Origin of the sequence: Paenibacillus sp. MER TA 81-3 (assembly GCF_023713585.1) — a bacterium.
GTDB lineage: Bacteria > Bacillota > Bacilli > Paenibacillales > Paenibacillaceae > Paenibacillus_B > Paenibacillus_B profundus.
Genome location: NZ_JAMAWB010000016.1, coordinates 1 through 115,343 on the forward strand (window position 1 = coordinate 1; position 115,343 = coordinate 115,343).

Genomic DNA, 115,343 nt, shown 5'->3' on the forward strand with positions numbered 1-115,343 from the left:
AATGTGAGTAACTCATGATTGATTCCTCCGTGTAATGGTTGTTGTGGTGACTCCATTTTACACGAATCAATCATGAGCCATTTTTTTATTTAATGGTAACTGTCGCACTTCATTTTACAATCCGTCATAAGATAACAATCCCCTCCCAATACGATTTTTAACACATCCTTAATTTACCATGATATAAAAACAAATTCAATATATTTCAATATATAAGGAGGTTTTCCAAATTAAAAAGATATTAGTTGTTTTAATTGTATTGTTGTTGGTAGCTTTTGTAGGTTGTCAAAGTACAGAAACAGCAGAAGTAGTTAAGATAATTGAAATAAATGAAAATAATATAGTGGTTGAAAATTTAAGTAATCGAATCACCACAATTACAGTGCCTAAGATAATTACAAATTTAATCAAAGTAGACAAAGAATATTTTGTAAAATATAAACACAGAAGATGGGGGGATCCCAAGATCGTTTCAATAGAGCCGAGGTAGCAAGCATTCTACTTCAAATTTGGCATTGGTTTTATACTGTCATAGTTACAACGTCCAAACAGATGCGTAAATGCTACCGGAGGCAACATAATTGCAAATATAAAAACCGGCCGGCTGTCTTTGTTAACAGCCGGCCGGTTCTCTACTCGGACCGAAAATGAATTCTTATGTTCAATTATAGTTTAAAGCGATTGACTATCACTTGCAATTCCTCTGCCAATGCCTTCAATTGGTCGATGGACGCGGTAATCGTCTCGATTGAAGCAAACTGTTCTTCCGATGCGGCCACCACCGTTTGTACCGTACGTGACGTCTCAGCAGCGATCTTTGCCATTTCATCCACAGAAGCCGAGACTTCTTCGGTACCCGCTGACATTTCTTCCGTAGCCGCAGATGACTCCTGCACTTGTCCAGTAACTTGCTGCACGAGCGCCATAATATGCTCAAACATTTGGCCTGCTTTTTCCACGACCTCCATACCGGATGCCACATCTTGACGGACATATGCCATGGAACTGACCGTTTCTTGCGTGCTTTGCTGTATTTCTCCGATTAATTCGGCGATTTTTTGGGCAGAATCACCAGATTGTTCGGCTAATTTGCGAACCTCTCCGGCGACTACGGCAAACCCTCTGCCGCTTTCCCCTGCTCTTGCCGCTTCAATCGAAGCATTCAACGCGAGCAGATTCGTCTGCCCGGCAATATTTGTAATTACATCGATTATTTTCTCGATTTGCAAGGAGCGTTCATTCAATTGTTCAACGGCCGTCTCGGTCGTCTTCACCGATTGACTAATCGATTTCATCTGTGCCATAGCGTCTACCAAGGTTGCGTTGCCTTGCTCGGCTTGAACAGCGGAATGACTAGACAATTCCGCAACGCTTGACGTATTATCAACGATCGATTGAATGCCTCGCGCAAACTCTTCGAGAGCGATCGCGTTTTCCTCCGATGCACTCTGCTGCAGCTTCGATCCAGACGCTACTTGCTCCATGGACGCGGCAATTTGTTCAGTCGCTTGCGTCGTTTCATTCGCGTTGTCGGCTACCAGACGCGAATTGTAAAGCAGCACTTCCGCTCGTTCGTGCACCGTTCTCATAATCGATGACAACCCATCCATCATCTTGTTGAAGTCTTTCATCAGCACCCCTATTTCGTCTTTCGATTCATAGGTGCCGCGAGCGGTAAGATCGCCCTGCTCCGCTCTTTCCATCAGACCTTGCATTTGTCTAAGCGGCTTCACGATGATGTTGATGATAAAGTAACCAACGATGACGCAGAGAAGGAGTGATACGACACCTATAATAACGCTGGTTGTCGTTGAAGCATGCGTTAATTGTGTTGCTTCCTTCGCTTGCTGTTCCGCCAGATCTTCGTTCCATTTAACTAGCTCGGTCAACACATTTTGCACTTTAAGGCGAACACCTCGCACATTTCCGACATAGTAGTCATACGCTTCTGCGTTCTTGTTCGCAAGCCCCAATTGAATCGACTGAACATAACTGTCGCGGTACGGTTTCAACAATTTTTCGTACTCCGTAATCAGCTTCTGTTCCTGTTCCGTCTGCAAAACAGACTTATAGTTCTTCAGCATAGTATCATTTTCGTTTTTAAACCCTTCGATTGTCGTTTGCAGTAGACTGTTTCTGCTGTCATCGCTGCTCGCCATCAACTCGAAAAGCGCGGCGTCAACGGAACGATTGTTGACCATAATTTGCTTTAGCCACATAATCGACTTCAGATTGTGTCCGTAAATGGTGTCGTTCTTGTGGTTAATTTCATTCATCGATTGGTACGAAGTAAATGTGCTCAGCACTAATAAAGCAATGCCGACCCCAACAAGTATAAAGATTTTAATAGAAGTATTTAAGTCTCTAAATCTAAACTTCATGGTTTGCTCTCCTCTCTATAGTAGCTTAATAATTATCGACAAAATCAGACATGTTTTTTATAGCTTAATGCAGTTAAATAGTGACTATTTATAAAATTTTCTGAAAACTATTGCAATATTTCATTATTAATGGACTACATTGTTTCCTGTCGATGCTCGGAGCCAATATCCGAAAATTTTCTTAACGCTTTTTGTCAGACATTAGTTTCATCTGGCGTCAATAATAGTAAAGGCTGAACACCTGCATACTTTCTCAGCTTTGAAATAATACAGACGAAGGGAGAGTGGAAATAGAAGAAAGGAGCATCACTGATGTCACCTGTTATTGCCGATAACTGAAGATTTGTAAAAGTGGATATTCATTAAATAGTTCGAGAGGGTTGATTATATGACGATATATCAAGGAAATGGTGCTTATTGTTATGCAAACTCAGCTTCAATGCTGCTGTCAACGATAGGAGAAAATATCTCCCCCCCATTGATTGAAGTTCTTACCGGTTTTGCATTGGGGGCTTCCCTTTCACAAAATAACATGATCTTTTTCGATAATGGCGCCAGCAGCCCGGATCAAGGCATTAATCGCGCATTTGAGATATTAGGCTTTCATGTTATTGAAAAGGTGTGCGGGGAAAAGGAACAAATTCCATTGGAGGAATTAAGGAAAGATCTCTCCAAATCACCCGTCATGTTGGGACCTTTTGATATGGGCTATTTGACTTATATGCCGAATCATCAATATCTCGGTGGATGCGATCATTATGTTCTTGCATTAAATATGAATGAAAATGAGGTATTACTGCATGATCCAGCGGGTTATCCTTTTGTGTGGTTACCGTTTGAACAGTTGGAATTAGCATGGAAAGCTGAAAAAATCACATGCAGTCAGGGGTCTTATCGTTGTTGGGTGTCGCCGAAACGAATATCGAATCCATCATTAGATGACATTTACGATAAAGCAATCCAATTATTCAGATCGAGCTACGACGATCAACACAAATTTGCCCTGCAGGAAAATCATTTAACGGGCAAGAACGCAATTCGCTTCAAGGCTGAACAAATCAGAAATGAACGTTTTGTCGATGGAGAAATCGGACATTTCATTCATTTTGCTTTTCCGCTCGGAGCGCGGCGGGCGCTAGATTTTTCACTGTTTTTTAGCGGCCGTCATGAAGAACTGAAAATATTAAAGGAACAACAAGCTCGATTGTTTGGCACATGCCAAACGTTAGCCATGTCAAAAAAGTGGACTGAAGTTGCTGAAACGCTTGAGTTGCTTGCAGATGTAGAAGGAAAAATCGAATCTACCATTTTAACTATGTAACAGCACGAATGTTATATGTTTGAGGGTAGTATCAACTTTGCTGATACTACCCCATCGTATAGTTCATCTATAAACTCCCTACTACAGTCTCTTGACCAAAATTCTCTGTTGCGAAATACAAAATCAACCGAATGGTTGATTCCGTTGGGACGCTACCTTCGTAACCGACTAGTAGCCATTGGTATTTATCATGAAGCTTCTACATGATTATTTCCTATGTTTTTGTTATGGTATATATAGGAATGTTCTATTAGACGAAGCAAATCCATTTCGCAAGGAGACAACATCATGGATGTGGCAGCCTTTTTGCAAGAGCAGAACGAAAATATGAAAAAGTTATCTGGAGAGATAGCTCACGCAGGATGGATGTCAACCTCTACCGGAGAACACGAATGGAGCGATTGGCTTGAAGCGGCACAGCTTGCATGGAAACGCTATCTTTCCAATCCGGATCAGTTTGGATACGTGAAGAAATATAAAGGAGATAAACGGTTGGACCCGCTCCAGCAGCGCCAGTTAACTGATTTGCATAATATGATGGCGAGCTATCAATTGGACCCGGAGCTGGCGGCGCGTTCGACGCGAATGACCAAGGGGCTTGTGGAAATATTCAATACGTTCCGTCCAACCATGGACGGCACAGCGGCAACGAATAACGACATCCGGACAATCTTGGAGACGAGCGGCGATCAGGAGGAGCGCAAGCGGGCCTGGTTGGCCAGCAAGCAGATCGGAAAACAGGTCGAGACTGGCGTGCTGCAATTAATACAACAGCGCAATGAAGAGGCGCGTACGCTAGGTTACGATAATTATTATCACATGAGCTATGAATTGCAGGAGTTGGATTTGGACGATACGTTCGCCATCTTTCATGACTTGCTCGCCCGAAGCGAAGAGCCCTATCGGCTCGTCAAGAAGGAGATTGACGAAGACATCGCCCGTCAGTTCGGTATCGGCACGGAGCATATCCAGCCTTGGCATTATACGGACTCTTTCTTCCAGACCGCTCCTCAGGCCGGGGAGTGGAATTTGAACGACTATTTGCAAGGCCAGAGCATGGAACGAATAACCGAAGAAACATTCCGCAGCATGGGACTCGATATCAGTGACGTCATGAGCAGCAGCGATTTATATCCGCGCGAGAACAAATATCCTTACGGTTATTGTACGGATATGGGACGAGAAGGCAAGCCGCGCGTAATGATGAGCATCGATGTGAATGAGTTCTGGATGAGCGTTATGCTGCATGAGTTCGGGCATGCGGCTTATGAGAAATATATCGACTCGGCGCTCCCGTTTCTTCTCCGCCGGCCTGCCCATACGTTGACGACGGAAGCCATTGCAATGCTGTTCGGGAGAATGACAATGCATCCGGAATGGATCGAGCGCTTCGTGCAGCCCGGCAGTGCTGCGCTTAGCCCGCATCTATCCTCGTTGCAGGAGACGATGCGCCGCCAGATGCTGGTGAGCATGCGCTGGTACTTAACCTTTACGATATTTGAACGCGAGTTGTATGAGCAACCGCTACAGCACGTCAACGAACGCTGGTGGCAGCTGGCAGGACATATTCAGCATTTAAATGCGCCTGAGCATACTTGCTATCCGGATTGGGCTGCGAAAATGCATTTCGCGCTTGCGCCCTTCAGCTATCAAAATTATATTTTGGGAGAATTAACGGCCTCCCAACTGCAGCATTATATCAAAACCAACATCTCGCAAAACATGTTTACACAGCAAGCCGGCGATTATTTGAAGGAACGTTTTTTCGCGAGCGGCGCGACATGGAAATGGGATGAAAAGCTCATGAAAGCTACAGGCGAAACTCTGCAGCCGCACTACTTCGTCGAACAATTCATCGGCTAAGCAAAAGAGAGACCTGACTGCCATGTGCAGTTTGGTCTCTCTCTATTCGTTTACTACTTTGCTTATTCAACGGCTCCGTTCTCCGTCAATATCTCCAAATCATAGAATTTGAAGTGACGGTTCATGGAAGCTTTTATCGCCGGGCCGTCTTCCACCGTAAAGGTGTAATAACTGGTTCCCTTCTCCCGCTCCACTTCGTAACCGTTCAGATCAATGTCGAACAGCTTCTGCACGTATGGAGCGGCAACCTCAAGAACCTGATCGTCGGTGAATTTACGGAAGATGTCTTCCGTAGCATCCGTACCTGCTTCCAAATCTTCCGAAGTATACACGGAAATAAGCCGCTCCGTTTGGAATCCAACTTCAATCCTCAAATCATTCTTTTGGTCCTCGAAGACATATATATTTATAGGTTGCCCATATCGAGAATACAGGTGATGTGAAGCTTTGACGAGCGGCACATGCTTGCCCTTCAGATCCCGGACAGCTTGCTCCGCTACCGCCAACGCTTGGGCATCCACTTGATCCATTGGCACAGTGACAAACATGCTCTCAATCCGATTATCTTCCAATGTCATGGTCATGTCGCCTTCCAGCGACGTGTGGATGATCCGTTCATTCGCGGACTTGGTCCGGGTGAGCTTCTTCACTTCCGCTGCCAGTTGACTGCCGTTCATGCGGGTTGCCGTTTCTATAATATGTTCCAAGTCAGAAGGAAGCTCGCTGTAGGACATGGACACATGCACATTGGCTGTCCCTTTATTCAGATCTAGAGCTATCCGGCTCTTGTGGTCCTTGCTGTATACGGTGACGTTATAATAAGCAGCTCCCTTGTATTCTTCAACACCGTACAATTCGATGTCATGCCCGGCTGCTTCTCTCATCTCACGCCGCGCTTGTTCGACGACTGAAACGTCCAATTCGGCCACTGTCTTCGCATATTTCGGTTCCAGCAACGTCCCTTCCTGTCCATCACCCGCTCCAGTCGGCGGTATTGTGAACTCTATCTTCTGATTGATCGTGACCGGCTCCATAAAACGCCGAATCGAGATCTCGTACTCCTCCAGTTTAGGTGCAATAATTGCAATATCATAAACAGGCTTCTTGTCGTTCGCATTCCATCGGGCGTAATTATCGACTATCATTCCGAACTCCGGACTCCACGTCAGACCGCCAACATCTTTCGTCATGCGGCCGTTCCGCTGTGCTTCGGCAATATCCTCTCCCTTAATGGTAATGTCCACGTGCAGACGATCGTCTTCCAAAAACAGATTGTCCACGCTGACTTCGCGGTTTCCCCACTTTGTTTTGTAGGACGGAGTCGAAATATACCCGTGCTCCTTGGCATTCCGTATTCCGATGTATTCTCCGGCACTCTCCAGCCACTTTATAGCTGCTTCCATCCCCGGAATCTGTTTCGCATACACGGCGAAGGATGGAACGAACATGACCGAGCCGGAAAATAGCAAAATGCCGGCGGCGGCCGTTCCCAAGCTGCGGCGCATGACCTTGCTCTTGCGGCGGCGGCGCACGGTGGAATCAATCCGCTTCGCGATGCGTTGAACAAGCCTTCCGGCACAGGAACTTCAGGCAACTTTTCGAACAAGCGCTCGATTTCGTCATCTTGATAATCCATCATACTCTCGCCTCCTTCGGTTCCGCATACATCTGCTGCTTGAATAGCTTGATTGTGCTATATATTTTCGTCTTGACCGTCCCGACAGGCAGCTCGGTCATCTCCGCTATTTCTTCGAGCGTGTAGACTGGATATATTTCAATTGGTTGAGCATGCGCGTCATCGGCGGCAGTTCGTCGATGAGCGCATTCAGATCCAGCATCTCGTCCGTCAGCGGCTGCTTCGCGATTCCCATAATGTCTTCATCTTCCGTATAGACGATCGATTTCATTTTGCGGATATGGGTTTTGCACTGATTGATGACGATTCGTGTAAACCAAGTATTGAATTTATCGGGGTCCTTCAATTTTTTTTTGTTGATAAGCGCCTTTTCTACGGCATCGCACACTGCGTCCATGCTGGCGGCTTCGTCATGCAAATAGCTGTATGCGATACGGTACGATCGTTCCTGGATGTGCTGCACCGCCAGCGCGAAGCTGTCCGTGTCCCCCTGCTGCGCCCGAACGATCAGCGTCTTCTGATTCATGTCGTCTCCTCCTTTTAGTCATCCCTTAGATACACGGAGGATTGAAAAAGTTTTATAGGATTAAGAAATATTTTCGAAATCGATAGACGGTCAGTTCATGCCGCCCTTGGCAGGCGTAATTCTCATCATGCTTGCTTTTTTGTTCATATTGATCTCGGCTTCCACTGTCGGAGCACCCTGCTTGGTAAAGAGGATTGAACAAATTGGCATCCAGATCGGCAATCGTCTTCTCCTTCTGCTCCTTCGTTTCTTTGCTCGCTGGCGCCGCCACCGCCACCGTCCATACCGGTTCCATCGACGCAAGCATCATACTGGATACAGCCAACGCCGCAATCATCTTTTTGTACAATTTCATGTATTGTTCCTCCTGTATCTAAATTGGCTTTCGCCTCTTAGATGCAAGAGGATCGGATTTAGTTCTCATTCACCAAAGAACCATAGAAATATTCTGAAAATCCTGTCCAGATAGTTCACATCTGTTTGTTCCGCTAAGGGATGGTTCATCAAAACATCCTTTTCCTCACTCTTCCGCTGCCTCAGAAAAACAAGACTGTAGTCATACGGGTTTTCATCTCACGGCTGAATCTCTGCTTTTCCTCAAATCATATGCGATCTGAGGTATTGGGAGAGTGAACAAAAGGGGAAATCAAACAGGGTGAGTGTGTGCAAAAAGCAGTTTTGATATGACCCCCCAGGAACAGTTCATCAAAAGAAGCCCACGAACAATATCATGGGCTTCTTCTTTGCCGAATTATTCGCGGTGTCATTCTCATCAACCAGATATTATTGAATAGTCGACACGATGCTCTGGTGGCCTAGCAGATATGAATCTCAACATCATTGGGTGCAGGAGCGCAAAGAGAATCGAACATAACGCCGCACATACGATATTACTGGAAAGCGGCATCGCCGTAAACAGGAGATGAAACAGACTCGTAAACAGCGTAATCGGCAATATAGCGCATAAAATAATGGACCACGCCCGATTCAATATGCCCGCCGGATGCTTCCGTCTCATTGCGCATCCGACAACGATAGCATGAACACAGAGCGGCAAGGCGAACAAATAGCTTGCTCCCGGAAGGAACCAGGTTGTGCCGACGAGCAGCAGGATAAAGAACAGCATGCCTGACAGAACCATTTCCATCTCGTTCACTCTACGCTTAAAAAATCGTGTAACTATAAGGTGCACGAATAAGGCCAGCAGCACTATCCCGATATTATAGAACGTTGGATTGACTGCTGGCGCAGGGCTTCTCTGCTCCGGTTTCAATATTCCTAATACATCAATGACCTTATAATAAATATAGGCTGCAGCCAGCGACAATAGGATGCCCGCCACTATGGCCAGCAGACCATATGCGACCCCTTTGAGCGAGACCGTCTCTTTACGGATATAGAAAATGAGCGAAAATACCCACATCGCGCATAGTAGCAGCGTCAATGGCAGCACCATTGACTGTGGATAATGAATCAGTATACCGAACCAATTGAAATAGACCCGATTAGCGGAAGCCACATCACTCAAATCCACATTTCCAAAATGCTTGGCGGCAGCCAGCGCATTATCCCCGTGGTGCTGCAGCGTGGCTAGAGATACATATTCAGGCGTATCCAGCGGGCTATGATACTTATCCCACCCATCCGCATGGGCGAAGTTCAATCCAGGGATGCCTGCCTTCAGCGACACCGTCAAATCAGTGTCATTCGGCATCGTCTTATAAATCTCCCCGACCAGCGAATTGCTGACCGGTGCAGGAGCGAATGAGGCAAACTCGGAAATGAGCGTACCGTTGTCGTTGCTCGTCTGGAACATGATAGCCGGTCCTTTCGAGCCTCGCGCTTCGAAGTTGGCCACGAGTCCGATAGTTTCACGGTAATTCCCCTCATTCCAGAACGCTGTCGCACCAAGCAATCCCGGCTCCTCGCCATCCGTCAACACGAACCACACATCGTTGGCAAGCTGCGGCCCTGCCTGCAGGGCACGTGCCGTTTCCAGCAAAGCGGCGACGCCGACAGCGTCATCGTTCGCTCCCGGACCAAAGGGAGTCGAGTCATAGTGCGCGGTCAGCATAAGCACTTTACCTTCCTGTGAACCTTTCAGGACGCCTATGATGTTGTGCAAATCGAATAATTCCGTAATGTCATTCCGTTTTATGGTCCATGGATAAGAATCAACCTTCGGCTCCAGTCCAAGCTCTTCCATCTGTTGCAGCAAATATTGCCTCACTTTCTCATTTTCCGCTGAACCGACGGGGTGAGGGTGCTGTGCGATCACTTCAACATGCTTGAATGCTCTCTCCGCTGAAAATTCATGTCCCTCGGCATCTGCCCCTTTCGTTGCCGGCGGGCTCTCCCACCATAGAGTGAGCGAAATGAGCAGCAGGATGATAATCGCCAACGCGAAGGAACTCCAACCCCTTGATCCTATTTTTTTCGTAGTTCGAACCGAATGAACCAAGACATAACCTCCCTCTTTTTAAACAAGCACCCTATCCATACTTGGCTTCCAATCTGGAAAAGGTTCAGTCTGCGCTTAATATATTACGCGACCATGTTGCGTATCCTATGAACAACGTTCAGAATCAGCCACAGCAATGCGTTGACAAAACACTAGCAGCACGATTGCACCGTTCATAATGAAAAGACTGTTTGTACTGTAAATAGGGAAATGCTATTATAGAACTACTTTTTGCGAAAAGTGAGCTTCATACATACTAATAAAGAAAGGATTTTATCGTATGGCCAGAACGCATAAGAAGTTAACTATCCTAGATTTCTTGAAGAGGTTTATTTTTATTACTGCAGGCGCTGTATTAATGGGGGTCGCGCTTGAATTATTCCTCGTGCCGAACAATGTTATCGACGGCGGAATTACAGGTGTTTCCATCGTCATCTCCAAAGTGACAAATCTGCCCCTTGGGCTATTCATTTTTATCATCAATCTCCCGTTCCTAATCATCGGATACAAGCAGATCGGCAAGACCTTTGCCTTTTCCACCTTGTACGGTATCGTGGTCATGTCGGGAACGACCTTGTGGCTGCATCATGCCGATGCATTTACGAATGAGAAAATATTGGCAGTCCTGTTCGGCGGCTTGATCCTAGGTCTTGGTGTCGGTCTCGTGCTTCGCTTCGGCGGTTCACTTGACGGAACTGAAATTGTGGCCATTCTCTTCTCGAAGAAAACCCGTGTGCCTGTCGGGCAAATTATTTTGTTCATCAACGTATTTATCTTCATCGTCGCAGGATTCGTGTTCGGTTGGGATTCGGCGATGTATTCCATATTCACGTTCTACATTGCCTCCAAAGTCATGGACGTTGTCGTTGAGGGCTTGAATGAATCCAAATCGGTTACGATTATATCTTCCGAGTACGAAGAAGTATCGCAAGCGATTCTGGATCGTCTGGGACGCAGCACGACGTTCCTCTACGGCAGAGGCGGCTACAGCAAGGAGGATACGCAGATTATATACTGCGTCGTCACGCGTCTGGAGTTGGCTAAGCTGAAAGCGATTGTGCAAGAGATCGATGAGAAGGCGTTCATCGCGATTGAGAGTGTATCCGACGTGCTCGGCGGCAACTTCCAAAAGAACAGCATTCATTAATGAAAGAAAAGGCAGGCGCCCGTGACGAGCGCCTGCCTTTTTAATGTTTACCGCTTGCGCAGCACCCGGGCGAACACGGCCAGAATCGGCGACAGCAGCACAGCCGCAACCGCGAGCGAAGCCCGGACGGAGATGCGGTTCCCCACCCAACCGACCAACGGACCGCCTGCCGCTTGGCCGAGCGCGTCCGACTGACTAATCATCGACAAGACGGTGGCGCGGGACTTGTTCTCAATGTTCATGTTCAGCCAAGTATTATATATCGGTTCTTTGAGCGTGCGAATCACACCGATCGCAAGCAGCGATCCGAGCGCCCAGGCGAAGCTCGGCGAGAAGGCGAACGACAGGATGGCGGCGATATGTGCCGCAGTGAGCACGAACATGCCATAGAAGACCGATTGCTCGTTGCTCATATCCAGCCGCTTCTCCGTGACACGCACGGCCAACATTCCGATGATCGTTGTCAGGACGGAGATGAGGCCGAACCACATCGCCATGGAAGACAGCACGCCTTGCGGGAATCCGATATCGGTAATGAGATGCGCCTCCCACAGCCGGTCGTAACCTTCGGACGCCGCGCCGCTGAACAGCGTGACGGCAACGATCATCAGCAGCACCGGATGACGGCGCACGACCTTCGCGCCCGCCACCCAAGTCGTCTTCATCTCATGCCAGTGCGTGGAATGAGCGGTACGCTCCGGACGGACAAACTTCGTCTCCTTCATGAATAACATCAAAAAGACGCCAAGTCCTAAATAGAACAGACCCGCGGCCACAAACGGGAGATTGGGCGCCACCGTAGACAGCCCGACACTCAGTGCGATACCAAGCAAGGCCGCGATCAACGATACCCGCTTCGCCCGCATGAACAAATGCCCGACGTTCTCCTCACCGACTTCATCGACGATCCAGGCCATATCAGCCCCGCTGATGAAGGTCCAGCCGAAGCCGCTTACAAATTCCGCAACCAAAATCCACATAAACACCGAAATGAACGGGGTCAGCGCGCCGATCCATTGCACACTGCCTTCCAACACAAATCCGGCGCCAAGCACGAACATCCCGATGATGACCGATAACCGACGGCTGTACGTATCGGCGACGACGCCGGTGACGCCTTCGAAGATGAGTGCGGTACACTCCATTACCGTTCCCATCATGACAAGCTGGAACGGGTTCAGCCCAAGCTCCGCGATTAAATAAATCCCATAGGTCGTAGACATCGTAGAGGTGGCAAGGGCCGTCATAGACATCATAATCATATACACTTGTGACGCGCGTAAGTTCATCTCAATCAGTTCCGCCTTTCCGGCAGACGGCACGTCACATGAGGCATACGCAGCTTCCTTAATACCTGCATGCGCGTATACGCGCGTGCCGTTCTACCGCTCGTTTTTTTCTATTCTCCGTTCGTTGATTTGCGATTACGTTGTAGCTTTGCCGCATAATCTGAACACCTCCAAAATTAAGTAATTCCATTATAACTACGCACCCATCCATAAAGATACAGTGAATCTTGTCCGCACCTGAATGATAACACCAAAAACACCGGCAGTGCCGTACTGCCGGTGCGTCACTCACAGTATGTTATATCGGTGCAAAATATTACTTTCCCTCTTCCTGTTTCATTCCAGACGAAGGCGGAACTTCAATAGGGAACGACCACGCGTCGTCCTCGTAGTAATACCGTGTCGTAATGACAGGAGCGAGAAGCTGCAACTCCTCGTTCTCCCACTTCTCTTCATAGCCTTTTATTCTTAGCTCATACTTCAGTGGAATCTTGCCCGTATTTCTTACCGTTTCTCTAATTTCGTACTCGTTGGTCTTCGTCCCGACGGAAATAAAGTTCGCTTTCAATTCCGATCCTTGCGCGAGAACCCAATGGGCAACGCGATAGAGCGGTGCCGGCATTACTCCTTCGATAACCATGACGGCGTTGGTTTGGCTTGGATTGCGCAGATCCGGTTCCAGCTTGAACGAGCTCAACATGAATTCCGTTCCGCCCGCTTTCAGCTTGACAGGCCCCTTGCGTACGTCGGCCGGACGGAACGTCAACGACAGATCCGACAGCTCGTTATGCTCCTCGTAATCAAGGCGGAACGTCAGCTTTTGACCTAGCGGCCAACGGCCGAGCTGCGCGCTTGACGTGCTTGTATCGTTGACGACCGCGCCCGACTCGTCCACAAGCTGCCACATGAAGGTGCGTTGGTTCAATTCGTACATGTTGCGCTCATCCTTCTGCAGCTCGTTCCAAAACCGCGGCTTCACCCGATATTTTCGCTGTTCCGCTTCCTCTGTCAATTGGTGGGACAGCCCTAGTTGCGTCTTCGTCGGCGTCAAGACCAGATTGCGCACATTGATGCTCAAGCCTTGCGGAGTCGTATAGGAACGATCGATTGGAATTCGGATTGTCGCTTCCGTGCTTTTCGCGAACGAGAACGGAACGCTTACTTGCCAATGCCCTTCTACCTTCGGGTTCGGCTCCTTATCCAGACCTTCGATAAAGGGAACCCCTTCTCGCCTTCCGCCCACTTCACGGATATCCATATGAAGGGTCAGTTGTTTATGTTCTAGCCCGTACGGCAGCTTAAAATTGATATACGAAATGGTCGTATCCGACGTGCCGCCACCGATCGAGTCAACTTCATATTCATTACCGTCTTCATCCGTCACGTATAGCCTGTTGCGTTTGCCATCTATCTGGAGCATAGGTTCGTACACCTTGCCGTCTCTAATAATTTGATAGGCAACGTATACGCGCGGCGAATCGGGAAGAATTTCGTGAATGGACAACGTGATTCGTTGATCGGTGTCGCTGCCCTCCACCCGTTCCGAGAACCCCATTTCTGCCGCATGATCCACATTTACATAATATCCATACCCGAACAGCGACTTCAACATTTCCGCGAATGTCGGCGAAGCCGCCGCGCCAACAGTGACGGTGAATGCTATGCCGGCCGCAATCAGCCCGACGCGCTTATGACTCCTTCTCCGGCGTTGTGACTCATCTTCCAAGGAGAGAATTTCTTGCATGACGTTATCCGTGAACCCTTCGGATACCGCGGCTTCCGGCATGTCTTGCCCGATGTCCCACTCATTCGCCTCATCATCCGACTCCAACAACGCGGCGCATGACAAGCATGAATCGGCGTGCTGCTCCACAGCGGCCAGCTCCCTCTTCGTAAGCGGGCGTTCCTCATCCATCAGCCGATGAAAGTCCGTGCAATTCAAGCGAATCCCCCCTCTTGAACGAGCATGTCTCTCATTTTCTTTTTCGCCCGGTGCAGATGAACCTGTACCGTCGTCACCGGAACGCTCAACGCGTCGGCGATTTCCTTGTAGCTCATGTCCATATTGTAACGCATGAATAGCACGGTCCGATATGGAGCCGTCAAGCGATTCATCGCCTCATTCACTTGCTGTCTCTTCTCTTCCTGCAGCACTATATCCTCCGGCGTCGGCTCTACGGCTACGAGCGTCTCCTGAAGCTCCGTCCACTGCCTGTTCTTCTGTGTGCGCCATTGCGACACGCTCAGATTAACGGCAATCCGGTAGAGCCAAGCCGAGAATGAGCGCTCCGGATCATACTTCTTCAGGTGCTTATAGGCGTTGACGAACGCAGTCTGTGCGATGTCTTCCGCATCGGCCTGCGAATTGCCCATGCTGACGAGCAGCACGCATAGCCTTCCTTTATATTTGTTTACAAGGTGGGCGTAACTGTACGTATGACCGGCCAATACTTGAGACACCCACTCCTGATCTTCGTTCACCACTCGCATCCTCCATCTCTGTCTATAGTGCGAATTAATGTTATAATCTATCATTGCTGATTCAGTCCGTCTCTATCTATTTTCTCATTCAATCATCTGACATCCGATTCATCCATTCATCCCCGATCCTTCTGCTGCATATTGAAGTTCCACTACTTATACGAAAGGGCGGTCGATTATCTTACATCATATACGAAAAAATATTTCAAAAAAAAGAAATGCCAGCGAGTCAAATGACATCACCAGCATCTAATAGAGACGATTCAACCTCAGGTTCCGCGCAATCTGCATATTGACATTGACATGGGAGAAATACGTCCTATCTCTTGCCATATTATGATGAATCAGGCGCGTGCGACAAACCAATGCGTAACATGACTCGCTCCGGAAGTATAAGCCTGCTGTGCTTCCTCAAATGTGACTGCACATCTCCTCTAAACCTACGTGGTCAATGAATGAGTTACAGCCGTTAGAGGATAACTCCTTTTTCAGCTCGACAGATATAATCGCATAAAAAAACCGTGCGATTAAGCACGGTTGAGACCATTTGCATAAAAGAGCTATTATAATAAACGGGATCGCTGTTTTCAGAACTCATAAAGCACCCTTGGTGCTAAACTATTACTTCGTAATGTATACTTTCTGATTATTCGTATTATAGTACCATACACTCAGTTTATAATCACGGTCGTTGGAGTTTTTATCGAATTTTTTAGTGGATATTCTGAAATAATAGTTTTTTCCGGCGATAAAATTGGAATAGATACCTATATCCCCTTGGTCGAGCGTTTTTTTACTAGAACTACCCTCGTATAATTGAACTTTATATACAGAAGTTGAAGGGCCATGTAATTGGAAATACAGGGTTTTTCCGATAATTTCATAAGGGTTAAAGTTCAGTTTGTCATAATCGCCGCTCGATGTTAGTACTCCAAAAAAATTACCATCTTTGAGGTCGAAATTGAATTCTTTAGCAAAAACACTTGTTCCTAAGGAGAAAAATACAGCAAAAACCATCAGTAATACAAATAGCTTTTTTCTCATTTCTGCGTTCCTCCTAAACAATTAGTGAATACACACCAAGGGCACTTTATAAGTTCTATAAGCGAACCCTGAAAAATAACACAGATGATAACTCTCATATACAGTTAAATTGGTTTATATATCTATGTACTTGCTCTCGTTCCATAGCCAGAAACGTTCTCCTTGAGCAACAATTAATCGATCAAGCCAAGTAGTAAAATCAATTTCCATTGAGATGATATTGCCTACTGAAACGTTAATCATACAGCGGTTCTCGCCATCCTTAACTTTTTTGCTATCAATAAAAAAATATTCCCCATATCCGCTATATTCCCCAATCATCACCCATTCGGGCGGATATGTTCTCAAATATCCGTCTCCTTTGGCATAATCTTCGTAGTATTCATTTATTTCATTTACACTGTAAAGTTCTACTCTGCTTTCATCCATTTTATTGCAAAATAAAGAAGCTCCATCTGAAACTAACAAAAACTCTATAAAATCTCTAGGAAGCCTCCACCCGCTATTCTCTTGCAAAGTATTGATTTTATCTTTATTAGCAGGCTGCCTCCAGGAGAAATAGGTCATATATAATTCTCCGCCCGCATGCTGCACTTTTAGAGTGCTGTTTTCACATAGTCTGTCTTTTAATGATCCACAAATACTTCCAATCGACATATAATCCTCCAAATGTTGTGATGATAGGGCGTGATTTTAGTGTTTTCACTCTCGTCCTCATATTAATATGACGACCACCAAGGTGTCACTACTTTTCGGTGAAAATCATAGGGTAACGGTATAAGATTATCATAAATATTGGTGCCGCCATAATTACACGGTCTAATGTGATGAATTTCATACTTAACCCTGCCTAGATTATCTACCCATGTTATACTGCCATAACTAGTGTCATAATAGTCTCTGTACTTTATTCTCTCTGTCGGCGTTAAACCGCAACCTATATTCCCCTTCGTCCAAGTTGTAGAAGCAGGTTTTGTTAGCACCAGCTTTGAATTATTATCGGTATATTCAGGATACTTTACACCCTTTTTATTTAAGAGGAAAGGGCCTTCAGTTCCAGAAGCCGCCAGATTCGAAGCGTCTTTAAAATTAGCATACGCTGTGGCGTCAGACTTCCAGTAAAATGTGGTATTGATTCTGGTGACTATATTAACATCCTCACGAATTTTTACAGTTTCAATTTTTTTAGCAAATTCAGCATAAATAGTACCGTCAGTACTTTGGTATACGGAGCTATTTATTGTATAATCTTTCGGAAAACTACAACAGCCTAATGCTGAAGTTACAGCGGCAGAATGGACAAAATCGGCTTCGGTTGTATTTGGATTTCCTATAAAATCTGTAATTTTCAATGTATAAAATACCAGATTTAATGGTTTTTCTGTATCCGCGGGACCATTGTCTAAAATAAGTTGATCAATATCAATCGTCTTATATGTATCCGTATCTAAACCGACAAGGACGTAGGTTTCCGCCAATAATTCTACATTGTCGTAGCTGGCCTGCTGCTGACCCGGAAGATTGATTTCATTCAGACTACTTTCATCTCCTATGTAACCTCGCCTTTGGAGCTCCGAAATCTTTTCTTTAATTTCATCGAGATTGGATGTAACTTCCGGATTACTTTCATAAGTTAAATCCGTGTCGTAGTCCTCGTTCTGTGCTTGGACCGGGGTGCCAACAAACATGGTGAGTAATAAAACAACAAATAAAACAAGTGACATAACTCTTTTCAACCCATCAACCTCCTATTTTGCACATGCTCCAAACAATATCCTGATTCATAATATTGTAATGATATTATTTTTATTCCATTATTTTGTATTCGATGTTAGACTGTTAGTCCAACGACTACCATCTCCGTTCAAAAACCTATATAATACAAATGTTATATCTCTAAGTTAGAAGGACAGGCTGGAAATGGGAGAGTGAAATTTTGAATTGGTGGGAAATGTTTGTCGGCTTTATACTGGGACTTGTAGAAGGCTTGACTGAATTTGCTCCGGTCTCTTCGACTGGACACATGATCTTAGTGGATGATTTTTTGCTGCACTCCAAGGAACTATTCACTCCTTCGATTGCGAACACCTTTAAGGTTGTCATCCAATTGGGCTCCATCCTGGCGGTCGTCGTCGTGTTCTGGGATCGATTCATGCATCTCTTAGGCTTGAAGAAAGGGCCGGTACACCCGGAACTTGGCAGAGGACGCCGGCTGAAGCTGACGCAGGTTATCGTCGGGTTGATTCCGGCGGCAGTCCTCGGGCTCCTCTTCGAAAACTATATCGATGAATATTTGTTCTCTATCCAGACGGTGCTCATCGGTCTGGTGCTCGGAGCCATTTTGATGTTAGCGGCGGACTGGTTCCGCCCGAGCAAGCCATCCGCGAAGACGGTCGACCAGATCACGTACAAGCAAGCATTAGGTATCGGTCTGTTTCAATGTTTGGGCCTGTGGCCGGGATTTTCCCGCTCCGGATCGACCATTTCGGGAGGCGTTCTATTAGGCATGAGCCACCGCGCGGCAGCCGACTTCACCTTCATTATGGCCGTACCGGTCATGGCGGGCGCGAGCGGCTTGTCGCTGCTGAAGCATTGGAAGGATTTCACCGTTGATGCGCTGCCGTTCTTCATTATCGGATTCATCAGCGCCTTCATCTTCGCATTAATCTCGATCCGCTTCTTCCTGAAGCTGATTAACAAGGTGAAGCTGGTTCCGTTCGCGGTGTACCGCCTCGTGTTGGCCGCTGTTATCTATTTCGTGTTCTTGTAATCGTACAGACAGCCTTTGATCCTCGCGATCAAAGGCTGTTTTGCTTCTATTCCGGTTCCATTTTTCAATCTTGTCTAATCATCCGATACGGATATTGCAGAAACTGAGCATCATCGCGGACAGAGTCGCGCAACACAATTTCTATCGGATGGATCGCTGCGTACTTGTCGGTGCCGAACCATTTCCGCTGCGTAGAACATAGAATCAACAGCCCTTCCTCATTGCCTAGTGGCGCAAAGAGCGGATAAGCCGCTATGTACACGTCAGCCCCATAGCGCTCCTTCAGGACTGCTGCCGCTTCTGGCACATCCTCGACCGGCAGGCCGATCTCGCTGATGCATTGAATGTCCGGCACACCGAACGAAGCGGATTCGCCTGCTTCTCTGTCCTGACCATTATGCCGCGCAATGAATTCGATAAGGTTGCCTGCGGGGTCGTAGAGATATACGGCATGCGCATTCCAGTGCGATAAGTGCTGAATATCTTTCCCTTCTATACAGTGGATAGCCGCCTGTTTCCGTTTCAGCCATTCCACGCATTGCTCTATTTTACTCTCAGTTATGTTGAATGCGAAATGATAAAACGGACGTCCAGCCTCAGCCTCGTTATTGTGTACGAAGGTAAGCTGTGAGGCACCTGCTTGAAACGTGATGCCTCCCCCGTGTTCATGCATAATTGGCAGTCCTAGCACTTGGGAATAGAACCTCTTGATATTCTGCAAGTCGCTCGTATGCAACCTGATTTCTTGTATTTTCATGGCAATGTCCTCCTCTTTAATATGAAATGGATGTTCAGGAGCACCGACCGCATTCGGACGGTACTCCTCATGCTCTTCTTGCTCGACTTACATATGCCGCTGATGAAGATACAGCACATCGATTTCGGCCGACGCCAGGATTGGATTGTTCCCAATCAACATGTCCCTGTATTTCCACAGCCATATCCATGCTCTCGGGTTAGGCTCTACCATCATTATTTTCAGCTTCGTGCGCCCCCCTTCTATGCGCGCTCCCTAATCTCTAAAAAGCGATTGCTGCTTTCGATGCCGCCTCGATGCCCATTTCAATGATGCGTTGCTGCTGCTCTGGATATTGATTATGTCCTTCGACGATAACGGTGACGATATCATCGATACCGAACAGCTTCAGATTATGCTTCATGAAGCGCACCGCCATCTCCTCTTCAACGGCCGGACCACTGGAATAGACGCCTCCTCGCGCATGCAAAAGGGCGACCTTCTTGTTATGCATGAGCCCGATCGCTCCGTTCGGTGTATAACGGTACGTCGTTCCCGGCTGATTCAAGTAATCCATATACGTGTGCAGCACAGTCGGAACCGTCGTATTCCACATCGGGAAAGCGAATATGACCTTATCCGCCGCGACGAATTGGTTTAGATAGCGCATGATTAGGTTGACGTTATTTCGTTCCGTTGGCGACAGTATTTCGTCCTTCCGGAGCTTGTACATGCCGTTCATCATGTCATTGTTATAGTAAGGCAGTTCCTCGGCATATAAATCCAGCTCAGTGATGCGATCAGACGGGTTTGTTTTCTGGTAGCATTCCAAAAACGCATGATACAGTTTTACGCTGACGGACTGTTCAACGGAACGGCAATTGGCTTTCACGAACAATACTTGATTCATTTGACTTTCTCCCTTGCGTTCAATTTCCCAGAGCGGATTATGCCGGGTTATGATATTACAGCGGAATTGCATATCGTCCTGTAACGTTAGCATAACAGGTCCCGGAGCGGGTTCGCGTCGGCGGGCAGACGGACACCGGCATACCAAAAAAGCCCGATCTTTGATCGGACTTTTCTACGACTTTAGTTGTAGTTGAACTATTCTGCTAAGCCCTTTTTCACTGCAAATATCGCCGCTTGCGTGCGGGCGGACATTCCCAGCTTGCCAAGCAAATTACTTACATGCGTCTTGACGGTCTTCTCCGTGATGTGAATATCAGCGGCGATCTCCTTGTTGCTCTTGCCCAGCGAGATCAGGCGCAGCACTTCCTTCTCCCGATGCGTAAGCGACTCCAGATTAGGTTCGTTGTCTTCCGGCTGCGGACGACAGGCCAAGTGCGACATCAACTGCTCGGTCACGCCCGGATGAAGCTGAACTTGGCCTTGATGCACGCCGACAATGGCCTGCACGAGCTCATCCGGCATAATATCCTTCATTAAATAGCCGTTGGCTCCGGCTTGAATGGCCGGAACGACGTGATCTTTATCGAAATAAGACGTCAATACAAGCACTTTCGTGTCCGGAAGATGCTGCCGGATGTGCCGTGTCGCTTCGATTCCATTCATCTGAGGCAGCATCAAATCCATGACGACGACATCCGGCTTCAACGTTTCCGACATTCGTATTGCATCAATCCCATTCAACGCTTCGCCGATCACCTCGATATCTCGCTGCATCCTTAAGAAGAAGCGGAGCCCGCGCAGCACCACCGTATGATCATCCACAAGCAATACCTTAATCGCCATATCGATTCCCTTCCTTCTTCAAAGGCAGCATAACCCGTATAAGGGTCCCCCGGCGGGAGCCGCTCTCCATACTGAACGTGCCTCCGTACGCTTCCGCCCGCTCGCGCATGCCGGTAATGCCTACCCCTGCGCTCAGCTGCAGCTCGGACGCGACGATGCCAGCCCCTTCATCCGTAATTTCTAGCGCAACCTGCCCGCCTTCCGTATATAGTCGCATATGTGCCGTGTTCGTCCGTGCATGCTTGCGCACATTATTAAGCGCTTCTTGCCCGATGCGGAATAACGTCTCCTCCAAATAGCGGGGCAACTCCAGCATGATCTCGGAGTGAGCGATCACCAGCACGCCCTGCGTCTTGCCGTACCGGATCAGCCCCGTAAGAAGGCCCTCCTCCAACCCGGCGGGGCGCAGCTGCCAGATGAGCGAACGCATCTCGCATACCGCATCCTTCGTCAACTCTTGCATTTCCGTCAGAGCGGACATGATGGACTCCCCTTGGAAGCCGGGTGAGGAGGCTGGAGCCGACAGCAAGCTCTCCATCCCTCGCGCCGTCAATTGCAGGGCGAACAGCTTCTGGGATACCGAATCGTGCAAATCCCGGGCCAATCGGTTGCGTTCCTGCAACATAAGCAAATGGAGCTGCTGTTCATGATACTGTGCTGTCTCATAGGCGCGGGACATATGCTCAGCCACCAACTGAAGCATTTCCATCATCACGGCATCGATATGCTTCTGTTCCGCACTGCCCGCGTGGATGACGCCAATCGGCTTATCCCGCAGGAGGACGGGTATGGCTGCTTGCGAAGCCATATACCGGTATGAGCTGGGGCGCTCATCAGAACGGTCATGGACCTCGTTCCAGACATGAGGCTTGCTCTCTGCATATGCGGTCCAGATTGGACCCAATGCCGTTGAGCCCGAACGCTGGACCCGCCGCGACATCTTTCCGTTCTCCAGCTTGATATGCCGGGACAGCTTGCCGCCCTCCGCAATATATACGGCTGCAGCCGGACACCCTAGGTGCTCCCCGACGGCGCGTACGACGATTTCCGGAATCTGCTTCACATCGACCACGCCTCCCAGACTAAGCGACAAACCGCTCAACCGATTCAATAGCTCAGCCCGCTTCAGGCGGGATTGATAGAGCAGAGTTCGTTCGATCGCGGTTCCGATCTGATAGGCGACCGACTGCAGCAGCATCAATTCTTTGGCATGGAACTGTTCCTTGCCGGGCGCAGCCACATTCAGAATTCCGTATAGCCGTTCTCCTGCGTGAAGCGGGATGGTGGCATGATGCGTAATGCCTTCGGTATCGCCCCACCGATATTTCACGGCATCCTCTAACCGTTTGCAATTGAGCGTATTGTCCGCTTGCAGAATCTTTCCCTTCCGGTACCGGTCAATGCACCAGCACGAGCCATGCTTCATATGATGCTTGCCATCCGCATCCAGCGCCGGCGGAAGCTGGTAATCAGCCGCCAGCGTATAATCTGACTTCTCCTCAATGAGAAAAATCCATCCGGCTTTGAGCCCCGTAATTTCCACCAAAGTGCGCAATACATTATTCAATAACGTCGGAAGCTCCCTCGAACGGTTAATCGTTTCAGCTATCATCTTGAAGGCCTGAAGTTCATCAATGGCAATCTCGCTGCCCATATTCGCTCCCTCCGTCTGCAATCTTTTTTATTTATAACCATTATAAACAAAAAATAGGGTATTCGCTCGTTGGTTTCGACGAACTAATACCCCGCTTTACGGGACACAGCCTATTATTCTACGAGCAGTTGAAACCCTGCTAATTCTTCCTCAGCCTCACGGAACAGATCCAGCAGTTGGTGGCTATAGTCTCCCAGATGGATCTCGCTCTGTTCGAAGTGAGTCCATTGAATCAAAAGCGGAAGCTCAATCCACCCGGTCAGACAGTCCCACAACGCATCAAGATTGCAGCCGTAATAATCCGGAAGCTCCAGCTTCTCCTTCAATGCGTCGTGCAGCTGATCGCGGGTCTCATAGTGATGGCCATCCAAAATAATGGTGCGCATTCCCAACCTTCCTCTCTGCTGCTCTTCATTCAATTCATCGGTTCAAACGTCTCATAATGATTTTCCGTCTTATATATGAGGCCGTCACTGGAATATAAAATGCGGTCCTTCCCCCGAAAGCCAGACTCATAGTTGATGTCGGCTTCGTACCAGACCCGGCCCTTCTTCTTCGGCAGCTTCCCTTCCCTATTGCGGAACACATCTCCGCCGATGCTCTTCCCCGGGGCCACCTCATGCAAATTGCCTTTCTTCGCTTGCCACCCGAGCGCTTCGGCTTCCTTCTTCGTAATGAAGCTTTCCGGCAGCGCCTGATGGGCCTTGATATAGTCCGCTACCTCCTGAAACCCGGTTAATGGCTTCGTGTCCGATATAGGCGCAACGGAAGGACTGCAGCCGGCCAGCACAAATAACGTAAGCAGCAGCAGACACAAGGACTTCATCCACTTCAAGTTGGTTTCCCCCTTATCTCTGACGATTTCACCGTACTATCTTACCATCTTTTCGCCAGCACATCACGATCACACAAAAAGAGAACCCTCCGACAAAGTCGAGAGAGTTCTGTTCACTTACATTGCTATTGAATTTGAATCTTGGCGAGATCATACGTAAAGTTGCGGTATGGCGACTACCTTCGGATTGCTGTATCCATTTTCGTTTTGTGAACCGCTCGTTCTAAATGCACTCTCAGAGGTTTGCGGGTCTGGCGTTAATCCAAATGCGAGGAACATCATTTATACTCCACTCCGCCTTCTAGCACACTTTTAATATGTTAATGCCATTAATATTTAATCGTATTATTTCTATTAGTAGTCTATATGGGCATTACACTTTGAACCAGCCTTTTCTCCGAAACCACAAGTACATCCCCACACCGATTAGAACCATCACTATCAATACGATAAAGTATCCATAATGTGATTTCAGCTCTGGCATGAATTCAAAGTTCATCCCGTATACACCAGCGATAAACGTTAACGGAATAAAAATGGAAGAAATAATCGTGAGCGTCATCATGATGCTATTCATCCGATTGGAGTTAAAAGAAGTGTAACTGTCACGTATATCTGCCGTCATTTCCCGATTGGATTCGATCAATTCAGACAGACGCAGCAAATGATCGTGAATGTCGACAAAATAGACATGGTGCTCTTTAAAAGCAGCCAGCCGCTCAGAATTCAAAATACGGTACAGTAAATCACGCATCGTATTTATCGTCCGCCGAAGCTTCAGCAAATCTCCGCGGATGTCGAACAGTTCGTCCATCAATCGATTCCCGTTCGCTCTCTTCAGATTGTCATCCAACTTATCGACAGCTTCTTCGATCAGATACACGGCAGGGAAATATTGATCCACCAGTTTATCCATAACAAGATAGGCGATATAGACGGGCCCTTTTGCCCATATCGCTTCATTCACTGATATTTTCTCCCACACCTCTTCAAGCTCCTCCGATTGCTGCAGGTGAAAGGAGACAACATAGTTGCCCCCGACAAATAAATCAACTTCTTCCGCATCCAAAGTCCGTTGGTTTAAAGCATGAAGCACAAAAAAATTGTAATCTCCGTAATAATCCATTTTCGGGCGCTGCAGAAAGTGAAGACAGTCTTCAATCGCTAACGGATGAAAATGAAAAACACGGTCCAATAAGGCTGCTTCTTCATGGCTTGGACTATCGAAATCAACCCAATACCATTCGATATCCGCAGCTCTCAATCGTTCGAGCGGCGAATTATGCAGCAGTGTGGCGTCCTTCGTCAGCGCTAGTGTACGAATCAATGCAGTTCCATTCCTCTCTATTCCCATCTTGATGAATCCATTGTACACGCTGCACGTGAAAAATGAAAAAGGCAGGAACACTCCTGCCCGGACCACCCGATTTTCATTTACTCTTCGTTGCCTGTGCGCCCGCTGTAGGCATGACTATGCGGAATCATGCCGCTAACCGTCGTGACACCCTCGAACAAATGGTAGTGTCCTCCACCTGAAAGCGGGACGGCTGGGCCGGTCACTCCCTGGATAATATGAGTATGGCCATCATCGAACGAAGTAACAGTGTAGTATTCGTGCATGTGAGGGACTCCACTCGGCGCAGGCGCTGTCGTACCGGCATATTGATGACGATGACCGACATCAACCGACGTCTGCCCTGCAAACTTATGGGTATGGACAGGTCTTCCGTTCCATGACGTGATATACAAACCGTGCGAATGATGTCCGGACCCATCTTCCGAATGAACGACGAACCCGGTAACCGGTATTTCCATTACGTTACACATCCTTCTACTCAGATCAGTAACGTATTATATGTGCGATTGTAATAGTTGGTTAATGACCTAGTTCGTTCATGATCCATCGTTTCACATCCACAAGTCGGAATATATCCGGACGAGTCTCCGAGCCGCTGATGAGGAGCGGAACGTGTGTATCCTGCTTATGTAGCGAACCATGTCCGGCGCCGCCGCTATGAGTTGGCGAGCTCTCTCCAATGAATTCGCTGCCCGGCGCGGCTGTGACGATGACGAAATTGCCTTCGTGCGACGAAAGCGCGCTATGAAGCCGCATGAGCGCATCGGGATAATCGCCGTACTCTAGCCTCTTATCCGATTTCCGCAGTGACATGTCGAGGAGCCCTATATCACCTCGTATGTTCCATGTTTGCCCGTATCTGTCACGAACGTTTCCATTCGGCCGATAAGTTAGTTCTTGTTCGTTACGTCCGGATCGAACAAGAATGTCTCCGCCTTCCCGCCATGCAATCACATCAATCCGTTTCTCTTGCTGCAAGCGGCGGACTGCTTCTGCTTTTGCTACTTTCGAATCGTTGATATACACATAGGCCATCCGTTCATTCACGGCGAGCACGATCTGATCCTGCTTCGTGACGGGCTTGCTCAATGCGGCGATGCGATACGAATTCAGTACCTGCCTCAAATCGATGATGGAACGCTCGCGTTCCCGTTCGATATAGGTCTGGCCGCTGTCTCCGGCAATGATCCACACGTTGTCTTTCATGGCCGCATCCCAAGAACCGAACGCTTGAAATACCCGCTGCAGTTGCTTGTCCGCCCGTTCGATGCCACGCGTCTCCGCTGGCCCTTTACGGTGAACATCATGATCATTGTTCGGCAAATAAACGAGGGTAAATGACGGAAGACGATCTTGCTCAATCAAATAGATGAGCTCGTCAGCCGAGAATTCATCGTTCAGACCATAGCTTTGCCATGCATGAGTATTCCTCACATCGTCCGGCTTCAGTCTGGACAGAACGCCTAGAGAGAACCATTTCGGCGCTAACGTTTTCAGGTCCCGTGGCAATGAGGTGCTGTCCGCGAACGCGGCTGGCACCTTCAGACGATGTTCTGTCGTTCCCCGATACACCATTCCGTTGATAGACGCCGTCTCTACTCCTCTTGCGGCCAACTCTTCATGTATCGTCTTAACTTGCTTATTCAGGTGAACGTTGTTCAACCGGTACAAGCTGTTCATAAACACGTCGCCCACACCAAGCTTCAACGTCTCCCACAGTGCAGTCCCATAGCTGACTATTCTGCCTTCTCGTGAGTTATACCAGACGAGACCAGGCACGTGATGCCCATCCGGACCGGAGCCGGTTAGTATCGTGCTATCAATCGTCACGGACATCGTCGGAAACGTGCTGACCACATCGGGTTTGTAATGACCTCGATCAATCAGAAATTTCAATGCCGGAGCTTGTCCGTTCCGAATCGCTTCCTGCAGCGGCTTATCCATCATCGAATCGAGGATGACGAGGATGACACGTTTGGTTGATGCTGCGGGCTGAACCGACTTGATGCGGGGTTGAGCACCTTGCTGTATCTCCCCTTTCTGGCAGGCAGACGGCACAATGCTTATGAACAGCAACAGCACGATCAAGATCCAGCATCCCCGGTTCATCGTATTCCCCCCTTTTTACCGCCTCGATTAGGCGGATTTCGTGATGATTCGTACTCGTCCCTCGCTAATCCATCTCGATCGACACGGCATGCGCGATGCAAGGAATGCTCTCCCCTTGCTGGTAAGAGAGCGGCGATAACAAGGCGCCTGTCGCAACGATCAACACCCGCTTCAGCTCCCCCTTGTTCATCCGTTTCAAAATGTGTCCATACGTCACCACGGCCGAGCATGCGCTTCCACTTCCACCGGCCTGCACGGCTTGCTTCTCGATATCGAACACCATCAGCCCGCAATCGTTAAATGTCGTGTTGTCGATATATATTTTTGTTCTCTTTAATAAATCTTTCACAATCGGATGACCGACGGACGCCAAGTCGCCTGTAACGATTAGGTCGTAATCCTCAGGCTTCCGCCCCGTGTCATGAAAATGCGTGCGAATCGTATCCGCAGCAGCCGGCGCCATCGCTCCTCCCATATTGAATGGGTCTTTCAAGCCCATGTCCATCACTTTGCCAATCGTCGCCGAGGTCACTCTCGGGCCTGTTCCCCGGCTTGAGATGACGGCGGCTCCCGCTCCGGTCACTGTAAACTGCGCAGTCGGCGGCTTCTGCGCTCCATATTCCGTAGGATATCGGAACTGTTTCTCCACCGTACAGTTGTGGCTGCAGGTGGCTGCCAGCGCGTAATCCGCATTGCCTGAGTCGATGAGAAGCGCAGCAAGCGCGAGCGACTCCATCGATGTGGAGCAAGCGCCAAATACTCCGATAAAGGGCATATTGAGGGAACGAGCGGCAAAGCTGTTGCTGATGATCTGATTGAGCAAATCTCCGCCGATGAAATAATCGATATGATTGGCGGTCAGGTTCGCCTTCGTGATGGCCATGTGCGTCGCTTGTTCCAATAGCTTACGTTCCGCCTTTTCCCATGTTTGCTCCTGTAAATCCAGCTGTTCATGTATCAGATCGAAATCGGTCGCGAGCGGCCCCTGTCCCTCTTCCGGGCCGACGATAGCCGACGTCCCGATAATGACGGGCGGATGTTGAAACTTCCACGTTTGCTGTCCTTTAAGCATGTCAGCACCCCTTCATGCAAAATGTATGCAGTATATAATTTTAAGCAATATTTGAGCCTCTCTCTGTTATCGAATCAAGTAAGGTCTAAGGTCTGTAATGATAGTTTGCAGCGTTTTTGAACATTGTTCATACATCGATTTTGCCTCTTCATTTTGAGTCGACAGACTGAACAATTCCAAGTCAGCTTCACATTTTTTCAATTTGGCGAGCGCTTCGGCCTCTGTCTGCGGCATCGTCACCTTGATTTGATCGTTCATCAGGTCCACATACAGCTTCCCGTAACTGTCGATTTGAGCCAAAAAGACGTCCTTCGTATCCGTGACACCCAGCTTAGCCAGCTCTTCTTCCAGCCAAGTCTCGTCTCTTCCTAGCGCAATTAACGGCTGCTCCAACACCTGCCCGTCTATGATGAGCGCCAGAGGTTCTTTCTCCGGTGCGACTTTAACCCCGAGATGACTTGGCGTGAGCGGCGTGTGTTCCAGCTTCGGCATCACGTTCACTTCACCGCTCGTTTCCATGATGGCGAATTCCACGTCAGCCGCGCGGAATACATTTTTCTTGCGCAGCAATTCCAACAGCTCGTCGGACGTAATACGCTCTTTTTTCAGATTATCCTCTAAAATTTTACCGTCTTTGATGAGTACGGTGGCCTTCCCGTCAATAATGTTTCTCATCGTCTTGCTTTTAAGCTGTAGAAACTCGATGCCCAGCGACACGGCAGTCCACACACCTAAAGACACCAACCCTAAGAACCAATTATCCTCCAGATCTAAAGAAACATAAGCGGCAAGACTCCCGATCGTGATCCCCGTTATGTATTCGAATACCGATAACTGAGAGACCTGTCTCTTTCCAAGAAGCTTGGTCAATATAAATAGCGTGACTACGGCAACCAGCGTTCTTAATGTAATTTCTAGCCATTGCGGCATGAGTGTCATCCCCCTTTGAACGAATGAAATTGCTACAAGTAATTATTTGTCTAACAAGCGGATTTTATGTTGCGTGGAATGAATCGTAACCGGAGAGTATGTTTCCGGAAACTTTCGGACAACTTATTATTTGTGATTCGATGATAAAGGTGGTGAAACCATGACAGTAGGATCTCAAGTAAAAACCTGTTTGGCTTCGTTGAAAGGCGTCCAGGCCGACCTTGAGCAGTTTGCCTTAGGCACACAAAATCAGGAAGCTAAAAATATGTACACAAACGCCGCCCAACAAACCCAGCAAGTTATTCAGCAGGTAGAAGGACGAGTGCAGCAGTTAGAAGCGGAAGAACCTCAGTATAAGGGGTTTTAAGCCATGTTAACGCAAGGATAGTAGCAATAGAAGGGGCAGGCCTCTAGAAACATCGGCCTGCCCCTTCGACTTTCATCAGAAAGCCTATCTTCATAAAAATCATCGCATTGCAATGGAATTATGGCGTAAATATAGTTTTTGCAGACAAAACCCCGCTAGTGTCCAATCAAGGTCGATATCAAGTACATACAAATATAAGGTAATTCAATTTCTCCACACGAAAGGGGTTATGAGCAGATGTCCGAAGTTAGAGGCGGTTTTGGCTGCGGTTTTACAAGTACAGGTGTCATCCTTGTACTCTTCATTTTGTTGGTCATCATTAGCCGTTCCTTACTGTTCTAGGATCGGGCAAGTAAAGTTCGAGCCACCTATGGCCTTGACTGTCAAGCCCATAGGTGGCTCTCTTTCTTATTGTTCAGATTTATTTTCCGTCAATGCAGTCGTGGACGTGTATACATATTCTTCCAGCGTCAGCTTGCGTTCCGCCATCTCCACTGCTCTCTCCACACCGACATACCGCAAGTGCCAAGGCTCATATTGATAGCCCGTTACCATTTCTTTGCCTTTCGGATAGCGCAGTATGAATCCGTACTCAGGTGCATGTCGAGCGATCCATTCGGCTTCTGCGGAGCCGGCAAAGCAATCTTGTACCGCACACTTCCCATCGCTCCCAGATACGTCGATCGCAAGCCCCGTCTTATGCTCGCTGTGTCCAGGCTCGGCGCTATAGGACATTGCTTGCTCTTTGCCGTGCTTTTTCACATATTGACGATAAATCCACGATTGCGCCGCTAGAGAACGATATGCCGAGACGCCCGCCAAAAAGATGCTGTCCTTCTCCGCACCAGCGAACATTCGTTCCAATGCCCGCGCCGCTTCTCGACGCATGAGACGTTTCTCTGATTTCTCGCGGAAAATAAATCTCACCTTCGGGTCCACCAAATCATCTGGCTCATATTCATCCGGCAGCGCATGTTGTTTATTGACGAGAATGGCCGTGCCGTCATGACTGATTGGAGTGGGCTGCATGTCCGCTGCCCGTTTCGTATTCGGCCCTTCTGAAGCAACGGCGAGCAGCTTCCCCGATTCGGGCTTAACTGACAATGCATTCGATGATTCAGTTGAAGATGCGGTGGATAAAGTGCTCGGTGATCTGGATAATGATGCAGCTGATGATGTGCTTGATTCAGTTGATGATAGGCTCGCTGATCCGGTTGAAGATGTGTTCGGAACAGGCGCTTCCGCCATTGAACCGCAGCCCGCAATCATCGTGATAACTACCATGCAACATATATATAAGTGTCTATATCCTTCATTCGACATGTGCTAACCCTCCTCGTCTTAGTATGGAATAACTACCCTCTTACCATGTACGCATACGCACAGATACCGTCCATTTTATAATTACATTGGTGTGTCTAGGGCGAGAAGTACTGTCATGTTGCCTTTTGCTCCACTATCCCATATCATCAGAAAACGTCATTAGGCTGTAATTTTCCGTATCATGCTTGCTATGCTCCGATTACTGTTGCTCTGCGAGTTAGGCTTATAATGTCTCGCTAACTGTTGTTTTGGCCAATAATTGTTGCTCATACGTTTCCTGTGCGCAATGTTGGGATGACTGTGGCTTTTACCTTCCGCACTCGAATGTTGGATGACTGTGGCTCTTACCATTCGCACTCGCAGTGTTTGGACAACTGCTGCTTTTACCTTTCTCACCCAGATTACTCGGACGATGTTTCTTTTAACTTCCTCACTCGCGGTATCCAGACAATTGTTGGTTTTAGAAGTTGTACTCTCAGTGTTCGGATGAGGGGATTATGAGAGTTTCTGAAGGAACGGGAGAATGGGCAAAGGCATCAATTAATAAAGGATGAGAGTCTCCTTAAAACCAAAAGAAGCCTGCTGAAAGAATCTCAACAGGCTTCCTATATTTACATGAATCAGGATGGTTGCTCGTCCGCTGCATCGACAGCCCCATCGCCCGTATCAACACCGCGTGGTACGATGATGGATACAAGCAATTCATCCTTGTTCGAAATGAGCTGAATATCGTCAGGCAGCACTACTTCATGCGCCAAAAGCTTGTCCCCCACATTCAAATGGGAAATATCCACTTCAAAAACAGAAGGCAAATCGGAAGGAAGACCTTCGATTTCCAATCCCGATTCCTGGCTCTGTATAATTCCGCCTTTCTTCGTACCGGCTGGAGTTCCTTGATATTCTATCGGAACGCGTACACGAATCGGCTTGTTGTCCGATACCTGTTGAAAGTCGACATGAATCCAGGCTCCATTTTTCTGTTCCATTTCTTTGATTAAGGTCTGAATCGGATTCATCCCCTCAATCTTCAAGTGAAACGTTTCTGTTCTACCTCTGCGCGCCAATTTTCCAATTTCCTTCGAATCGACATGTACCGGTATGCTGTCCATGCTCGAACCGTAGACGACTGCCGGAATACGTCCTTGTTGCCGCAAGCCCCGAAGGGCGGAACGCTTGAAATCAGTTCTTCTCTCTGCTTTCAATTCGTACATGTTGCTCTGTGCGTTCATAACGTAACAACCTCCCTCTCGCAATCCTGTCATTCTACAAAAATGCCCTGTCCGTTATAACAAGGCATAGAGGTTATTACCCGTTTTAGTTGTTTTGTAAACATTATTATTATAATGGATTCAATCGCAACAAAAGTTCACCACGATGAAACAGGTTCAGTTCCATTGGATTTCGTACAATAGAAATGAGTCCTTTAAAGCTGAACGTAACGTTTCATTGGATTGCATACAGCAGAATCCACTTGAAGCAGTTGCTTACAGCACGAACAACAGATTTGATTGGATGTTATCCAACCAATCGATCATTACCGCTCGATTACGCAGCATTCCACTGTATATTTTCCAACGAAATCTATCCACAAAAATTTTAAAACTCTGAAGCGAATGCGATTGCCGCTGCCGTCGATGCCGATGACTTGAAGGCTTTGCTGTTCTCCTGCCTTCATCTCCACTGCGCCGCTCAAATCAATACTGACGATAGCCCGATTCATATGATTATCGGATCGCTCGGCACACTCTCATTATGAAGGCGATCGACTGCCGTCACGGCATACGTGTATGTCTCGCCTGTCACCGCGCTTGTATCCGTAAACAGGAGCGGACCGCCGCTCTTGCACAGCGTCAGTACGATCTGACTCGGATCGTTCACATTCGGAGTCGAGCTGCCCACCGTTCGATAGAGCACATAATACCCCGCATCACTGTCCTTGTTGTCCTGCCATGCGAGATGAATTCCCTTATCCATCACATGAGCGGCCGTCCATCGCGGCGCTGCCGGCGCCTCAACACCCACAGCCAGTTCATATTCTGCTGTGGAAGCTTGACGATATCGAGCGGTAATGTGCGCTGTGCCTTCCTTGAGCGCCGTGACTGAACCGTCCAAGTTCACTTGAGCGACAGCGGGATCGCTGCTCGCAAGCTGTGCGTCACTCGTCACATCGATGGGTTCCTTGCTGCCGCTGTACGTTGCCAGCACATTGACGCGCTTCGTCTCACCGACTTGCATCGGCGTCAAACCATTCAGGATCAGCTCGTACACATCCGTATCACCGTAAAACACACGCAGTTCATCAAAGTAAAGCGCACCTCCATTTTTATTGCGGTCGCTCGTCTCCACAAGATAGATCTGGTTCAGCCTGAGCGGTTCAGTAAGATTGGACGGATGTTAGCTGTTATATAGCGCCAGCCGTTCCAGTTCAACCCTCCACTCGCGGTGAAGTCGACTGTCGGCTTGGCGCCGCTAGCATCCTGAAGCTGTGCGCACTGCCAATGGTCGTTGCCTTCACCATATACCCAGAGACCAATTGTCTTCGGATAACCGTCAATTGGCCTTCCGGCAGCGCCGGAAAATTCATATAAGCAGCCGAGGTGCCTTCTGTGCCCGTAAAGTCATACGACAGCTTGGCGGAATGAAGACCATGCCGGACCGGCTGCGGGCGTGACGACGGTACCAATGTGACGGTACCCTCGCACCGCTCGTACGGACGACACGGAGATGTCCTGAATCTGCTCAAAATCTTCGAGCAATGCTGCGCGGGTACCGATAGATGCGATTGCGTCTGCTTGAGGTTGTTCGATAATCCATGGTTGGGACGGTGGTGTCTCGGTTTCATCACACTTCCCCTCTCCATTCAATAGGTTTAGGTTGAAGAGCACAAAAAGGGATGGCACTTGGGCCATCCCCCTGCTCACTCTCCTATTCCTTTCCCAGCTTGTAGAACCGCTTTCCCGTCTGCGGGTGGAAATATACGGTGATCAAATCTCCGGTTGTCGGGTCATGTGACACTTCCCTAGTAGAAATAAAGCCGGAAGGCACCACCGTGCCCTGCCTGTCGTCAAGCCGCCTATCCTTTTTCGCGGATGCGATCAACAGCCCGACGAAGACGATCAATTGAATCGCGCCATAGATGAGGATGAACTTCATCATCGCGGCATCTTCTCTTTCTCCACGACGACGGCTGTGCCGTAAGCCACGATTTCGCTCATGTTACTGCCCACTTCGCCGGAATCGAACCTCATCATAATAATGGCGTTAGCCCCCATCGCCTGCGCATTGGCAACCATTCGATCGAGCGACTGCCGGCGCGCATCCTCCAGTAATTCCGTGTACTGCTTAATCTCGCCTCCGACCAGCCCTTTAAAAGCGGCAGCAATGTCCTTGCCGATTCCGCGCGCCCGCACCGTCAGTCCGAATACGGTCCCTTTCACTTCGACGATGTTATGCTGCGGCACGTGTTCTGTCGTCACGATGATCATTGTCGTTCCCCCTCCGTCGATCTCTCTATCCTATATCATAAATCAAATCATCCTTAGTACGAATGAACGCGGAGGTTCGTTCAATCAGGACAACATTTTTGTTGCGTAAATGCGGCGACACCCATCATACGGAAAGACAGTGAAGGTGGTGTATCAATATGGACAGCTCTATCATGGCCCGTTCCATTTCATCGAGCCCGGCATAGGCAAATGACAATCGCAGTTGCTTCTTGGCTGAACGATCATAAATATAGCCCGGATTAATGAGAATGCCCCGCTTGAGCGCATGTTCGAACAGTGCAGCCATGGAAATGTCGGCGTGCAACGTGACCCAAATGTAGAAGCCGCCTTGCGGCGTGCTCCAGGTGGCGAGATTAGACCAATGCGCGTCTAGCAGTTGCAGCATGCAATCGCGCCTCTCCTTCAACTGTCTGCGGATGGTTCGGCAATGCTCCGCATGCCATCCCGCCCCGAACCATTCCGCGGCGGCAGCCTGCGACAAGGAACTGGAGCCGTAATCGGTCTGCATTTTAATATCGGCCAACCGTTCGATAACCGGCTGTGGTCCGACGACCCATCCGATACGCAAGCCGGGACTAACAATCTTGGACATCGTGCCGACGTACAATACTTGCCCCTGCGTGTCCAGAGCGCGCAGCGGTGGCGGCGGAGCTTCGTGGCCGAACCATAGCTCTTCGTATGCGCCGTCTTCGAGAATCGGCAAGCCGATGCGTAGGCTCGTCTCCAACAGATCCCGTCTTCTCTTATCGCTCATGACCGTCCCTGTCGGATTATGAAAGGTAGGAATCGTATAGAGCAGCGAAGCGTCATATTGCCGTTTGAACCGCTCGACATGGGACACTTGCAGCCCGGACTCGTCCATCGGCAAGCCAATGAGCTTCATCCCCGCGGATTGAAAGGCGTGAATCGAATATAAATAAGATGGCTTTTCAAGCAGCATTGTCGAGCCTTTTTCCAACAGAGCGGCAGAGATAAGCTGGAAAGCCTGCAACGAGCCGGAAACAATCAAAATAGTGGACGGCGGCGCGGATATACCTACCCTCTTCAGATGGGCGCTCACTTGCGAACGAAGCGCATAGGTGCCCAACGCTTCTTCATAGCCGAGAGGCACATGTTGCCGTGCCAGTTCAGCAAACAACAGTCGAACCTGTTCCTGCGGCAGCAGCTCTGGGGACAATTCACCCGTCCCGAGTCGAATCATCGTCGGATCGAATTCCATTCGGTTAATCGTCTGGATCGTCGGCAGATTCGGATAGTGAACACCGTCCTCCACATATGCATTCCAATTCGGCGGCGGCGGTGACTCCGACTGACGTTCCGGTTGGTGATGAATGATTGTCGTTCCGCCCCCGCTTTTCCCTGCGATATATCCTTGTGATGTCAAGTGTTCCAAAGCCATAATCAGTGTGCTTCGATTCACTTGAAAAGCCGCTGCCAAGGCACGCTGAGAAGGCAGCTTCATGCCCACCGTCCATTCCCCGCTCGTTATCTTTTCTTTCATGAACCCTTCAATCTGTTGGTATAACGGAATCGATGAAGACGGATCTGGCTTCCAATCGATCTTATCCACGAGGCAACACTCTCCCGTACCCTTATCGTCTTCCAATTATAATGTTTGGTTGGGCTGCTATACAACCAAATGGTTGGGGACAATTCGCTGCAGATCATATATCCTTGATGCTGAACAACGCGTTGATTCAGTACAGCATGGAGAAAGAGGAATTAGAATGACAGAAGCTTTTGTGCACGGTGTATTGCTCGCCTTCGGGTTAATTCTTCCGTTAGGTGTTCAAAACGTGTTTATTTTCAACCAAGGAGCGATTCAGCCGCGCTTCGTCAAGGTGGTTCCGGTCATCATAACGGCCGCGCTCTGTGATACGCTGCTCATTTCGTTGGCGGTAGGCGGCGTATCCCTGCTTATATTGCAATGGACGTGGTTAAAAAGCCTGCTCTATGTCGCCGGGTTCATCTTTTTGCTCTACATGGGATGGAGCCTGTGGAAAGCTGAGGTCGCGACGGATCAGAGCGAACATGGGCAGCTATCCGTCAAAAGGCAGGTACTCTTCGCATTGTCGGTGTCACTCTTGAACCCGCACGCCCTGCTGGATACTGTCGGCATTATCGGCACGAATTCACTTCAATACACCGGGACGGACAAGTGGGCCTTCATCGGGGCGACGATTGGCGCGTCGTGGTTGTGGTTTATCGGGTTAGCCATTGCTGGCCGGCTTCTCCGGACGTTGGACCATTCCGGCAAGTGGATGAGCGGATTGAACAAAATCTCGGCGCTAACGATCTGGCTCATCGCTTTGTATATGGGCGTAACGATGATAATGTCCTTATGAAAAAACAATTTATTTTATGCAGTTAAACGTTTATTTAATATCGATAATTATTAAGGGTTGTTTTACTATTTGATTCGCCGTTTCTGCGAGAAAGAATCTATCATATTTTATAGTAGATATTATTATTTCTTATATTGGGAGGTTAGCTCCTATGTCATGTAATCAACAGCCGAGCGGAGCTTGTTCCGATGCAGAAGGTTCCAATACGACGGCAAAAGGATTTGCATCCCATGCGGAAGGAGCAAGCGCAACCGCCTTTGGCGACGCTTCTCATGCAGAAGGATCAACAACGAAGGCACGCGGATTCGTGTCCCATGCCGAAGGAGCTCTAACTACGGCAAGCGGAGACGCCTCTCACGCAGAGGGCTCAACAACGACAGCAAGCGGGTTCGTGTCTCATGCGGAAGGGGCAAATACCATTGCTGGCGGCGACGCGTCTCATGCCGAGGGTTCAATGACAACGGCAAATGGATTCGCGACACATGCGGAAGGGCTTCAGACGAACGCGAGCGGCAATGCTTCTCACGCGGAAGGCTCGCAAACAACGGCGGCAGGAGAAAATTCACACGTTGAAGGCTTTAAAACGCAGACCACTGTGAACGGCATGAATGCTCATGCCGAAGGTGAAGAAACGATTGCCAGAGGGAATGCCTCTCACGCCGAAGGCATACAGACCGAAGCAAACGGTAAGGGATCGCACGCGGAAGGAATATCATCCACTACCCTGGGCGTTGGTTCTCACGCCGAGGGTAACCATACAGAGGCAAGCGGCGATTATTCCCATGCGGAAGGGGAATTTACTTACGCGAGGGGGAAAAGTTCTCATGCCGAAGGGTCAGGTTCAACGGCAGATGGGGAAAGCGCACATGCCGAGGGGCAGGGCACCTCAGCGAGCGGGCTAGCCGCTCATGCCGAAGGGTACACATGCTTCGCAGTTGGGACTTTTTCTCATGCAGAGGGATTCAGCACAGTATCTGAGGGGTTAGCCACTCATACGGAAGGACAAAATACCCGCGCATTCGGTTCTGGCTGTCACGCGGAAGGTTTCGGAACTCTGGCAAGCGGGGATTCTTGTCATGCCGAGGGCATACAGACCGAAGCATATTGGCAAGCCAGCCATGCCGAAGGAATAGGCACTGCAGCGAGCGGCTACGGCTCCCATTCAGAAGGTTTATATACAGCAGCAAGCTTTACGTCCGCACACGCCGAAGGTTATTACACAAAAGCTTACGGAGGAGCGTCCCATGCCGAAGGAGGCAGAACATTAGCAGATGGAGACTACTCTCATGCCGAGGGATATCAAACGCAAACAACGAAGACAGGGATAAATGCTCATGCAGAAGGTGAAGAGACCATCGCCAGCGGGACAAATACCCATGTCGAGGGGTATAAATCCGAAGCAAGCGGACTTGATGCTCACGCTCAGAATACGAACACGGTAGCAAGCGGAGCTTCCTCTCATGCGGAAGGCAACAGTACCACTACCAACGAATTTGCGAGAACTCACATAATGGGGATAAATGGAGCCGCAAACGAAGAAAACGCCTGGTTTTTGGCCAATGGAGCAATTCCATACGACCCGAATGGTATCGTGGCGAAAATATCGGGCGATGGCAGTGCCCATTTTGACAGCATCGTTACCGGTTCCGTCTTCAGTCCTATTGCCGGAGCCTGCAGTTATGCCGAAATGTTCGAGTCTACAGATGGACAGACCATTGATGCAGGATATTTTGTAACCCTCGATGGCGATAAAATCCGGAAGGCTAATGCCAGTGATGATTATATCTTGGGAATTACAAGCTCCAACTATGGAATATTGGGAGATGCGGCAGACCCAAGTTGCAGCAAATTCCTCTATGACGAGTGGAATCGAATTCAATATCATGATGTCGTCATTCCTTCTATTACAAGGGAAGAACGCGTCATAGAACCGGAACGCACAGAATCAAGACCGATATTGAATCCGGATTGGGTACCAAGCCAGAAATGCGCATCCCGCCTCGAGAAGCCTGAGTGGGCAGCCGTCGGTCTGAATGGGAAACTGCTCGTCCGCGATGACGGCACCTGCCAAGTCAACGGTTATTGCAAGCCTGACAACGAAGGGATTGCTACCGCTGCCGAGCAGGGATATCGGGTAATGAAGCGGACGGGACCGAATCAGATTCTAGTCTTGTTCAGATAGAATCGGGGATCATTTTCTAAGCATAAGACTGCTTACAACTGCGTTAACTTGCTAAAAAAAGGGCCTTGAGTCTAAAGTGTGTAGAATCAAGGCCCTTCTCTATGTGATTATGGTTGAAAAACAGGCGCATCAATTACGACTAGCTGACTGTGGCTCTATCAATCAATCGAACCATCCGGTTCGTATCGGCTATAAGACTATCTAGCTAAGCATCGTCTACTCTTTCCTGACTTGCTTTGGCGCACTTTTTACATACTTGAATGGATGTTCCGTCCGATTTGGTTTGCGTATACAGCAGCTTGATTCGAGTGCTTCCGCACACGGGACAAGTCCCTCTGCCGTGACTCGGCATATTCCATAATACTTTTCCTCGTTTGGTCTTTGCCATTTTGTTCGATATCTCCTCTTTATTCATTTCGTTTATTTATCTTCTATCTTCGTTCTGGAGTGAAACCTCGTGAAAGTCGTACATCATGAACGACTTGCTTCATCTGGCATATGGCTGCCTGCTCTGCATCCTTAGCTTCCTGAAAGCAGCGGGCTATTTCCAGCCGGATCGGCATTGTTGTTGGTTCGTCGGCAAGACATAACGCGAGCAGCCGATTGATGTCCTCATACTTGCGGCATACCTGCGCATAATAGCTTGCCACAAGCTCCAATCCCGCCATTTCTGGCTGAATCGACTGAACATACTGCACAATATAGCGTTTGAACACACCGTACATCCGAATCGTCCGGGCAGCCCCGTCCCAATCGAACTCGCCTTCGCGGCACGCCTCGATCAAGAAGTCATACGCGCGTACTCCGCAAGCGAATTGATCCGCACATAGTGCGGTGTCATGATGTTCCCATTGATAAATTGCCTGTACAAAGGATTCCTTGACCAAGTCCCGAATATCGAACGCAATGCGTTCTGCACCGAATAATTGACAGAAACTAAGCGACGATTGCCCTTGTCCCAGCGTGTCGAATGAAATGGATTGATTGGATTTCCCCGCCGAATCGACCGCATAGAACAGCCTGTTATCATCGTCATACCCGTACAAGGACATGAATTGATCCTGCCATACGACGACGCCTACCCCTTGGTCAATGGAATGCATTGCTTCCTTCACCACATGCTGACGATAAATCGGCACGAGCGGGTGGTCGGAATAGCCCGCATACGTCTCTGAGTATACGCCGACGAAATCAGCAGCCAAGTAATGCTGCGCAGACCAATCATAGGCGAATATGGACACGGCAGACAATTGCCGGTGAACGCTGAAGCGGAACGCGAGCGCGGACATGCATGCCAACGCGTATTTCGGATACGCGGTCAGCCCGGCAGCGTGCAGCACAGCATGAAATTGATCGATGAACGTATTCGTCTCCGGTTCAACCTTGAACGGAGACAGCTTGATGACGGACACCTTCTTCTCTCCTCCCCCGCATGCGAACCTCTTGCTAATAAGACGCTGCTATCTCGGGGAAGCAATACCCCAGAGCGCAATATCAAGTTCTCCCGGCAACCTATCTTCGCAGCCAATACACGCTTTTAATTCATGAACCGCCTTCTCCTCAAGCTCCTTCGCCTCGCGGACATTCTTCAACAATGCAGGGAACGATGCTTGATCGAGGGCAGCAGTCCCCTCGTCGGCACGAATGAAGCGGCAAATATGCCGATATACGGCGTCTACTTCCCGATACGCTTGAAGCACCGCTTCGGTTAGGCCCAATTCGGATTGGATATCTTCCAGGTAAGCGACGATATCGCGCTTGATTTCAGCGTATGACTTTAGGATGTACGTCCCCCCGCTCGCACTGTATCGGCGTGATACCAATGCCTGAATAAGATAATCGTATGCCAGTCTGCCCGAGGCAAACGCTTGATCGGGTGCCGTTTTATGCGGCGTTTCCCACTCCGATACCGCTGCGCGCAGCGACTCCCTATAGATGTCTGCTTCAGGCCTGTCCCATTTATCCAACAACAGTTGATAGAACCAGAACGGAGTGCCATTTCCCGCAACTCCGAAATTGTCGTATAGCATGACTTGCTCGTCCTGCGACCAACCGTCTCGGTAAAAATACACTTTATCCTCATCATCATAGCCGTGGATGACTGCGAATTCGGGCAGCCAGAACACCACGCCCAGACCACGGTCGATCGACAACTTAATAGAACGTTCGGCCTGCTTCCGGGCTAATGGGAACGTCGGGTGCCTAATATAGCCTCCCGGCGACACATTCGCCCAGCCCAGCCGCTCAGCCGCCTCGCCGTGCTCTTTGCCCCAATACCCATACGCCGTCATCGAGCTTTCGGATAAATGTTCATGAATGATAAACTTGAATGCCATGCCAGTCATGCCGGACAGCATGGATTTCGTGCCTGCAAACCGTCCCGCCGCAGTCAAAATCGCATGCAGCGCATCGATATAGCTTCTGTTCTCTCTTTTAAAATCGATACCTTCGAGCTTGTTCCAACTCAAGAGCGGCCGCCCCCTAATCATTCATCGCGATAATCCGATTATACAAAGAGTGGTACGACATAAAATGTCGTACCACTTCATTGCGTCTCCAAATCAGTCAATAATTGCATCAACCGTCGCTTCACTTTCTCTTTTAACCATTTTGGCTTGTGGATCGCCGTCCATCCCCGCACAGAGAGAAGTTGATCAATAAAGGGATCGATATGTATAAACTCAATTGCGTATTGACCGTTTCCAAGAGGCTTGACGTTATAGCTGCCCCACTCCTCGCCATTCAGTTGTCCAGAACATTCCAACACGGCGACAAACGGGCGCACTTGACTGGCATGAATATGTTCGTTCAACGCGTCGTGATGCATCTTTTCAAAGCGCTCCTGCAGCATTCGTGTGCTCACCATCCGGTCAAGACGATAGATTTCCGTTTGCCTCGTTTCCTCACAATAAGCCGATATATAGTCAGCATAATGCTTAAAGTACATTTGATACGGATGAATCGTGCCTCTGATTTCCCCGTGCTCCGCATGATTATATACGATAGCCACTTTGCGGGACTGCGCCAAAGACAGCCTCAACGTATAGGCAGTGTCAACGATCGCTGACTCGATTGCAAAGGAAGGAATGGAGTGCTCCGTACTGTCGATGTTCGATAAACGACGAAATAATCGGGATACCTGCTTTTGCAGCTTCGAATTTTTCACACCGTCATCGAAGTCTCCATATTGATGCTGCTCGTAACGGTAAGCCAAAAAAGAGATAACCTTCTTCTCCTCTTCGGTAATATACAGACTGGGCAAAATGTATGCCGTATCCTCATACTCGTATCCGCGGCTTTTTGCCGAATAACACAGAGGAGCTCCCAGCGAATTCATCAAATACTCGATATCCCGGTTTGCCTGTCTCGTCGAGATTTCGAATTGCTGTGCGAGCTTTCTGCTATTCGGATAGTTCATCGATCTGACCTGCTGATCAAACCATAAGATGCGGTGCATGTTGCTCAAATATGTACCCTCTCGTTTCTATATACTCTATGAATGTCCAATGATATATACTTCGACTTGGCTTAGCTCGAACGCAAAGACAGTTTGGTTCAACTTAAATGATACAGATAAACGCGCCGACATGGGTATGCGGTGAGACCGCATACCCTAACTCAACGCAACTTGTTCTCAACTTCAGACGCACATCTCCTGAGCAAAATGCCGTCGGACGGTCCGATATGCTGAAATGATCCAGTTGATTTCCCCGGAAATCGCGCAAATCGAGGGAAATGTACATATTTGCGTGTATTTTTGCAGTTCAGCGTCGTATTTTCCGATTTCGGCGCGAAAAGTACTGAATTTGTAAAGCACATCACGCGATTTAGAGCCGTCCATACGAGCGCAGGGTCTTTAAGCGCTCCACGGTAATAAATCCCCGCCACTCCAGCTCGCATGCGGAGCTGACGGCCGGCCAGCTGATCGGCCACCCGCCGTCTTCGCTCTGGTCTTGCAGCAGCGCGGTCAGATGCCGTTCCAGATCCGCTTCACCTATGAACCGTCCCGCATAGCTATCCCGTGACGGTGCCCAATCGAGCACTTTGTGCACATAACCTTGGGCATGTGGATCGAGCTCAATCGTGCCTGGATGGGACAACCATTCGTCAACCTTCGCCAAATAAGCGCCGGCCCGTTCACGATCTCGATGATTTTCTAGGAAGGTAATGCACTGAGTGACGTCATGAAAATCACTTGTGTCGACCTTCTCAATCCGCTCCCATACGAACTGCTCTGTCTTGCGGAACCACGTCTCATGCGAAATAAAAGGGACCGCATCCTGCTTCAACAGAAAGCCCATCATCCGACCGGTCGGATTCATGGATGCCGCATCGTCCCGTTCCGTCGTCCACCACGGCGCATGGGGGTAATCATTCACACTGCAGAACGAGCGTGGAATGCCGCCAGTCTCCTCCACGGTGGCCGATTCCATAAAGCGTGCGATCCCCGAAACGATCTCGCGATTATATCCATCGATCTCATCCAGGATGGTCAGCGCGACTTCCGTCGGCACCGGCTGGCTGTGAGGGCAGCGGATGTCTGGCTCAAGCGCATTGCCGAAGCCTCCATCTACGTTCTGATAAGCACGGAGGACGGCCAAGACACTCTCCTTCGTGCCTTGTCCAAAGAAATATTCGAATCTCATCCGATCGAGCAGTCTTGCATTGTGGTATATGAACTGTCTTGCGTTCTCCAACACTTCATTAACGTTATTCATATTAAACCTCCTTAATAGTTAATGTCATTAATTAAATTGATTTTGCTCTAAAAAGTACTCATTCCTTTTACCTTTCCATGTAACTATGCAGCATCATACCGCTTAGATACGTCAGGCATTAAGCCGCTTTGTACTCATGCATTACCAGCCGAATATTTTCCCCATATACGCCATCGCCTCTGCGCTGCTGTTCTGGGACAAGCGTCCATACAGCCGTTCCTTCGCTTCTGCTATTGGAATCGCAGCGGCTTCGATCCTCGTCTGCTCCATCCAATGAGGCATCGTCTCATATGATGTGCTATTCCAGCCATTGATCTCCCCTGCTTCATTTCTCCGTGCCTTTACGCCGGAGATGACGATGTCCATCGTTCCTTGCAGCTCGATGACGGCCTGATCGAACTCCTTCTTCTTATCGACAGCTTTCATCCCTGCCGCAGCGCGCAGTGACCTCGTCTCGATCCCTTGCTGCGCATCAATGATGGCAAGCAGCTCGCATGCCGCCTTCGACAGCAGCCCGTCCTCGTATCGTTCCTGGCCGGAACGAGCGCTGCCCAAGATCGCATACACGAGCGGAACAAGGTCGCGGGCAATGAAGACGGCTTTCTTCTTCAGGAATTTCCCGTATGCAGCTGTCCCATCACCTGGGAAGCGCACTCTCCACCGCCAAGGATCGAACCGGTATCGGAGTGCCACTGCTCCTCCTTAGTGATTCCACTAAGCGACGGATGGTCCGGTATTAATTTCGCCAGCGGCAATATGCCCACTTCCTGCATCACCTCTACTGCCTCATCGTAAGTATGTACGATAATATCCTTCAATGGCCATTCCCTCCTTTTTCTTCATCAGCATCATATCGATTACACATCTGTTCAGCTATCCGGCGTATTTCCATTCTCAGCACCGCCGGCTCCAGCACATCCGCTTCCAGCCCCAATTGATAGAAAAATCGGACTGCCCATTCCCATTCCGCTTGCGGGCAATCAAAGGACACCTCCCAGATGTCCTCACCTACCGCCCTCACACATTCCCCAATGTGTTCGTCATGCTCGACTTGAAGCAAGCCACGATACGTCAAGCGGGCACGGATATGGATCGTCGCTGGCACGTTTCTGCTCGAACCTGCCTCCCGTCCATCAAGCGCATCGCGTTCCGATAGCTTGTAGCACATTATTGCTGCAGCCAACTCTGCTTCGTCCCCGAGCGGCATAAGCTTCTCGAAGCGGTCGATGCGGAACGATCTCGACTCCCGGTGCACGGTCGAATACGCTTCGCAGTACCAGAAGCCGTGGGCCGCATAAATACGCTGCGGCAGCAAAGTTAACCAGCGCTGATGATTCTGCGATCGATAGAACGCACGCACCCAGGCTGATACTGAGACATAATCCAGAAGGGCGGACAAAAATGGTGTGCGATACTTCCTTTTTGGTACGGCTAATTCCATTTTTTCCAATAACGGTGCGATTTGAGACCTCGTTTCCTGCGGCAGCACGTGCTTAATTTTGTCCATCACGGTCCATCGTTCTTCATTAAAAGGCGAGTCCGGCAATTGGGTCATCCCTCGCAGCGCAAACAGCACCGTGAGCGCTTCCATCGAATTGAATTGCAATGGGGGCAACATATACCCATCCATAAGCCGGAATCCCCCAGACGGACCGGTAGAGGAATATAGGGGCACCCCCATCTCACATAGCGCCTCCATGTCACGAAGAATGGTGCGCTTCGACACCTCGAACTTATCTGCCAACGATTGGGCGGTCTCTGGGCGCTGCTGCAAGGCTATGATGATAGCCATCAATCGATCTGTACGCTTCACTGCTTGTCCTCCCAATCTGTATCCATCGATTCATTTACGTCGATTATATCATGGGATTGGTGACATCTTGTGTGTCATCAATTCAGGGGGTTCATAAAAAGTTCGTCAGCGGATATACCTGCGGTATCATTCCTATGTTAATCTGAGAAGACAGCAATCGGAGAGAGGACATCATTCACATGACGATACAATATAATCATTCGCTGTGGACAGCGGCATCGGAGTTCTTACGGCAATGCTACCATGAGTTGGGAATAAATGATAGCAGCCTCGCGGACAGATTACAAGAAGTCGCCCGTGAGATAGAAGCAACGAGCACTTATTCGCACACGGCGGAAGAGCTGGCGCACGGGGCGAAGATGGCTTGGCGCAACAGCAACCGCTGTATCGGCCGCCTCTTCTGGCCGTCCCTGCATGTGTTCGACGCCCGGTATGCCGAGACCGAGGAGGACATCCATGCTGCTCTGCTAAGGCATATCGAGTTCGCCACGAACGAGGGCCGGATCCGGCCGACGATAACGGTCTTTCCCGCTGCGGAACAAGGCCGTGACCGAGTTCGCATCTGGAATCATCAGCTCATTCGCTACGCAGGGTATGTGACAGAACAAGGCGTGGTCGGGGATCCGCATTCTGTGCCGTTCACGAAGCAGTGCCAATCATTCGGTTGGCAAGGGACGGGAACTCCCTTCGACGTGCTGCCGCTAGTCGTACAGACCGGGAATAATCCGCCACAATGGTACGAGCTGCCTCCCGCCAGCGTAATGGAAGTGTCATTGACACATCCGGAATTTGCGTGGTTCGAAGAGCTGGGACTCAAATGGTACGCCGTTCCGATCATTTCGGACATGCGTCTTGACATCGGCGGCATCTCCTATAACGCGGCCCCCTTCAACGGCTGGTACATGGGTACAGAGATCGGCGCGCGCAATCTCGCGGATGACACGCGCTATCATGTGCTGCCAGCCGTGGCCGATCGCATGGGGCTGTCGACGGCTTCGAACACGACGCTATGGAAAGACAAGGCGCTCGTCGAGCTCAATGTCGCCGTGTTGCATTCCTTCAAAGAAGCTGGCGTCAGCATCGTCGATCATCATACGGCCGCGCAGCAGTTCATGCGCTTCGAAGAGCAGGAACGTCAGGCAGACCGTCCGCTAACGGGCGACTGGACCTGGTTGATTCCGCCTTTATCGCCAGCTGCGACGCCAATCTTCCACCGAAGCTACGACAACGGCGAGATGAGCCCGAATTTCCACTACCAGCAGGCGCCTTATGCAGCGAATGACTAAGCTCCTGCTCATCTTGTCTGATTCTTTCAATATCTCGATCGACAAGGCCTGTCCTAAATCAGTTGTGCTGATATAGGACAGGCCTCTTTATATTTTCCCCGCCGAAAAAGTTGACAGAAATCCCTTCGCGCAGTATATTAGTTACCCAAGATAATAGTTAACCCATTCAACTATATAAAATCATGTTCAAGAAGGTGAATGCTATGACTGGCAATCAAGACTGGATTATAATTACAGGTGCCAGAGAACACAATTTAAAAAATATCGAGGTCCGCTTCCCCCGTAATCAATTAACCGTCGTGACCGGCGTATCCGGCTCCGGGAAATCAACCTTGATGTTCAACATCCTCTGTCAGGAAGGCGAACGCAAATTCATCCGCGCGACCGGAAGGGTTCCAGACAATGTAGAACGGCCCGATTACGATGATATACTCGGGCTCTCACCCATTATCAGCGTGAATCAGCATCATCATAACTACAGTCCGCGATCAACAGTCGGGACGTATAGCGAAGCGTACACGTATCTCCGTTTACTGTATACGGCCATCGGCGAGCGGCCTTGCCCGAACTGTCACGACACTATCGTCTATGCGGATCTCCGCTCGGCGCCGAGATCGCCTGCCGAAGATGCTGCAACTGGCTTGGAATGCTACCCATGTCCAACATGCGGCTCCCCTGTCGAGAACATTACGATGGCCCATTTCTCATTTAATACCGAACAAGGTGCCTGTCCGGCCTGCATGGGCTTGGGTGAACAGGTCGAGCCGGTTATCAATGCCATACTCCGCCCGGATCTGTCTATTCAAGAAGGCGGCATTCAAGTATGGAAAAAAGGGTTCATTTGGCACTTCGGTCCGCTGCTGGTGCGAGCGGCTAAATATTACAATTTGCCTTTCGGTGAAGAAGATCTAAGACGCCCGATCGGCGAGCTGCCCGAAATCGTCCGCCATCTTCTACAGTACGGAACAGACGACCCGCGGATTCGAGCGCTTCGGCCCGATGCCCCCGCCCCTTCTAATATGAAGGAAGGCAAGTATGAAGGAGCCATCAACAGCTTGATGCGGCGCTATTACGAGGAAGCCGGTGAGGATGCGGACGAGGAGTTCGCCTCATTTTTGCGCCCGGCCGCTTGTCCGGCATGTCAGGGCACGCGGTTGAAGCCGTCCAGCTTGGAAGTGACAGTGAATGGCACGCCGATACACCATTTGCTGCGTATATCGATTCGGGATCTACTGGCGTGGCTGAACGAGCTGCCGCACGCGCTGGAGACGCGTTATGTCGAAGCGGTACAGCCGATATTGGCGGAGTTGACGGATCGGGCGCAAAGCTTGGTCGATACAGGTCTGGGGTATTTGACACTAGACCGTGGCTTCTCCACCTTGTCCGGTGGCGAAGCGCAGCGGATGAGACTGTCATCGCTGCTTAACTCGAATTTGACAGGCATGGTGTGCGTGTTGGACGAGCCGACGGCCGGACTGCATCCGCAGGACACGGATTCACTAGTGGCCGCCATGAAAAAGCTGCGGGATTTAGGAAATACGATTATCGTGGTCGAGCACGATCTCAATGTGATCAAGCAATCCGATTACGTTGTGGACATCGGTCCGGCTGCTGGCGAACAAGGCGGCCAAGTTATATTCCAGGGTGCGGTTGCTGATCTGCTGCAGCATCCGGCGTCGTTAACGGCCAAGTGCCTGCGTGAAGACGGACTCGCCTTGAAGCGAGACGTGCGCCAATGGAATCATGCCATTACCCTCACCGAAGCGTGCACGCATAACTTGAAACGGATCTCCGTCGACATTCCGATCGGCGTGCTGACGGCAATTACCGGCGTATCCGGCTCTGGGAAATCCACGCTCATCCTGCAGGAACTGCTCGATCGACTGCATACGCTGCCTGGATCGGATCAGATCCAGCATACCATCGTCGTCGATCAGCATGCGATGGGCAAAATGGCACGATCGAACGCGGCGACCTATACAAAAGTGTTCGATCATATCCGCGAGCATTATCGGCAGCTGGCGAAGCGCGAAGGCATGAAGCTGAAGGCGTCGGACTTCTCCTTCAACGTGGGTGGAGGACGATGTGAGGCGTGCAAAGGAACCGGCCAATTGAAGCTTCAAATGCACTTCATGCCCGCCCGTTATCTGACATGCCCCACTTGCCAAGGCAAGCGATATAATGAGACAATCTTAGGCATAACGTATCGCGGCCGGCATATTGCCGACGTGCTGGACATGAGTATTGCGGAGGCGCAAGAACTTTTTCAAGATATTCCAGACATTGTACGAATATTGGACTGCTTGGTTGATATCGGTTTGGGCTATTTACCGCTCGGACAACCGGCCAACACCTTCTCCGGCGGTGAAGCCCAACGAGTGAAGCTGGCTTCCGAGCTGGCTGGAACGAGACGAAATCACACGCTATACATTTTGGATGAGCCTTCAATCGGCCTGCATGACAGCGATACAGGCAAGCTGATGAACGTGCTGGACCGTCTGGTAGACAAAGGAAATACGGTCATCGTCATCGAGCATCATCTCCAGCTCATTCGCCAGGCTGATTGGATTATCGAGCTTGGACCGAAGGGTGGAAATGAAGGCGGTGAAGTCATTGCGGAAGGTACGCCGCAAACCTTGCGAACGCATTCGGGTTCGATATTGAAGCGCTATTTATAGCCGTCGTCGATAGAACATCAAGCATGCCCAATAATAATTCCAGGTTGTTCCGGATTACTCTAGGATCATCCATGATGAGCCGGGGATGCTTGCGTGTTGACAGAAAGGAACATTGCCATTGAACGACTTCAACTCTTTCGAGAAGGAATTCACTTCTTTTCAATGCAAGGTGGTATCACATCATAACAAATTCAATATTCAAGGTATCACATCCGCTCAATTCAATATTATCGATTACTTAGACAAGCATGGGCCGAAGACGGCCCGTGAATTGGCGGAAGCATTTCACGCCTCGCTTCCGGGCATCTCGAAGCTGACGAAGAAGCTCATCGACAAGAACATGATATCGCAGACGCGGGATGAAACGGACCGGAGATATTATCATCATGCGGTAACGGAAGAAGGCCGAGGTTTTCTGCGTGCGGCCGCGACATCCCGGAATGAAGTGATGGACAGCATCAAGCTGACGTTGAACGAGGAAGAACTGGAGCAATTTACGGTGTTGTGCCAAAAAATTAACCGTTCGCTCGCCGAGGCGAAGGAGTAAATGGGCCCCTCAAGCAAACAAGGGAAGCATACCGAGCACATGCATATCTTATCGATGCATTTGCCGGGTGCTTCCCTTGTTGTTTTTGTTAATGATGTAAGTACATTTTTGAATTCGCTCTTATACGTGCGCTAGCTCAGTCATATGCCGAAGCTGCTCGAACGTAGCTTCAGCGAGCGCTTTTTCATGAAGATACTGCGCTTCATTGTTGTTCTGCACCTTATGGAAATAGGCGTTCATCAGTTGCAGCAGGAACATGTACGAAGTCCGGCGGATGTTCGCTTCATGCGAATCGTCCAACGTACGGCCATAACCTCTCATAAAGTGCGGGTTGTTGCCCCATAACGCAAATTCGTATTCCCGATCGCCGAACAACGCGCGGTCCGCATCGATAACAGCGGCGATGTCCCATGTACCGTTCTCTTCCCGTACCAACACATTTGGTTCCCACAGATCGTTATGCACAAAACGCGGCGCTTCTGCCAACTCGAACACATGCTTATGTTCACGGAAAAAGTCGTAATACGTTTGCATCACCATCTCGTCAAACACTTCGAACCGGGTCGTCTTCTCCGCGATCTCATCGGTGAAGGCTGCAATGAAGTCCCACCATGTGCGATACGCCCGTTCAGGATGATCCGGCTGAGGCCAGCCGTAATAGTCCGCCGTGATGCTGTGCATAGCCGCTGTAGCTTTCCCGAGGCGTTCTTGGATCGTGCTGCGATCCATATCCGACATTTTCGCTTCGTGAAGCGGAATGCCAGCCACATACTCTAGTACGACGTAGCTGCGCGGGATGATGCGATACGAATCGTCAAATGCCAGGATACGCGGCACGGGAATACCGACCCGGCGCAACTGCTCGTAAATCCACGGTTCCTTCGCCATCATTTCGCGTTCGAATTGGAACAACAGCTCTTGCCGGGACGGAGCAAAGCGGATGATTACATTCTGGTCAGGACACTTTGTAGTGACGAGATACGTCGTATTGAACAGTCCGCCTTCCCGCAGCTTCGCCTCCGCCACAACCGTATCACGGTCAAATACGTGTTGAATAATGCGGGTCAGGCTATATTCATCCACAGCTTTAAAAATCCTTGAATTCTCATTCATGCTGAATCACTCCTCGAAGTAATCGAATTCATGTATGTCATTCATTAACAATTATCATAGACTTGCCTAACCTAGAATATAGCTGAATGCACGAACTGTCGATAGCAATTGTTGCATGAAAACGAATTAAATTTGAACTTTTGGTGACAATTGCAACAAAACAAAAGCGGCGGCTCCTATTAGGCCGGATTGACATCCAGAACGGCTTCCAGAATGATATCCATAATTGACTTCCGGAGCAATTTCATCAGTTCATTGTACCCGATCAATCACTCGGTTGATTTCAATTCAACTTATATTGAAGGTGCGATTCCAATATAAGTTTACATAATATATATTACGTTAATTTAGCTTCTAAAAATCGATCTACTTGCTCCAAACACGCCTCCCAATCGTAGCCTGAGTTATCTAGAATTAAATGTTTCCAAGGGAGAAGCTTCAATACCTCTTTCTCGATGCTTTTGCGTTCACGCAGCACCTCAAGGCAGCCTTCCAGTCCCGTCAAGCCATGCGCTAATCCGTAGCCTTGCGATGTGTGATAATTCAGGAAGCCTTCATACCATGATGATGACCGGGTAATCGCCGCACGTTCCAGCGTGTCCCGTATATCTGACTGATCATAATAGAACAATACAGGCTCGAGCTTCCGCACCCGCTCGGCCAGATCCAGTATGAACGACAGGATGTTCCGGCGGGCTGCATGGTGCCGCACGAGCATGGCGACAGTGTATTTTGCAGGAAGCAGCATTCGAAAATATACACCTTCTCCTCTGCGGCAGCGCGCGCTCCGAATCGTTCCCAACGTGACAGCAGCAGCTCGCAATACTTCTCCATCGGCAGACCGTCGTAAATATCATACGGACGCACTTGCTGGATGATCGCATTCATTTCAGCCTGCTTGGACGGAGCGGACCGCTCCCCTCCAGCCATTGCATGCATTCGGCCATAGCAGAACAAGTAATCCTCATCCTCATGTACTGTACAGGCCAATACCGTATCCCGCTCATGCGGAAATAGGCGCATCAGCTCCTTGAACTGTTCTTCCGTTAGACAAGCGGTATATTCGTAATCCGCTGGATGATCCGTGTTGCCTTCCAAATACAGCTCAGCCACAACCCCCCGCTCCCGAAGCTTGTCATAGATGTGCTGCGCTGTCGTCGTCTTGCCCGAACCTGCTACACCTTCAACAATAATCAACTTGGTGTTTTTCATCCTTCTTCTCTCTCCTTTACCCGTCGTCCACGGGCGCACAAATAGCCGCAGGAACATCCCTGCGGCTATTACTTCAAGGCACAACACGCCGATTCAAGTCAAGAAAACCGCAGGAATCCGTCGCCTGCGGCCGTTCATTACGGTAACAAACATGAAACATGCAAGCGTATCTGGCGGGATACATATACGCTTTCCGCTTCTCGCGCGCCATTCGGGACGGAATATATGAACATGTTATATGGAACGTTCGCATTGCCCTTCAACATGAGTTCCCGTCTCCTTTCAGTTTGCATGTATATGATTGAATCCATTTTATTTTATGTTCTCTCCCAAACTGTGTCAACTATATTTCCCATGCCAATTCATCATGTGATGCCTATTTCCCGCTCGTGCGTTTACAGTTCTCTGCGTCTGGCCTGTTCCTTGATATAATCTGCGGTCCGAAGTGCCAATGCCATGACCGTGTTCGTCGGATTCGCTCCACCAGACGTGACGAAGATGCTCGCATCGCATACGAACAGGTTCGGAATGTCGTGACTCTGTCCATAAGAGTTGACGACCGATGAACGGGCATCGTTGCCCATGCGGCAACCGCCCATCAAATGCGCCGTATCAGGGACAACAAACCGGACATGACCACCCGCCGCCTCCAAGATGGAGCTCATCGTTACCACCGCATGATCGATGAGCTTGCGATCATTCTCACCGTAGCTGAACGTTACTTTCGCCCGGGGCAGCCCATACTCGTCCTTCTCCTCGGCCAGCGAGACCCGGTTGTCCGGATTCGGAAGCACCTCGCCGACCATGGTTGCACGGGCGTAATAGTTGTAATCGAGCATTTCCTCCCGCAGCCTTTTGCCCCAGAGCGGACCTGACTGCGATTGGCTGATCGCTTGTCCGAAGCTGACGGGACGGGCCCCGTGCGCATGCAGCGAATAGCCTCGCACGAATCCACGCTCCCGATTGGTCTCGTAGAAATCCTGGGTCGTCGCGAGCACGGGAGTGCCTTTATATAGCCGAATGTCACGATCGAATTTGGCGTACACGTCATGACTAGAATGCGGCATGATGGCCTTGCCTACCCATCCGCTGCTGTTAGCCAGCCCGTCCGGGAATTGCGAATTCGCTGAATGGAGCAGCAGGCGCGGCGTCTCAACTGCGTATGCGGACAAGATGACGACCTTAGCCCGCTGTTTATACTTCTTCCCTTCGTGCATGAACTCCACTCCGGAAGCCTTGCCGTCTGACTTCATGAGCACCTGGGTCACCATGCAATCCGCCAACACTTCCGCGCCAGCCTGCATCGCTTTTGGAATATGAACAATTAACGTACTGAACTTCGAGTTCGGCATGCATCCTTGATTGCAAAAGCCGCGGTTGATGCATGGCGGACGGCCTTCGAACGGCGCGGACAGAATGGCAAGCGGCGGCACGGAAGAGCGGATGCCCAGCTTCTCACATCCCTGCATAAATGTATAAGCGTTCGGACTGAGCGGCTCGCGCTCCGGATACGGGTACGGGCCGTGATAGCTGCCCCACGGGAAATGCTTTGGCCCGGATACAGCAATTTCCTGTTCGTTGCGCAAATAATATGGCTCTAGATCCTGATACGTTATCGGCCAGTTCTCGCCCACGCCGTCTACCGATTTCACACGAAAATCCGATTCGTGAAACCGCAGGAAGACGGCCGTAAAATGGACCGTTCCACCGCCTACGCCCCGGCCTGAGTTGTTGTGTCCCATCTTCAGCGGATTGTTCCCGTCCACGATGCGTGTGTCCTGCCAGCCTAAGTTCTTCATGGTGAGCTCGTCACTTGCGAAGTCGGACTGCGGATCGCGGAAAGGCCCCGCCTCCAGCACGACGACGCGCAGGCCCGCTTCGCTCAATTCCTTGGCCAACACGCCGCCAGCCGCTCCGGCGCCGACGATGACGACATCGGCCTCTTCATTGGCATACTTCCGTGTCATCATGCCTCCGTCTTCGCCTCCCATGGGTCGAGCTGACCGATATCGCCCCGGACATATCCTCGCGGATATGCCGGGCCCGCGTACCCAATCTCGGACCATATGTCCGGATGAGAGCAGTACGCATCGATTGCCGTGCCAAGCAGCTTCTTGAACAGCCCTTTCTGCTTAAGAGCAGTCCATTCCAGTGAGATCTGAAGCTTGCCCTGGCTTAACCGCTCCAAAATCTCAGATTGCTCTGCCCCCTCCAATTGGTCGAACGGTGCCCCATGTTCGTTCCGGGCCTTATTATCCAATAGTTGAAGACCTTCCCGTATGAGTGTCTTTTCTTCCGGCACTCCGGTTTTGCGCTGTCCCTCCCCTGTTTTACTCGTTATAATCTGATCAAAGTGCACCAATATGTATAAAATGACATTATCTCGATCATCGTCGACGAGCAACCTGCAGACTGCGCCAAGTGTCGCGAGCTCTAATTCTTGCAACGACTGACAAGTTGTATCTTTGCGCAACCGCTCGGTTACGATGTCCTGCGTATGTGAATCCCATTCGTCCCGTTCCTTCATCACATCGAACGAAGGATAATGACTCATTTTAGCCATAGCTTTAACCCCCTGTCTTCACCATGATTATCCTTAGACGGTCCAATACAAGGCTACCAAGCCCAAGGCGCTCATTGCCGTTATCATCAGCGGCAGCACAACGGGAGGCCCGATGAGAAAATTCCGGAACGCCCATCCTCCGACACGCTTGCCCACGCCGCTCACATGAAAGTAGAATCCGGCTAGACCGGCAACTGCCCCTATCCACATGAGCACTTGGAACAACCCCCTTATCCAACTCGCGTTGTTGAACGAAAGCAAGAGGCCTGCAACGAAAAAAACGGGTGTTGCGATTACCGGCACCCACATGGCCGCATGGTGGAAATTTTGCCGGTAGTGATATAACGTCACTTGAATGCCAATCATCAAAAAAGCAAGGCTGACGAACAAGATAAGGACACGGTCCAGCGACCAAGACGCCCACTCCATGCTGTTTCCCTCTTTTCATATCATCGTTACACCTAATATTTCCTTTCTCTTCTACCCGTATCCGTCACGATGAAAAAAACGGATCTCCGGTCTGTGCATATATGATAAACCGGTTCATAGTAACAGCCACGGCTTTGCATACTAGATAAAGGTTCGTTAATCAGAAAGATGCAGCAAAACAATTGCATGAAATGTAGAGGTGATCCCACTGCGAATTACACATATAGACACGTTCCCGCTGCTGTACCGGAATCCGAAGCCATACGGTGACGCCAACGGGCCGAAAGCATACCGCTCCACCTATCTTGTCCGCTTGATGACAGAATCCGGTATAACCGGATGGGGAGAGTGCTCGGGGTGGCTGCCTGCCTTGGAGTGCGCCTTCCGGGAGCAGATTATTCCCTATCTTCTCGGCCAAGACGCCCGATTGCGGTCAAAAATCGTTCAGACGATCGGCAGTTGGCATATCCGCCCGGCTTCAGCTGTCAGCATGGCGCTTACGGACATCGCCGCCCGCAGAACGGGACAATCGATATGCGGGTTATGGGGCGGACCGTTGCGCGAACAAGTTCCTGTGTATGCCTCATTTCAAACGTATACGGAAGATGACACGTGGGAGAAAGTTTCGCTCCGGCGGATTGAAGAAGCGCTCGCTCAAGGCTTTACGCATATGAAAGTGAAGGTGGGCGGGAAGCCGCTCGCCGATGACATGCGGCATATTCATTCCCTTCAATCCCGCTTCGGCAGACATATCGCACTCGCGATCGATGCCAATCAGAGCTACGACGCGGCAGCGGCATGCGCTTGGCAGCCACTCATCGGACAGTGGGACAATTGGATGTGGTTTGAGGAGCCTCTGCCGATGCATCAGTGGGAACAATATCTCTATTGCAGGCAAAAGCTGGGCCTTCCGATAAGTGGAGGCGAGAATGTGGCGGAGGCGAGAATATTCATGAACGCCGTGCAGCAGCAAGCCTTCGATATTATTCAGCCAGATCCGGTTCATGTCGGCGATCTGGATGAATATCGCGGGATCCTGCAGCTGGCGCGATTCGCCGGAGTGCGCGTCTCGCCGCACACTTATGACGGGGCGCTTGCACGCTGTTATGCCTTATATGCGCAAGCTTGCCTGAAGCCGTGGAGCAAGATAGAGCAAGATTCCATCGAGCCTGTCGAATGGGATGTAATGGATAATCCGTTCAATGCTCTCGTGCCGCTTCAGGCCGAGCAAGGCATGGTCCGCATTCCGTCAGGGATCGGAATCGGGCTTGAGGTCGATGAAGAGTTGCTCCGCCATTATCGTTGGGACGGCTCCCGCTATTGGTAGCTCGTGATTTCCCGCCGCTCGTCTCTTTCGTATTCCTTCCCTTCAAGGCCGAGGCACCCTGCCCGCAGTCGCAGCGGGCAAGGGTATGAGTCGGTGCGACGCGGTTGACAGGAAAGGCGAAGCATCCGCTTCGCCTTCTACATATCTTCCTCCGTGCTCTTGTATTATCGATTCGGGAAATCCAACTGCCAGCGGATGCCATACTGATCTTTAAGCACTGCGAATTTCGATTTCCAAAATGTGTACTGCAACGGCATGAACACTTGGCCGCCCAGTGACAACTGCTCGTACAAGCGATTGATTTCCTCTTCGGACTCACACGACACGGTTAACGCCACCTTGTGCCCATCTGCTTTATCGGACGGACCACCTAAGCTGTCTGCGCAATACAGCGTTTGTCCGGCTAACGTGAATTCGGCATGAATCAGCTTATCAGCGTCGGCATCAGAAATGGTCCATTCCAGATTGCTCTTCGCCTCCCCATATCGGGAAACGGTAACAATCTCACCGCCTCCGAACAGGGAAATGTAGTTTTTCATCGCTTCTTCCGCCTGACCGTTGAACATTAAGTAAGGCACGATTTTCGCTTTCATGCAATCAACCTCCGCCATCATTCAAATCGTGAATCCTGAGCAGCCGCCTATAATTTACCGCACCGACGCGTCCGCTATACAGTCCGGTCTCCTGTGCCGACTAGGCAAAACACCATATTATCATGAATGTAATGCGATTTTATAGCTTAGCCTTTTGATTTGCCTCTGTAAGTTTAACGCTGTTGAATTTTACTACGGATGTCATCCATCACATCAATCAGAGAATAAGTTCATACATGCGGATAAACCACGGAATTTGCTCCGGCAGCAGTGGATCAACAGATGTTTTTAGCGCATATCCGCGCACAAACTGCTGAATTCCTGGATGCGCGCCCTCAGTACCTTCCAGCCACAAATCCTTTAGGGTAAATGCAATATCGGCCGCATACCAGTAACGGGCACATTCGTCGAAATCAAATACGCCCACATCATCCACAACCCAATGCTGGTTATCCAAATCGAAATCATAATGTATCAGCCCATACGTATCTCGCATTTGCTTGAAGATGTGGTGCAGACGGCCAAGCCCCCGGCCCCACGCAACGAATTGCTCCTCCGTAAGCTGCTCATCATCGAATTGGTTCCCTTCTACCGCTTCGAACACCGTCGCATGGAACGTTCCCCACTGTGTCGGCACTTCTTCCACGTAACGGCCATTCCGGGATTTCACCGGTTGACCTGCACGGATAGACTGCTCTCGTAAATATAACAGCACGTCCATTTCCGCTTCGATGGTTTGATTTATCGTCTTGCTTTACCAAACGCGAAGTTAATGATTATTGCGTCCGCTCCCCCAACCATGACAGCTATATCCATAAAAAAGCGCAAAAAAGCCATGGCTCTCATCGCCATGGCTCAATACACCCATTATTGGTGCAGGTTACGCATCCGTACAGGAAAGTGAGGGGCAACGAAACGATAAGTCAGCATTGCAAATCATTAACTTCATCATCGTTCATTCTCACTCCCTTCCATTCAAGTTGATCGGATTATAGCATACTCACGCAGGAAAAGACAGGAATAATTTCTACAAGCGCTCCGCGCGTGACGTCCGTTACCCCCTGCGTCTGCGGGAACGATCAGGCCACGGGGCCGTGAACAAGGTCGCTGGCACGAACAAGACGGCCGCGAACAAGGCCACCCAGGCCAATGTATGCTGCATCCCTGCTTCATGTTGGCGCACAGCCTCCAGTGAATCGCCGACGACATATCCTGCTTTCGGCATTTCAACTTCCTCGCTTGGGTGATGCGGGGTCATTCCGGCAAAGGTGACCGCATCCGAGCCGTTCGGGAACTGCATCGGCACCAGCTTCCCTTCCTTCGCCTCACCGACGACGGTAACCTGCTGACCCCAAGCTACGCCTTCGTAAGACAAGGCCTTCCCCTTTGGCTCCAAAATGAGAACCTGTCTATCTTTCACGGTCTGTCCGCTCTGGCTCAAGACCTCTTCCTCGAGTATTATTGGCTGGTCCGTCAGACGATACACGGATGACATTAACGGAATTCCGTTTATCGTCAATCCTTCCGTACTTCCAACCGTAGATATGTATCGGATCATATAGGCGCATTTTCTGGAATTGCAGGACCATTCGCGTTCCTGCTTCACCAAGAGCGCATAATCATCGGCCAAATGCTCATCACGCGCCGGCAAGACGGACTGCAGCGGACCCGTCACCGCTACGATGCCGCTCGTATCGGGTCCAAGCGCCTGCACCTCTTGCGCTTGCTCCAGCGCATTCTCCCAGCCTTTGGATTCGCTGTACATCAATCCGAAGCCGCCAAAGACCAACAGGTCGGCAATGAGGAAAAAGATGAACCAGCCGCTGACGCCCCGCTTGGCAGTCCGCCTGACATTTCGTTTGGATGTAGCTGCATATCCTCGTTTTGTCATCATGCATCCCTTCTATCAACCGCTTTCTATCATCTTACCTTGTAGAGAAGAAAGGAACCAATCGAGCAAAATACCTATTTTTCTTGTGCTTCCCTACGCAATGACACCTTAGATCATCAGGATTTGACGGTTAGAATCAGTTCTTTTTATCCAAATGGGGGTCGCGCCAACAGTTTAACGAAAATATACGCTAAGATTTCGGACGCGTCCGGCTTGGCGTTTTTTCTTACTCTAAGCCCCAATAGTCCGGGTGTCCGGACCAATGGTTATTCGACTTCCTGCTGTTTAAGCGGTCGTAATGAATTAATAGATGTATTCTGCCTGAAATTGAATTTGTATTCGCCTAAGAAATTGATCTGCTCCCATCCAAGGGGAGAAATGTGGTTTAGTAATTCTTCCTGAATCTTTCCTTGCTTTTTGCGGTGTTCTGTTGCTTGCTGGAGATAGACGATATTCCAAACGCTGATAGTATTAATGATGATGTTCAATGCACTGGCCCGTTGGAGCTGATCTTGTAGTGCACGTTCCCGCAGCTCACCATGTTTGCCGAAAAAGATCGCTCTGGCAAGCGCGTTTATAGCTTCCCCCTTGTTCAACCCCCGATGGATTTTTCGCCGCAGCGCCTCGCTTGAAAGGTAATCCAGGATGAAGATCGTTTTTACGATTCGCCCCATTTCCCGCAACGCGGTAGCCAAACTGTTTTGTCTTGCATAGGAGCCGATTTTCCCCATAATGAGTGATGCTGAATCGGTTCCTTCCCGGATGGAGTAAGCCAATCGGAGAACATCGTCGTAGTTCTCCTGAATGATCCTTGTGTTAATCTGTCCACGCAGCAGCTTCTCCAACTTGGGGAAATCGGAAGGCTTCCCAATAGCGTACAGCTTGGAGTCAGCCAGGTCGCGTAAGCGCGGCGCAAAGCGAAAGCCGAGCAAATGCGTTAAACCAAAAATTTGATCGGTGTAACCGGCAGTATCCGTATAATGCTCCTCGATGCAGTATTGCTTTATTACGGTAAATCATTAAAATTTGTGTCTACTATCTTGACAGGGGTCCAAAACTAACCGCAGCCTTCTGTTTCTTTTTGCCATACTGGCTGCTTTGTTACTGGTGCTGTCTTTACGCAGTTTCCTGTGATTAACAAAAATACACCTCATCCAAGTCCAAGGATGAAGTGTATTTTTTGCTGTGCTCATTGATATCTTTTATTTTATTTCATTCATAAATTCCCTGAAATTTTCCACGATTTCTTTGGACCGGGTATGATGCAAATAGTGCCCACCTTCAAATGTCATCACTTTTCCATGTACAGAGTTTTTTATTTGCTCCTCATGAAGTGGTGTCCAGCCTTCCGTTTCGGTATCATTCGCTTGTAAAAAGAAAATAACCGGAAGGTTCGTTGGGAAGGTCAACTTTTCAGCAGCTTTAAAATTAGGAATGAAATGTTCGCCTTCACTTAAGATGTTAGGATTAAACATGTTTTTGAGCGTAAGAATTCTAATTTGTTCTCTTGTTGGATCATCAACGGTCGGTGTAATCAGTTGGTCAGGGGTCAGTTTCATTAACAATCGGGAGAAACCTGATTTTTTGAGCAGTTTATACGTTTCTGCCGGGAATGGAACATCCGTACCGTCTTGCGTTGGCACGCTGCTATCGATCCCGACAAATGCACTGACTTCGTTTTCATATTTGTTCACATAATCCAGTCCGTAAATGCCTGAAATGGAGTGGGCCATGAGAATATAGCGGTCAATATGAAGACGTTGTAAAGATTCGTGAATTTCACTTACCATGTTATCTAGGGTTCGTTCTTTTTCGGTAACATCACTTAGTCCATAACCAAAAGGCTCAATTACGACGACTCTGTAAAATGGAGACAGATCATCCACTAACGGCTTATAATCCAGAGCGGGTGCTGCCGTTCCAAAACCAGGTAATAGCACGACCGTTTCTTCGCCTTTCCCTTGAATCGTAACATTCATATTTTTACCGTCGACAAGTACAGACTGCCCGTAGGGTATTATTTTTCCTTGCTCCGATTTACTGCTGATTATATTGACTATAAAAACAATTGCAATAAAGAGTCCTATGGCTGCAACTAATGCGCCTATGGATTTAAGCATAAACACAAGTAATTTTTTCATGATTTAACCCCTTTCCTGTTTATTTTGTATAGCCGGCAAACCGTATTGGTATAACATAGACGAATATTTCTCATTTAATAAGTAATATTTTTTATTTTCACGCTTTTTCCATGCGGCAGTAACCTCTTTGGATAATTCATTGGTTTCAAGCTTCTCAGCGCTGTACTCCGAGATAGCCGTTTGTCCAAGCCCTGGTACGCTTATATATGAACGGGACCACAAGTAGGTACGGCCATTTTTCTCCACAAAAAATTTTATCTTTTCGGTGCCTTCTTCATTTACAAAAGAGCAATCAGCCGTATACGTATACTTTTGGGCAGGACTGTTCGGAGCGGCAATTGTGAATACAGACAGTTCTCCCGCAGTACTCATATCTACCTTTAACACAGTGGAACCGCTATAAACACCTGTATGCAGGGATAATTCCTGCGGCATATCCGCTTTTACAGGTATTATATATGATTTATCCGGCTTCAGTTCCTGAATTACAATTTTTTCCTGAATCGCACTAAGCAACAGTTCATTCGCCATCATTTCAGCGATTACGCTTGAACCCTCTGAAGAAGAAATTACGGCCGCAGCCATGTTCAGTTCTGGGAGCACAACTAATGATGAATGACAGGACATAGTATCTCCACCTTTGGTTAGTGCCTTGATACAGTATTGGTTAAATGGAAACAGGTTCACACTATCCCATCCTTATCCGTATGCAAAAGACGCATCGCTATATTCCGGCCACATGCCTTTTTTATACTCTTCTTGTTCCATGGCTGTTATCGACTCCTTAGAAAGAATGCCCTTGTTCTTTTCCGTGAAAATCTGTGAGAATTTAACGAGATCTTCAGCTGTAGAGTAGATGCCGCCGGTACCGATAATATTATAATTCTCAATGGGGAGATCCAAATCCACTTTACCTTCATCTACAAGCTTCATCACAGCGGCTGCGAGCACCACTTTGCTCGTTGAACCCACCCCGTAAACCGTATTTGAAGTAAGGGGGATATTGTCGTTTAGGTCGTTTTTGCCTGCCTGACCTGAGACCACAATTTCTCCATCATCGATGAGCGCATATTGCACACTTGGGATGCCGTATGTTTCTGTCAGCAGTGCGGCTTTTTCTACAGCTGTTTTTTCGGGTTTCATCATAAGCAAGAGGATTGGTATAATGGGGGGCCGGTGCGGCCATTGCAGACATTGGAGCAAGCATCGTCAGCACGAGAGTTGCAGCAGCTATAGAATTTCTTTTTCTTACTGTACTCATGCTCATCCTCATTTTTGTTACCTCTCTTGGTTTCACTCTCGCATCTATTCCTGTCTTCATCTATGTGTTGGGCTACCTTAACGGGGGCGCTAAAGACAGCATAGCCAACCAAGATGTCCCCCTAATGACGACAATATGAACGGAATATGAACAGGCAAAAAAAGCTGCGCCGTCACATGTAAGGAAGTTTGCACATGGTGGCGTAGCCTTGAGAAGGTATGAATCTAATCACCCTGCTGGTGTTGTGATTGGCAAGATGACAATGAAGGTCGTTCCTAGTCCGTATTCGCTCTCAACCCGGATGTCCCCTTGATGAAGCGATACGATCTGCTTTACAATGGCCAGTCCCATACCGCTTCCGTCATATTTCCGGCTGTGGGAACGATCGGCTTTAAAGAAGCGATCAAATATAAGCTTTTGGTCCTCCGGGAGAATACCAATGCCCGAATCGGATATACGGACCGTCACGTTTTTGATATCCTGTTTGATGCTGACGTCAATCCTGCCGCCATCCTTGGAAAATTTGATGCTATTGCCGAGGATATTGGTCCATACCTGATTTAACTGGTCATGATCAGCCGTGATTTTAACGGGCTGCAAATCAAGCTCGAACTGAATGTTGCGAGCTGACCATTGGGGTTGAATAGCGACGATTACTCGTCTGATCTGTTCATCCAGACTGAGCGTGACGAGCCGCATCTGCGGTGACTGCGATTCAAGTAAACTCAGCTTTAGCAGACTATCACTCATTTTGGACATTCGCGCAGCTTCAGTGATGATAATATCGAGATAACGGCTTCGTTCGTGATCCGGGAGGTCTACTTGCTTGAGCGCTATAGCATAACCGGAAATGGAAGTGAGCGGAGACTGAACTTCATGGGACACGTTTGTCACGAATTCCCTGCGCATCTGCTCAAGCTGCTGTAGATCGTGCATCATTTCTTCGAAGCTGCGAGCCAAAGTACCTAGCTCACCCTTTTGTTTAATATTAAGCTTGACGTTGAAATCTCCAGCAGCTATACGCCGGGTCGCTACTGTCAGCTTTTTGATCGGTTTCACCAGGAACATAGCCGCAATTAGAATCAATAAGCTTCCTGCTATCAACGAATAGATCAAAAAAGTTACAACAAACTTGATGAGAAATGAGGTTGGAGAGGGAGTGAGCGGCTCTGTAAACATTGCTCTGGTTCCCATTTCAGTTTTTATCGGCAACCCCAAGAAGATCGTATCGATCCCATTGACTTGAACCCTTCCTCTATCCAGCACTTTCTTCACTTGTTCCGTAGTCACAGGGAAAGCATGGTGTCCTGTAAGCTCTCCGTAGGATTGGAACTGATCCGTTTCTTCATAGATTCGAATGTGATAGGAATTGAGTTGCTTCATTTTACTTATAAACAATTCTGCTTCACGTAACGGCAATGTCTCGTAGATGCGGACGATGTCCTGGCCAAAGTCAAGTAAGGTGATTTGCAGGTTTTCGTTTAATTTATCTTGAAATATCCAAATTGCCGCAAAAAAAGCAATCATCGATCGTTCCCCCGATCACGGAGACCAGAAAGGTCAGGACTACGCGTGTATATAAGGAACCGATCATTCCTGTACCTCAAGCCGGTAACCAAGTCCGCGCACCGTTTCGATACGAAAATCGGAGGTAGCCGCGAAACGTTCGCGCAGACGTTTAATATGCACGTCTATCGTTCGATCATCGCCAGCATAATTGATCCCCCAAACTTGATCGATCAATTGCTCCCGCGTATAGACTTGTCCCGGTATTCCAGCGAGTTTATACAGTAATTCGAACTCCTTAAGCGGCAAGGGTGAGCGACTCCGCACCTCTCATGACCTTATAAGTCTGCCGGTCCAAAATGACGTTGCCTAACCGGATGGTCTGCGTGGAGTCCATACGCTATCGTTTCAACAGTGCCTTGACGCGAGCCGTCAACTCGAGCGGATCGAATGGCTTGGTCAAATAGTCATCTGTCCCGAGCTGGAATCCTTGCACTTTCTCCCAGGTTTCGCTTCTTGCAGTCAGCATAAGTAACGGAAGATCCGGATTGGCTCTTCGAAGTTCCTTGCATAACGCCCAGCCGTCCATGACCGGCATCATAATATCAAGGATGACCAAATCGACAGGCGTGGAGGCATAGATGGCCAGTGCTTCCTTGCCGTCAGCGGCTTCGGCCGTTGCAAATCCGTCGTTGCGCAAAAATAAACAGACGAGTTCGCGAATGTTCGCATCGTCGTCAGCAACCAATATCGTAGGCATTCGTTTCCTCTTCCCCTAAAAAGAATAATTCTTCGTTTGTGCAAGAGCGAAGAATGTCTACATATGCTGCCTCATTGGTTGAATACATGCAACGGTATTGATGTAAGAAATGATCTCTTTAAGTTATTATTGGCCTGCCCGGTCGCAGTCCAGATCGCATCCATAGCAGTACAGCGGTCAGATAGGGAGCGTGGCTTACGAGAAACTGGACGCCTCCATTGCCGCCGAAGGCGTTTGAACGAATTCCAATAGGCAAGTCATACCTTTTGGACTTTTCTCCACATTAAGTTGAAAGCTTGAATGCTTGAATAGTTGAATGCTACTGTTCATGAGATTATAGGGAAAAACGAACAATAATCTCACCGGAATCAGTTAAATTACTAAACTATAGGGAAATCGACCCGCTAAAATGTTTGGTTTGCTCCCAAAGTGGTCTTATTGGAGAAAAGAATGGGTGGATTAGATCTAGAATAAAAAGTGGACACCCTTAGAAATTAAAAAGAAAACAGTGAAATACATTCAAGAGCAGACAAAAACGATGCCGGAAATTGCAGAGGAATTACAAATTCCAGCGAAGACACTCCATCAATGGAAGGCACAATATCGTACATTTGAAAATGAACCTCTGGCGAATGCGGCGAAGGTTCGTGAACTGAAACAGCTCTTGAAGGAAAAAGAGCATGACCTAAAAGAAAAAGATCGCGAACTCGCCGACACGAAAGAGGAAATGGCGTTTTTAAAAAAGGCCATGCACATCTTCAGCAAACCAAGGAATTAAGGTTCCAGTTTATCGAAGATCATCGCTCCGAATTTTCGGTGGAGAAGATGTGCAACGTATTGGGCGTTTCTCGGAGCGGTTATTACAAATGGAAGTCTGCGGTGCCTAGTGCGCAAGAGCTTCGCAAAGCCGAAGTACTCAAGCGCATCACGTTTCACTTTCAGGATTCCTATAAACGCTATGGCAGTCCGAAGATCACCCATAAGTTGCATATGGAAGGCTACGCGATTACCGAGCGTACGGTTGGCAGCTACATGAAAGAACTGAGTTTACGTTCTTGTATATCCCGTAAATTCAAAGTAACCACAACCGATTCCAACCACGATCTTCCGATTGCACCTAATATTCTAAACCAGGCGTTTGCGGACAGAACGCCCCCATAAGGTTTAAGTCGCGGATATCACCTACATTCCTTGTCGTGAAGGCCGGTTGTACCTAGCCAGCATCTTGGATCTGTGCACACGCGCAATTGTAGGATGGCGGCTTGGTGAGCGAATGACCGTGGAGTTGACTCTCGGCGCGCTGGAAGACGCCTATAGAGCCAAGAAACCGAAGAAGGAACTCCTTCGTCATTCCGATCGTGGCTCGCAGTATGCTTCCTCTGACTACAGGTCCAAATTGGCAGCGTATAAAATGAAAGCTAGCATGAGCCGCAAGGGTAACTGTTAGGACAACGCCTGTATCGAGTTGTTTCACAGCATTCTAAAAAAAGAACTCATTTACATCATGAAATTCAAGACCAAACAGCAAGCATACGACGAAATCTTCAAGTACATCGAGTTTTTTTACAATCGGAAACGAATTCACGGAGCACTGGGTTATTTATCACCTGTTCAATTTGCAGCTCGATTTCGGAAGAAACGTCCGCTTAAACAGCAGGAAGTCGAATAACCATTGGTCCGTACACCCGGACTATTGGGGCTTAGAGTAAGAAAAAACGCCAAGCCGGACACGTCCGAATTCTTAGCGTATATTTTCGTTAAAATGTTGGCGGGACCCCAAATGGTCTTGATGAATCGAACATCCTTGATCATCGCAAGCTCCAGATGGCACGATGCTGCGCCGGGTGGCAATCCAATCGTACAGCTTGTCTCCAATGCCTGACTTCATGCCGAGCCAGACGAACGGGCTGATGGGCATGAGGAGCGGTACGCGTGTGCACAGCTTATGAACCGCTGCGATACCGGACTGCATGCGGGCGTCATGAACGGTTCGCACATGCATCCGTGCTTCAAGTTCTTGAGGAGATACGGACACATGCTGGATTTCTTCCGGATTGCGGATGGAATAGAATCGCAGGCATCCGAGCCAGTCCCAGCGCTCCAAACGCCGGCGAATGCCTTTGCATAACGGGCACCAGCCGTCATAATACACCTCGATCAGAAGACGCTTCCGCACATTCATCCTTCTCCCCCCTCTTGTTGCTATCCCGTTCAAGTCTTTATATTTCAAGGGTAACACATAGTCAAATGCAATACCGTCTCTTCATTGCTGACGTTCTTGTACTGGTGCGATTCCGTAGCCGAGAATTGAATGGAATCGAACGTATTCAGCGTATACGATTTATCCCCGATCGTCAATTCGATAGTTCCCGTCATTACCGTGAGGATTTCCATCGTACCGGCATGATGGCTTTCCGGGATGTATACGGTATGCGGCTGTACGTACGCACGGTGCATCTCCAGCTTCTCCCTGACATCGCTGAACATGGGCTCCAGCGTCCAGCCTGGATTGTCGCTGTCATATTTCGGTCCTTGACCGGCCCGTGATATCGATATGGCATTTTCCGGCTTCAGCAGCGCCATTAACGGAATTGACAGCTGCTTCGAAATTTTCCACATCATTCCGATGGTCGGATTCGTTTCCCCGCGCTCGATGTTCCCAAGCGTCAATTTACTCACGCCGGTTAGCGACGCGAGTTCTTCCAGGCTGAGCTTCCGGTCTTTCCTCAGCTTGCGCAAATTGCAGCCGACCGACTGCATCAGCATCTTCGTTTCATCTTCTTGAACAGGCTTCATGAGCGCATCCCACCCTTTACGAGTAAACAACTAAATATATTTTAATTTACTTTTTATAAATTATAGTATATCATACTTAACTGTACACAATTGAAAATGATTATCAACGAGGTGAATGTTGTGAGAGCCATACTTGTTGGCATATTATCGTCGCTGTTCTTCTCGGCGACCTTCATTATCAACCGCGCCATGAACCTGTCAGGAACGAGCTGGGCTTGGACCGCATCGCTCCGCTTCCTGCTCGCGCTTCCCTTTCTCATTGCTATTGTCGCCTTCCGCGGCAATTTGCCAGGCTTGTTCCGCGAAATGCGCAAGCATCCGTTTCAATGGCTGCTATGGGGCACCCTTGGCGGGGTCGGCTTTTATTCGTTGTTAAGCTTCGCGGCCGTCTACGCTCCATCCTGGCTCACTTCCGGAACGTGGCAGATTACGATACTGGCAGGAGCCTTGCTGTCTCCGCTGTTCTTCGTCACCGTTCCTTCGGAGGAAGGTCCACAGAAAGTGCGTCAAGCTATCCCCTACAAAAGCTTGCGGATATCTGTCATTATATTAATCGGTGTCATCCTGATGCAAGTGACGGAAGCGGGACAAATAACGACGGCTGAGCTGCTATCCGGATTTATTCCGGTGCTCATCGCCGCATTTCTGTATCCGCTCGGCAACCGCAAAATGATGGAACTGTGTCACGGCAAGTTGGACACCTTCCAGCGCACGCTGGGCATGGCGCTCAGCAGCCTGCCAATTGCGTTGCTGCTCGGCGCTTACGGCACAGCCACCGTCGGTTGGCCGACAGGTTCGCAAATGGTTCAGGCGCTGCTGCTCGCGATTTGCTCCGGTGTCATCGCCAGCTTGCTATTCTTCCTGGCCACTGATATGGCGAAGCATAACACGGTGCTGTTGGCCGCAGTCGAATCCACCCAATCCGGAACCATGATATTTACGGTCTTGGGTGAAGTTCTCCTACTGAGCGGTACGTTCCCGCAAGGATGGTCGATGGTCGGCATGATTATCGTCATCATCGGCATGATTGCGACCAGCTTGTCGGGCAGACGTTTTGCTCCGGCGAAGCCCGCTGTGGCGGTAAAGGACAACAGCGTGTAACCTCCAAATAGAAAGCTGACGCCTGTATGATTCCAGCGTCAGCTTTCATTACGTTTATCAAGCAACTGCGCTTAAAGACAGCCTGCTGCAGCGTGCTGCGTGCGCAATTCAGATTCAAGAAAAGCAAAATCCAGATCCGTTATCCCGTGCAATAAATCAGCGTGGTTCGCGATGATCCCGGATCTGGTCAGACTTCGGCATGCTCTTACGTTGGTCGTATTTCACCAAAGCACCGACATCGGAATGTTGAATCGAGATCAGTTGGATATGTTGGACCAGAACTTGTTCCGCTATATGATATAGTTTCGATTAGCTTGCCATATACGGATGGAATTGCTTTAGATATACGCAGCCCTCTATTTTCCAGAAATTCAATCCATTCAACTTCGCCCATCATGTAGGGAACGCTTCTGCGCATTTCATGTGTCAATTTCAATATATACCTTTGACCCTCACGCTCGAACTCATAGACGAAGCTCTTATAGCCTCCAAGTTTCCTGCTCTAAGCAATCTGATTTTCTTTATTAATAGCATAGTAATATTAACAGATACATCCACATCATGATAAACCATTCTTGCTATTTTCTATATATCGCTGCATACGACAAAACCTCCGGCAGCAACCGGAGGTTTTATTTGTTATCATCAGGAAGTAAAAGGAACCATGATATGTTATTATTTTCACAATGTTTTGTAAGCTAAATATAGTTTTTCTTACGCGTAGTAAGCGTTCAGCAAATCACGAGTTTCTTCTGTGCGCTGTTCTGGAGCAAGGCCTTGGTCTGCCCAGCATTGACGGCACGTTTCTTCGGTTGTGCATTGATGCTTATCATCACACATATAGCAAAGTTGGAGGTAGTTGCGGGTTACTGTATCTGTATTGGTATCAAACGTTTTGAATGTTCTCATTATTTTCACTCCCTCTTCTTTATGGCTTAACTATATCATGAATTTGTGCTATCGTATGTGATTTATTTCACATACGATAGCGTTATTGTTTCCTCCTAAAGTTGTAGAAACGTTCAGCCAAAGGTGTAACGACTTTTTAATGTAACATCATTTCATTTTACCGACGATCGGATTGGCGATATATGATTTAGAAGTTCTTTCTGAAGCTTACCTAGCTTTTTACGGTTTTCTGTTGCTTGCTGGAGATAGACGGTATTCCATACACTAATCGCATTCATTACACCGAGAAACTATAGAAGAAGAAACAAAAGTGAAGATAAAAAAATAGATGAGGGGAAATGAGTACTATGGCTTGAAAATGAATATATGAATGAAATTAATTTATTTATAAAGCTGACAGACTGTTGTCATAGTTTGAATGCTACACTTTCTATATTAACTAGCAGGAGGAATTATAAATGAATGCAGCAGTTACTGTTTAACGCTTGGGTAGATATCTGGAAAAGTAATATAAAAAGAGCATATAAAACTGATTTAGAATTTCATTCTAAAGATGGTAGTATAAAAATATTTTTGTCAGTTGAATAATGAATAGTAAGCTGAATAACTAAAATGGAGGTTTTGAACAGATGGATGAGATAAATCGAGACCTTTCAGAAGAAGGCTCCAGCGGTCAAAATTCTGGGACTTACCTTGTCACAATTCATAGTGACCTTCTTGCCACCAAGGATCTTGTCTATAACGTGTGCGGGTTTGATTGCTCTCAACCACTCTTAGAAGCACAAAACGCTGAATATGGGGCCTATTTATTTAATTTAGATTCTCTCTCCATTAGATTTCGTGTCGCTAAAATCACTCCTACAAAGGTCGGGCAATTTGTGACACTATGGCAGAGGATTGGGGATGGATCGATCCAACCGTATGGTGTATCAGATCCAGTCGATTTCTTCGTAATTAGTACCCGCAAAGGTAATAACTTTGGCCAATTTGTATTTCCAAAGCATGTTCTATTATACCATAATATAGTATCAAATAAAGGTAAAGGTGGTAAACGGGCAATACGCGTTTACCCACCTTGGGACAAGACTACAAGCAACCAAGCTCAAAAAACTCAGAAATGGCAGTTGGAATATTTCCTGGAAACACCTATAAATGAACCACTAAACTGTGTTCGTGCTCGAATGCTTTACGGCCTCAAATCATTAATGTAAGCCAAAGGCATTCTTGCCCTATGTGGATATTTTCATATTTTGTATTTACGTGAAGTTGGCTTTCAGAAAAAATGACTACAATATCGGGTTGGTCCATACAAGTTTTGATGAGAACATACCTGCCCTTCTCAATCTGCCTCTATCGAGAGCATTCGGCAAGATATGAATTTCCTTTCGGACTGTATCGATGCCGCCTGATGCGCCTTCCGTTGGATTTTATACAGTAGAATCCTTGCATGAAAGCGAAATTAACGCATTCCGCTGGAAAAGATCCAGCAGAATCCCGCAAAAAGCGGCCATGGAGCAGAAATACGCTTATTTGATTGGATGTTTTCCAACGGCACTGCCAATTAGAACGCCACAGTAGACTTTCTGCTGGATGCTATCCAACGTAACCCGACCAAATAGAACGCTTTTAATGAGTTACACCATCCACTTGTGTAAATACTATAGTAACCACCGACCTCTTAACCTCTGGTTACTTGAGAAAGCTTACTTGACAGTCATAAATGCTGTCCGTGCAGGCTTTTTCATATATGCATCGTTGCGGGTTATGTACCCCAAATAGGGGGTGCTGTTTCCTTTCGTTTGTTATGATTGCCTCCTGTCCAGAATGTGGATCAGGAGGTTTTTTTGTTGTCCACGCATCGATGACGTTGACGTGCATACTTGATTATTTTAAAGGAGTGAGCGATCATGACAGGACCGAATCCAAATGAAAAATACCCGATCGAGGGGTATCAAGTCGTTCAGTCTATTAAAATACGATAACAAAGCCCAATATCATCGTTGGGGACTATTCGTATTATGACTCTAGGAACGGAGAGTCTTTTGAAGAGCAAGTATTATGCCATTATGAAATTTTCGGCGACAAGCTTATGGTCGGGAAATTTTGTTCTATTGCTCCGGGAGTCACCTTCATTATGAATGGAGCCAATCACAAAATGGACGGTTCCTCCACCTACCCGTTCAATATCTTTGGCCATGGGTGGGAAAAGTTCACGCCTGCGATTGAGGAATTGCCGTTCAAAGGAGATACGGTGATTGGAAACGATGTCCGGATCGGGATGGATGTAACCATCATGCCGGGTATAACGATCGGGGATGGCGCGATAATCACAGCCAAGTCGGTCGTAGTGAAAGATGTTCAACCTTACACTATTGTCGGTGGAAACCCTGTCAAGGTAATGAAGAAACGATTCTCAGACGACATCATTGCAGAATTATTGGACACCAAATGGTGGATTGGGATCTGGAACATGCTCTAACGAGGGCAGCTTTCCTATGTTCGTTACCGCGCTCGGTCAAAAAAAGACTGCGGTCAGGGTTTCCCCTGCCGCAGCCCGCGCCTGCTACATGGCGCTGGTCAATCCCATATTGATCAGCGCATTGTGGAGCGTTTGCTTGGATAAACTCAAATTCACCTCTGGCGCGCCCGAGGAGACGTAACCGATCGTCTGTTCGAAGCTGCTGATGCTGTCTTTGGCAGCTTGGATATCGACATATTGGAAGGTGCCCATATCCTTTTTCAGCTTCGCCAACGGCTCGCTGTACTTCGTCTTAATCTCTTGCGCCTGCGCATCGGACTGCTCGAAGGTCAAGCTCTGCAACGCTTCAAGGTTGCCATACTTCTTCGTATAGTCTGTCTTGAATTGGGCCAGCAGCGCCTTGTACTCGCTCTCCCATGCTGTATATGCGGGCATTTCAGCCGCAACCTTAGCCGCCAAGGCTGCATCCGCATCCTGCTTCGCCTTCTCCTCCCCGGCTTTGACCAGCTGAGCCTTCAGCTTCTCGAGCAGCTTATCTACCTTCTGCCCGCCCTGCTTCGCCTCATTGGCCATTGCGAGTGCATCGTCATACATCTTCATGTTGTACAACACTTCAGCGCCAGCTTTGAACTGCTCTGGCTTATAGATAAGGCTCATTGCTTCGCCTTTGTTCTGCTTATAGAAATATTCGAACCGCTCGCGGAAGTCGCCTTGATCGAAGACGGCACGGACGAGCCAGTATGTATGTTGGCTGGATTTTTCAAGAGATTTGGCAATCGCTTTAGCTTCGTCATCGAATTTATAAGCACCGGTATCCAAATAGAGAACATACAAGTGCGTAGCCATCTGTCCGAGTACTTTCGGATTGCTTGCGCCCTTCTTCTTGTAGTGGCTCTTCACGGCCTGCACCCAATTGTTGACGGCCGTGTCGTGCGGCTTGTTCTGTGTGCGCAGCGCCGCTTCCGCTTTTGCAAGCGCGCTCTTCTTCGCGTTGATGTTCTTCTGAATGGAGGCGCTCGGCGCGCCGAAATAATAAATGCTTACGGGCTCGCCCAAAAAATTGTGACCAGTCCCTGTCTTCACAAAATAATGATAGCCGGAATAACGGTTGTTCGAGATTTTGGATTTGTCCGGATTATGTACGACAATGTTTGTCTGGTTGAACAATTCTGCCATCACGTGGCTGCTCTGCGCTTCACTCGTACCCATCATATGGATCGGATCGAAGCCTGCAATATCGCCTTGGACATAGTACAGATTTTGATTGACGGCGCTTTCGTAGGCATTGTAGGCTTTCTCATAGGCGGAATATGCTTTGTCGTACGGACCGCTCACCTTCTCATACGCTGCGCGCAATGAATCTTCGGCAGCAATAGGGTCGGTATACATGCCTTCGAAATAGTCTACAGACTTCAATTGCGCCTGACGGATGGAGGCGCCAAAGCTTAGCGGAACAGCAATTTTGCCATCAATCGATTCAAGCGCATGCTTCATCGTCATTGCTTCTCCATCTGCTTTCGCTTGCTTCGAACCGACCGTTAGTTCATAGGCATGCTGGTCGTCTGTCAAAGTCAACAGTTTTTTGCCTTTGTCATAGTTATATTTCATCCTGAACACTTCACTGAATGTCTTGGGAGACAAATACATCACGTTGTCTTCAAGCACGTATAAATCTCTACCGACGTACGTCCGTTTCCCGTTCCACTCCAGCACACTGAACTGGTGCATGGTAATCGTGCTTCCCGCTGCTCCGTCAGCGTCAGCGGCAGCCTGTCCGGCATTGCCGATACAGGACAGCAGCAGTGCCGCGACAAGCATCCACTTCCAAATGCTCTGTCTCTTCTTCAAGTTTACCCCTCCAAAAAGTTATCTATGTCGCCACCGTTCGGCAGCATTTTCCAATCTATTGTACCATGACTCTAGTCCCGGATGTATGGTTGCTTGTTATAAAAATATCAAAAAGCACTCCTCATAGCGGAGTGCTTTCCAACTTTTTGTTATCTGTATTCATCATTCGGGCTGATGGACAATGCTTACCTCTTTGTAGCCAAGCTGCTTGATTTGCTCAGCCGTCATGTAGAGCGTGCCGCCATCAAGCCGCGTGTTGCTTGGGTTCATCTCGATGCTGCTGCTCTCGTTGGCAAGCGTATAGCGGAACTCCAGCTCCTTCGACTGCAGCTTCGTCAACTTCCAGCCCAGCTCATCCACCAGCTGCTTGACGGGTATGAGCTGCTGTCCTTGCACAGAGAACACCAGCGGCAACCGTACTTCCCGATCGTCCAGTTGAATGACATAATCCGTGCGCAGCTTGACAGGAATAGATTCTTCCGGAATGGCATCCAAGTCAAAATCCTGCGGCAAATCGGACGTTGCGTCCCTCCGCTGTTCATCCTTAGGCAAGAATGTTTCTGCCTCTTCCCAGCTCTTGAGCCGCTGCGACTTCTTCGCCTTCATATTATACAAATAAAGCGGACGATCCGGTTTATTCAGCGTATAAATAATATAGCCCTCAGTCGGATTGATTCCGCGAAAGTTCCCTAATGCAATCCGCTCCGCTTTATCCGTTTCCGGATTGTATATGATAATTTCTTCCTGTTTAGCCTTGTCATTCATGTAACTGTACACGATTCGATTGTCATATACCCAAGTTGCGCCAGTCATAAATGACGTCCGCAGCCATTCTTTCGTCTCGCCAGTCTGATTGTTTTTCAGGAGATAGCCATAATTTTTGTGGCTGATGCCTTGTTCATCTTTCGTATAATATGCGCGTTCATTCAATCCCCATTTACCGTTCGGAGACGGTTCGAACACTCTGCCCTTTACGACCTCCCGGTCCAATGGATCATACGAATACTGCATCGCCATGTCATAGCTGTCAAGATAGGTCGTGTCCAAGCGCAATTGTTTCGAATCCGGATCGTTTTGCATCGACCGGATTTTTTCGTCCCATTTCTTCCATTCGCCATCAGATGTGCGGACAACGACACGCCTGTCATATTTGTCGTTCCCATCGCGTGTAAGATTATAATAGATTGCTCCGCTACGAGGATCTTTATAGGCTTCCTCAGCAGTATATGCCCCTGCCGCACCGGCTATAGAAGGCAGACTCAAGCCTAACAGAATTCCCCATGCCCATAACGTTGATTTCACGGTTTCAACCCCTTTCATAGAGTAAAACGTATGTAAAGCGCAATAAGTTTCGTTTTTTTTCCAATGCAAAAAAGACAGGATTCCCTGCCTTCACTACATGAAAAACATATAAATGGGCGTAAACAATATGGACGTAATCAGTCCTGCGAGACCCATTGCCAAGCCGCTGAATGTCCCCTGCTTCTCGGAATCAGCCAAGCTCTTCGCCGTGCCGAAGCCGTGCGCCGCCGTTCCCAGCGCAATGCCGAGCGACACCTCATCGCGAATCCCCGTCATCCGCAAAAATGCGGTTCCTAACAAACTCCCGACGACCCCGGTGAATACGGTAAAGACAGCAGACAATTCTGGCATGGCCCCGAGCGACTTCGATATTTCGACGGCGATAGGCGAGCTGACCGACTTCGGCAGCATGCTGAGCACGACCTCACGCGCCCCGTCCAGGCTTAGCATAATCGCCGCGACGCTGACGATGCCGACGAGAGAACCGCACGTAATGGACAAGCAGATTGCTTTGAACTGCTTCTTTATTAGATGACGATATTTATAAATCGGCACGCCCAATGCGATAGTCGCAGGACCGAGCACGAGCGACAATATGTCCGCCCCTACCTTGTAATGATCCAATGGAACGTTGGCGATTGTCAAAAATCCGATCAACACGATGGAGCAAAACAGGATGGGATGCATCCATTTGAAGCGGACGTGCAATATCCGTGACACAGCATATACGACAATCGTAGCCGCAATACCGAATAGCGGCTGCTGTGTCCAAGCTAGCATATTCATGCTGCATCCTCCTTTCTCTTCGGGGCTTGATCTTCGACTGTGAACTTCTGCAGCTTAGACGCTACAAATCCGGTAACCCACAGCACGATGAGCGTGCTCCCTACGATTCCGGCAGAAATGCTGACCCAATGCGCTTCCAGAACAGGCATGAAAGCAACAATCCCAACCACGTAAGGGATGAAGAACAATAGCATATGATCAAGCAAAAATTGAGCCGAATGCTCAACCCACTCTAACTTTATCCATTTCATGCCGAGCACGATAAGAAATAAGACGAGACCGAGTACGTTGCCCGGTAACGGCAGATGCAGCAAATTGTGCAGCCATACCCCCAAAATGTTAAAACTAAGCAAGATTGCAAAACCAAGCATAAGGAACCACCTTCTGATGTATTGACTTGGATGAACACCGTTCCTAAGACCACCCTTATTGTATCAGAAGAAGATATCGTGTCCCACAGGAGATTACGGGAGGAAACCCGTGTTGTAAGCGGTTTTTTACGTGAAAAAGGGCTGGGAACCGTCCCCAACCCTTTTCATCTATTTTCATTCATTTTCACGGTTTTTAACGAATTACTGTGATCTTTCTCTCTCCACCAGCGAATCCGGCTCATCGTCCGAGTTACGCGCCATACGGTCCAATTCATATGACGCTGCTTGCGAAAGGCAATATATTGCGGCTCCCACGATACATCGAACAGCTTCTCCCACAACCGGCGCTGATTGCTCAGCGGGTACAGGTCGCGCATTTGACGGAACATGGCAATTGCCGTACGCTCTGACCAGAGATACGGAGCCCGGTACGTTTCCACGTGAGACAATGGAATAAGGCTGGAAACAAGCTTATTGCAGTGATGATGCTGTCCTAACCAGACAAGAATGTCTTGCAGCTGCTTCAGCACATGCTCTTGTTCCGGATGATCGAATGCATATTTCGTTCGTATATCTTCGATCGTCATCGTCTGTTCGCTTCTCTTCCACCGTAACACAGCATAGCCGATGCAGCGCTCGACATCCGAGTGCAGGAGAACAAGACGCAGCGCCTCATCTCCTACAGTCAACAGCTGCTTCAGCGTCGGACCATATCCAGGCGGCTGCCCGTCCCAATGGTTAACGGTATGAATGACTTCATTCACTAAATAAGGATCGAGCGGATAATGAAGCACCTCATACCGGTGAAGAGGCGGTCCATTCTTCGGCTCCGTCAGCTCATAACGCGCAGTCTCGCCAATTTTGATAAAGTCATTGCCATAATCGTGAAGCAGCGGCATGCCATGCATTCCGACTTGATGAAAGACAATATCAAGGCCATATCGATCGGCTTGCTCATATAAAGCAAACAGAGCATCATGCTCTTTCGATGGCATGCAGTTCAGTACCGGCATGCCGAGCATAATGACACGTCGGCCCTTAATAATGAACGGGAACCTGATCTTTTCCCCATGCACGGCGAATATGCGTTTATTAGGAATGACCCGATACATCCAAGCGTTCCCACCGGTCAATAACGGATCGTCATCGGTGCGCCAATTGCGTCCGAGTGGCTCACGCAAATGCCGCTCAAACACGATGTAGCCGATCGTATACAATAGGAAGGCTGCAGTTAACCCCGTTAATAAAGTAGTTGTAAATTGAGAATAAGTTAACGTGTATGCGGCAGCGCCCGCTTCCGCGGTATATTCCGCAAGAATAAATCCTACCAACGTATAAAATAGCAGGAGAATGCTCATAAACAAAGTCGTAAAAACAATCATGCTCTTCGTTACCGGATAACGATATCGGGTAAACTGCGGCCGCAGTAAAATAAGAAACAGCAGCATCCCGGCCAGCCACAGCGTATGTCGAATGCTTGTCCCAATGAGGAACGTTAACAGTGTACATAGCCCGAGAGCGACTGATGTAATGACATACGCCCTTATCGTCCGCTCAAATAATCCCTTTAACATCAGCAGCATCAGCAAGCTAGTCCCTAGCACGATGCCATTGACGATGGGGTAAATATCCCCGTGGAAAAAGGGCAGGATGAACGCAGACTGATCCCAATACGGCTCAGACAGCGTATAGGTTGCCAGAAAGATCGAAGTCATGAACATGAGAATGACGACAGACCAAGATGAGAGCGAGTTCCACAGCGATCGCTGGATAAACCAGATGATGCTTCCTGACTCAATGTAAGATGCTAGTGTCGGATGATCCTCGAACTTCTTGACCGCCACTCCGCCGAATTCAAATGCAGCAAATATTAATCCTACTGCAAACGGGATAAAATAATACACGATCCGATATAGGAGCAGCGCCGTAAACACGGTGCTATCCGCTACACCAAGCGCCTGCAAGCCTACTAAGTATGTAATGTCGAACGTTCCGAAGCCGCCAGGTACCATACTGATCAGTCCGGCGATGGCACTGACGGTAAAAATACCAATGACTTCGAAATAAGTTATATCGGCTTTGAGCAGAAACAGAATGACATAGGCAACCGAGCCTGCAGCCAGCCATTCAATAAAGGACACGATCGTATAGCCAAACGTAAGCTTAGCACTTACATTTGTTCTGCCTTTCCAACGGGAAAATGCCAAATAAGCCGGGAAAAACAAGGCAACACCAATCAGTACGATCCACAGCCAGCCTTTGGCTGCAAGCAGAACAGATGCCGGGAAGACACCGCATATAACCAGAATACCGAGCAGCGATAACCCGCTGATCATGGAAGGGGCCATCCATGCGATCGCTATGAGCAGCCGGTTGACGTCTCCAGTAAATTCCCGATACAGTATCGTCCGTATGCCAACGCCCGCGATTCCACCAAATCCCACGATCCCGTTAAACGTATTTGATATCCATGAGATGCGGAAGGTTTTGCCAAGACTAACCGGCACCTTAATCGAGCGCAAGAGCAGGACATCATAGAAGAACATCGTAGCGACGGCCATTCCGCCCAGCACGATCAGTCCTGTAAAATAATCGCTGGAGATGAGACGGATCGCATGCAACGATTCTTTGAGAGAAAACCGGGATAATTCCTTCTTCCCTTGAAAAAATACAAATATGATGACGGCTATAGGAAAGGCGATTTTTAGCGTTTGGACGAGCCGCTTATGTTTCAAAAGCGCTTGTAACCTCAATTTTATCGCATTCATTGAACCCCTCCTTTTTACCATGTATAGAACTAGTCTGTTATGAGGGTAAGCTTGTTATACGTGCCAAGCCGCATTTTCACGGTATAAAATAGGAAATTAATTTATTTAGTTAACATAATATATTTTATGTAACTATAATACGTTCCATTACGTTTCATTACTATTCAAAATATCAACACCCTCTTCCAAGATATACGGTTGAAGTCGCTGAATCGCTTCTTCTTTTTGCTTATCCGAGACATGAGTATAGACGGTAGTCGTCTGAATGGACGCGTGCCCAAGCATTTCCTGAACTGTGCGAATGTCCGCCCCGCTTCGCAATAGCAGTGTCGCGAAGGAGTGTCTTAATTTATGACAGGAATACGAACGGCCTCTTCCTGCACGCATCCGCCCTTCCTCTCTTTGCAGACTATCGAATGCTTGTTCAGCAATATATTGAATGTTGCGAATGGACAGCCTGCGGCCTTTTTGCGAAATGAAAAACGCATCTTCTCCAGCTCGCCACGGCGTTAACCGCTCTTGCAGCGCTAGCTGCAGCTGATTCGAGACGGCCAGCGGCAATGGAATCGTGCGCCACTTGCGCCCTTTTCCCAATACTTCAATGGTATGGCGCTCTGCATGGTAATCCGCCATATTAAGCCGATGCACTTCGCCGACCCGCAGTCCCGCATAGGACATCAGCATCAGAACAGCCAAGTTGCGATTGCGGTATTTGCCATCCGCTCGCGACAGGAACTGCTGAACTTGATTCGGCTCCAAATAGACCGGGGCCCGATTCGTCTCCGTCTTCGACTTCTTCACACCGGCAGCCGGATTAACCGTAGTGATCTCCAGATCATTCAACGCTCTATAAAAGCTCGTTATCGCGCAATGCTTCCGGTTTCGCGTCGCATCACTTACGCCAGACGACTTCACTTGAGCCAGAAAAGCGAGCACCTGCAGCTTCGTTACCTGTTCTACCGGTTTTCCTTCTATCGTCCGTAGAAAATGACTGACATCACCCATATAATTTTTCTTCGTATAGGAGGTATACCCCGCATTCATCATCCATAAACGGAAAGCTTCGAGAGGTTCTTCATATAGCGCAGTTAAATCATGCCGGGTAAGGCTCATGCTGCATTCTCCTTCCCTTCAATTCACTCGCAAATAATTGCGTATAATCATTATTATACGCAATTTCTGTTTAGAGACGCAAATATCAGTGCCTGGGGGCAACTATGCACATTAATTAGCGCCTTTTAATTCCTGTTACTGCTATTTAAAAGATTTATTTTCCATCATCATGTTAACGTTCATCCCCTTTGCGTCACTCTCCCACTTCCTCAGAACATCACGTTCACGTTCCCTGTTCACTCTCTTTGCTCCATTGTCCCCTCACTTCAGTACAACGTTGGCTATCGCGCTCTTTGCGCCACTCTCCCTTTACTTCAGAATAAGAAAGTTATTTTATCGTGTTTGATCGCATTTGAATGTGTAAGAATGACATTCTTTTCTGAACAAATGGGAGAGTGAAAGCAAGAGCTAGAATACCTATATCATTGCACGGAGAACCTCGATCCCAACCTTGCATTTTCCATTGTTCGCATAATCCGTTAAACACATGCTAGCTATTTCACTTTCATTCGTTATGGAGCATAAGCCGTAGTCAGGCGATTTACCTGGCCCCCTTGGAAAACATCCAACCAAAACCATCGCTTGACAAAATAAAATAAATATGATATGATAAAATATTTTGTATTGATCCGAACTCCGAAAGTGTTTATGATATGGAATACTTACTCTGCAAACCACCCATTTCAACTCATAACGGAGGAATGTGCATGATTATCGTCAACGGAATTGCCACGCTTGAAATTTCGGCAATCATAATGGGAAAGAAGGACACCATTTACCCTACTCTGCTGTGGGACAAAGACACCGCGATTTTAGTAGATGCTTGCTATCCCGGTCAATTGCCGCTCATTCGCGAAGCCATGGAGCAGACCAACGTCGCCTTGGATAAGCTGGACACAGTCATCTTAACCCATCAAGACTTGGATCATATCGGTAGCTTGCCTATGATACTGAAGGAATCGCCCCGAAAGATCGAAGTGTTGGCCAGTGAAGTCGAGCGACCGTATATTCAAGGTGACAAGAGGCTGCTGAAGCTTACAGCGGAGGCTGTTGAACAAGCTGACGCGATGCTCCCCCCCGATCTGCCCGAACAACTGCGCACCGCTTTCAAAGCCATGCTGGCCAACCCGCTGCAGGCTCAAGTTGACAGGACGCTGGCAGACGGTGAGGAACTCCCCTCCTGCGGCGGAATCATCGTCATCGACACGCCGGGGCACACTCCCGGACATATCAGTCTATATCATCAATCGAGCAAAACCCTTATCGCCGGAGACGCCATGGTCATTGCCGACGGTGAATTGCATGGGCCCAATCCGCAGTATTCACTCGATATGGACACCGCGATAAGCTCATTAAAAAAACTGACGCAGTTCGAGATTGACACAGTCATCTGCTATCACGGTGGCGTGATCCAAGGAAATATCAACGAACGCATTGCCCTGTTGGCTGCGGTGTAATCAAATCCTTTCATCATATAATAAAGAAAAGGGCAGAACCCTATTGGTTCCGCCCTTTTCTTTATAACCGCACCAAGCGTTGCTGATATTTCTGGATATCTCCCGCCCCCATAAAGACAAGCACCGCATCTTCATAGGTGCCTAAGCTGTTCACAGTGTTTTCCGAGATGAGCTGCGCATTCGGGATCCGTTCGCGCAAATGCTCAATCGAAACACTTCCTGCTCGTTCCCGGGCGGAGCCGAAGATTTGACATAGAAACACATCGTCGGCGTCGCGCAAGGAGTGGGCAAAATCGTCGAGCAGCCGTTCCAGCCGACTGAACGTATGCGGCTGGAACACACTGACAATCCTCCTGCCGGGATACTTGCTCCGGGCCGCTTCGAGCGTCGCCCGTATTTCGGACGGATGGTGCGCGTAGTCATCGATGACGACATTGCTCTTCCACTCGGTCTCGGTGAAGCGGCGCTTTACGCCAGTAAACGTAGCCATTTGCCGTTTGATTTCATTCAGATCCAACCCCAACACCAGACTGACACCGATGACCGCCAAAGCATTGAGCACATTATGCCGGCCATACACCGGGATCGTGAACCGGTCAAGCTTGGCATCGCGCCAGTATACATCGAATGCGACTCCGCCGCTGACTATGGCGAGTCCAGCCGCTCTTAATTCGTTATGCTCAGCGAAGCCGTAATACAGCATTTTGTTCCCCGTACGCAACAGCCGCACTTGCACATCATCGCCGCATACGACCAATTGATTGCCGACGTAGGCAGCCATCTCTTCAAAAGCATGCCGCACATCATCCACATCGGAAAAATAATCCGGATGATCGAAATCTATATTCGTAATGACGGCAATTTCCGGCCGATACGCGAGAAAATGCCGTTTGTATTCGCAGCTTTCGAAAATGAAAAATCGCGCATCCGCTTCACCTCTACCTGTCGCGTCTCCAATCAAGCTGCATGTAGCCTCGATAGAACGCAACGCATGAACCATCATTCCGGTCGTTGTCGTCTTGCCGTGCGATCCGGTAATTGCAATGCTCGTATAGTTCTTCATCCACTCACCGAGAAAATGGTGGTATCGATGTATGGGAAGGCCCAAGCTTTTGCAGCGCACTACGCTCGGATGATCATCACCGTACGCGTTAGAAGCGATGACAATCATCTCTGTCGATAACGGCGCGCTTCCAAAGGAGTACATCGGGATATTCCGCGCTTCCAGAGGCGTTTGTGTAAAAATTACCGTATCAATGTCTTCCCCTTGAATCACATGTCCAAGATCATGCAGCACCTGTGCCAACGCACTCATACCGCTGCCCTTTATCCCAATCAAATGATAGCTGCTCATTGTGACCCCCTATGAACGAATTCGCATGTCAATATTATATGTAGCAATCTAAATTGTGCGCTTGCCTATCTTAACGCATATTGACATTATACGAAATTGCCTCCCCATTTCCAAATGCGATTTTATCCTTGTTCCATAAACACGCAAAAAAACACCGGCATCAGCCGGTGTGAGCTTGTCGCGGAACTGGCTCATCTGCTCCAATCGCGCGAATTCTTCCTCCATTCGCCCAATGGCGAGTATTGGATAAACCTCGATGACTTAGGGAATTTATAAAATGAGTATGAGTGCTCCACTATTTGTTATCAGAACGAAGCTGCTCTTCTTTAATACTTACTTATAGCTGCAACTCTTTAAAAAACCATGGAGGTACGCATTTTGACTATTCATAGCGAAGATTTACAGATGAACATATATCAAAGCGGGGACGAAGCTGCGAAGCTCTTACCCGTATCATTTGATCAGTGGGAGAATCAAGCAAAGAAGGTTCTAGCCGCAGCTCCCTTCGGTTACGTACATGGAGCCGCAGGAGCGGGTGACACAGAACGTGGTAATGTTGAAGCTTTTCAGAAATACAAAATTAGGCCAAGGGTTTGCTGCGATATTACCGAACGCGATCTTTCAATATCACTGTTTGGCAATAAAATCCCCTTTCCTATCCTATTAGCACCGATTGGGGTTAACACGATTCTTCACCCCGACGGGGAACTGGCCCCTGCCAAGGCTTCAGCTAAACTGGGGATCCCTTATGTACTTAGCAATGTTTCGAGTGTGCCTTTAGAAAAGGTAGCGGAGGCAATGGGAGATAGCGTACGATGGTTTCAACTCTATCCCCCAAAGGATCATGATCTTACGAAAAGTTTTATAAAACGTGCGGAAGCTTCCGGGTTTACAGCAATTGTTGTAACGGTGGATTCCACCCTTCTTGGATGGCGGGAGACGGATTTACGTAACGCGTACTTACCATTTCTTACTGGACACGGAATGGGGAATTATTTTTCAGATCCCGTATTTTGCTCGAGCCTTAAAGAGGCGCCGGACAAAAACATTAAAGCAGCTGCCTTGAAGGCATTAGAAGAAGGCAATAATACCTGCTTCACTTGGAGAAAACTGGACTTTATTCGCGAACAAACCCGATTGCCTTTACTTATAAAAGGAATTACACATCCGGACGATGCCATAATGGCCTTAGAGCATGGCGTCGATGGTATCATCGTTTCGAACCACGGGGGACGGCAACTCGATGGTGCGGTTGCTACTTTAGATTCCCTACCTTCGATAAGCGAGTCCATACAAGGTAAAATTCCAATTTTAATGGATAGTGGGATTCGTAGAGGAGCCGACATCCTCAAAGCCATCGCTCTAGGTGCTACTGCCGTTCTCATCGGTCGACCCTATGCATACGCCTTAGCTGTTGCGGGGGAAACAGGGGTACAAGAAGTCATTAAACATCTCGTTGCAGAAACTGAGCTGCAATTAGCCATATCAGGTCGAAGTTCAATTCAAGAAGTAGATCAATCACTGGTAATAAAAGTGAAATGACCATAAGGGTCTCTCGGCAGATCGACACTGGCCTCAGCCAGTGTCGGAATGAACGTGTAAGATCGTAGACAGCTTACCCCTGCATGATGCTTTCCGCTATCGCGATGAGATCTTCCTTCGTCAGCGGACTATTTTTGTAGAGGGAAATTTGGTATTGCAACTTTTTTTCCGCGTCTTCCCATTGGAGCATCGTCGAATAGAGCACATCGGAACCGGTAATATACATGGCGTCAATCCCCTTCACGCTCAACTTTTCAATCGTCTCTCCTTTTCCTGCTACTCGCGTCGATTCGATTGCTATCGGTTGCAACTTTTTGACGCTGATTCGGATAATGTCCGAGTCTTTGAAAAAGATTAGTTGTGACTCGCCAGCCTCGCTCCATTTCAATTTTTTAGCATAATACATTTTCCCTTTCGCTTCCGCCTTCAATTCCTTTAACATCTTCTGATACGGTTCGCTAAGAAATTGCGGAAATGGAGGCGTAATTTCACTCGAATGGTATTCATATCCCTCCGGCAATGCTTCCGGCTGCTGAAGCACAGGTGCTTTATACTTGGCCGATTGTTGCGCGTAATCATCAAGTTTTGAACTCTTCAGTGAAAGGTAATTAAAGGATAGCGTACCATCGGATCCATCATACAGGACGAACAGGTCGCCTGGTTTCTTCCCCTCGGCGTGGAAGATGGCCAACGCTTCTTTTTTCTGCTGCGCGGCGCTTTTCTTGGCTGCAGGATTCGATGTTTTGGACTTTGCCGCATGAAAAGTTGCGCTAAATGCGTGTTTGCTCTGTTCACCTGCTGCACCTGCATAACCTGTCATGTAGCTGAACACCAGTGTGAAGACCGCACTGCCAATCGTCATTTTCGCCATTTTATTCATAATTTAGTGCTCCTTTCGGCCATATGGGCCAGTTCTTAATCTAAAATTTCATCCCGCTATGTATAACACCTCAAGCTGCGTAAAAGGGACACTCTTGAGCTTCTGCCATCTTTATGGCGCGGATTCGGATGAAATGGAGCGCAGTTCCATATGTGCTGCATCAGGTTCTCTGCCAATTCGAGCAGATCCCGCTTCGTAAATGAGTTGTGATTACTTCGCAATCATGCTCTTCACTATACGAATGAATTCAGATTTGGACAGTTCACTTTCTGAATTGTCAAATATCGAATAATACACCTCTGCCTGCACGTCGAGCCATTCAAGTTTGTGCTTGTACCGGACACTTCCCGCAGCATCCGCTGACGGCTCCATATAAATCATGTCCTGGCCGCTTACCGTCAGCTTCTCCGCTGTGACGCCATTGGGATGCATCGTCTTCACCGGGGAGTTTGAGTTTTTCCGCTCGTACGCATTCATGATAAGCGTATCCGTTCCATTCGTATAGCGCATAGTCGCGCTGCCCGCTTTATTCCATATCAACGGCTTGATAAATAATTTGGCCCCGCTGAGCGTGGTTTCAGCTTCACTTATAAATTCCGGCTCCAGCTTTTTAAGATGAGCCCAGCTCGCCTCACCTTCCGTTGCGCTAGGAAATACGTTGCCTGACTCAAATGCGAACCCTTCTGGCAAGTATTTCGGTTCCATAAACTGCGGACCTGACATTTTCTCAAGCTGATTCGCGAATGCCGCATAGCTGGCATGCACAATCGGTTTGAATTCGGTCTTTACCTTATTCGCAGTATCGTAGGCATTAATCGTTTTGTCATGGACGTAATATGCGACCAGTTCCCCCGGCTTTAGCTGTTCCTGCACGCGTTCCGCATACGCGGAAAGCAGTTCTCTCCATTTCTTTGTGTGTGGCGCATATGGATCCTCCCTAATTTCCTTCGTTTCCACGATAATCTCGCCTTTTTGATTCATAATTTGAACATACCGGGAAGCTGCATATCCTGTAATTGAAGTAAGTGCGATAATAATACAGATGATGACGACGACTGCCTTTTTCCGATATCGAACCGGTCTTTTTCCATTACGCAGCTCATGAAGGGCATGTATCCGTTCCATGACACGTTGGCTTACATCGATACTCTCTTGTCTATCGTCAATTAGATAATCTTTTATCTTCACATCTTCAAGAGTTTGTCTGGATTTACGCATGTCTCGTTCACCTCCCTGTCTTCCATCAGCTTCTTCAATTTCAGCTTGACCCGGCCGTATTTCTTCTTTGCCGCTTCCGCGCCTTTTCCCAAAATCTCTCCAATTTCAGCAAATGATTTCTCCTCAAACACCCTCAGAACAAGCAAACTGCGCTCTTCTGCGGACAAGCTCGCCCAAGCCGAAGCCAGCGGTTCTCCGAACAGCGTGTTCGTCAATGTCTGTTCGGCGCTCTCTGCAATCGTATCCTGCTTGAACCACCACTTGAATTTATGTTGATTGCCGCGTTTGCGAATTAGGTTTAGACAATGGTGATACGCGATTTTGTACAGCCAAGAGGAAAAATTCACGGTTGGTTTATAAAATTCTATTTTTTCGTATGCCTTTACCAGAATGTCCTGAACTGCATCTTCTGCCTCATGCTTGCCTCCCAGCAAGCGGCTGCAATATCGGTATATCGGCTCCTGATATGTCTTAACGATATGCACATATTCATCGATTTCGCCCGCTTTCACCTTCATAACCCACTCTTCGACGGAGTCCATTGACTTGTCCCTCCTTTCTAACTATTGTATAACACTTGAACGGCAGCAAAAGGGACACTATATAGATGCCGTATTTCAGGATATCGGCAGAATGTTTGTCTGGCGCAAATCGTTTTTTGTACAAATCAGAATAAAGGCGTTGAATTTGTCCATTGAGTAACCTTCAACAATCATATATTATAGTTTTGTCGATAATGAGAATCATTATCTATTAAATGTATATCGCTAATGGAGGACGGAACTCATGAAACAGGCCAGAAAAGCCATCATTGCTCTATGCACGGTCGCATTAATGGGGGCATTATTAGCAGCGTGCGGCAGCACCTCAACTGAACCAAGCAGCAAGTCGGAGGCAAAAAGCGAACAAGCCGCTTCGAACGGCACTTCCCCTGCTTCGCAACAAGCGGCGGATGGTGACAAGCAATCCGCGGTAGACACACGCAAATATACAGACTATAAAGGTCATGAAGTGGACATTCCCGTTTCGCCGCAGCAGGTTATCTTTTGGGGAGAAACGATCGGCGATTTACTGCCGCTTGGCGTCACTGCCGTAGGCGGAGCTGCGAATTGGATTAAAGGCCATGTATATGAAGATCAGATGAAAAATGTCGAAGATCTTGGCTTTCCGATCAATCTGGAAAAAACATTAGAGGTGCATCCTGACTTGATTATTATGGGAAATGTGGATGAGAAGGAGTACGAACAGCTCTCCAAAATCGCTCCTACGTTAATGTTCAACACGTTCGATCCATTAGAGACACGATTGCCTAGGCTGGGAGATATACTTGGCAAAAAACAGGAAGCGGAACAATGGCTTGCCAATTATAACGCCAAAGCCGAATCGATGTGGAAAGAACTCCAAGCACCCGGGGTAATGTCGGGTGAAACAGCTACCGTTCTTACTTATTATCCCGGTGACCGGTTGTTCGTGATGGCAGCTACGGGACTGTCACAGGTGCTGTATCATCCGAACGGCTTCAAGCCTGCAGCTACCATTCAGGAACTGCTGGACACCAATACAGGATTCAAGCAAATCTCCATGGAGCTGTTACCGGAATTTGCCGGAGACCGCATCTTTATTTTGAATCCCGTGGAGGAAGAGCCCCAACGCTCGACCGAAGAATTGATGAAGAACAAGATCTGGCTTGATCTCCCTGCTGTGAAGCAAGGGCACGTCTACTCCATTGACATTCTCAAATCGAGCAGCGACGCGACCACAAGGGAGCGGCTGCTGGAGGATCTGCCGAAGATGCTGAAGAAGTAGGGCTTGCTTCCCACCCACGGAATAGAACTTTCAAGAAGCTTTCAACTTTAGTTGAAAAGCTTCTTTGATTTTAATACAATATCATTAATTGATAACGATTCTCATCATTGAAAGGAGATGCTCTAAGATGGCTAACTGTCAACCGGCATCCGCCCCGCTCCGCTCCTTGCTGTTTCATTTGGCGGACATCCAATTCATCATCCGTCCTAATGCGGGTAAATCCGAAAGCATAACGACTGAGCATCATACGATTTTGGTGTTCACCAATGGTACCGGCTGTTTACATATAGACAACAATCATTTCCGCTTTTCACCCGAAAAAAGCTATCTCGTTCCGCCCGGGGCATCCCTGCAGATCGAAAGCGGATGCGACAGCACGCTCAGCTACTATCAAGTGAAGTTCACCGTCATCCAAGTCGGGAAGCAGAAGCATAAAACATATATGGAAGACCTTTTGCCCGGTCGGTGTGAAATAACTGCATACCCCTTCTCCCGCCTGATGCATCTTATAGAGGAGCTATATAGTGAGAAGCATGGCAGATGCGAGCTCGAATGGTATAAGCAGCATATGCGTTTTCAGGAGTTGATGGGGTTTGTGTTCGAACATAACCTGCATTCGGAGCATTTGTTCAATCCGACGCAATCGGTGGAGAGCACCATCCAATACATGCAGAACAATTACATGAAGAACATCACCGTCAAGCAGCTTGCCCAGCTAGCCAATGTGCCTTATTGGCGCTTCACTCCGATTTTTCAAGAATTGACGGGTAAAAAACCACTCGACTATTTAACGGAATTACGCATTAAGCGCTCCAAAGAATTGCTGCTCAGCTCGAACGAGCCCTTGCGGGAGATCGCCCATCGGGTCGGCTTTACAGATGAATATTATTTCAACCGCCGTTTCCGGCAGACGACGGGCATTACGCCCAAGCAATACGCCCGGTTCATGCGCGGCAGAACCCGAGTCACAGACTGGACAGGCCATGAGGTGGAGATCCCTGCCCTGCCCAAGCGCGTCATTTATCATGGCGAAACGTTCGGTGACCTGCTCGCACTTGGCGTGGAAGCGATCGGGGGAGCGTTTACCTGGATGCATGGCACGGTGTATGAAGACCAAGTGCACAATGTGCAAGATGTCGGCTTCCCCCTCGATTCAGAAAAGTCATTTACGCTTGAACCCGATTTAATAATCGTTGCGGATACGGACGAAATGAAATACGACCGAATCGCTCGAATTGCGCCTACCGTCACGTTCGATTCATTCGCGCCTCTCGACCAACGCCTGCTTACGCTCGGCAATTTGCTTGGCAGACAACGCGAGGCCAAGCAATGGTTGGACATGTACAATGCCCAAGCAACCGCCATGTGGCAACAGCTGCGGGCCGACATTTATCCGGGTGAGACGGCAACGGTCTTTATATACGAGCATGGCCATCGCTTGTTTGTCATGGGAACCGCCGGACTATCTTCGGCACTATATCATCCTCTCGGCTTCAAGCCAGGAGACAAAATCCAGAAAATATTGGATACGGGTCATGGATTTATGGAAATTCCAGCCGAACAGTTGTCTGCGTTTGCCGGAGACCGGATTTTCATGCTGCTCTCCGGCAATCCAACATCCAGGCAGGCGGCGAAGGACATGATGAACAGTTCCCTCTGGAACAGCCTCCCTGCAGTCTGGAACGGTCACGCGTATGTGTTGAATGCGGCGAAATGGAACTCGGGCGATGCCTTGACAAGAGAGAGGCTGCTTGATATGCTGCCCCGCCTGTTGCGGAACAGCAGTGCATAGGGTGCTGCCAATTAATTCAGACCTGATGAATATCATCGAATATATCGGATGATAGCTAGTCCAGCTTAGAAAGCTGCGCCAAGCAAACACGATGCCCCAAAAGAAAAAGGCCTCTGCCTTTTCTTTTGGGGCATCATTTTGGATGGCTTATGCTCGATCCACACGAGCTGCGGAATAATGCTTACGCCGTTGCACCGCGTTATCTGAGTCCAATTCGCATATCACGTGATGCAGCAGTTCATACAGCAGCTGAAATTCCTGCACGGATTCGTTGGTAAAATAACGTTGCGCCCATTTCTGTCTCTCATCCCGCGCGGAGGATGCCAATTTGGTCCCGGTCATCGTGAGCTTTACCGCAATCTCACTGTCAGGAACCCGCTGAATCAATCCGCTAATGATCAACCCATGAAGCGCTTCTTCAACCGATGTTTGGGACAGAGATAGACGATTGGCCAGATCAGCTACGAAGATTGTTCCCTGCTCCTCGATCAGATCCAACAGCACATATTTCGTTCCGAACGTTTTGCAATTCATATACCTGTGCCACTTCCGGATAATTTGCCTAATCGCGAATAGCGATTGTGCATCCATGTCTTATCCCTCCCTTCACATCAGGCGCCCGCGGCAGCAAGCGATGCCAATTCGTATGGCAAGCACAGCGGCACTCCGGTTCGCGGATCGGGCACAATGTCCGCTTCGATGGTGAACACCTCGCGCAGCACACTTCTGGTCATCACTTCCGCAGGCGTCCTTCCCTGATGACGGTGCCTGACTTAATCGCAACCATGTGCTGCGCATAGCGTGAAGCATGGTTCAGATCGTGCACGACCATCACTACGGTGCGGCCTTCCTCTTCGTTCAGCTTCTGCAGCAAATGCAGCACCTCGAGCTGGTGAGCCATATCCAAGAAGGTCGTAGGCTCATCTAGGAATAAAATATCCGTCTGCTGAGCAAGCGCCATGGCAATCCACGCCCGCTGCCTTTGTCCGCCGGACAACTGATCGACCGCCCGGTCTTGGAATTCCACCATGCCTGTCACTTCAATCGCCCAGCGGACAATGTTCTTGTCGTCCGCCGTCATCGTTCCGAACCCTTTTTGATGCGGAAAGCGGCCATAAGCAACCAGCTCCGACACGGTAAGTCCGTCAGGCGCGGTCGGGTTTTGCGGCAGGATAGCCAACTGCTTGGCTACTTCTTTCGTCGATTTGGTGTGGATGGACTCTCCATCGAGCAGTACGCCGCCCGCTTTCGGGCGCATTATGCGCGCCATCGTTTTCAGAATCGTCGATTTCCCAGAGCCGTTTGCGCCAACAAGTGCCGTAATCTTCCCGTGCGGGACCGACAAATTCAGGTTACTCACAATTTCTGCTTCCCCATAGGCAATATCAAGCTCCGACGTATGCAGCCGTTCTTTTATAGTTTGCATGGCACTGCTCCTTCCTTATTATCTGTCGGCGTTATCTGCCGGCACGGTAATCGTCGTCATCCAAGCCGAGCTGTTTGTTTTTTTCTTTAAAGCGAATATTATGCGAGGATACATACGCCACCTTAGGCGCTTCCGGATCCAGATATAGCTTGGCGCTGTTGAGCGCTAGCGCGCCATCTGTAAACGCGCCTGCGATCAAGCGGACCTTGCTGTCATAAGTAACAAAGTCTCCCGCGGCGAAGATACCTGGAATGTTCGTTGCCAGCTTTCCGTCCACTACCGCTACATCGTCCCTCATCTCCAGACCCCATTCGGCAAGCGGGCCATAATCACATCTCAAACCATGATTGACGATAACCGCGTCAACCTCGAAGCGTTCCGTTTCTCCCGTCTCGACGTTAGAAATGGTAACCTCCTCAATCGTATCCCCATTGCTGCTATGAAGTTGATTGACAGCGTACAGCGTCCGCACGTCCACAGACGATTCCATCATCTTCACGACATTCTTCTCGTGTCCGCCAAATTGATCGCGGCGATGCACGACTATCACTTGCGAGGCAATCGGCTCCAGCTCGTTCGCCCAATCCACCGCCGAGTTGCCGCCGCCTGAGATGAGCACCCGCTTGCCCCGGAACACCTCCAGCTCCTGCACGGTGTAGTGCAGATTCGTTACTTCATAGCGATCGGCTCCTTCGATCTCCAACTTCTGCATCGTAAGAATGCCGTACCCTATGGCTAAAATGATCGTGCGCGTATGATGCCGCTCACCCGTCGCCGCGGTCAACATAAACGTTCCATCCTCTAGCCGCTCCATCTCCGTAATCTGTTGGCCCAGCACAATGGTCGGGTCGAACGTTTTCGCCTGCTGCTCTAACTGGGCGATTAACTTTTCACATAATATCGGCGTCACCCCGCCGACATCCCAGATCATCTTTTCAGGGTAAATCAGCATTCGTCCGCCGAGCTCTGTCTTCGCCTCAATCAGCTTCGTCTTCAAATCGCGCATGCCGCTATAGAAGGCGGTGTACATCCCTGCTGGTCCTCCACCGATAATCGTCGCATCATACAATTCCAGTTGTTCGGTCATGGTCTTGCCTCCAAGTCTCCGTTATTCTTGATCTAGTCGAAGCACGTTCTTCCTAAACGAATTGCTTGTTATTCGCTTAATCATGTGCAGCTCACACACTATGCGCCAAACTGCGCCCGGTGCAAACGGCTGTATGCTCCTCCTGCAGCAAGCAACTGATGATGATCGCCCTGTTCGGCAATCCCTTGCTCTGCGACCACTACGATGCGGTCGGCGTTCTTAATCGTCGCCAAGCGGTGCGCGATGACCAGCGTGGTGCGGCCTTCCGACAATTCGGCCAGCGACTGCTGAATCGCCGCCTCTGTCTCTGTATCAAGCGCTGATGTCGCTTCATCGAGAATGAGGATCGGGGGGTTCTTCAGGAACATGCGCGCAATGGACAACCGCTGCTTCTGACCACCGGACAGCTTGACTCCGCGTTCGCCGATCATCGTGTCCAGCCCTTCCGGCTGCGACAAAATGAGTTCCTCAAGCTGGGCCCGCCGCGCGGCTTCCCAAATCTCTTCTTCGCTGGCCGTCAACTGGCCATACGCGATATTTTCCCGAATCGTGCCATCGAACAGGAACACATCCTGCTGCACAATGCCGATCTGGCTGCGCAACGACTCTAACGTCATCTTCCGGATATCGATGCCGTCGATCGTAATGCTTCCCGCATCGACTTCATAGAAGCGCGGCAGCAGGCTGCATAATGTTGTCTTGCCTGCACCCGAAGGCCCTACTAGCGCCACCGTTTCACCTACGCAGATCGTCAGGTCGACGCCATGCAGCACCTTATCTTTGTTCTCGTAACCGAACGTGACGTTATTGAAGGAAATATTGCCGTTCAAATGCTCGACTGCTTGCGCGTCTGGCGCATCCGCCACATCTGGGGCGGTTTCCAGCAGCTCCAAATAGCGTTTAAATCCGGCGATTCCTTTTGGATACATCTCAATTACCGAATTAATCTGCTGAATCGGTCCTAGGAACACGTTCGACAGCATCACAAAAGCGATAAATTCTCCGTATGTCATGTTCTTCTGAATGACGAACCAAGTGCCGCATACGAGCACGAACAATGACACCAGCTTCATTAATATGTAGCTGAGCGATGAATTCCAAGCCATAATGCGGTACGTGAGCAGCTTCGTCAGCCGAAACCGTTCGTTGTTCTCCGTAAAGCGGGCAATTTCATACTTCTCGTTCGAGAATGCCTGCACGACGCGGATGCCGCTTACATTGTTCTCCACACGGGCGTTGTAATCGGCAATGTCCGAGAACATGCGCTTAAAGGCACGCGACATCTTCCGGCTGAAGTACAGAGACATGTAAATCATGAGCGGGATGATGATAAAGGTCAGCACGGCGAGCTCCCAATTAATGCCGAGCATGATGCCGAATGCCCCAGCCAGCGTCATGATGGCAATGAACAAATCCTCTGGGCCGTGATGGGCGATTTCGCCAATGTCCATCAAATCATTCGTCATGCGGGACACAAGATGCCCGGTCTTGTTATTGTCGAAGAAGCGGAAGGACAGCTTCTGAACATGATCGAACAGCTTCTTGCGCATATCGCTTTCGATGTTGATGCCCAACTTGTGTCCCCAATAGGTCACCACATAGTGCAAGGCCGAGCAGATGACATAAATCCCGAGCAGGGCGAGACAGCCCCATAAAATCCATTTCCAGTTGCCGCTCGGCAACAGATCGTCCACCACGCGATTCACGGCGAGTGGAAACGCGAGCTCCAGCAGCGCAGCGATAATCGCGCAGGAGAAATCCAATATGAACAACCCTTTATAAGGTTGATAATACGCAAAAAATCGTCGTAGCATTGGAGCAACCTCTTTCTGTTTAAATGATACAGTTCCCTAGTCTTACTGTTTATGCTTTGGACCGAGCGAGCAAGTAGAGGAAGTACGGTGCACCGATGACCGCGACCACGATACCTGTTGGTATTTCTGATGGTTGCAAAATCCAGCGGCCCAGCGTATCAGCCGTAATGACCAAGAGCGAGCCGGCTAGAGCGGCTGCAGGAAGCAGCATCTGATGCTTCGGACCGACAAGACGGCGCGCCAAGTGCGGTCCAATGAGGCCGACGAAGCCAATGCCGCCGCTCACTGCGACGCAAGCGCCTGCGAGGCCAACCGCCGCGGCGATCAGCACGAGCCGCTCTCTCTCAACTGGGGCGCCAAGGCCGGTCGCCGTCTGATCGCCCAAGTTGAGTACATTCATCACGCGTGCCTTGTAGAATACAAAGGGTAGCAGCACGACGATCCATGGGAGCAAAGCGAGCACAAACTTCCAATTCGTGCCCCAAATGCTGCCTGCGAGCCACGTCGCCACAAATTGATATTTATCCGGACTCAGCTTGAGCGTCAGCACGATCATCGCTGCGCTAATCCCTGCCGCAACCGCGATACCGGTAAGCAATAATCGTGTGGGCGACAAACCTTCATGCCGCTTGTACGAAAGCGAATAGATCAGTGCGGCAGTCAGCCCCGCGCCGACCAAAGCTAGCACCGGCAGCAAAAATACGGGAGCAGCCGCTGTAGTCGGGTAGAAGGAAATGAACAACATGACCGTCAATCCCGCTCCTGCATTGATACCCAATATACCGGGGTCAGCTAGCGCATTGCGGGATATCCCTTGCATCACGCAGCCAGATACCGCCAGCCCGGCGCCGATGAGCACAGAAATTACAATTCGCGGCAACCGGAAGTCGAACAGAATCAAATTCTGTTTGTCCGTGCCTGCGCCGAATAGCGTTCGGATTAAGTCCATCGGAGTCAGCCGGATGTATCCGGTGTTCATGCTGATAATGAATGCTATGCAAATCAAAATACTTAATATAATAATGACGGCAATACCTCGTTTTTTTCTGCGGCGTTCGCTTAATGTGATTGATACACTCTCCATAATTACAGTTCTCTCCTTTCTTTACGCGCCAGGTAAAGGAAGAACGGAACACCGATAAGCGCAATGAGTGCACCGACAGGCGTCTCATAGGGCGGGTTAACCATCCTTGCCGCCAGATCGGCGAAGACAACAAGCAAGCTGCCGAGCACCGCCGAGCACGGAATAATCCAGCGGTAATCTACACCGACCAAATACCGGGTCAAGTGGGGAATGATCAATCCGACAAAGCCGACCGCGCCGACAACAGATACTGCCGCACCAGCCAACACGAGCACAATGATCATGCCCGCCAGCTTGACTAGCTTCGTTCGCTGTCCGAGTCCCTTGGCAATGTCCTCACCAAGGCTGAGCATCGTAATCGAGCGGGACAATGCAATCGCTCCCACGATTGCGGCGGCAATCCATGGGAACATAATCTTGAGCTGGAACCATTTTGTTCCCGCCACGCCTCCCGCATACCAGAATGCTAAATCCTGTCCGATGCGGAAATAGAGAGCGATCCCCTCGCTTAGCGCAGATAGCAGCGCACTTAATGCTGCACCCGCCAGCACCAGACGAACCGGCGTCAATCCCCCTTTGGCTAGCGAGCCGATGCCGTATACTAACCCTGCACCTACCCCTGCACCTAAGAAGGAATACATAATCAGGTACATGAACGGCATGCCGGGGAAGAAAGCAAAGCATACCGCCAGCATGAAACCAGCTCCTGCATTTAAACCTAACAATCCGGAATCAGCCAGCGGATTGCGGGTCATTCCTTGCATAATCGCTCCCGCGACGGCGAAGCAGGCTCCGACCATCGCTCCGCCAAGCACACGTGGAAGACGAAGTTCTTGAATAATCTGATGCTGCGTCATTTCAGGATTAAAGCGAAAGATCGCTTCCCATACGACGGAGAGTTTAATATCTGCCGCCCCGAACGAAACGGACAAACCGATTCCGAACACCAGCGCAATTAGACCGCCAGCGAGAATCAGCGTGGCCGCCCACGGACGAGACCGAAATTGGACAGTTGGCGATGCTGCCACTTCTTTAATGGAATTTGCAGTTTGACTCATACAGGCCACCTTTATTATCTATGAAATATGGATCTTATCGCCGTTCTCAGACGATGATATCGTGACGGGGCATGCCCGTTGCGTTGTAATAAATGACGTTCGCCCCTTTCTAAAACCATATATGCCATACTACTAATTACTGATATTGATTCTCAATCTCACAAATAGATTGTATGCTAATCCGCATATAAATAGCAATGGACAAATACGAGTGTTTTTTTGTACAAAATCGAGGCTTATGTACTGCTCAACTGTTCATCTCCCTTCGATCTATCAATACAACAGATTAAATCATCACAATAATGATAATCATTATCATGTCGAAAGTACAGTATCCACTGCTCTTTTTCTCTCTAACTTGAACTTTATCCAAAAAGATCGTGCGAAACCGCCTTCATACATCTGCGTCAGTTCAACCTGGTCACGCACGCCTGCCGAGCTGCAACACGTTTCACCGAACTTCCATGCATGCAAAAGCAGACCATCCCAATAAAGATGATCTCCAGCAGCTCCAATATAAAATGTTTCATCCATTGGATTTTCTCCAATGAAACAGCGTCGCATGTCACCTTGCCGTCGGTTTCGTTGGAGTTCATCCAATAGTTTGACACTGCATCCACACCCATAGCTCAAAACCAGCTGGATTCATTGGACAATTTCCAGTCTACATGCCGTTTAGACACCGAGTCGGTGGATTTGACTGTATCATTTCCAATGGCGCATACTTCGGACTCCGATCTTGACTGCGGTCCGCAGAGAAGAAAACAGCGAGTTCCACGTCGCCACGCAAACCCGCTGCAAACCTTCCATGTCGTTCACCATACAACATCTGCTGCCTTCAGATTACGGCCTAACTAATAAGTGAGCCTCGATAACTGTCCACTCTTTGCCCACATGTGAGCTGAAAAGACAATCACTGCGTTACCGAGTCATTGTTACGAAATCTGAGGCATTTCCGTATCATTGAGATGGATCGCTCTCTCCCCTTCCTCGTGCAGGCTCGTTCAGCTTCCTGCTTGTTCATATACATGCATATTGCAAATCGGTTCAAAGCCCAGCTTTTTATACAGGGGATAACCCATATCGCTTGAAGCAAGAATGCATCTTTTGGATAGTGGCTGCGCTCTGTGCAGAAGAGTCGAGCATAGCACTTTACCTAACCCATTTCCTCGGTACGCAGCATCCACATATATGTTATCCATGCAAGCCACACCTTCCGCCGGGTTAAACGAGATTCTTCCATTTCCTGCAGGTTGCCCGTTAACGTAAACCGCATAATCCTCTATATCCGTATCCTTGATTCGTCTTGGATCGGCGATGGCAGCATTGAAATAAGCATTTAGCTCCAATGCCTCAGCCTCGTCATCAATTAGCTTCACTTCGGTTCCTGCGGCTGCCGTAATTTTATCTAACGGTTCTATTAACTCATTCACCATCAACGTTTCGCTGACTCTATACAGATGTTGGGACAGGTTAAGCGGTTCACCCTCTGAAAAAACCGTGAGCCAATACTTCTGCTGCTCGTTCATATATTGCTCCACTTGTTTCAATGTCTCAGGCGCAGCTTCATTTATAAAAATCTCATCCGTCCGGCCCCCTACATGCTCGCCAAATCGCACATGAATAAATGCGCTCTCTTTATGAATTCGAGTATTTGGCACTCTTCTGCATATTACCCAGCCCTCAACAAACTGTTCAATTGTGGATTGAACTATCATCGATCGCACTCCCCTCCCATAGAAGTTCTTTCTCCCAACTCACATATCGACCCGCTTAGGAGGCTTAGGAGCGGCGATCGGCACTGCATAAGACGGTTGCATGTAAAAACGTCTGGCGATAAAAAGCACAGCATAATAAATAATCAAAATAATGGCCAATACCAAACCAAATGTAAATACGTTATAGATGAGAGGAATAAAATCGTTGGTGCTGACCGAAACCATTTTGAGAATATAATTCACGAAAAATAGGGCAAGCGGCGTAAACACAATATAGGATATGACCACGATAACGGTATAAACATTCAACAGCATGCTTCCGATCTCGCGCTGTGTATACCCGATCATATGGAGAACAGCCATATTTTTTTTGTTTTCCTCTACCGTAATTAACGTAATGAGCCAAATCATAATGACGGCAATGACACAGCCTAAGATCTGATTCAATACGGCGCTTAGCTGTGAAGAAGACGCCTGTTCCGTCATTTCCTTGCGCATGCTCTCAACAGAACTCATTGTATACCTGCCGGCCTGTTGGGGATCAGGGTCCGGTGAATTGGTGAACGTGCCGTTATAAATATCGGGTGAAATGCCGAGAGCGTTCGTCAACTGTGCCTTATCTATATAGAAGGCGGCTGGGTCTCCATTCGAACAGAATGCGGCAATCGGGATTTTAACTTCCTTGTCGCCAATGAGAACCTGTACGGATGTGCCTGCCTGCAAACCAAACAATTGAGCCTTGGAGGAATGTACAATTGCCCCTTCCTTCAGCTTGGAATTAATCTCCTTTCCATTCTCGTCTACCAATGTCAGCCACTTGCTATCCCCGTCAAAAGCGAGCACATTGACTTTCGCCCCTTCGCGGATGCCGCTGCTGCCGTTCCAAGACAACCGCTTGTCTTTCTGCAAGTAATAATCGTTGCGGTCTTCATTGTGTTGAGCAAGTCTGGCCTCTGAATATTGAATATCGTATTTGTAATGGACACCTTTAAAACGATGCTCAACAGCATTTGAGCTTGACTGATTCAGGGATATGCCGAGAATGAACAATATGGATGACAAACATACCGTAATCCCTAACAGAACGATCATTTTTATGCTTCTGGCGGACATCTGCAGTTTAACGCGCTGGATAAAAGGCAATCCAACCGTTAGGCGGCTTACCCATCTCGTCAAGAAGTTAACATGCTCGTTCTTCTGCCTTGCCAATAACATCGTCACCGTGTCGTTGTTCATAAATCGATGCAGCATCCAATACGCGGCCGCATTGAAACAGATGACAATGACAAGCACTCCTATTATCAAAGAATTGACACCCAGCTCCTTCGGGAACGCAGGCAGCACATATTGAGATTGAAACTGCTGGATAAGCAAATCAGCGGAAAAATAAGCTGCCGCCAAGCCTAGAATAACTCCTATTACACATAGCAGCACATTGTTGATTACATAAACATTGATTAGCAGCGCACGAGGATATCCCATAGCTATCAGGCAGCCCCAGGCTTTTTGCTGCAGCCGCAGGCGGCGGTTCAGAAAAATAAGAAATACGCCCGTGCACAACAACGTCAACGTAATCAAAAATATCATCGACATCCCAGCGTTGGATGCAATGCCCTTGATAAGCTCCGTCGCCTCGGGATTATCTTGGACGGGGAGAAAGAAAGCAAACCGAGCGTCTTCGGTCATTTTGCGGACGACGTCCCCGTTATACGTTCCATTTTGGAATCGGCCGCTGTAATAATGAGCTTCAATGTCGTCAATCAGCGCATACTGCTCCGGATTAGCAAGCACATATAAGGGGCGTTCCCCGTCAGCTTTGTTTTGGCGGATCTGGTCGGGCAATATAAAGCGCCCTACAATTTCGTAAGATTGCCCGCGAATCGTCAACTCGTCCCCAACCTGCAAGGTCTGCATTCCAACTGAATTCGATGTAATAGCTATTTCACCGCTGCTTGCAGGCAGTCTTCCTTCGGCAAGATAGATCTGATTGACGGTTCGCTTGCCTGTATCCCCGATCCATCGGTATAAGACCCCTTGCTCCTTAATCTCTTTGTACTTCACCTCGTCATAGTGGAACTGATATTCGCCGCTCAATCGGGAGAGCGCTTGGTGTTCTTCGTCGGGCAGCTTCAGGTTGTATGTTTGCAGCAGGTTTTCAAAGCCCAATTGTTCAAGCTCGTGACTGGGAATAGAGGCCCCGCTAATAATTTGCTGCTGTGTGTCTCCGTTTATAAAAACGGCCAGATTGGGGCGGAATGCAAAATGCTCCTGTTGTTGCGTTTCTGCAAATCGCTCGTATTCTGTATTCATTCCATCCGAAGCATATTTGATAAAGAAAAAGATAAAGGACGTGGCTGCAATCAAGAGCAATACAAGCCATACCTGCAACTGATTCTTCACCATGTCCCGACGCACAAATTTCAATACGTTTCTCATGACAACACATCCCTTAGCAAAGACGTTATCCCCAACTGATTTCCTCGGCCGTAAGCGGATGGTCGTTCATAATCTGATCAACCAGCCGGCCACTATTCAACTTGATGATGTGCCGGGCCATTTTTGCGATTCCGACATGGTGCGTGACAAAGACAATCGTAAGACCGTATTTCCGCTGCAGATGCTGCAAGTAGCTCAGCACTTGCTTCCCGTTCTCTTCATCCAATGCGCCGGTTGCCTCGTCACAGAATAATATTTCGGGCTTCTTGATCAGCGCTCTGGCAATGGCCACCCGCTGCTGCTGGCCTCCTGACAATTCATATGGAAACCGCTTTTTCAGGTGCTGGATGTTCAGTTCCTTCGTTATTTCATCCAAATCAAGACTGTCGGCATTCAAATACTTCCCAATTTCGATATTTTCCTGAACCGTCAAGTTGGGAATCAGGTGGTATTGCTGAAAAATATACCCCGTATACTGACGGCGAAATTGGACCAGCTGCTTGTCTTTATAACGGGTAATATTTTCTTTTGCGAAGTAGATTTCCCCCGCATCCGCCCGCTCCAACCCGGAGATTACGTTAAGCAATGTCGATTTTCCTGAGCCGCTCGGCCCGAGCAGAGCCACAAAGTCATTTTTTTTGATTTGCAGCGTAATCCGATTCAACGCATGTACTTGACTTTCCTTTTCTCCATACGTTTTGCTTACATCATTGACTGTAATCAAATCCATCTCGTCAGCTCCCTTCAAAGCCATCAAATGCCGCGTGCTTCGCCTTGCTATCTGTCAAGTGAAGGACAATAAGAGCCACGCTCGTCAACACGAACAGCTCACTATCCCCCTGACCTCATTTGGCCGCTTTCAGTGAATGGGAGGGACTCTGTTCTGCTTTCCTCAGCTTCACATGAATGGACAAGTAAATTACACTGACCACTAGACAAAAGCCCAGCATGCACAATCCCGATAAAAAGTACGTCGTGTTAATTCCCAACCAGGCTACACCTGCTCCTCCGAAGAGGGGGCCCAAAATATAGGTGAGCGCCATTACCGTACCGAATTTATTCATCATTCCTCCAGCAGAAGCCATTTGATTCATCTTTTTCAAGTAGAGGGAAAAACCGATTTGCCAGCAAACGCCTCCGATAAAAAATAGTGCCAGAAACCAAATCACATCAATTTGACGGTTCATAGCCCAGGTCACAACTAAGAAAACGAGCGACAGTCCGAGCGAAGAAAAGCTGAGTAACTTAAAGGGTGTCGTGTTGGTAGACGATTCGGATTCGAACCACATGCGAATCAAAAAGGTGCCCACACCAGCGGCAGCCATTACAAAAGCAACGATAGCGGCATTATTCCATAGGTAAATATCCCGGAACAACACAACCAATTGAGAATCGCCGACTGTTACGAAGAAAGACATCGATGCAAGTATAACTAACCCTAACGTCAGATATGCGCCTGTAGACAAATCCAAGGCCGCATTCTTTTTCAATTCATCTGCTGTTTCATGGAAGGGTTCGTCACTTTTCGGCCCTCCCACCTCTTCACGTCTGAACAGGTACACAATAGGTATGGCGGCAATTACGTAAATAAGTGCCGCTATCCACAACGTGACCTGCGGCTGCCACAGCATGACGCTTAGTCCGGCCGCCAGAGGACCTGCGAACTTGATGATCGCCGCAAAGCGTTCAAACCTGTTATCGATTGCGGCATAGCGTTGCGGAGAGCACATTCTTTGCAGCAGCGCATTTTGTCCGTTGACGTAGCACCCGATGAACACCCCTTTGAGGAGAATCAATAGAATCGCCGTCATAAAAGACTGATTGGACAGATGGAGTATCATGATCACTCCACTTCCCACAGCGGCCGTCATCATGACAAGTTCATTCCGCTTCTGAATACGGCCGGTTCCCAAAGCGGTCGCTAAGGCCATCGATCCTGAAAAGCTCATAACTAACACGCCCAGCTGCACTGGCGTAGAGGTATAGTAGAAGCCCCAGTAATTGAGCATGGACACGAGATCGACCCATACCGCCAAATTATAGATAACCGCCGACCAGAAGAGGATACGGATCATCATAGTTTTTGCGTCATTCTTTCCCATGGAGGCACGCTCCTTCTCTATTAATTGGGTTTGGATCCGCAGACCGCCATCATGATCAGCAATGCATATGGATGGGCAGTGCCCAGAAATGCTGCCACACCTTTTTCCACCGCAGCCACTTCTTCTTCCGTAGCAAAGCCATTGTCTACCATCGTTCTCATTTCTTCGGCATCCACCTGCGGCAGGAATGATCGGATGCCAATCTCATCGCTGTGCGCTGCTATCAGCTTCAGATCAAGATCCGCGTAGCCGTTTGTCTGCAAAATATGCCACAGTTGACGTCCAATAAATCGGTTGCCCCCTTGCGAAGATTGTTCCTTGGCATGCTGATTCAGTATATATTGCAGTTCCGGTATAACGGGATCGATAATACCCCAAATGGCATCGTCCACATCCAAAACAATTAGTTTCCCGCCTGGTTTTAATAAGTCGAAGATGTTCTGTGCGGCTAAGATGGGATCGGGTAAATGTTGAAAGACAAGCCTGGCGATAGCAACGTCAAATTGCCCAAGAGACAGGCGATGATCCAAAATATCGTCCTGCATGATGCTGATGCGGTCTTTCTGCTCGGGGGTTATGTTGTGCTGTGCGTATTGAACAAAATACTCTTCAATCTCGATGGAAGTGATGCGGCTGGCAGGATACTTTTGCAGGAGTCGCTCTGATATGAACCCAGGTCCGCTGCCGACCTCCAAGATGGAATCGCCGTCCTTGACGCCGAACTGGTCTAAGACCTGCTCTTCCTTTGACCAGCTGATATCCATTTGCCCCTTCATCCGGTCCATTAAACGCTTCATTTTCCATTCATCCATCATCAGTTTATTCATTTACATCCACCCCTTTATATGGTAATAGATTCAAAATAACCGCTGTCGACAAAATACTCGATATAGGTTTTCAATCTCTTCTCATCCATCTGCGGGCAATCTATGTTCATATTTTTCAGGAAGGCAAACGTGTTGTTCGCGTTGAATATAGGTGCTTCTCCTTCAATCATGGACAGCTCCTCGATAAATGGCAGCACAGAAATATCCACTTGTTCCGGAGTGCCGGTCTCCGATAGATCAGACACAGCTCTTTTCCAGTTGTCCCAAGGCAGCTGTTCAAATGAATATCCCAGCTTCAACAACATACCGACGATTTCCTTGAACGAACAATCGTGATCATTCATGACGTGAAACGTCTGGTTCCCATAAAGGGGATCGTGTGCGAGTTGGACAATGATTGTACCGGCAAAATCAGCCGGAATCAGGTTGAACCGGAAATCAATATCCGGAAAGGCACCCAGTTGGAGACAGAACCGGACTATCTTCCAAAAAAAATCGCTATCCTGGCACACTCCGGTACGGCTGTCCCCCGAAATTCTGCCAAGACGGTAAATATTGATGGGGAGTCCTCGGTTTCTCCCTTCCCTCATTAATCCTTCCGCTACCCATTTGCTTTGCGTATAGCCCAATTTTAATGTTTCGAAGTAGATAGGGACATCATCCTCCAGGATGATTTTCTTGTTTTTGGCATCTTCTTCTGAGAAAACATATAAAGTGGAAATATAGTGAACCGGTTTCAAGCTGCCGGCCGCAGCCAATCTCAGAATCGATTCGCAGCCCTTGACATTGGCCGCCTCCAAGGCCGAATAGGGATAGGCGAAATTCACGGTGGCTCCGTTATGGTAAATGGACGTAATTTGCTTCGTCAAAAAGTTGTAGGTTGCCTCATCCAAGCCAAGCCGCTCGGTTCCCAAGTCTCCGGTAATGACTGTGATTCGGTGAATCAGGTCATCTTTCCACAGCAAATATTTCTTCATTCCGCTTATTAATTTTTGCATTCCCGCCTCTCGGTTATCGGCACGAACAAGGCAGTATACTTGTGTATCTGGTTTCTGCAAAAGCTCGTGCAGTAAGAAAGCCCCGAAGAATCCCGTGCCTCCGGTCAGCAGCACGGACTGGCTGCATTCTGTCTGCGGCGCCAGCGGGACGCCAGCTCCCTGAATCGCCGGATCCAATACCACTTTGCTTGCCAAATCCAACTGGACGCCAGGTGCTTCTTGCGCCAATGAACTGTCTATTTGCCGGGCGATGCTTTTGATCGTCGGTTCCAGCATCAACTGCATCAACGGGATATGCACCTGAAATTGTTTTTTAATCTGAAACATCATTTGACTGATCAACAGCGAATGGCCGCCGATTTCGAAGAAGTGATCTTCCATCCCAACCTGATCCACATCCAGCAAGCTCAGCCACATGTCTTGCAGCGCTTTTTCCGTAACCGTGTGCGGAAGCTGGTCATGTTCTGGTGTTTGACCCGCCCATGACCTGTTAGGTTTGAGCTCACGTAATTTCCCGCGTTCAATCTTGCCGTTCGCCGTTAACGGAAACTGTTCCAGCACCACAAATTGAGCAGGAATCATATAATCGGGAAGCCGTTTTTGGATCTCATCACGAATGATGGCAACAAGCTTATTTTCCACCTCCTGCTGTAAAGGAACGCTTGACAGCTGCTGCCCCGCCTTCTTGGCATCCATGTTAGGAAAGGGCACAATCTTATCTCCCCCGATATTAGGTGTAAAAATAACGTCCAGACAGCCCTCATGCACCGCCTCTGAAAGGAGCATTTCCACATTGTGGCTATGTCCCCCCCACTGAACCATCGCCTCAGGCTCTATTCCCTTCGGAGAATCTCCTCCCTGTTGACTCCGTTTACGGTAATCCGCAATTTTGTCTTTGGGATTGGCTTGACGGCACCAGCGCAGGAAGCTCCACTCTTCCACAACGCGGGAGTTCGGTATTCCTTTAATAAGGAAGCATGCTTGCGGATGTTGTCTGCACAGCTCGCCTCCATTCAACAATGTCTCGACGCCGGGACTCCAGTCGTAGCTGGCTTCCGGTTCCCACACCGCCTTCTCCCCGATATGCAGCACCGAATCGAAGCGGAATTTGCTCATCTCGTTGTGGAAGGCTCCTTTTTTATACAGCACTTCCACCGCTTTGATCTCAGGCAAACGCTGCTGCAATTCAAGGAAATATCCGCTATCCAGCATCAGTTCGCTATGTTGCTTCATTTTACGCTGCACCAATCGGCTGAACTCCGACATTGTGGTCTGATCGTCCACACTATTCAACACAACAGAGGAATGGAACGCCTCCCTGAACATGAAGCCGCAAATGTCTCCCATAAAAATGCAGCCGCCCGGCTTCACTCTTCCGGCACTATGCTGCAGCACCGTATGCAGATAGGACAAATCAGGGAAATACTGCACCACCGAGTTCAAAATAATCATATCGACCTGTTCCAGGTCGGGAAGTTCGTGAGCGTTGCATTTGTACAGTTCCACCCTGTCCCGGGCATCACCCAACACATGCAAATGACTGTCCACATATTCGATCGCCTTCTCGGATAAATCGGTGCCAATATAGGATTCGCAAAATGGGGCGACACGGAAAAGCAAAAGCCCGGTGCCGCAGCCAATTTCCAACACCCTCTTTGGCTTGTATTTCAAAATCCTTTTAACCGTTTCATTCGTCCATTCTTCCATTTCAACCGCAGGTATGGGTTGGCCTGTAAAAGTGTCGTTCCAACCGACAATATGAAACGTTTTATCGTCATGTTCATTCCCCTTGGTGTAGTAACTGTCAAAGACCGTTTCCCATCTGTCAACCATATCGTGTGTCATCTGCACCAATGGACCGATCGTATGCAGCCGGTTTTTTTGAGGGATTAGATAACAAGTGATTTTGGGATCTCCATGTTCGTTCCGGTCGACTACCGCTACGTTTTGGGAGACAAGTTCGTGCTCCCCGACCACTCCCTCGATTTCTCCGAGCTCGATGCGGAAGCCGCGAATCTTCACTTGCTCATCCCGGCGTCCCAAATATTCGATCTCTCCCGCTGCCGTCCACCTGGCCAAGTCTCCAGAGCAGTACAGACGCCCGGACTGACTTCCCGCCCCTGCAAACGGATTCGCGATAAACCTTTCCTTGTTCAACTCCTCGCGCTTCCAATAGCCGCGTGCCACTCCTCGTCCGCCAATGTACAGTTCACCCGCGACTCCAACGGGAACCGGCTGCTGGTGTTCGTCCAGAATGTACGCCTGCAGATCCGGCAGCGGCATACCGATTACACTTCCCGATCTTGCTTCCAGATCAGCCATGGATAAGGGCCTGTAAGTGGCATGAACCGTTATTTCAGTGATGCCGTACATATTGATCAATTGGGGATGCCGGTCACCGTGAATGTCGAACCAAGGACGCAGAGACTGCAGCTCCAGTGCTTCGCCACCGAAAATAATGTATCGCAATGACAGATCGGTGCTTCCTGCCATCCCCGGATGCTGTTCAATAAGCATCAATTGCTTGAAGGCGGACGGCGTCTGATTGAGCACGGTAACCTGTTCCTGGACCAGGAGCCGGTAGAAGTCTTCAAACGAACGCGTGACGTCGAACGGCACGATAACGAGCCGGCCTCCATGCAGTAGAGCTCCCCATATTTCCCAGACCGAAAAATCAAAGGCGCACGAGTGATATAGTGTCCATACGTCTTGATCGTGAAATTCGAATAATCGTTGCGTCGAAATGAATAGGCGGCTCACGCTTCCGTGTTCAACGAGCACTCCCTTCGGAAGCCCGGTTGAACCCGACGTATAAATCATATAAGCCACATCGGTTTCACTTGTTTGAGTATTCAAATTCTCTGCTGAATATTTGGCTATCTCCAGTTCCTCTGCCGTAACTTGAATCCGCGTACAGGACGCTTCGGAGAGCAGTTCGTGCGTATCGTCATCCACCAGCAGCAGCGAACATCCAGAATCGCTTACCATCCAGCGAATTCTTTCTTCGGGATACGCCGGATCGATGGGAACATAGGCACAGCCGGCCTTAAGAACCGCCAATATACTTGCAATCAAATAGGGGGATCTGTTCATGCATAGACCGACAAATTGCCCATGTGACGCCCCTGATTGCCTCAAATGACAAGCAAGTCGGTTCGCATGATCATTAAGCTCGCTGTAGGTCCATATCTCGTCGTTCCATTTCAGCGCCGTATGTTCGGGAAATAGGGCGGCAATTCTTTCAAATTGCCGATGTAAACATTCCGGATCTTTTTCCTGAGCTGCCATCGTGCCCGAACGCTGTATGATTTCCGCCTGTTCGTCCTCTTGCAATAAGTTCAACAGGCCAATAGGCCGATCCGGGTATGTAAGTGCCGATCTTATGAATTCGATGAAGTGGTTGGCAAAATTCCGCATCGTCTGCGGAACAAATAAATCTGCGTTATATTCAATGCGCCCGGTAATTGCCCCTTGCATCTCCGTCATGGACAGCAGCACATCCGATTTTGACGTGCGGTTGTGCAATTTCAGCATTTCTGCTCGAACGTGCGGAAGCTGAATTTCAACAGCGGGGGTGTTTTGGAACACAAACATATTTCGAACTAATGGGATCGACCAGCCTTGGCGGTCCGGCTGCAATTCTTCGATTACCCGATCAAAAGGAAAATCTTGATGATCATATGCTTCTGTCGCCGCTTTCACCACCTGATGCAGCAAGTCATGAAACGTCATCTCCCCGCTTATATCCAAGCGCAGCGGCAATAAATTAACGAAATAGCCGATGACCCCTTCTATTTCGGTGTAATTGCGGTTGGCAATTGGTGTCCCTATCACCATGGTTTGTTCATGGGTATATCGGTACAGCAGACCTCCGAACATGGATAATAGCACCATGAACAAAGTCGTTTCTGTTTTTGCGCAAAAAGATTTGAGCAGTTGAACCCATTCATCAGGAAGGTCAAACAGCACTTCTCCGCCTCGATTTCCGGCCGACTCTGTTATTTTTCTGTCTGGCAGCAAGGCAACGCTGGGGCATTGATTCAATTTCCCCTTCCAGTAGCTCAAATGCCCGTCCCACTTCCCTGAACTCAACTGCTCCGACTGCCAGTACGCGAAATCCCCATACTGTATCGGCAAAGGAGTCAAAACCGGAGCAGCACCAGCCAAATACGATGTGTAGCATGTCATCCATTCCTTCACCAACAAGCCCATGGACCATCCGTCCGAAATGATGTGGTGCATGCATAGCATTAAAATATGCTCTTGGTCCTTCAGCCGGATGAACCGGGCACGCAATAACGGCTCGCGTTCCAAATCAAACGGCTCCGAGATCGTACGTTGAATGAGGACGTTCGCAGCTTCTTCAGCTTCATGAGCCTGTAATCCACTAACGTCTTCCACTGGCAGATCGAGCGAAAAGCGCTCCATTCGCTTGATCTGTGGACTGCCATTCACATTGGTGAAGTTGATGCGCAGCGATTCATGCCGGTCGATGATGAATTGAAAAGAGCTGCGTGCCGCCTGCAAATCAACCGTTCCTGTTAGCCGCACGGCAAAATACATGTTGTACGCAGACTTGTCTGCCAGCAGCTGGTCCAAAAACCATAGTCTTCTCTGAGCCGGGGACAGCAACAATCGGTCCTCTTCTTTTCTAGGGGAAATCCACTGTTTTTTTCGATTGGTTCCTTGCTTCCATTGCTCCAAAAGCAAACGCTGCTTGTCCGATAAATGTGAACGTCGTGTTTCCAATTCGTTTTTTTTCGACATAGATACCCACCGTTCCGCCGAATTTTGTTAATGGAAGTTGCTTTCCAAATGCTCAATCATTTGCATCTCTATTTGCTCCGCAATCCCCTCAATGGTCGGGTAATTGAAAATCCTGTCGAACTGAATTTCAATTTCCGGGATCAGATTCCGCAGCCTGGAAATGAGTTGTGTCGCCAGCAAAGAATGGCCTCCCAATTCGAAAAAGTCATCCTTGATGCCGATCGGTCGAATCCCTAGAACCTGCTCCCATATGTCCACCAGATTTCCCTGCAAGCCATCAGCAGGTGGAACATATGCTGTCGACAGATGCGCCCTGTCCGCTGATGACCGCACAACTTCCGAATCGCCTGCCGCAGTGGCAAGCCCTTGTTCTTCAACCCATTCGCTGTCCTGCTTGCCGTCTATCCAGCACTGTCTTCCCTCAAACGGATACGTTGGCAGCGATACACGTCCTGGCAGCGCAGGATGAAGCTTCTCCCATTGGATATCCGCCCCGGATAACCAGCATGCAGACAAGCCCTTCAACAAGGCGGAAACATCGGACTCGTCTTCTTTGCTGTGCCTCATCATGTTGAGCACATTTCCCTTGAGCGATTCGATGCCATGCTGGTGAACAAGCTGGGTCAACGCTTTTCCGGGACCCACCTCCAGCCACATCAGATTTCCGCTCTGCCGCAATGTTTCGATCCCTGCGCTGAAGTTGACGGTCTCTCTGATATGATCGCTCCAATAACGAGTGTTCTTCACTTGCGCTTCTGTCATGTAATCTCCAGTAATATTGGATATGTAAGGAATGTGGGGAGCATGCAGCTTGTACTTCTGCATCACCTGCTCGAACGGCTCCAAGACGGGTGCCATTAGCGGACTGTGATACGCATGCGATACAGGCAGAAGCTTATGCCCGATTCCAGCCGTCTCCAATCGCGCCGCCAATCGGAGAATCGCTTCGCCGTCACCGGCGACCGTACAGGAACCGGGATTGTTAACGGCAGACAGATGAATGCCTTCATCCGCGAAGCCCCCGATCTCTCCGAAAGGGGCCGAGACAGCCAACATGGCTCCACCGGGGCTCTGCTGCATGAGCTCTCCTCTCTTCACGATAATTGCCAAAGCATCCTCCAGCGATATAACGCCTGCGATGCATGCGGCGACATATTCGCCGAGGCTGTGGCCGATCATCGCATGCGGTTCCAGACCCCAGTCCATTAAGCAGCGGGCAAGCGCATATTCTACAACAAAGAGAAGCGGCTGAGCGATGGCGGTCTGCTCCAGCAACGCTGCATTGGCTCCGCCGTCTTCCGACGATCCAAACAAAATAGGCGCCAAGTCCGTGCCAAGATGTTTATTCAGTTCGGCAAAGCACTTGTCCGCCCAGCGGCGGAACAAGGAGATGTGTTCATATAACCCGGCTGCCATGTTGATGTACTGGCTTCCTTGACCAGGGAACATAAATATAATCTTCGCCTTGCCTTTATCCGTTTTGTTCTTTCCAATTAATTTCAGTCCGCCGTCAACACCGGATAACGCAGCATAGCGGTACGGAAATGCTTGTCTGCCGACTTGAAGCGTATACGCGACATCCTCCATTGCCAATTCCGGATGCAACTGCAGGTGCCGGTGCAAAGCCGCGGCCATCGAATCGAGCGCCGTATCCGTGCGCGCAGACAACAGGAGCACCTGCTCCATCCGGGATTCCGCCTTCGGCGATGTTGGCGCCTCCTCCAAGATGAGATGCGCATTTGTGCCGCCGATCCCGAATGAGCTTACCCCGGCGCGGCGAGGGTGAGCCGCAGCGGCCCAGTCCGTCAAAGCTGTGTTGACATAAAAAGGACTCTCCTTAAAATCGATGGCCGGATTGGGCCTATGATAATGCAGGCTCGGGGGTATCTGCTTGTTATACAGCATCAACACCGACTTGATCAGCCCCGCAATGCCCGAGGCCGCGTTCAGATGGCCGATATTCGTCTTGACGGAGCCAATCGCGCAGTATTGCTTGGCGCCGGTATCTCCGAATGCTTCCTGCAGTGCCGCAATCTCGATGGGATCGCCCAATACCGTCCCTGTTCCGTGCGCCTCGATGTAACCGATCGTCCGCGGGTCTGCTTCCGCCATCATCATCGCTTCCGATACGACGCGCCGCTGCCCTTCGACGCTTGGGGCGGTATAACCCACCTTGGACGAACCGTCATTGTTAGCGGCGCTGCCTTTTATCAGGGCATAGATATGATCGCGATGTTCTAGGGCGTCCTCCAGACGCTTCAGCGCCACGATTCCCGCTCCGCTGCCGAATATCGTCCCTTTAGCTTCTGCGTCGAACGCTCTGCAGTGCCCGTCAGGGGAGAAAATCCCCCCTTCTTGGTACATATAGCCTTCCACTGCCGGAATACGCAGCGAGGCGCCGCCTGCCAAGGCCAGATCCGACTGGTACATCAGCAAGCTTTGACAGGCATAGTGAACGGCAACCAGCGAAGTGGAGCAAGCGGTCTGAAGAGTGACGCTTGTCCCGCGTAAATTCAGCTTGTAAGAGATTCTCGTGCTTAAATAATCGTTGCTGTTGGTCTGCAGCACCATTTGCAGCTCTTCCTCAGAAAAATCGTCCTTGCGTGATAAAATTTCATTCACTAAATAATTATTAAACCCGCATCCGGCAAACAAGCTGATCAGTCCTTCATATGCATCAGCTACGTATCCCGCATCCTCAAGCGCTTCCCATGCACACATCAACAGCAGGCGGTGCTGCGGATCCAGCATGTCTGCCTCCCGCTTGCTCATTCCAAAAAAAGGGTAATCAAACTTGCCGATATCGGTTAATACAGGGGCAGCTTTCACATAATTCGGAGCGTGAAGCTTATCCTCCCTTACGCCAGCCTCCCGCAGCATATCGTCAGTGAAAAAAGTGATTGATTCTTGGCCGTGCTTCAGGTTGTCCCAAAACTGCCCCACATGGCCGGCCCCGGGAAACCTCCCGCTCATCCCGATAATGGCAATCGTGTTCTCCGTTTCGCTCACCGTCACTTTCGCTCACCCTTTCGCCGTGATTTTTGTGCCTGCTGTGCCGCCCGCTGCTTGCTTTTCCTGTGTGCGGTTGTATGACGCTCCTCCTCCGCTTCGCCGCTTCCCTCCAAATAACGGGCCAACAAGTAAATCGTCGGATACTTAAACAAATCGACAACATGGATTTGACGCTGTAAAGCTTCTTCAAGATGCTGTTGGACGCGAATTAACAATAGTGAATGACCGCCTGCTTCGAAAAAGTTATCGTGAATCCCTACTTCTTTTACATTCAAATGGTGTTGCCACACCTCCGCAAGCTTCTGCTGCAGCGCCGTTTCCGGCATGGCAGTTGCTTGCTGCTCCTCTCTGTAGTTGAACGCATCCGGTTCCGGCAACCTTTCAACATCTATTTTCCCGTTGCGGGTCAGCGGAATCTGTGCCAATTCCATATATACCGCAGGCAGCATGTAATCCGGCAACTTTTCTCTCAGGTGCATCTGCAGACCGGAAGGATGAAACGGTTGTTGGGCCGGCACGACATACGCGATAATCCGGTTGTCCTGATGGACTTGGCACAGCATGAAGCAATCGGTTACAGATGGATGCTGCAATATGACCTGCTGAATTTCACGCAGTTGAATCCGATATCCGCGAACCTTGACGAGATCTCCTTGTCTGGCGATGAATTCAACGTTGCCGTCCGGCATATACCTGCCTAGGTCACTCGTTCTGTATATATAATCGTCTTCTGCAGAGGTATAAGGATTTTGCGCAAAAGAGGATGGATTGCCGTCCGCGTCCGCTGCTGTAAGATAGCCAGAAGCCAAATAAGGCGAGCGGATGCATATTTCTCCTGTTTCCCCAATCCCCTTCTGCCTAAGCTCGGAGTCCATTACGAGAAGCTGTGCTCCTTCTCTTCCTTTCCCAATCGGTATAAATGGCCCCAGAGGCTCTGGTATGGCATATATCCCCATAATTTGCGGCGTTTCCGTCGCTCCGTAACAATTAAAACAGCGGATTCGCGGTGCGATAGCACGCATATTTTCAATGTGGGATGGCACCAACACATCCCCGCCAAACAAGGCGTACCGCCAATCGCCGAGCACACGTCCGTTCCGTTCATGCCCGCTCCATCCTGCTATGACCATGCCCATCGCCGGCGTTAAATGCGAGACGGTAATCTTGTGGCGTGCCATCCATTGGTTAATATAGCTGGGAATGACCAGCTTGCTTCCATCTGGAATACAGACCGCGGCTCCGATGGACAAAGGAACGAAAATATCCCTTAATAATGGATCGTGGCCCAGACCGGAAAACATGCTGAATCGGTCCTGCGAATCAAGCCGGAATTCATTCACATACCAGCGAATAAAATTCGAGAGCGGTTCATGAGTGCATGGAATTCCTTTCGGAACGGCCGTCGTGCCCGAAGTGAACAAAATATAAGCCGTGTCGTGCAGGGAGATGCCGATCTGTGCCAGCTTCTCTGAAGATGAATCATCCGTATTCGTACAACCGGCAGTGCCATCGTAATGCATAGTAAAAGAAACCAGATTCGTTAAATCATCGTATAGGCTGGTTGGCTGCGCGTTCCCGGTGTCGAGGAATACAATACCATTCGCCGAAGAAACCTTGATCATCTCTGCCAAACGCCCGGATGGATGCGCCGGATCCAATACAATAAATACGGACCCGCTCTTAAGCACGGCGAGCAAGGCGACGATCAAGGAGACGCTTCGTTCCCCGCATACGGCAATAACCCCGCGTTTTTCATGCGTATGCTGAATCAAGTTCGAAGCCAGTTCATCGCTTAATCGATCCAGATCGCGGTACGTATATACGGCTTCGTCCCGGTCAATAACGGCGGCGGCTTCCGGACATCGTTCCGCCATGTTCGCAAACAAGACATGAATCGGTTTTAATAGATGGTCGTCTGCATGTTTTAACCGCAGGGCCGGATCAGGCAGAAGCGCATTGGAATTCTCTGTTAGGAGTGAATATTGCTCGATGGACCGTTCCGGATTTTCTACGACTTGATGGCATAGGCATTGGAATTGAGCCAGCATTTCCGCGGCCCTTTCCTCCCGGAACAGATCGGCTGCATACACCATTTCCAAATGAATGCCATCCGCATTCTCCTGCGCATATAGAGTTATATCGCATTTGGAATCATGCTCGTCCATGTCTACGATCTGCGCTGTCAATCCGCTGAACTCTGCCGTAACCGGCGGGATATTGAGCATGTTGAACATGACCTGGAACATGGATGAACGGCTGAGATCGCGGTCTGGCCGCAACGTTTCCACAAGCTTCTCAAAGGGCATGTCCTGATGCGCGTACGCGCCTATGGCCGTTTCACGAATCTGCATCAGCAAGCGGGTAAAGTCGGGCTCGCCGGATAGATCGGTACGCAGGAGCAGCGTATTGACAAACAGCCCCACGACTTTGTCCAGATTCTGCTGATTTCGACCCGCAATTGGCACGCCGACCGCAATATCGGACGCTCCGCTCAAGCGATATAACAGCAGATTGAAAATGGCGATTAACGTCATAAACAGCGTACAGTTGTGCCGCTGTCCCAG

At 49.1% G+C, this 115,343-nt stretch carries 101 protein-coding genes and 7 pseudogenes (1 of these 108 running past the window's edge); 26 read left to right on the plus strand and 82 right to left on the minus strand.

The features are described from left to right. Positions 1-265: 265 nt before the first annotated feature. Complete coding sequence (locus M3650_RS21170; protein ID WP_251577536.1) at positions 266-490, plus strand: hypothetical protein; 225 nt, start codon at positions 266-268, stop codon at positions 488-490. A 175-nt stretch (positions 491-665) separates the two neighbouring features. Here M3650_RS21170 and M3650_RS21175 read toward each other — a convergent pair whose 3' ends face one another. Next, positions 666-2,381 carry a methyl-accepting chemotaxis protein gene (locus M3650_RS21175; protein WP_251577538.1) on the minus strand — a complete coding sequence of 572 codons (1,716 nt, stop codon included), beginning with the start codon at positions 2,379-2,381 and terminating at the stop codon, positions 666-668. A gap of 388 nt (positions 2,382-2,769) precedes the next feature. On the opposite strand from M3650_RS21175, the gene M3650_RS21180 reads away from it, so the two are divergent. Together M3650_RS21180 and M3650_RS21185 are read left to right on the plus strand one after the other, a co-directional pair. Continuing rightward, complete coding sequence (locus M3650_RS21180) at positions 2,770-3,702, plus strand: hypothetical protein (protein ID WP_251577540.1); 933 nt, start codon at positions 2,770-2,772, stop codon at positions 3,700-3,702. Positions 3,703-3,990: 288 nt separating this feature from the next. Next, on the plus strand, positions 3,991-5,565 hold the full coding sequence (locus M3650_RS21185) for a M3 family metallopeptidase (RefSeq protein WP_251577542.1): 1,575 nt from the start codon (positions 3,991-3,993) through the stop codon (positions 5,563-5,565). Positions 5,566-5,627: 62 nt separating this feature from the next. Here the strand turns inward: M3650_RS21185 and M3650_RS21190 are convergent, their stop codons facing one another. The 4 genes from M3650_RS21190 to M3650_RS21205 all read right to left on the minus strand — a co-directional run bounded on the left by M3650_RS21190 (position 5,628) and on the right by M3650_RS21205 (position 10,128). Further along, the gene (locus M3650_RS21190) at positions 5,628-7,097 is read right to left on the minus strand and encodes a DUF4179 domain-containing protein (RefSeq protein ID WP_251577544.1); all 1,470 of its coding nucleotides are present in this window, start codon (positions 7,095-7,097) and stop codon (positions 5,628-5,630) included. Positions 7,098-7,307: 210 nt separating this feature from the next. Further along, complete coding sequence (locus tag M3650_RS21195; RefSeq protein ID WP_251577547.1) at positions 7,308-7,727, minus strand: sigma-70 family RNA polymerase sigma factor; 420 nt, start codon at positions 7,725-7,727, stop codon at positions 7,308-7,310. A gap of 52 nt (positions 7,728-7,779) precedes the next feature. Continuing rightward, positions 7,780-8,082, minus strand: a complete 303-nt coding sequence (locus M3650_RS21200; protein WP_251577549.1) for a hypothetical protein — start codon at positions 8,080-8,082, stop codon at positions 7,780-7,782. Positions 8,083-8,499: 417 nt separating this feature from the next. After that, positions 8,500-10,128, minus strand: coding sequence for a M28 family peptidase (locus M3650_RS21205; RefSeq protein WP_251577551.1), 1,629 nt, complete (start codon positions 10,126-10,128; stop codon positions 8,500-8,502). A gap of 340 nt (positions 10,129-10,468) precedes the next feature. On the opposite strand from M3650_RS21205, the gene M3650_RS21210 reads away from it, so the two are divergent. Continuing rightward, positions 10,469-11,335: a YitT family protein gene (locus tag M3650_RS21210; RefSeq protein WP_251577553.1), complete on the plus strand. Its 867-nt coding sequence runs from the start codon at positions 10,469-10,471 to the stop codon at positions 11,333-11,335. Between the two features lie 47 nt (positions 11,336-11,382). Here the strand turns inward: M3650_RS21210 and M3650_RS21215 are convergent, their stop codons facing one another. The 6 genes from M3650_RS21215 to M3650_RS21240 form a co-directional block, all read right to left on the minus strand. After that, on the minus strand, positions 11,383-12,624 hold the full coding sequence (locus M3650_RS21215) for an MFS transporter (RefSeq protein WP_251577555.1): 1,242 nt from the start codon (positions 12,622-12,624) through the stop codon (positions 11,383-11,385). A 316-nt stretch (positions 12,625-12,940) separates the two neighbouring features. After that, complete coding sequence (locus tag M3650_RS21220) at positions 12,941-14,566, minus strand: DUF4179 domain-containing protein (protein WP_251577557.1); 1,626 nt, start codon at positions 14,564-14,566, stop codon at positions 12,941-12,943. Further along, the gene (locus M3650_RS21225) at positions 14,563-15,114 is read right to left on the minus strand and encodes an RNA polymerase sigma factor (protein ID WP_251577559.1); all 552 of its coding nucleotides are present in this window, start codon (positions 15,112-15,114) and stop codon (positions 14,563-14,565) included. Before M3650_RS21225 ends, M3650_RS21220 begins: the two co-directional genes overlap by 4 nt. Positions 15,115-15,726: 612 nt before the next feature. Further along, complete coding sequence (locus tag M3650_RS21230; RefSeq protein WP_019423221.1) at positions 15,727-16,149, minus strand: hypothetical protein; 423 nt, start codon at positions 16,147-16,149, stop codon at positions 15,727-15,729. Between the two features lie 114 nt (positions 16,150-16,263). Further along, complete coding sequence (locus M3650_RS21235) at positions 16,264-16,806, minus strand: SMI1/KNR4 family protein (protein WP_233696622.1); 543 nt, start codon at positions 16,804-16,806, stop codon at positions 16,264-16,266. A gap of 62 nt (positions 16,807-16,868) precedes the next feature. Continuing rightward, a complete protein-coding gene (locus M3650_RS21240; protein WP_251577561.1) occupies positions 16,869-17,885 on the minus strand; it encodes an HNH endonuclease signature motif containing protein in 1,017 nt (338 codons plus the stop codon). A gap of 215 nt (positions 17,886-18,100) precedes the next feature. On the opposite strand from M3650_RS21240, the gene M3650_RS21245 reads away from it, so the two are divergent. Then, positions 18,101-18,919: an undecaprenyl-diphosphate phosphatase gene (locus M3650_RS21245; RefSeq protein ID WP_192813630.1), complete on the plus strand. Its 819-nt coding sequence runs from the start codon at positions 18,101-18,103 to the stop codon at positions 18,917-18,919. A 64-nt stretch (positions 18,920-18,983) separates the two neighbouring features. Here the strand turns inward: M3650_RS21245 and M3650_RS21250 are convergent, their stop codons facing one another. From M3650_RS21250 to M3650_RS21300, 12 genes are all read right to left on the minus strand, one after another. Next, a complete protein-coding gene (locus M3650_RS21250; protein ID WP_251577563.1) occupies positions 18,984-19,676 on the minus strand; it encodes a VOC family protein in 693 nt (230 codons plus the stop codon). 87 nt (positions 19,677-19,763) lie between these two features. Further along, complete coding sequence (locus tag M3650_RS32065; RefSeq protein WP_285848597.1) at positions 19,764-19,889, minus strand: hypothetical protein; 126 nt, start codon at positions 19,887-19,889, stop codon at positions 19,764-19,766. Positions 19,890-19,938: 49 nt separating this feature from the next. Further along, the gene (locus M3650_RS21255) at positions 19,939-20,565 is read right to left on the minus strand and encodes an FMN-dependent NADH-azoreductase (RefSeq protein WP_019423215.1); all 627 of its coding nucleotides are present in this window, start codon (positions 20,563-20,565) and stop codon (positions 19,939-19,941) included. A 197-nt stretch (positions 20,566-20,762) separates the two neighbouring features. Next, entirely contained in the window at positions 20,763-21,410 is a 648-nt protein-coding gene (locus M3650_RS21260; protein WP_251577565.1) for a response regulator, read from the minus strand. After that, positions 21,400-23,064 carry a GAF domain-containing sensor histidine kinase gene (locus tag M3650_RS21265; protein WP_251577567.1) on the minus strand — a complete coding sequence of 555 codons (1,665 nt, stop codon included), beginning with the start codon at positions 23,062-23,064 and terminating at the stop codon, positions 21,400-21,402. The genes M3650_RS21260 and M3650_RS21265 overlap by 11 nt, the downstream gene beginning before the upstream one ends. Before the next feature lie 113 nt (positions 23,065-23,177). Beyond that, on the minus strand, positions 23,178-23,450 hold the full coding sequence (locus tag M3650_RS21270) for a barstar family protein (RefSeq protein WP_251577569.1): 273 nt from the start codon (positions 23,448-23,450) through the stop codon (positions 23,178-23,180). Positions 23,451-23,479: 29 nt separating this feature from the next. Beyond that, positions 23,480-23,899 carry a ribonuclease domain-containing protein gene (locus tag M3650_RS21275; RefSeq protein ID WP_483311773.1) on the minus strand — a complete coding sequence of 140 codons (420 nt, stop codon included), beginning with the start codon at positions 23,897-23,899 and terminating at the stop codon, positions 23,480-23,482. A 373-nt stretch (positions 23,900-24,272) separates the two neighbouring features. Beyond that, on the minus strand, positions 24,273-25,226 hold the full coding sequence (gene corA / locus M3650_RS21280; protein ID WP_251577571.1) for a magnesium/cobalt transporter CorA: 954 nt from the start codon (positions 25,224-25,226) through the stop codon (positions 24,273-24,275). Positions 25,227-25,333: 107 nt separating this feature from the next. Next, positions 25,334-25,714 carry a YmaF family protein gene (locus tag M3650_RS21285; protein ID WP_251577573.1) on the minus strand — a complete coding sequence of 127 codons (381 nt, stop codon included), beginning with the start codon at positions 25,712-25,714 and terminating at the stop codon, positions 25,334-25,336. A 61-nt stretch (positions 25,715-25,775) separates the two neighbouring features. Further along, positions 25,776-27,365, minus strand: a complete 1,590-nt coding sequence (locus tag M3650_RS21290) for an alkaline phosphatase family protein (RefSeq protein WP_251577575.1) — start codon at positions 27,363-27,365, stop codon at positions 25,776-25,778. A 64-nt stretch (positions 27,366-27,429) separates the two neighbouring features. Beyond that, on the minus strand, positions 27,430-28,437 hold the full coding sequence (gene spoVAD / locus M3650_RS21295; RefSeq protein WP_251577577.1) for a stage V sporulation protein AD: 1,008 nt from the start codon (positions 28,435-28,437) through the stop codon (positions 27,430-27,432). Between the two features lie 66 nt (positions 28,438-28,503). Continuing rightward, positions 28,504-29,367 carry a DUF421 domain-containing protein gene (locus M3650_RS21300; protein ID WP_251577579.1) on the minus strand — a complete coding sequence of 288 codons (864 nt, stop codon included), beginning with the start codon at positions 29,365-29,367 and terminating at the stop codon, positions 28,504-28,506. A gap of 160 nt (positions 29,368-29,527) precedes the next feature. On the opposite strand from M3650_RS21300, the gene M3650_RS21305 reads away from it, so the two are divergent. Further along, positions 29,528-29,734, plus strand: a complete 207-nt coding sequence (locus M3650_RS21305) for a DUF1657 domain-containing protein (protein ID WP_019423204.1) — start codon at positions 29,528-29,530, stop codon at positions 29,732-29,734. A gap of 237 nt (positions 29,735-29,971) precedes the next feature. Next, positions 29,972-30,076: a YjcZ family sporulation protein gene (locus tag M3650_RS21310; protein WP_251577581.1), complete on the plus strand. Its 105-nt coding sequence runs from the start codon at positions 29,972-29,974 to the stop codon at positions 30,074-30,076. 66 nt (positions 30,077-30,142) lie between these two features. Here M3650_RS21310 and M3650_RS21315 read toward each other — a convergent pair whose 3' ends face one another. Then, positions 30,143-30,763 carry a M15 family metallopeptidase gene (locus tag M3650_RS21315; protein ID WP_483311774.1) on the minus strand — a complete coding sequence of 207 codons (621 nt, stop codon included), beginning with the start codon at positions 30,761-30,763 and terminating at the stop codon, positions 30,143-30,145. Here M3650_RS21315 and M3650_RS33205 point away from each other — a divergent pair. Then, a complete protein-coding gene (locus M3650_RS33205) occupies positions 30,762-31,064 on the plus strand; it encodes a hypothetical protein (RefSeq protein ID WP_407672909.1) in 303 nt (100 codons plus the stop codon). The genes M3650_RS21315 and M3650_RS33205 overlap by 2 nt on opposite strands. A 613-nt stretch (positions 31,065-31,677) precedes the next feature. On the opposite strand, the gene M3650_RS21320 is transcribed toward M3650_RS33205, so the two are convergent. The 7 genes from M3650_RS21320 to M3650_RS21350 all read right to left on the minus strand — a co-directional run bounded on the left by M3650_RS21320 (position 31,678) and on the right by M3650_RS21350 (position 36,133). Beyond that, entirely contained in the window at positions 31,678-32,286 is a 609-nt protein-coding gene (locus M3650_RS21320; protein ID WP_251577586.1) for a 50S ribosomal protein L25, read from the minus strand. A gap of 305 nt (positions 32,287-32,591) precedes the next feature. After that, positions 32,592-32,777, minus strand: coding sequence for a hypothetical protein (locus tag M3650_RS21325; protein WP_251577588.1), 186 nt, complete (start codon positions 32,775-32,777; stop codon positions 32,592-32,594). Next, positions 32,774-33,403: an Ig-like domain-containing protein gene (locus M3650_RS21330; protein WP_251577590.1), complete on the minus strand. Its 630-nt coding sequence runs from the start codon at positions 33,401-33,403 to the stop codon at positions 32,774-32,776. Before M3650_RS21330 ends, M3650_RS21325 begins: the two co-directional genes overlap by 4 nt. A gap of 79 nt (positions 33,404-33,482) precedes the next feature. Then, positions 33,483-33,899, minus strand: coding sequence for a hypothetical protein (locus M3650_RS21335; RefSeq protein ID WP_251577592.1), 417 nt, complete (start codon positions 33,897-33,899; stop codon positions 33,483-33,485). An 83-nt stretch (positions 33,900-33,982) separates the two neighbouring features. Then, positions 33,983-34,213: a hypothetical protein gene (locus M3650_RS21340; protein WP_251577594.1), complete on the minus strand. Its 231-nt coding sequence runs from the start codon at positions 34,211-34,213 to the stop codon at positions 33,983-33,985. Beyond that, positions 34,210-34,542: a YbjQ family protein gene (locus M3650_RS21345; protein ID WP_019423197.1), complete on the minus strand. Its 333-nt coding sequence runs from the start codon at positions 34,540-34,542 to the stop codon at positions 34,210-34,212. The genes M3650_RS21340 and M3650_RS21345 overlap by 4 nt, the downstream gene beginning before the upstream one ends. 124 nt (positions 34,543-34,666) lie before the next feature. Next, positions 34,667-36,133: an aminotransferase-like domain-containing protein gene (locus M3650_RS21350; RefSeq protein ID WP_251577596.1), complete on the minus strand. Its 1,467-nt coding sequence runs from the start codon at positions 36,131-36,133 to the stop codon at positions 34,667-34,669. Positions 36,134-36,290: 157 nt separating this feature from the next. On the opposite strand from M3650_RS21350, the gene M3650_RS21355 reads away from it, so the two are divergent. Both M3650_RS21355 and M3650_RS21360 read left to right on the plus strand, forming a co-directional pair. Next, positions 36,291-36,908: a LysE/ArgO family amino acid transporter gene (locus M3650_RS21355; RefSeq protein ID WP_251577598.1), complete on the plus strand. Its 618-nt coding sequence runs from the start codon at positions 36,291-36,293 to the stop codon at positions 36,906-36,908. A 151-nt stretch (positions 36,909-37,059) separates the two neighbouring features. Beyond that, a complete protein-coding gene (locus M3650_RS21360) occupies positions 37,060-39,090 on the plus strand; it encodes a peptidase G2 autoproteolytic cleavage domain-containing protein (RefSeq protein ID WP_251577600.1) in 2,031 nt (676 codons plus the stop codon). Between the two features lie 205 nt (positions 39,091-39,295). On the opposite strand, the gene M3650_RS21365 is transcribed toward M3650_RS21360, so the two are convergent. From M3650_RS21365 to M3650_RS21400, 7 genes and pseudogenes are all read right to left on the minus strand, one after another. Continuing rightward, positions 39,296-39,478: a hypothetical protein gene (locus M3650_RS21365; RefSeq protein ID WP_251577602.1), complete on the minus strand. Its 183-nt coding sequence runs from the start codon at positions 39,476-39,478 to the stop codon at positions 39,296-39,298. A 43-nt stretch (positions 39,479-39,521) separates the two neighbouring features. Further along, positions 39,522-40,502: a cysteine peptidase family C39 domain-containing protein gene (locus tag M3650_RS21370; protein ID WP_251577604.1), complete on the minus strand. Its 981-nt coding sequence runs from the start codon at positions 40,500-40,502 to the stop codon at positions 39,522-39,524. A gap of 48 nt (positions 40,503-40,550) precedes the next feature. After that, positions 40,551-41,558, minus strand: coding sequence for a hypothetical protein (locus M3650_RS21375; protein ID WP_251577606.1), 1,008 nt, complete (start codon positions 41,556-41,558; stop codon positions 40,551-40,553). Between the two features lie 77 nt (positions 41,559-41,635). After that, positions 41,636-42,547 carry a helix-turn-helix transcriptional regulator gene (locus M3650_RS21380; RefSeq protein WP_251577730.1) on the minus strand — a complete coding sequence of 304 codons (912 nt, stop codon included), beginning with the start codon at positions 42,545-42,547 and terminating at the stop codon, positions 41,636-41,638. 370 nt (positions 42,548-42,917) lie between these two features. Then, positions 42,918-43,808: a hypothetical protein gene (locus M3650_RS21385; protein ID WP_251577608.1), complete on the minus strand. Its 891-nt coding sequence runs from the start codon at positions 43,806-43,808 to the stop codon at positions 42,918-42,920. A gap of 141 nt (positions 43,809-43,949) precedes the next feature. Further along, a pseudogene (locus M3650_RS21390) lies at positions 43,950-44,581 on the minus strand (AlkZ-related protein). Positions 44,582-44,622: 41 nt separating this feature from the next. Further along, positions 44,623-45,621, minus strand: coding sequence for a helix-turn-helix transcriptional regulator (locus M3650_RS21400; RefSeq protein ID WP_251577613.1), 999 nt, complete (start codon positions 45,619-45,621; stop codon positions 44,623-44,625). A 179-nt stretch (positions 45,622-45,800) separates the two neighbouring features. On the opposite strand from M3650_RS21400, the gene M3650_RS21405 reads away from it, so the two are divergent. The 3 genes from M3650_RS21405 to M3650_RS21415 all read left to right on the plus strand — a co-directional run bounded on the left by M3650_RS21405 (position 45,801) and on the right by M3650_RS21415 (position 50,132). Beyond that, positions 45,801-46,907, plus strand: a complete 1,107-nt coding sequence (locus M3650_RS21405) for a nitric oxide synthase oxygenase (RefSeq protein WP_251577615.1) — start codon at positions 45,801-45,803, stop codon at positions 46,905-46,907. A gap of 203 nt (positions 46,908-47,110) precedes the next feature. After that, complete coding sequence (locus M3650_RS21410) at positions 47,111-49,585, plus strand: ATP-binding cassette domain-containing protein (RefSeq protein WP_251577617.1); 2,475 nt, start codon at positions 47,111-47,113, stop codon at positions 49,583-49,585. Positions 49,586-49,754: 169 nt separating this feature from the next. Then, on the plus strand, positions 49,755-50,132 hold the full coding sequence (locus M3650_RS21415) for a MarR family winged helix-turn-helix transcriptional regulator (RefSeq protein ID WP_251577619.1): 378 nt from the start codon (positions 49,755-49,757) through the stop codon (positions 50,130-50,132). Between the two features lie 120 nt (positions 50,133-50,252). On the opposite strand, the gene M3650_RS21420 is transcribed toward M3650_RS21415, so the two are convergent. The 6 genes from M3650_RS21420 to M3650_RS21445 all read right to left on the minus strand — a co-directional run bounded on the left by M3650_RS21420 (position 50,253) and on the right by M3650_RS21445 (position 55,449). Beyond that, positions 50,253-51,245, minus strand: coding sequence for a phosphotransferase family protein (locus tag M3650_RS21420; RefSeq protein WP_251577621.1), 993 nt, complete (start codon positions 51,243-51,245; stop codon positions 50,253-50,255). 337 nt (positions 51,246-51,582) lie between these two features. Continuing rightward, positions 51,583-51,876 (minus strand): P-loop NTPase family protein, encoded by a 294-nt coding sequence (locus tag M3650_RS21425; RefSeq protein WP_251577736.1) that lies wholly within the window; start codon positions 51,874-51,876, stop codon positions 51,583-51,585. Next, complete coding sequence (locus M3650_RS21430) at positions 51,789-52,457, minus strand: P-loop NTPase family protein (protein WP_251577623.1); 669 nt, start codon at positions 52,455-52,457, stop codon at positions 51,789-51,791. Before M3650_RS21430 ends, M3650_RS21425 begins: the two co-directional genes overlap by 88 nt. A gap of 395 nt (positions 52,458-52,852) precedes the next feature. Then, positions 52,853-54,427: a GMC family oxidoreductase gene (locus tag M3650_RS21435; RefSeq protein WP_251577625.1), complete on the minus strand. Its 1,575-nt coding sequence runs from the start codon at positions 54,425-54,427 to the stop codon at positions 52,853-52,855. Further along, entirely contained in the window at positions 54,424-55,020 is a 597-nt protein-coding gene (locus M3650_RS21440) for a gluconate 2-dehydrogenase subunit 3 family protein (RefSeq protein WP_251577627.1), read from the minus strand. The genes M3650_RS21435 and M3650_RS21440 overlap by 4 nt, the downstream gene beginning before the upstream one ends. A 33-nt stretch (positions 55,021-55,053) precedes the next feature. Next, positions 55,054-55,449: a hypothetical protein gene (locus M3650_RS21445; RefSeq protein ID WP_019423179.1), complete on the minus strand. Its 396-nt coding sequence runs from the start codon at positions 55,447-55,449 to the stop codon at positions 55,054-55,056. Positions 55,450-55,657: 208 nt separating this feature from the next. On the opposite strand from M3650_RS21445, the gene M3650_RS21450 reads away from it, so the two are divergent. Further along, entirely contained in the window at positions 55,658-56,776 is a 1,119-nt protein-coding gene (locus M3650_RS21450) for a mandelate racemase/muconate lactonizing enzyme family protein (RefSeq protein WP_251577732.1), read from the plus strand. 164 nt (positions 56,777-56,940) lie between these two features. On the opposite strand, the gene M3650_RS21455 is transcribed toward M3650_RS21450, so the two are convergent. The 9 genes and pseudogenes from M3650_RS21455 to M3650_RS21490 all read right to left on the minus strand — a co-directional run bounded on the left by M3650_RS21455 (position 56,941) and on the right by M3650_RS21490 (position 64,928). Further along, positions 56,941-57,369 (minus strand): VOC family protein, encoded by a 429-nt coding sequence (locus M3650_RS21455; protein ID WP_251577629.1) that lies wholly within the window; start codon positions 57,367-57,369, stop codon positions 56,941-56,943. Between the two features lie 217 nt (positions 57,370-57,586). Next, a complete protein-coding gene (locus tag M3650_RS21460) occupies positions 57,587-58,090 on the minus strand; it encodes a phosphotransferase enzyme family protein (protein ID WP_251577631.1) in 504 nt (167 codons plus the stop codon). A 333-nt stretch (positions 58,091-58,423) separates the two neighbouring features. Further along, positions 58,424-59,260, minus strand: a complete 837-nt coding sequence (locus M3650_RS21465; RefSeq protein ID WP_251577633.1) for a hypothetical protein — start codon at positions 59,258-59,260, stop codon at positions 58,424-58,426. Positions 59,261-59,526: 266 nt separating this feature from the next. Continuing rightward, positions 59,527-60,252: pseudogene (locus M3650_RS21470) on the minus strand (Tn3 family transposase); the annotation flags it as partial. A gap of 210 nt (positions 60,253-60,462) precedes the next feature. Beyond that, the gene (locus tag M3650_RS21475) at positions 60,463-61,401 is read right to left on the minus strand and encodes an alpha/beta hydrolase (protein WP_251577635.1); all 939 of its coding nucleotides are present in this window, start codon (positions 61,399-61,401) and stop codon (positions 60,463-60,465) included. Positions 61,402-61,404: 3 nt separating this feature from the next. Beyond that, positions 61,405-62,088, minus strand: a complete 684-nt coding sequence (locus M3650_RS32325; protein WP_311295113.1) for a hypothetical protein — start codon at positions 62,086-62,088, stop codon at positions 61,405-61,407. Positions 62,089-62,100: 12 nt separating this feature from the next. Then, positions 62,101-62,547, minus strand: a complete 447-nt coding sequence (locus M3650_RS32330) for a serine hydrolase domain-containing protein (protein ID WP_311295114.1) — start codon at positions 62,545-62,547, stop codon at positions 62,101-62,103. 343 nt (positions 62,548-62,890) lie between these two features. Beyond that, positions 62,891-64,256 (minus strand): annotated as a pseudogene (locus tag M3650_RS21485) (sensor histidine kinase). Further along, positions 64,253-64,928: pseudogene (locus tag M3650_RS21490) on the minus strand (response regulator transcription factor). Before M3650_RS21490 ends, M3650_RS21485 begins: the two co-directional pseudogenes overlap by 4 nt. A 538-nt stretch (positions 64,929-65,466) precedes the next feature. On the opposite strand from M3650_RS21490, the gene M3650_RS21495 reads away from it, so the two are divergent. From M3650_RS21495 to M3650_RS21505, 4 genes are read left to right on the plus strand one after another with little or no spacing between them, the layout of a single operon-like run. Beyond that, positions 65,467-65,706, plus strand: a complete 240-nt coding sequence (locus tag M3650_RS21495; RefSeq protein WP_483311775.1) for a transposase — start codon at positions 65,467-65,469, stop codon at positions 65,704-65,706. 47 nt (positions 65,707-65,753) lie between these two features. Continuing rightward, positions 65,754-66,089, plus strand: coding sequence for an IS3 family transposase (locus M3650_RS21500; protein WP_251577734.1), 336 nt, complete (start codon positions 65,754-65,756; stop codon positions 66,087-66,089). Between the two features lie 16 nt (positions 66,090-66,105). Then, on the plus strand, positions 66,106-66,375 hold the full coding sequence (locus tag M3650_RS32725; RefSeq protein ID WP_369011142.1) for a DDE-type integrase/transposase/recombinase: 270 nt from the start codon (positions 66,106-66,108) through the stop codon (positions 66,373-66,375). Positions 66,376-66,387: 12 nt separating this feature from the next. Then, a complete protein-coding gene (locus tag M3650_RS21505; RefSeq protein ID WP_311295116.1) occupies positions 66,388-66,597 on the plus strand; it encodes an IS3 family transposase in 210 nt (69 codons plus the stop codon). A gap of 72 nt (positions 66,598-66,669) precedes the next feature. Here M3650_RS21505 and M3650_RS21510 read toward each other — a convergent pair whose 3' ends face one another. Together M3650_RS21510 and M3650_RS21515 are read right to left on the minus strand one after the other, a co-directional pair. Next, on the minus strand, positions 66,670-67,110 hold the full coding sequence (locus M3650_RS21510; protein ID WP_251577641.1) for a thiol-disulfide oxidoreductase DCC family protein: 441 nt from the start codon (positions 67,108-67,110) through the stop codon (positions 66,670-66,672). Between the two features lie 44 nt (positions 67,111-67,154). Continuing rightward, the gene (locus M3650_RS21515) at positions 67,155-67,724 is read right to left on the minus strand and encodes a helix-turn-helix domain-containing protein (protein WP_251577643.1); all 570 of its coding nucleotides are present in this window, start codon (positions 67,722-67,724) and stop codon (positions 67,155-67,157) included. Between the two features lie 120 nt (positions 67,725-67,844). On the opposite strand from M3650_RS21515, the gene M3650_RS21520 reads away from it, so the two are divergent. Next, positions 67,845-68,825, plus strand: coding sequence for a DMT family transporter (locus M3650_RS21520; RefSeq protein ID WP_251577645.1), 981 nt, complete (start codon positions 67,845-67,847; stop codon positions 68,823-68,825). A 714-nt stretch (positions 68,826-69,539) separates the two neighbouring features. On the opposite strand, the gene M3650_RS21525 is transcribed toward M3650_RS21520, so the two are convergent. Both M3650_RS21525 and M3650_RS32730 read right to left on the minus strand, forming a co-directional pair. Beyond that, positions 69,540-69,734 carry a hypothetical protein gene (locus M3650_RS21525; protein ID WP_251577647.1) on the minus strand — a complete coding sequence of 65 codons (195 nt, stop codon included), beginning with the start codon at positions 69,732-69,734 and terminating at the stop codon, positions 69,540-69,542. A 170-nt stretch (positions 69,735-69,904) separates the two neighbouring features. After that, a pseudogene (locus tag M3650_RS32730) lies at positions 69,905-70,015 on the minus strand (Tn3 family transposase); the annotation flags it as partial. Between the two features lie 181 nt (positions 70,016-70,196). Here M3650_RS32730 and M3650_RS32070 point away from each other — a divergent pair. The 3 genes and pseudogenes from M3650_RS32070 to M3650_RS21535 all read left to right on the plus strand — a co-directional run bounded on the left by M3650_RS32070 (position 70,197) and on the right by M3650_RS21535 (position 72,326). Further along, on the plus strand, positions 70,197-70,322 hold the full coding sequence (locus M3650_RS32070; protein WP_285848601.1) for a hypothetical protein: 126 nt from the start codon (positions 70,197-70,199) through the stop codon (positions 70,320-70,322). A gap of 41 nt (positions 70,323-70,363) precedes the next feature. Further along, a complete protein-coding gene (locus tag M3650_RS21530; RefSeq protein WP_251577649.1) occupies positions 70,364-70,945 on the plus strand; it encodes a MepB family protein in 582 nt (193 codons plus the stop codon). Between the two features lie 696 nt (positions 70,946-71,641). Beyond that, positions 71,642-72,326, plus strand: a pseudogene (locus M3650_RS21535) (Vat family streptogramin A O-acetyltransferase). Here the strand turns inward: M3650_RS21535 and M3650_RS21540 are convergent. From M3650_RS21540 to M3650_RS21565, 6 genes are all read right to left on the minus strand, one after another. Continuing rightward, a complete protein-coding gene (locus tag M3650_RS21540; protein ID WP_251577651.1) occupies positions 72,298-74,061 on the minus strand; it encodes a stalk domain-containing protein in 1,764 nt (587 codons plus the stop codon). The pseudogene M3650_RS21535 and the gene M3650_RS21540 overlap by 29 nt on opposite strands. Before the next feature lie 162 nt (positions 74,062-74,223). Then, positions 74,224-75,363 (minus strand): hypothetical protein, encoded by a 1,140-nt coding sequence (locus M3650_RS21545; protein ID WP_251577653.1) that lies wholly within the window; start codon positions 75,361-75,363, stop codon positions 74,224-74,226. A 93-nt stretch (positions 75,364-75,456) separates the two neighbouring features. Further along, entirely contained in the window at positions 75,457-76,149 is a 693-nt protein-coding gene (locus tag M3650_RS21550) for an LrgB family protein (RefSeq protein ID WP_251577655.1), read from the minus strand. Then, complete coding sequence (locus tag M3650_RS21555; RefSeq protein WP_251577657.1) at positions 76,146-76,520, minus strand: CidA/LrgA family protein; 375 nt, start codon at positions 76,518-76,520, stop codon at positions 76,146-76,148. Before M3650_RS21555 ends, M3650_RS21550 begins: the two co-directional genes overlap by 4 nt. Positions 76,521-76,684: 164 nt before the next feature. Further along, positions 76,685-79,288, minus strand: a complete 2,604-nt coding sequence (locus M3650_RS21560; protein WP_251577659.1) for a flippase-like domain-containing protein — start codon at positions 79,286-79,288, stop codon at positions 76,685-76,687. 147 nt (positions 79,289-79,435) lie between these two features. Next, complete coding sequence (locus M3650_RS21565) at positions 79,436-80,401, minus strand: tyrosine-type recombinase/integrase (RefSeq protein ID WP_251577661.1); 966 nt, start codon at positions 80,399-80,401, stop codon at positions 79,436-79,438. A gap of 707 nt (positions 80,402-81,108) precedes the next feature. Here M3650_RS21565 and M3650_RS21570 point away from each other — a divergent pair. After that, positions 81,109-81,858, plus strand: coding sequence for an MBL fold metallo-hydrolase (locus M3650_RS21570; RefSeq protein ID WP_251577663.1), 750 nt, complete (start codon positions 81,109-81,111; stop codon positions 81,856-81,858). 61 nt (positions 81,859-81,919) lie between these two features. Here the strand turns inward: M3650_RS21570 and murC are convergent, their stop codons facing one another. Then, entirely contained in the window at positions 81,920-83,212 is a 1,293-nt protein-coding gene (gene murC / locus M3650_RS21575; RefSeq protein ID WP_251577665.1) for a UDP-N-acetylmuramate--L-alanine ligase, read from the minus strand. A 378-nt stretch (positions 83,213-83,590) separates the two neighbouring features. Between murC and M3650_RS21580 the strand changes: the two genes are divergently transcribed. After that, positions 83,591-84,754 (plus strand): alpha-hydroxy-acid oxidizing protein, encoded by a 1,164-nt coding sequence (locus tag M3650_RS21580; protein ID WP_233696668.1) that lies wholly within the window; start codon positions 83,591-83,593, stop codon positions 84,752-84,754. Between the two features lie 73 nt (positions 84,755-84,827). Here the strand turns inward: M3650_RS21580 and M3650_RS21585 are convergent, their stop codons facing one another. From M3650_RS21585 to M3650_RS21595, 3 genes are all read right to left on the minus strand, one after another. Then, positions 84,828-85,634 carry a DUF4367 domain-containing protein gene (locus tag M3650_RS21585; protein ID WP_251577667.1) on the minus strand — a complete coding sequence of 269 codons (807 nt, stop codon included), beginning with the start codon at positions 85,632-85,634 and terminating at the stop codon, positions 84,828-84,830. A gap of 210 nt (positions 85,635-85,844) precedes the next feature. Beyond that, a complete protein-coding gene (locus tag M3650_RS21590) occupies positions 85,845-86,852 on the minus strand; it encodes a DUF4367 domain-containing protein (protein ID WP_251577669.1) in 1,008 nt (335 codons plus the stop codon). Continuing rightward, positions 86,819-87,394 (minus strand): RNA polymerase sigma factor, encoded by a 576-nt coding sequence (locus tag M3650_RS21595; RefSeq protein ID WP_251577671.1) that lies wholly within the window; start codon positions 87,392-87,394, stop codon positions 86,819-86,821. Before M3650_RS21595 ends, M3650_RS21590 begins: the two co-directional genes overlap by 34 nt. A 244-nt stretch (positions 87,395-87,638) precedes the next feature. Here M3650_RS21595 and M3650_RS21600 point away from each other — a divergent pair, with 244 nt between their 5' ends. Further along, entirely contained in the window at positions 87,639-88,658 is a 1,020-nt protein-coding gene (locus M3650_RS21600; RefSeq protein WP_251577674.1) for an ABC transporter substrate-binding protein, read from the plus strand. 127 nt (positions 88,659-88,785) lie between these two features. After that, positions 88,786-90,450, plus strand: coding sequence for a helix-turn-helix domain-containing protein (locus M3650_RS21605; RefSeq protein ID WP_251577676.1), 1,665 nt, complete (start codon positions 88,786-88,788; stop codon positions 90,448-90,450). 147 nt (positions 90,451-90,597) lie between these two features. Here M3650_RS21605 and M3650_RS21610 read toward each other — a convergent pair whose 3' ends face one another. From M3650_RS21610 to M3650_RS21680, 15 genes and pseudogenes are all read right to left on the minus strand, one after another. Continuing rightward, entirely contained in the window at positions 90,598-91,041 is a 444-nt protein-coding gene (locus tag M3650_RS21610; RefSeq protein WP_251577678.1) for a MarR family winged helix-turn-helix transcriptional regulator, read from the minus strand. Positions 91,042-91,061: 20 nt separating this feature from the next. Then, positions 91,062-91,876, minus strand: a pseudogene (locus tag M3650_RS21615) (ABC transporter ATP-binding protein). A 31-nt stretch (positions 91,877-91,907) separates the two neighbouring features. Further along, the gene (locus tag M3650_RS21620; protein WP_251577680.1) at positions 91,908-92,963 is read right to left on the minus strand and encodes an NAD(P)/FAD-dependent oxidoreductase; all 1,056 of its coding nucleotides are present in this window, start codon (positions 92,961-92,963) and stop codon (positions 91,908-91,910) included. Between the two features lie 98 nt (positions 92,964-93,061). Continuing rightward, positions 93,062-94,777, minus strand: a complete 1,716-nt coding sequence (locus M3650_RS21625; RefSeq protein ID WP_251577682.1) for an ABC transporter ATP-binding protein — start codon at positions 94,775-94,777, stop codon at positions 93,062-93,064. Positions 94,778-94,826: 49 nt separating this feature from the next. Continuing rightward, on the minus strand, positions 94,827-95,861 hold the full coding sequence (locus M3650_RS21630) for a FecCD family ABC transporter permease (RefSeq protein ID WP_251577684.1): 1,035 nt from the start codon (positions 95,859-95,861) through the stop codon (positions 94,827-94,829). 2 nt (positions 95,862-95,863) lie between these two features. Beyond that, on the minus strand, positions 95,864-96,919 hold the full coding sequence (locus M3650_RS21635) for a FecCD family ABC transporter permease (RefSeq protein ID WP_251577686.1): 1,056 nt from the start codon (positions 96,917-96,919) through the stop codon (positions 95,864-95,866). Positions 96,920-97,234: 315 nt separating this feature from the next. Next, positions 97,235-97,453: a hypothetical protein gene (locus M3650_RS21640; protein ID WP_251577688.1), complete on the minus strand. Its 219-nt coding sequence runs from the start codon at positions 97,451-97,453 to the stop codon at positions 97,235-97,237. A 470-nt stretch (positions 97,454-97,923) separates the two neighbouring features. Beyond that, complete coding sequence (locus M3650_RS21645; RefSeq protein ID WP_251577690.1) at positions 97,924-98,637, minus strand: GNAT family N-acetyltransferase; 714 nt, start codon at positions 98,635-98,637, stop codon at positions 97,924-97,926. 39 nt (positions 98,638-98,676) lie between these two features. Next, the gene (locus M3650_RS21650) at positions 98,677-101,073 is read right to left on the minus strand and encodes an ABC transporter permease (RefSeq protein ID WP_251577691.1); all 2,397 of its coding nucleotides are present in this window, start codon (positions 101,071-101,073) and stop codon (positions 98,677-98,679) included. Between the two features lie 25 nt (positions 101,074-101,098). Then, entirely contained in the window at positions 101,099-101,803 is a 705-nt protein-coding gene (locus M3650_RS21655; RefSeq protein WP_019423140.1) for an ABC transporter ATP-binding protein, read from the minus strand. 115 nt (positions 101,804-101,918) lie between these two features. After that, entirely contained in the window at positions 101,919-103,175 is a 1,257-nt protein-coding gene (locus M3650_RS21660; RefSeq protein WP_251577692.1) for an MFS transporter, read from the minus strand. A 20-nt stretch (positions 103,176-103,195) separates the two neighbouring features. Continuing rightward, complete coding sequence (locus tag M3650_RS21665; protein ID WP_019423138.1) at positions 103,196-104,002, minus strand: class I SAM-dependent methyltransferase; 807 nt, start codon at positions 104,000-104,002, stop codon at positions 103,196-103,198. A gap of 14 nt (positions 104,003-104,016) precedes the next feature. Beyond that, positions 104,017-109,767, minus strand: a complete 5,751-nt coding sequence (locus M3650_RS21670; RefSeq protein WP_251577693.1) for a non-ribosomal peptide synthetase — start codon at positions 109,765-109,767, stop codon at positions 104,017-104,019. A 27-nt stretch (positions 109,768-109,794) separates the two neighbouring features. After that, positions 109,795-112,782 (minus strand): type I polyketide synthase, encoded by a 2,988-nt coding sequence (locus tag M3650_RS32335; RefSeq protein ID WP_483311776.1) that lies wholly within the window; start codon positions 112,780-112,782, stop codon positions 109,795-109,797. Beyond that, on the minus strand, positions 112,779-115,343 hold the 3' portion of the coding sequence (locus tag M3650_RS21680) for a non-ribosomal peptide synthetase (RefSeq protein WP_251577695.1). Its footprint extends 3,984 nt past the window's final position; 2,565 of the gene's 6,549 nt are visible here — the last part of the coding sequence; its start codon lies beyond the right edge, outside the window; the stop codon is at positions 112,779-112,781. The genes M3650_RS32335 and M3650_RS21680 overlap by 4 nt, the downstream gene beginning before the upstream one ends.

What these genes read in the sequence shown, in the direction of transcription:
- M3650_RS21465 (WP_251577633.1), bottom strand. Translation starts at nt 59,260, where the DNA reads ATGACAAAACGAGGATATGCAGCTACATCCAAACGAAATGTCAGGCGG.
- murC (WP_251577665.1), bottom strand. Translation starts at nt 83,212, where the DNA reads ATGAGCAGCTATCATTTGATTGGGATAAAGGGCAGCGGTATGAGTGCG.
- M3650_RS32330 (WP_311295114.1), bottom strand. Translation starts at nt 62,547, where the DNA reads ATGATGAAACCCGAAAAAACAGCTGTAGAAAAAGCCGCACTGCTGACA.
- M3650_RS21310 (WP_251577581.1), top strand. Translation starts at nt 29,972, where the DNA reads ATGTCCGAAGTTAGAGGCGGTTTTGGCTGCGGTTTTACAAGTACAGGT.
- M3650_RS21495 (WP_483311775.1), top strand. Translation starts at nt 65,467, where the DNA reads ATGCCGGAAATTGCAGAGGAATTACAAATTCCAGCGAAGACACTCCAT.
- M3650_RS21455 (WP_251577629.1), bottom strand. Translation starts at nt 57,369, where the DNA reads ATGAAAGCGAAAATCGTGCCTTACTTAATGTTCAACGGTCAGGCGGAA.
- M3650_RS21550 (WP_251577655.1), bottom strand. Translation starts at nt 76,149, where the DNA reads ATGAATATGCTAGCTTGGACACAGCAGCCGCTATTCGGTATTGCGGCT.
- M3650_RS21260 (WP_251577565.1), bottom strand. Translation starts at nt 21,410, where the DNA reads ATGGCGATTAAGGTATTGCTTGTGGATGATCATACGGTGGTGCTGCGC.
- M3650_RS21670 (WP_251577693.1), bottom strand. Translation starts at nt 109,767, where the DNA reads ATGTCGAAAAAAAACGAATTGGAAACACGACGTTCACATTTATCGGAC.
- M3650_RS21325 (WP_251577588.1), bottom strand. Translation starts at nt 32,777, where the DNA reads ATGAATCGGGCTATCGTCAGTATTGATTTGAGCGGCGCAGTGGAGATG.
- M3650_RS21180 (WP_251577540.1), top strand. Translation starts at nt 2,770, where the DNA reads ATGACGATATATCAAGGAAATGGTGCTTATTGTTATGCAAACTCAGCT.
- spoVAD (WP_251577577.1), bottom strand. Translation starts at nt 28,437, where the DNA reads ATGCTTAAAGGACAGCAAACGTGGAAGTTTCAACATCCGCCCGTCATT.
- M3650_RS21500 (WP_251577734.1), top strand. Translation starts at nt 65,754, where the DNA reads ATGTGCAACGTATTGGGCGTTTCTCGGAGCGGTTATTACAAATGGAAG.
- M3650_RS21235 (WP_233696622.1), bottom strand. Translation starts at nt 16,806, where the DNA reads ATGTCGATTGGAAGTATTTGTGGATCATTAAAAGACAGACTATGTGAA.
- M3650_RS21265 (WP_251577567.1), bottom strand. Translation starts at nt 23,064, where the DNA reads ATGGGCAGCGAGATTGCCATTGATGAACTTCAGGCCTTCAAGATGATA.
- M3650_RS33205 (WP_407672909.1), top strand. Translation starts at nt 30,762, where the DNA reads ATGTCCGCTGCCCGTTTCGTATTCGGCCCTTCTGAAGCAACGGCGAGC.
- M3650_RS21315 (WP_483311774.1), bottom strand. Translation starts at nt 30,763, where the DNA reads ATGCAGCCCACTCCAATCAGTCATGACGGCACGGCCATTCTCGTCAAT.
- M3650_RS21365 (WP_251577602.1), bottom strand. Translation starts at nt 39,478, where the DNA reads ATGGCAAAGACCAAACGAGGAAAAGTATTATGGAATATGCCGAGTCAC.
- M3650_RS32070 (WP_285848601.1), top strand. Translation starts at nt 70,197, where the DNA reads ATGCAGCAGTTACTGTTTAACGCTTGGGTAGATATCTGGAAAAGTAAT.
- M3650_RS21635 (WP_251577686.1), bottom strand. Translation starts at nt 96,919, where the DNA reads ATGAGTCAAACTGCAAATTCCATTAAAGAAGTGGCAGCATCGCCAACT.
- M3650_RS21320 (WP_251577586.1), bottom strand. Translation starts at nt 32,286, where the DNA reads ATGAACGCACAGAGCAACATGTACGAATTGAAAGCAGAGAGAAGAACT.
- M3650_RS21660 (WP_251577692.1), bottom strand. Translation starts at nt 103,175, where the DNA reads ATGGGAAAGAATGACGCAAAAACTATGATGATCCGTATCCTCTTCTGG.
- M3650_RS21405 (WP_251577615.1), top strand. Translation starts at nt 45,801, where the DNA reads ATGACGATACAATATAATCATTCGCTGTGGACAGCGGCATCGGAGTTC.
- M3650_RS21195 (WP_251577547.1), bottom strand. Translation starts at nt 7,727, where the DNA reads ATGAATCAGAAGACGCTGATCGTTCGGGCGCAGCAGGGGGACACGGAC.
- M3650_RS21590 (WP_251577669.1), bottom strand. Translation starts at nt 86,852, where the DNA reads ATGCGTAAATCCAGACAAACTCTTGAAGATGTGAAGATAAAAGATTAT.
- M3650_RS21270 (WP_251577569.1), bottom strand. Translation starts at nt 23,450, where the DNA reads ATGCGCACCATTATTTTGGATGGCCATCACTATGAGACCCGCGATCAG.
- M3650_RS21570 (WP_251577663.1), top strand. Translation starts at nt 81,109, where the DNA reads ATGATTATCGTCAACGGAATTGCCACGCTTGAAATTTCGGCAATCATA.
- M3650_RS21200 (WP_251577549.1), bottom strand. Translation starts at nt 8,082, where the DNA reads ATGAAATTGTACAAAAAGATGATTGCGGCGTTGGCTGTATCCAGTATG.
- M3650_RS21445 (WP_019423179.1), bottom strand. Translation starts at nt 55,449, where the DNA reads ATGGAGTGGGCGTCTTGGTCGCTGGACCGTGTCCTTATCTTGTTCGTC.
- M3650_RS21440 (WP_251577627.1), bottom strand. Translation starts at nt 55,020, where the DNA reads ATGGCTAAAATGAGTCATTATCCTTCGTTCGATGTGATGAAGGAACGG.
- M3650_RS21345 (WP_019423197.1), bottom strand. Translation starts at nt 34,542, where the DNA reads ATGATCATCGTGACGACAGAACACGTGCCGCAGCATAACATCGTCGAA.
- M3650_RS21610 (WP_251577678.1), bottom strand. Translation starts at nt 91,041, where the DNA reads ATGGATGCACAATCGCTATTCGCGATTAGGCAAATTATCCGGAAGTGG.
- M3650_RS21645 (WP_251577690.1), bottom strand. Translation starts at nt 98,637, where the DNA reads ATGATAGTTCAATCCACAATTGAACAGTTTGTTGAGGGCTGGGTAATA.
- M3650_RS21620 (WP_251577680.1), bottom strand. Translation starts at nt 92,963, where the DNA reads ATGACCGAACAACTGGAATTGTATGATGCGACGATTATCGGTGGAGGA.
- M3650_RS21290 (WP_251577575.1), bottom strand. Translation starts at nt 27,365, where the DNA reads ATGAACCGGGGATGCTGGATCTTGATCGTGCTGTTGCTGTTCATAAGC.
- M3650_RS21435 (WP_251577625.1), bottom strand. Translation starts at nt 54,427, where the DNA reads ATGATGACACGGAAGTATGCCAATGAAGAGGCCGATGTCGTCATCGTC.
- M3650_RS21355 (WP_251577598.1), top strand. Translation starts at nt 36,291, where the DNA reads ATGACAGAAGCTTTTGTGCACGGTGTATTGCTCGCCTTCGGGTTAATT.
- M3650_RS21245 (WP_192813630.1), top strand. Translation starts at nt 18,101, where the DNA reads ATGTTTGTCGGCTTTATACTGGGACTTGTAGAAGGCTTGACTGAATTT.
- M3650_RS21555 (WP_251577657.1), bottom strand. Translation starts at nt 76,520, where the DNA reads ATGCTTGGTTTTGCAATCTTGCTTAGTTTTAACATTTTGGGGGTATGG.
- M3650_RS21460 (WP_251577631.1), bottom strand. Translation starts at nt 58,090, where the DNA reads ATGGACGTGCTGTTATATTTACGAGAGCAGTCTATCCGTGCAGGTCAA.
- M3650_RS21230 (WP_019423221.1), bottom strand. Translation starts at nt 16,149, where the DNA reads ATGAGAAAAAAGCTATTTGTATTACTGATGGTTTTTGCTGTATTTTTC.
- M3650_RS21515 (WP_251577643.1), bottom strand. Translation starts at nt 67,724, where the DNA reads ATGAAGCCTGTTCAAGAAGATGAAACGAAGATGCTGATGCAGTCGGTC.
- M3650_RS21600 (WP_251577674.1), top strand. Translation starts at nt 87,639, where the DNA reads ATGAAACAGGCCAGAAAAGCCATCATTGCTCTATGCACGGTCGCATTA.
- M3650_RS21340 (WP_251577594.1), bottom strand. Translation starts at nt 34,213, where the DNA reads ATGATGAAGTTCATCCTCATCTATGGCGCGATTCAATTGATCGTCTTC.
- M3650_RS21560 (WP_251577659.1), bottom strand. Translation starts at nt 79,288, where the DNA reads ATGAATGCGATAAAATTGAGGTTACAAGCGCTTTTGAAACATAAGCGG.
- M3650_RS21640 (WP_251577688.1), bottom strand. Translation starts at nt 97,453, where the DNA reads ATGGATGAAACATTTTATATTGGAGCTGCTGGAGATCATCTTTATTGG.
- M3650_RS21255 (WP_019423215.1), bottom strand. Translation starts at nt 20,565, where the DNA reads ATGAATCAAGTATTGTTCGTGAAAGCCAATTGCCGTTCCGTTGAACAG.
- M3650_RS21215 (WP_251577555.1), bottom strand. Translation starts at nt 12,624, where the DNA reads ATGAACTTACGCGCGTCACAAGTGTATATGATTATGATGTCTATGACG.
- M3650_RS21525 (WP_251577647.1), bottom strand. Translation starts at nt 69,734, where the DNA reads ATGAGAACATTCAAAACGTTTGATACCAATACAGATACAGTAACCCGC.
- M3650_RS21300 (WP_251577579.1), bottom strand. Translation starts at nt 29,367, where the DNA reads ATGCCGCAATGGCTAGAAATTACATTAAGAACGCTGGTTGCCGTAGTC.
- M3650_RS21650 (WP_251577691.1), bottom strand. Translation starts at nt 101,073, where the DNA reads ATGAGAAACGTATTGAAATTTGTGCGTCGGGACATGGTGAAGAATCAG.
- M3650_RS21625 (WP_251577682.1), bottom strand. Translation starts at nt 94,777, where the DNA reads ATGCTACGACGATTTTTTGCGTATTATCAACCTTATAAAGGGTTGTTC.
- M3650_RS21475 (WP_251577635.1), bottom strand. Translation starts at nt 61,401, where the DNA reads ATGAAAAAATTACTTGTGTTTATGCTTAAATCCATAGGCGCATTAGTT.
- M3650_RS21335 (WP_251577592.1), bottom strand. Translation starts at nt 33,899, where the DNA reads ATGAAACCGAGACACCACCGTCCCAACCATGGATTATCGAACAACCTC.
- M3650_RS21665 (WP_019423138.1), bottom strand. Translation starts at nt 104,002, where the DNA reads ATGAATAAACTGATGATGGATGAATGGAAAATGAAGCGTTTAATGGAC.
- M3650_RS32065 (WP_285848597.1), bottom strand. Translation starts at nt 19,889, where the DNA reads ATGGTAGAGCCTAACCCGAGAGCATGGATATGGCTGTGGAAATACAGG.
- M3650_RS21565 (WP_251577661.1), bottom strand. Translation starts at nt 80,401, where the DNA reads ATGAGCCTTACCCGGCATGATTTAACTGCGCTATATGAAGAACCTCTC.
- M3650_RS21420 (WP_251577621.1), bottom strand. Translation starts at nt 51,245, where the DNA reads ATGAATGAGAATTCAAGGATTTTTAAAGCTGTGGATGAATATAGCCTG.
- M3650_RS21605 (WP_251577676.1), top strand. Translation starts at nt 88,786, where the DNA reads ATGGCTAACTGTCAACCGGCATCCGCCCCGCTCCGCTCCTTGCTGTTT.
- M3650_RS21595 (WP_251577671.1), bottom strand. Translation starts at nt 87,394, where the DNA reads ATGGACTCCGTCGAAGAGTGGGTTATGAAGGTGAAAGCGGGCGAAATC.
- M3650_RS21250 (WP_251577563.1), bottom strand. Translation starts at nt 19,676, where the DNA reads ATGAAAATACAAGAAATCAGGTTGCATACGAGCGACTTGCAGAATATC.
- M3650_RS21225 (WP_251577559.1), bottom strand. Translation starts at nt 15,114, where the DNA reads ATGCGAGTGGTGAACGAAGATCAGGAGTGGGTGTCTCAAGTATTGGCC.
- M3650_RS21585 (WP_251577667.1), bottom strand. Translation starts at nt 85,634, where the DNA reads ATGAATAAAATGGCGAAAATGACGATTGGCAGTGCGGTCTTCACACTG.
- M3650_RS21380 (WP_251577730.1), bottom strand. Translation starts at nt 42,547, where the DNA reads ATGCACCGCATCTTATGGTTTGATCAGCAGGTCAGATCGATGAACTAT.
- M3650_RS21655 (WP_019423140.1), bottom strand. Translation starts at nt 101,803, where the DNA reads ATGGATTTGATTACAGTCAATGATGTAAGCAAAACGTATGGAGAAAAG.
- M3650_RS21530 (WP_251577649.1), top strand. Translation starts at nt 70,364, where the DNA reads ATGGATGAGATAAATCGAGACCTTTCAGAAGAAGGCTCCAGCGGTCAA.
- M3650_RS21510 (WP_251577641.1), bottom strand. Translation starts at nt 67,110, where the DNA reads ATGAATGTGCGGAAGCGTCTTCTGATCGAGGTGTATTATGACGGCTGG.
- M3650_RS21210 (WP_251577553.1), top strand. Translation starts at nt 10,469, where the DNA reads ATGGCCAGAACGCATAAGAAGTTAACTATCCTAGATTTCTTGAAGAGG.
- M3650_RS21430 (WP_251577623.1), bottom strand. Translation starts at nt 52,457, where the DNA reads ATGAAAAACACCAAGTTGATTATTGTTGAAGGTGTAGCAGGTTCGGGC.
- M3650_RS21185 (WP_251577542.1), top strand. Translation starts at nt 3,991, where the DNA reads ATGGATGTGGCAGCCTTTTTGCAAGAGCAGAACGAAAATATGAAAAAG.
- M3650_RS21285 (WP_251577573.1), bottom strand. Translation starts at nt 25,714, where the DNA reads ATGGAAATACCGGTTACCGGGTTCGTCGTTCATTCGGAAGATGGGTCC.
- M3650_RS21360 (WP_251577600.1), top strand. Translation starts at nt 37,060, where the DNA reads ATGTCATGTAATCAACAGCCGAGCGGAGCTTGTTCCGATGCAGAAGGT.
- M3650_RS21305 (WP_019423204.1), top strand. Translation starts at nt 29,528, where the DNA reads ATGACAGTAGGATCTCAAGTAAAAACCTGTTTGGCTTCGTTGAAAGGC.
- M3650_RS21630 (WP_251577684.1), bottom strand. Translation starts at nt 95,861, where the DNA reads ATGGAGAGTGTATCAATCACATTAAGCGAACGCCGCAGAAAAAAACGA.
- M3650_RS21175 (WP_251577538.1), bottom strand. Translation starts at nt 2,381, where the DNA reads ATGAAGTTTAGATTTAGAGACTTAAATACTTCTATTAAAATCTTTATA.
- M3650_RS21385 (WP_251577608.1), bottom strand. Translation starts at nt 43,808, where the DNA reads ATGAATAACGTTAATGAAGTGTTGGAGAACGCAAGACAGTTCATATAC.
- M3650_RS21410 (WP_251577617.1), top strand. Translation starts at nt 47,111, where the DNA reads ATGACTGGCAATCAAGACTGGATTATAATTACAGGTGCCAGAGAACAC.